The following is a 112040-nucleotide window of genomic DNA, read 5'->3' on the forward strand; positions in this document are numbered from 1 at the left end:
CGAAACGGCGGCGCTCGCGCTCGTCATAGCCGTAGATGGCATCGGCAATGTTGTCAAATGCTCCGCCACTGCCGCCCAGGCCTTTCAGCTCGATCCGGAACAGCAGTCGGGTATCCAGTTCTTCATCGTCGGTCAGGTAGTTCTGGTGCACTACCTGCACACTCCAGCAGCAGTTGTTGTATTCCAGGCCGGCCAGGGTACCCACGGTACGGTCCAGTTTCGAATCCCACACCCAGCGGCCGATAGCACTGACCCGGTTGGTGACCGGCAGCACGGCACCTACATCGGTCTGTTCAATGTCATCGGGCCGGCTGTAGGTATGGCCCAGCGTTGCCAGGTACCGATAATCCTCGGAATGGAAAATCAGCTGGCTGCGGCCTTCCTCGGTTCTCTGGGTGTCATGGTCCCACAGGCCGGAGCTGCGGATTTCCAGGTTATCAACCGGGTTCAGCACCAGCTCACCGGCCAGCGGCGAGTTACTTCGGTCGGAGGCACCCTGTCCGAACAGGCTCACTTCCCGGTCATCAAAATAGCGCACCTGGCCAATACTGACCCGGGCCCGCTCGGCGCCGGTCAGCAGGTCGTTGAAGCGACTGGTCAGGGCCACGGTCAGCTGGTTGGCATCCCCCACCCGGTCACCGCCGGTGAAGCGATCACGCTGGAACAACTCGTCGAATCGGAAGCTTTTCAGGCCGGTGTCAAAATCCGGGATGTCGTTCTGGTCGGCCTCGGCATCGGCCCAGGCGTAATAAAGCCGGGGCTCCAGGGTCTGGTTATAGGGAATATCGAACAGGCTGGAGCGGCGGTCAAAGTACAGGCCGTTGTCCCACTCGAACACCGGCACCGTGCGATCAAAACTGCTGTTGCCGAGTGTGTAGTCTTCCAGGTCGTAGCGGGTGTAATCCAGGCTCACCGACGGCCGGCTGAAACCCCAGAGCGCGCGCATGGGCAGCGCCAGTTCAGGAATCGCACGCACCCGCTGGCCATTGGCCCGGTTCAGACCGGTCAGGTTTTCGTTATCCCGATAGAACCAGGAGTACTGGCTTTCGATGCCCGCCTCGAAGGCCCCCACCTCGGTGGTTCCGGCATACAGCACTTCCGGCAACAGATTATAGGGTTTGTTGACGTCGGCAATACGTTCGGCAATGGTCTGGTAGCCATTCAGGTAGGCATCAAAATACTGGTTCTGGTCGGAATAACGTACACCGCCGCGACGCTGCAGGTGAGTCGCCTGGTCAATTTCCAGGGAGCGGTTCAGGTCGCTCAGGTAGTCTTCGTCAGACACCACCGAGAAATCACCGTAACCACTCCAGCCACCACCGAAGGCTGCCCGGGTCGACAGATCCAGGGCCCAGCGCTGGCCGTCTGCGCCCGGATTCTCGTCTTTGTAGTAGGAATCGTCATCGATGTAACCCAGCTGCAGCACCGACTCCCCGAACCGGCTCAGATACCGGCCTTCCAGTTCGGTAAACAGGCCCCGGCCATGAATGTACTGAGGCGTGAGCGTGGCGTCGTAGTGGGGCGCCAGGTTCAGGTAATAGGGCAAGGCCAGGAAGGCGCCGCTACCGGCATTGGACGAGCCGAACTGCGGGTACAGAAAACCGGTCTTGCGGCGGTCATCAATGGGGAAACTGATGTAGGGCCAGTAGAACACAGGGGCATCCAGCACCTCAAGGCGCACATGCCTGGCGGTGCCAAAGCCTTCAGCCTGGTCCAGCTCGATATCCGAGGCAACGATGGCCCAATCGTTCTGGCCCGGGCCGCAGGTGGTCAGCAGGCCATCGGTAATCAGCACCTGGTTTTCACCAATGCGCGACAGGGACGATGCCTCGCCGCGCATCTCGGATTCGTGCAGCAGGAAGGTGGCGGTGTTGATATCCAGCTGACCGCTTTCGGTGGAGTAGCGGGCGTCTTTACCGGTCAGCAGGAAGCCTTCGCCCCGGCTCACCAGAGGCCCCTGCAGGTTCAGGCTTCCGGAGCGGGTGTCGTATCGTGCCTCCGAGCCGGAGGCCTGGAAGCTGCCCTGGCGCAGCCTTACATCCCCCTGCAGGTACAGCTCCGCATCCAGCTCGTAGCGGGCACTGAGCGCACTGGCCTCCAGAGGTGCCTCGGTCTCTCCGGCCGGCAGTACCGGCATGGCGCCGCCGGCGGTGCCGGAAGGCAGGTAGCCGCCATCGCAGAAGACCGGCAAGCCAGCCTGTACTTCAGCCGGTAATTGGCTGCGGGGCCGCCAGTCGATCTCGGCCGCACTCGGTGCCTGCTTGCCGGCATCCTGGGCCAGGCCAGCTGCCGGTGCCAGGGCCATCGCCAGCAAAAGCCCGCCGCAACGGGGCTTGAACCATAACAGGTGACGGTAACGGCTGGGCACGACGGCAATATTCCTGTTCCGGATAAATGGCGACTGACACTAAAAACAGCTGCCTAGTTTACACGCGCCCCCCGGGGTTGTTAACGGAAACCCCGCTGCAAATCCGTTTTACCCTCTTTATACTCCTCTGCTAACGTTCCCGGACACCAAAGACAACTCAGGACGCACCCGACAACCATGGATACCCGCCTGCAACTGCTGACCGACTGGGTCAGGCAAATTCCCGGTTTCAACAGCGCCAGTCCGGAACCGGTTTCCGGTGACGCCAGTTTCCGCCGTTACTTCCGGGTGTGGCGGGAAATGCCGGGCCAGCCCCGAACACCGTTTATTGTCATGGATGCCCCGCCGGCACACGAAGACTGCCGGCCCTTCGTCGCCATCGCCGAGCACTGGCATCGCCACGGCGTGCATGTGCCGGCCATCGAGGCCCAGGACCTGCAACAGGGGCTGTTGCTGCTGGAAGATTTCGGTGATCGGCTGATGCTCGCAGAACTGGATGGCGACAGCGCCGACACCCTGTACCGCCAGGCGCTGGACGAGCTGGTGCGAATCGGGCAAATGCCACCGCCCGCGAATTATCCGTTGCCGGCCTATGATGACGCCCTGCTGGACCGGGAGATGGCCCTGTTTCCGGACTGGCTGCTGGAACAGCACCTGGAGCTGACGCTGGACAACCAGGACCGGGCTTTGCTGGAAACCGCCTTCGGCCTGCTGAAAGAAAGCGCCCTGGCCCAGCCGGAAGTGACCGTGCACCGCGACTACCACTCCCGCAACCTGCTGATTCGCCCGGGCCAGGCCGCCCCCGGGGTGATCGACTTCCAGGATGCCGTGACCGGCCCGGTAACCTACGATGCGGTCTCCTTGCTGAAAGACTGCTACGTGCGTTGGCCGGAAGCCGATATCGCTAACTGGCTGGAACATTATCGCCAGGTTAGCCTGGACGCCGGGCTGCACCGGGCCGACGCCGACACCTTCCGGCAGTGGTTTGAGCTGATGGGCATGCAACGGCACCTGAAAGCCGCCGGCATCTTTGCCCGGCTGGCCATCCGGGACGGAAAGGCCGGCTACCTGGCCGACATTCCCAGAACCGTCAGCTACATCTGCGACGCCAGCGCCCGCCAGCCAGCCTTCCGGCACTTCCACGAATGGCTGTGCGAGGTGGTGATTCCCGCCATCGAAGAACGCATTGGCCCGTTGCCGGCTGCGGAGGCCCGCCAGCCGTGAAAGCGATGATCCTGGCAGCAGGCAAAGGCGAACGCATGCGCCCGCTGACCCTCACCACTCCGAAACCCCTGCTCGAAGCCGGCGGCAAACCGCTGATTGCCTACCACCTGGAAAACCTGCACCGGGCCGGCTTTCGCGACGTGGTCATCAACCACGCCTGGCTCGGGCAACAGATCGAACAGGCCCTGGACACCGGCGAGGCATTCGGCCTCACGATCCGTTATTCACCGGAAGGCGAACCACTGGAAACCGCCGGCGGCATTGTCCGCGCCCTGCCCCTGCTGACCGGCGGCGGGGAAGACTGGTTCCTGGTGATCAACGGCGACATCTGGACAGACTTCCCACTGGCCGAACTGCAACCGCCCGCCACTCCGGATTGCGATGCGCTGCTGGTCGTCACCGACAACCCGGCTCACCATCCTGACGGCGACTTCGCCCTGCAACAGGACGGCACCCTGGCCAGCGAAGGCGAGGACAAACTTACCTTCACCGGCATCAGCCTGCTGCACCGCCGTTTATTCGCAGGGCTGGACGACAGCGCCGGCAAACTGGGGCCGGTGCTGCGCCGCGCCATAGCCCACGGACGGGTGCGTGGCCTGCACCATCGCGGCCAGTGGATGGACATAGGTACTCCGGAGCGATTAGCAGAACTGGATCGCAAATTGCGCTGATATCCGTAGCACCCGCGCTGCGAAAAGCCGCGCCAAGCTGGTAGACTTGCCCCATTCCATTCAGCCGACGAATCACCTGATCGAGAGAGCCCCGATGAACCCCTATCTGATTGCGCCGTCCATCCTCTCCGCCGACTTTGCCCGGCTGGGCGAAGAAGTTGATAACGTACTTGCCGCCGGCGCCGATGTGGTGCACTTCGATGTCATGGACAACCACTACGTGCCCAACCTGACCATCGGCCCCATGGTGTGCGAAGCCCTGCGCAAGCACGGCGTAACCGCCCCAATCGACGTGCACCTGATGGTATCGCCGGTAGATGACCTGATCCGCATGTTCATCGACGCCGGCGCCAGCTACATCACCTTTCACCCGGAGGCGAGCAAGCACATCGACCGCTCCCTGCAACTGATCCGCGACGGCGGCTGCAAGGCCGGCCTGGTGTTCAACCCGGCCACGCCCCTGAGCTACATGGATTACGTGATGGACAAGCTCGACATGGTGCTGCTGATGTCGGTGAACCCGGGCTTTGGTGGCCAGAAGTTCATCCCCGGCACCCTGGACAAACTCCGGGAAGCCCGCAAGAAGATTGATGCCAGCAACTACAACATCCGGCTGGAAATCGACGGCGGCGTAAAGACCGACAACATTCGGGAAATCGCCGAAGCCGGTGCCGACACCTTCGTGGCCGGTTCCGCCATCTTCAACACGCCGGATTACAAAGCCACCATCGATGCCATGCGCGCCGAGCTGGAACAGGCCCGCAAGGTGATTGGCGGATGAGCCTGAAAGGTCTGTTCAACCCCCGCTGGCCCGGCGTTGCCCTGTTCGACCTGGACGGCACCCTGGTAGACAGCGCGCCAGACCTGGCCGCGGCGGTCGACCAGATGCTGGAACACCTGGGCCGCAAGCCCGCCGGTCTGGAGAAAGTGCGCAACTGGGTCGGCAACGGGGCCGGCATCCTGGTGCGCCGGGCCCTGGCTGACAAAACCGATTGGGAACCCGCGGCACTGAAAGACGAAATCCTTTACAACGACGCGCTGGAAATCTTCTACCACGCCTACGGCCAGATTAACGGCCGCAATGCTGTCGTGTTCGACGGCGTAACCGAGTGCCTGAACCACCTGCGCAGCCTGCGCTGCAAGATGGCCGTGGTGACCAACAAGCCGGACCGCTTCGTGGCCCCGCTGCTGAACAAGGCCGGGCTGGACCAGTACTTCCGGATCTGGGTGGGCGGCGATACCCTGGACGTAAAGAAACCGGACCCGGCACCGCTGCTCTACGCCATGGAACAACTGGGCGGCACCCGGGGTACCACCGTGATGGTGGGTGACTCCGCCGCAGACGTTAACGCCGCCCAGGCCGCCGGCATTCCCTGCGTGGCCGTGCGCTACGGTTACAACTTCGGGGGCTCGGTAAACAGCCTCGGCGCCGACGCGGTTGTTGATTCGCTGGCCCAGCTTTTGTAATCTCGCAAGGACGTTTTACTTTGAACACATCATTTCGGGAGATTCCTGCCGTGCAGGGACTGAATCTGACTGCAGCGCGAGGCATCCTGACAACCCGCGCAACACGATGGTGGCGATGGCGCACCGGCTGAGCAAGCCACGGGGCTGATGGCACACGCCTGCATGCCCGCACCACCTGTCACAACGGTGTAACACCGTTCTGACAAAACGCAGATCAGATTTCAGGAAACCGAACCATGACACCCGAGCAATTCCGCGAGCTCGCTGAAGCCGGCTATAACCGCATCCCTGTGTACCGCGAAGTACTGGCGGACCTGGACACTCCCCTCAGCACCTATCTGAAACTGGCCAGCGGGCCCTATTCCTACCTGTTCGAATCGGTACAGGGCGGCGAGAAATGGGGCCGCTATTCGATCATCGGCTTGCCCAGCCAGGAAGTGCTGAAAGTCTTTGACCACCGCATTGAGGTCAGCCGCAACGGCGAAGTGGCCGAGCAGGCAGAGGTGGATGATCCCCTGGCTTTCGTGGACGACTACCAGAAGCGATTCAACGCCCCGGATCTGCCCGAGCTGCCCCGGTTCAACGGTGGCCTGGTGGGCTATTTCGGCTACGACACCGTGCGCTACATCGAGAAGCGCCTGCGCCACAGCTGCCCGCCCGACAAAATCGGCACCCCGGACATCCTGCTGATGGTGTCCAATGAAATCGTGGTGTTCGACAACCTGCGCGGCAAGCTGCACCTGATTGTGCATGTGGACCCAACAGCCAATGGTGCCTATGAACAGGCCCAGCGACGCATCGACGAACTGGAAAGCCAGCTGCACCGCCAGACCGCCAACGCCCCCCGCACACCGGAACATCTGCGCGGCAAGGTGGTGGACGAGAGCGACTTTATTTCCGGCTTCAGCCAGGACAAATTCGAAGCCGCGGTGGACAAAATCAAGGGCTACGTGCTGGACGGCGACGTGATGCAAACCGTGATATCCCAGCGCATGTCGATCCCGTTCGAGGCACCGCCCCTGAACCTGTATCGTTCGCTGCGGGTGTTGAACCCGTCGCCGTACATGTACTTCCTGGACCTGGGCGATTTCCACATCGTCGGTTCGTCTCCGGAAATCCTGGCCCGGGTGGAAGATCAGGAAGTCACCGTTAGGCCCATCGCCGGTACCCGCAAACGCGGCGCCACCGATGCCGAGGACAAGGCCCTGGAAAAAGAGCTGCTGGCCGACCCGAAAGAGATCGCCGAGCACCTGATGCTGATCGACCTGGGCCGCAACGACGCCGGCCGGGTGTCGGAAACCGGCACCGTGAAGCTGACCGACAAGATGATTGTGGAGCGTTATTCCCACGTCATGCACATTGTCTCTAACGTGACCGGTCGACTGAAAGAAAACACCAGCTGCCTGGACGTGCTGCGTGCCACCCTGCCCGCCGGCACCCTGAGTGGCGCGCCGAAGATCCGCGCCATGGAAATCATCGACGAACTGGAACCGGTGAAGCGTGGCGTATACGGCGGCGCCGTAGGCTACCTGTCGTTCAACGGCAACATGGACACCGCCATCGCTATCCGCACTGCGGTGATCAAGGACAACACCCTGCACATCCAGGCCGGCGCCGGCGTGGTGGCAGACTCCATTCCCCGCCTCGAATGGAAAGAAACCATGAACAAGGGCCGCGCGATCTTCCGTGCAGTGGCCATGACCTACAACGACTACGACCATTGAGGCGGAGGAACAGATTATGTTGCTGATGATCGATAACTACGATTCCTTCACCTACAACGTCGTGCAGTACCTGGCCGAGCTGGGTGCCGACGTGCAGGTATACCGCAACGACGAAATCACCATTGAGCAGATTGAAGCCCTGAAGCCCGAGCGGCTGGTGATTTCCCCGGGCCCTTGCACCCCTAATGAGGCGGGCATCTCCATGGACGCCATTCGCCACTTCGCCGGCAAACTGCCGATCCTGGGCATCTGCCTGGGCCACCAGTCCATCGGCCAGGTATACGGCGGCGACATCATCCGGGCCGGCAGGGTAATGCATGGCAAGGTGTCGGCGGTGTACCACAACGACGTGGGCGTGTTCCGGGGCCTGAACAATCCGTTGCAGGCTACCCGCTACCACAGCCTGGTGATCGACAAGGACACCCTGCCCGATTGCCTGGAAGTGACCGCCTGGACCCGCAACGACGACGGCTCCGTTGAAGAAATCATGGGCGTGCGCCACAAGACCCTGCCCATCGAGGGCGTGCAGTTCCACCCCGAGTCGATCATGACCGAACAGGGCCATGAACTGCTGCGCAACTTCCTGAGAACATAACAAGAGGCCGACGACCCATGGACATGAAACAAGCACTGAACCGCATTGCCTCCAACCTGGACCTGTCCCGGGACGAGATGAAGGATGTGATGCGTATTGTGATGAACGGCGAGGCCACCGACGCCCAGATCGGCGCCTTCCTGATGGGCCTGCGCCTTAAGAGCGAAACCATCGACGAAATCACCGGCGCCACCGAAGTGATGCGCGAACTGGCCACCAAGGTGGAAATCAACGCCAGCCCGCTGGTGGACATCGTGGGTACCGGTGGCGATGGTGCCAACCTGTTCAACGTCTCCTCGGCATCCGCCTTTGTAGTGGCCGCCGCCGGCGGTTATGTGGCCAAGCACGGTAACCGCGGCGTATCGTCCAAGAGCGGCAGCGCCGACCTGATCGAAAAGGCTGGCATCAACCTGGATATGAAGCCGGAAGAAGTGGCCCGCTGCGTGGAACAGATCGGCGTCGGCTTCATGTTCGCCCCGGCCCACCACGGCGCCATGAAACACGCCATCGGCCCCCGCCGGGAGCTGGGCTGCCGGACCATCTTCAACATCCTCGGCCCCATGACCAACCCGGCCGGCGTCACCCGCCAGCTGATCGGTGTGTTCACCAGGGAACTGTGCCGCCCGATGGCGGAAGTGATGCAACGTCTGGGCGCGGAACACATCATGGTCGTCTGCTCCAAAGATGGCCTGGATGAAATCAGCCTGGCGACCGTGACTCACGTGGCAGAACTGAAAGACGGCGAAATCACCGAATACGACCTGACCCCGGAAGACCTGGGCATCAAGAGCCAGTCGCTGGTGGGTCTGACGGTAGACGGTGCTGACGAATCGCTGGCATTGATCAAAGCCGCCTTCGGCCGCAGCCACGACGAAACCACAGAGAAAGCCCGAGACATGATCGCCCTGAACGCCGGCGCGGCTATCTATGTTGCCGGCCTGGCCAAGACCACCAAAGAAGGCGTGGATATGGCGCTGGACGCGATGGGTTCTGGCCTGGCGGCCGGCAAGATGTCTGAGCTGGCTGACTTTTCTCAGTGCTTTTAATCCCGGCCTGTTGAATTCGGTGCCGGACGACCGGCTGGGGAGGGGCGTTCCAAAACACGCCCACAAGTACGTCCCTGTAGGGCTTGACTGCAGCCATCCCTGGCTGCAGACAGTTTTGGAACGCCCCTCCCCAGCCGCTCTCGCAAACTATTTACGGGCCTGCTATGACTGACAGACATTTGGATAAGACTCCCACTATTCTTCGGAAAATCGTTGACCGGAAATGGGAGGAAATTGACGAACGGAAGCCGAAGGTTTCCATTGCTGACCTGAAGGCTATCGCGGGTGACCAAGCCCCGGCACGTGGGTTCGCGAACGCACTGCGGACTCGCATTGAAGCGCAGAAGCCTGCCGTGATCGCCGAGATCAAAAAAGCCTCTCCGAGCAAAGGCATCCTTCGCGATCCGTTTGAACCGGAACGCATTGCCGAGAGCTACGAGAAAGGCGGCGCAGCCTGCTTGTCAGTACTTACCGACCACGATTTCTTCCAGGGCCACGAAGACTACCTGAAAGCCGCCCGAGCGGCCTGCAGCCTGCCGGTGATCCGCAAGGACTTCATGGTGGCGCCCTACCAGGTGTATGAAAGCCGCGCTATTGGTGCCGACTGCATCCTGCTGATTGCCGCGTGCCTGACCAAGGACCAGATGCAGGAACTGGAAGGCATTGCCCATGAGATCGGGCTGGATGTGCTGGTGGAAGTGCATGATGGCGAGGAGCTGGACGATGCGCTGACCCTGAGCACGCCGTTGGTGGGTATCAACAACCGGAACCTGCACAACTTTGAGGTCTCTCTGGAAACCACCTTTGAACTGCACCACCGTATTGCCAATGACCGACTGACGATTACCGAAAGCGGCATCATGACCCGCGCCGATGTGGAAGCCATGACCAGCCGGGGCATTTACGGGTTCCTGGTGGGGGAATCCTTTATGCGGGCGCCGGAACCCGGGGAGAAATTGCAGGAGCTTTTCTTCCCGGAGGGCTAACTCACAGTCAGAACAGGCTGGCGGGTGCCTTCTGCCAAAATCGTGCGTAGCCAGGGATGGCGGAGCCGAGCGTACAGGGAGGTATTTACAGCGTATTTTGGCAGAAGGTACCCGCCAGCCTGTGCACCCGGATCAACTCTCCGGCTCAGCCAGGGCCTCCTGTAGCAATTCCAGCAGATGCGCGGGCATGCCTTCCGCCAGTTTAAGCGCGGCTTCGTGGGCCCGGGGGCTCATTTTGTCCCAGGTGCGGCGCACGATGCGCAGCCACTTTTCCTTGTCGAAATCCGGATTGTCTTCGAAGAACCCGGCAAAGTACCGCTCCAGAAACACCATGCAGGCCACGTCTTCCAGCAACTGGGTATCTTCGTCTTCCCGAAGCTTGCGCTTGGTGATGATCGTCTCTACCCGCTCGCATTCTTCCTGCGGGTAGCCGCTTTCCGCCATAATCTCCGCCGCCCGGCGGCCATGCATCCGGCCACAGGCCAGGCGCCATTGATAGTAATTCTTGCGGCCCTCACCATAGTCACTCCGGGGCATGGTCCAGCGCTCCAGGTGCTGGGCCCGGCAGGCAATCTGCATGCGCTCTGAAGGTTCCGGTTCCAGCGCGAACAGCCAGCGGGTCATGTGCAGGCTGTAGGCGTATTCCCTGGGCAGTTGCTGGCCGTCTACCTGCTCAGTATTCGGGTCTGCCTGATTGGCCCGGTCGATGGCTTCCAGTGTGTTCATCAAGGTTTGTTGCGTCATACCATGTCCTGTTGCTGATCCTGACCGGGTTGTGGCTTTGTTGGGCAATCCTGGCTGCTGGCATCAAGCCTGGGCCGAAGGCCGGGCCTTGATGCGGTCGAACCAGGCCTGCAGGTTGGTCTGTTCCGGCTTGATACGGATATTCACCACCCGGGCGAAGGCTACGGTGGTGAAGGCATTGATGTCGGCCGCGGTAAAGCGGTCGCAGCAGATGTAATCCTTGCCTTCCAGGTGCTTATTCAGGAAGTGCATGAACTTTTCCACGCCCTGCCCGCATTCTTCGCCCCATTCCTTGATGGGGTTCATCCGGTCCTTGAAGTAGCCGGTGGTGTGCTGGAAACACATGCCGGTGGGCATGAAGAAATAGAACTCCAGCCAGCGCAGCCACTGCTCTACCTGAGCTTTCTCGGCGGCAGTCTCGCCCATCAGTTTCGGGGTATCCGGGTAGGCTTCCTCAAAATAGCGGCAGATGGCCATGGTTTCGGCAATGCAGGTGCCGTCGTCCAGTTCCATCACCGGGACTTTCTTCATGGGGTTTCGGGCCACGAATTCCGGCGTCAGGTTTTCGCCTTTCTGGATATCTATCTCAATAAATTCCGCCTTGTCCAGCAGGCCTTTCTCGGCCATGAACATGCGCACGCGGCGGGGGTTGGGGGCAGTCCGGGTTTCGAAAATTTTCATCTTGTTATTGGCTCCCTGGCAGAAAAACGGGCTTTGAATACAGCAGGTTGACCGGAAAAAACGGTTGCGTCAAGAAACTATCGGGTGCCGGGTATCCAGTCACCCATTTGCCGGATTACCCACTCCGGCTCATCCAGCGGCAGGTCGTGGCCGGCATCCGGGTGCAGCTTCAGGGTCCAGCACCAGCGCCGTTCCAGTTCGGCACTGCAGTACCAACTGGCAATCCGGTCGCCCTTGCTGGCCAGTATCAGGGCATCGGCCATCGGGCGCTTTTCCAGGGGTTTGAAACGGGCAGCCGCCAGCAACTGGTTGCGGGCGTTGGTGAACGAGACCGGGCGCTGGCGCTGGATGCTGTACCAGGCCTTGCACAGGCTCAGGGGAATATCCCGGTTGGAGGTCAGGCGCAGGATGTCCCGTTCCCGATGGAACAGTTCACGGCGAACCAGTAAACGCAGGATCTTCGGCCAGGCCGCCGGCTGCATTCGCTGCCAGGGCCGGCTGAAACCGGAACTGGTGTTGATCAGCACCAGGTGCTGCAATTCCCCGGGCTCGGCATGCTGGGCCCAGTCCAGGGCCACCATGCCGCCCATAGACAACGCCAGGATGCTGAACGGCCGGGGAATATGGCTCACCTGCCGGCACACCTGCTCGCGAATAGCGCGCACTGTGGCCGGGCTGGCTTCCCGGTAATGGATGCCCGTGCCGGGCAGGTCCACCAGGTGGAAATGCTGGTCCGGAAAGGCTGCACGCAAACGCTCGGGGAAGTCGCCCCAGTGTGCCCGTTCCCGGGTCAGACCCCGCAGGAGGATCCAGTGCATGTTATCGGTTATCCCTGTACCAGTGCATGATGGCGGCTTCCCTGAGCATGGACTCTTCATCGCCCTCCGGCAACCAGTTCCGGTAACTGCTGGCCGCATTCACCAGGAAGTCCATCCAGCTCAGGTGGCTGCGCAACACTCGCTGATGGCGGTGGGGCACCAGCGGGTTGAATAACCCGTCCAGCCGCAGCAACTGGCGCGGTCGCTTGCGCACCCACTTCCAGGAGCCCATTTCCAGGGTCAGGGGCAGGAATACGCCGTCAGTGCAGCGGTTGACCTGTTTGTAGAAGTAATCCCACAGGTCACCGTGGGTCAGGTAATGGGCCGACTGGGGTTCGAAACGATAGTGGTGATTGGGGTAAGCCTGTTCCCAGATCAGCTTGAGGGCCATCACCGACCCGATGCGGCGCATGGGCCGGCGGCGATAGGCATAGGGAAACCAGATCTGGTCCTGCCAGCCGAAACCGGAGTGGCAGTCCAGCGCCACGCTGAAGGGCCGGCCCGGCAGCAGGTCCTGAATCACCGCTTCCAGTGCAAGGTTCTCCGGCTCCATGCCCTGCTCCGGATCGCCGGTGTACCAGGGCATTCGCGGCGACAGGCGCTGGCCACCCAGCAGGAAGGCGCTCTGGTCCTGGGCGGTAATCGGCGCGTTGCGCATCAGGTCAACGCCGTTGGGGTTGCCGCGCTGGTTCAGGTACATACCGCCGGGGTTCAGGATCGGCAGCAGGGTGATGCGGACTTTCTCCAGCAAGGCGTTCAGGTGGTCATCCCAACCGAGCCGGGCCAGGAAGGAATCGAGCCAGGCCATCACCACCTGGCTGCCAATACGCTCTAAGCCGTGAACTCCGCCGACAATCAGCACCGCCGGCACATCGTCCCGGGTGGAACCCAGGTCCACCCGGTAGATGGGCAAGTGCAGATCCCGCACGGCAACCTCGCCGGCGACGGTGGTGGTGACCTGTTCGGGGGCTTCGGCCAGCTGTCGCTCCAGCTGCACCAGTTCCGGCAGGAAGCTGCGCAACAGGCGCTTCTGGTTGCGGTCGCGGCCGGCCTGTTGTTCGGGAATGGCACTGTGGGGGGTGAGGGCCCGCAATTCGGTCATGGCTGGTCTCTCTGCAGCATCGACCTGTCAGGGTAGACGGCAAATGCTGCAGAAATTTGACCGGGCGGGCCCTTGAAGAGAGTTACAGGTTGTCGGTCGTCGCCGGGAGCGCCTTGATCACCTCACCGTTGCCGGTTTCCAGCAGCAATTCACCCTGGCGACCAATGCGGCCATCCACCACCTGCCCCAGCAATTCCAGGTACTTGCGCTCCTGGTTCATCAGCGACGGCGCGCAGGCCATCATGGTGCTGCCCAGGGTACTGAACAACAATCCATCATCACTCAAACGGTAGTTGCCCATAAACCGGTTGCAGGATGCACGCCCGGCTACCCGGCCATTGCCCAGGAACTGCAGGGTAACCATGGAGCGGTCGATCAGCCCGGCACCGGCCAGGTCTTCTACCACCCACTGCACACCCCGGAACAGCCGCTCCCGGTCGCCGCCACAGCCTTCAAAGCTGTTGCCGTCCAGGGTCAGCCGGATCTGGGACGGATACTGGCGTTTGTCCAGGCCCACTTCACACAGCTGGTGTGCCACCCGCACTTCCAGCGACTGGGCTTCGGTTTTCGCTTCAAACGTCCGGCCGTGTCGATTGGCCCGGGTTTCGGTCAGCCAGATCTCGTTCAGTGCTTGCTGCTGGTACGGCGGGGTCAGGGTCATCCGGTTGTTCTCGATCAGCGCCGACCAGTCCGGGTCGGCACCGATGGCCTCAAACCGGGATTCTATCGCGCCCGGTTCCAGGCATTCCGGCAGCAGATCACCCTTGAGTGTCAGCGTTGCCCGCTTGCCTTCGGCCAGGAAGCGGGTGGAGGTATCGCCCGGAGCCACGTAGAGGGCACCGGTGTCGGTGGGGGACGGTTTCAGCAATACGCGGCGGTCCAGATACTCAAGGCCCAGAAGCTGGCCGTCTTCAGCCGGGGCAACCCGGATATCCAGCTGGCCGCAGCGATAACTGCCATAGTCCGACAGGGCCAGGGTTTTGGGTTGGGAAGCGCAGGCTGCCAGTACAAGGCTGCAGCCGCCAAGAATGGTCAGCGAAAAAATTCGTCCCTTAAACATCACAACGTCCTATTTTGGTCCAGACTCCGGGGCGCTAGTTTAGAGATTCCTGGCCAGTTTCACCATGCTCCGTCACACGGAACCGGCCCGTTGTGGTACCGGGGCCACACAGGGTAACCTTGCGCCATCTATTTCAGGGGAATCATCACCATGGCCGTGAAACTCTACCAGTTCTGCATCTCCCACTATTCCGAAAAGGTTCGCTGGGCCCTGGATTACAAGGGCATCAGTTACCAGCCCGTAAACCTGCTTCCCGGCCAGCACGCCAGAACCATCAAGAAGCTGACCCGGGCCGGGTCCTCGGTGCCGGTGCTGGACCACGATGGCCAGATTATCCAGGGCTCTTCAGAGATCCTGGACTACCTGGATAAAACTTTCCCGGAACCCGCCCTGATGCCCGAAGACCCGGCCCTGCAGGAACAGGTTCGCAGCTGGGAGACAAAGCTGGACGAACTGGCTGGCGCGGCCATCCGCACCTGGGTCTACCACTACTTCCTGCAACGGCCGAAGGTAGTGGTGCCGCTGCTGGCTGCCGGCACACCGTTCTACAACCGCATCCTGCTCAGCCTGGCCTTCAGCCGGGTGGACGAGATCATGCGCAACTGGATGAAGATTAACCAGAAGACCGCCGATGCCGCGCAGGAAACCCTGGAGCAACTGATTACCGAACTGGCAGAGGTGTACGAGCAGCAGCCGTACCTGGTGGGTGACCGGTTCACCCGGGCTGACCTGACCGCCGCAGCGCTGCTGGCCCCGCTGTTCCAGCCCGAACAATATCCCGTGCCCTGGCCCAGGCCGGCAAAGATCCCGAAACCGGTGCAGGCCTGGCTGGCAGACTGGCGCCCGAAACTGGAACCGGTGGTGCAGGTGTACCACAAGCACCGCTAACCCCGGGGCGATTGGCCGAAAAGGCCACCTCCGCTGTCGCAACAGGACAGTGCATTTATTGTTGGTTATGCCAAGATAAAACCTGAATAAAAACAAAACAGGTTTCCCATGGCATTACTCGACATGATGCGGGCCGTACTGGAAGACAGCGGCCTGCTGGCACTCTGGCACACACTGGCCCCGTGGCTGGCCCTGGATGAGCGGCAGCTGATTTTCATGGTGGCCACCCCGATCTTTATCGGTATTACCTTCTGGGAGTACCGGAAAATCCGTCACGATCCGAAACTGATGGATACCATGGCCGCAATCCGGAATACATTGACCGCAACTACGGCGGCACCCTGATCATCTGGGACCGGCTGTTCGGCACCTTTGCCCCGGAAAACGATGCCAATCCGCCGGAGTACGGCATCACCCGGCAAATCCATTCCACCAACCTGATTGTGCTCTGGACCCACGAATATGTGGACATGTTCCGCGACATGAGCCGCCCGGGCGGTCTACTCTCCCGTCTCGGACATTTGTGGCGACCACCGGAGTGGCAGCGCCCGACCACCAGCAACAGCGAACAACCGGGCACCCTGCATGAGCGAAACCACCCTGAACCTGACCGCCACTGACGGACGCCGGATAACCGGCACCCTGTTTTGCCCGGACACCCCCGGCGCGGCTTTAGTGATCAGCCACGGCATGGCCGAGCACGGCAACCGCTATGCCGGCCTGGCCCGGTGGCTGGGCAATCAGGGCGTGGCGGTTGTCACCTATCACCACCGGGGCCATGGCCCCGACTGCCGTCCGGAAGACCTGGGCCACTACGCAGACCATCAGGGCTGGCAGAAAGTGGTGGACGATCTCGGCCTGGTGGTGGATCACATCCGCCGGCAGTTCCCGCAGCGGCCGGTCACCCTGCTGGGCCACAGCATGGGGTCGTTCATCGCCCAGAGCTATGCTGCGCAGCACGGCGACAAGCTCGACACTCTGGTGCTCAGTGCCACCAACCGCATTCACAAACCCCAGCTGCGGGCGTCCGCCGCACTGGTCTGGCTGATCCGTCTGCTGCGGGGCCGCCGGCACCACAGCAAGCTCATAAGCGCCATGACCTTCGGCCAGTTCAACCGGCACTTCCGTCCTAACCGTACCGACTGCGACTGGCTCAGCCGGGACCCGCAACAAGTGGATCGCTACCGGACAGACCCGCTGTGCGGGTTCGAGTGCAGCGCCGGCCTGTGGCATGATTTCATCACTGGTATGCTTGGCATCAATCCCGGACAATGGCCGCAGGATCTTCCGGTACACCTGTTTGCCGGCACCGATGACCCGGTGGGCGAGATGGGCAAGGGTATCCGCCAGCACTTCCGGGCGATCCGGGAGGCAGGCATCCAGAAGGTGACCTTCCGGCTGTTTGACGGAGGCCGCCACGAGATGCTGAATGAACTCAATGCCGAGGACGTATGGCAACACCTTCTGCAATGTATTCCGGTTCTGGAAAACGCCTGCACCGAGCCCTTGCCGGCCTGATCGGCACTGCCCTGCTTATTTTCCAGTCTGCAGCCCTCGCGGAAACGGCCACCCTGGCGGTAGCCGCCAACTTCACCGGCACCATGAACCGGCTGGCGCCGTTGTTCGAACAACAGACCGGTCACCAGTTGCGCATCAGCTACGGCTCTACCGGCAAACTCTATGCCCAGATCCGCCATCGCGCGCCGTTTGATGCCTTTATAGCAGCTGACCAGGAACGACCGCAGTTACTGGAACAACAGGGGCTGGCGGTCGCCGGCACAGGATTTGACTATGCCGAGGGCAGGCTGGCGCTTTGGAGCAGAACCCCCGATCTGTTTACCGATGGCACGGCCTGGCTGGCCCGACAACCCGAGCGGCTGGCCATCGGCAACCCGAAAACCGCCCCTTACGGCATCGCTGCCATGGAAGTGCTGGAGAATCTCGGGCTCGCACAAGCCCTCCGGCCCGCGCTGGTCAGCGGCGACTCCATTGCCCAGACCTTCCAGTTTGTCGCCACCGGCAATGCAGTCTCAGGGTTTGTAGCACTGGCCCAAACGCGGGCATGGAAGGAGGAAGGCTCCCTGTGGCTGGTACCGAATGATCTGCACACGCCCATCAGGCAACAGGCTGTTTTGCTGGGCCACGGCGAGGATAATCCGGCGGCCCGGGCGTGGATGTTGTTTCTCGCCAGCAAACCGGCACAGGCGATCATCCGTGAAGACGGCTACGATATTCCTGAACAGCCCAACCACTGAACTGGCGGAGACTTCATGAGCCCGGAATGGCAGGCCGTCTGGCTGACCCTGAAACTGGCAGGCATCACCACCGCACTGCTGCTGGTGATTGGTACGCCTATCGCCTGGTGGCTGGCCCGCACCGGGCACTGGCTGCGCCAGCCGGTTTCGGCCGTGGTTGCACTGCCACTGGTACTGCCACCCACGGTGCTGGGTTTTTACCTGCTGATCGTTATGGGCCCGGACGGTGCCCTGGGCCGCCTGATGGAGAACCTCGGGCTTGGCCTCCTGCCCTTTACCTTCGAAGGGCTGGTGCTGGCGTCGGTTATCTATTCCCTGCCCTTTACCGTCCAGCCCCTGCAAACCGCTTTCCTGACCATCAACCAGAGCCTGCTGGAGACCGCCGCCACCTTGCGGGCTTCACCCCGGGATCGTTTTTTCTCGGTTGTGATTCCGCTGGCACGACCGGGCTTTCTGACCGCCGCGGTACTGACCTTCGCCCACACCGTGGGTGAATTCGGGGTGGTGCTGATGATTGGCGGCAACATTCCGGGAGAAACCAAGGTCTTGTCGGTGGCCATCTTCGACCATGTGGAAGCCCTTGAGTACACCCAGGCCCACTGGCTGTCTGCCGGCATGGTGGCGTTTTCCTTTGTGGTGCTGGTCAGCCTGTACGCCCTGAATGGCCGCTACCAGCCGGGAGTGGTGAAATGACCGGTACCGTCAACGCCTGCCTCCGGTGCCAGCTGGGGGACTTCACCCTGGATGTAGACCTGACCCTGCCCGGCTCCGGGATAACCGCGATCTTCGGCCACTCCGGGTGTGGCAAGACCACCCTGCTACGCTGCATCGCCGGCCTGCAGCCTGCCGAGGGTCACCTGAGCGTGCTGGGCGAACCCTGGCAGGCCGGAAAGCTCAGCCGGCCCGTGCACCACCGGCCCCTGGCCTATGTGTTCCAGGAAACCAACCTGTTTCCCCACCTGTCGGTGCGTAAAAACCTGCTGTACGGATACCGGCGGGTGCCCAAAGCCCACCGGAAAATAGAACCTGAACAGGTGCACCAGTGGCTCGGCCTGTCGCCCCTGCTGGAGCGGATGCCGGCCGGGTTATCCGGCGGGGAGCGCCAGCGGGTGGCCATCGGCCGGGCCCTGCTCACCAGCCCCCGACTGCTGCTGATGGACGAGCCCCTGACGGCCCTGGACCAGCAGAGCAAACAGGACATCCTGCCGTACCTGGAACGGCTGCGGGACAGCCTGGAGCTGCCGGTGCTCTACGTATCCCACTCCACCTCCGAGGTGGCCCGGCTGGCAGATCATATCGTGATGATGGATCAGGGCCGGGTAATTGCCCAGGGCCCGCTGCAGGAAACCCTGGCCCGCACCGATCACCCGTTCCGGCTGGAAGAAAATGCAGGGGTTATTCTGAAAGGCAAGATTATCGAGGTGGATACCCGCTGGCACCTGTGCCGGCTGGCATTCGATGGCGGCGAACTCTGGCTGCGCCACCATGATCACCTGAGTGAGGGAATGACTGTGCGGGTACAGGTGCTGGCCCGGGATATCAGCCTTGCCCTGGAGGAAAATCCGGACCAGAGCATCCAGAACCTGTTACCGGCCTGTATCGACCAGATTGATCCCGAGGTAACCCCCGGCACCAGCCTGGTACGCCTGGAAGCCGGGCCAACCGCTTTCCTGGCCCGCCTGACCACCCGCTCCCTGCACCAGCTGCAACTGGAGCAGGGCCAGCAGGTTTGGATGCAGATTAAATCCGTCGCCCTGATGGACTGACCTTACCGGGTGCCGAACACCACCATGGTCTTGCCTTTCACCCGCACCAGGCCCTGATCTTCCAGGGTTTTCAGTACCCGGCCCACCATTTCCCGGGAACAGCCGACAATGCGGCCGATTTCCTGGCGGGTGATCTTGATCTGCATGCCGTCCGGGTGGGTCATGGCATCCGGCTCCTTGCACAGGTCCAGCAGGGTACGGGCCACCCGACCGGTTACGTCCAGGAAGGCCAGGTCACCCACTTTGCGAGTGGTCTGGCGCAGGCGCGTTGCCATCTGCTCACCGATGAAATACAGCACCCGCGGATCCTGCTGGGCGATTTCCCGGAACTTGGTGTAGCTGATTTCCGCCACTTCACACTCGGTCTTGGCCTTGACCCAGGCACTGCGGGAATCCATGTTATCGAACAGACCCATTTCGCCGAAAAAGTCCCCGGCGTTCAGGTAGGCCATGATCATCTCCCGGCCATCGTCGTCTTCAATGATAACGGTCACCGAACCTTTGACGATGTAGAACAGGGAGTCACTTTTGTCGCCTGCATAGATGATGGTGCTTTTGGCGGGATAGCGCCGGCGATGGCATTGGGAAAGAAAATAATCGAGATGTTTGGTCTTCTGCTCAACCGGCTTGACGATAGTAGCCATAATGCGAGACGTGCCTCCTCAGAGTCTGGCAGTGCTTATCTTTTTATATCCCCGCTTTTCCCTGCAGGTTAGGGTTTTTACTGATGTGCCCGGCAACTTATAACAAGAAGGCCGGTTGCGGGCAACTGTGCTAGCATTCCCCGCCATACCCGAATAGCCGATGGAGACACCGATGAAAGCTACCGTTGACTGGACCGGCAATGCCAGCTTCAAAGCCACCAGTGGCACTGGCCACACCGTACAACTGGACGGACCACCCGACCACGGAGGCCAGGACCTGGGCCCCCGCCCCATGGAAATGCTGCTGATGGGCGTGGGTGGCTGCTCGTCGTTTGATGTCATGAGTATCCTGAAAAAGAGCCGCCAGGACGTCACCGCCTGCCACGCCGAGCTCGAGGCCGAGCGGGCCGATGCCGTGCCTTCCGTGTTCACCAGGATTCACCTGCACTTTGTGGTAACCGGCCACAACCTGAAAGAAAAGCAGGTAGAACGGGCAGTTAGCCTGTCGGCAGAAAAGTACTGTTCGGCATCAATCATGCTGGGTAAGGCAGGCGTGGAAATCAGCCACAGTTACGAGATCCACGAGGCGGAATAACCGGCTGGAAAAAGTCATTGCAACGACTATCCAATGACACATACGGTATGCATAATACGCAACTTTCTTAAAGGTCTGCGCAAAAGGTGATCAACTATTATGGAAACCAAACTCCAGCTACACGGTTTCAACAACCTGACCAAGTCCCTGAGCTTCAATATCTACGATATCTGTTACGCGCAGACCGAAGAACAGCGTGAAGCCTATATTGATTACATCGACGAGATGTACAACGCCGAGCGCCTGACCCAGATCCTTTCAGACGTGGTCAAGATCATCGGCGCCAACATCCTCAACATTGCCCGCCAGGACTACGAGCCCCATGGCGCGTCTGTCACCATGCTGATTGCCGAGCATGAAGTGACCGACAGTGAAGCCAATAACGAGGAATCCCCGGGCCCGCTGCCAGACACCATTGTTGCGCACCTGGACAAGAGCCACGTAACCGTTCACACCTACCCGGAAAGCCATCCCCACGACGGCGTAAGCACCTTCCGGGCGGATATCGACGTATCCACCTGCGGCCTGATTTCACCGCTGAAGGTACTGAACTACCTGATCCACAGCTTCGATTCCGATGTCGTGACCGTGGACTACCGGGTGCGGGGTTTCACCCGAGATGTAGACGGCACCAAGCACTACATCGACCACGACATCAACTCGATCCAGAACTACCTGACCGAAGACACCCAGAACGCCTATCAGATGATCGACGTGAACGTGTACCAGGAAAACCTGTTCCACACCAAGATGATGCTGAAGGACTTCAACCTGGATAACTATGTATTCGGCGTGAATGCCAGCGAACTGGACCCGGCCGAAGCCCAGTCCATCGAAGACCGCCTGCGCCGCGAAATGCTGGAGATTTTCTACTCCCGAAACGTGGAGTAATCCGGCCCTGCCGGTGGCCCGGGCGGGCCGCCGGCCGCTCCTTCAGTTTTTTTGATCCCTCCCGCCAGAATTCTGCGTTTTCATCCTGCCCGACGCCCCGGTTTAATGGAACCATTGCTAACCGAGAGGACGACACCATGACGCATCGCGCCCTGAAACAGATTATCCCCGCACTGGAGACCTCCGATGGTGCCGGGGTAAAAATCAAACGCTCCCTGGGCCAGCGCCAGAGCATCCGCATGGATCCCTTCCTGATGCTCGACGAGTTCGGCTCTGACCAGCCCCAGGATTACATTGCCGGCTTTCCCGCCCACCCGCACAGGGGTTTCGAGACGGTCACCTACATGATCGAAGGCCACATGTTGCACGAAGACCACCTGGGTAACCGGGGCAACCTGCGCAACGGCGGCGTACAGTGGATGACCGCCGGCCGGGGCATTGTGCACTCGGAAATGCCGCAGCAGGAATCCGGCCTGATGCGCGGTTTCCAGCTGTGGCTGAACCTGCCGGCGGCGGAAAAAATGAAACCGGCCGGCTACCGGGATATCCAGCCCGAAGACATTCCGGCCTTCAGTCAGGGCGGCGCCACCGTCAAGCTGATTGCCGGCGAGATAACCCTCAGTGGTGGCCAGGTATCCGGTGCGGTCACCGGCGGCAGTACCGATGCCATCTACGCCGACATTCACCTGGAGCCCGGCAGCCAGCTGTCATTGCCGGTACCGGCCAGCCACAACGCCATGCTGTACCTGTACGAAGGCGATGCCGAACTGATCACGGGGGGCAAGCGCACCCGGCTGCAGCCATCGGCAGCCAGTGTACTGGATGACGGTGACGAGCTGATGCTGGAGGGCGGCACACAGCCGGCCCGTTTGCTACTGATAGCCGGCAAACCGATCGGCGAGCCGATCGTGCAATACGGCCCGTTTGTGATGAACACCCGGGAAGAAATCGAACAGACCCTGAAGGATTACCAGAGCGGCCATCTGACCGCTTGAGCTTCAGGCGAAGGCCTTGCCGGCCATCAGCTTCTGCACCATGGGCCGGACGATCAGGTCCATGGCCAGGGGCATCTTGGTACCGGGAATCACCAGGGTATCGTGGCGGGACAGAGTGCTGTGGGGAATCACCTGCAACAGCCAGGCAAAGTCGACATCGGCGGCTTCCCGGAAGTGGATCACCACCATGCTTTCATCTTCGGTGGGCACATCCCTGGCAATAAACGGGTTGGAAGTATCCACCAGCGGGATGCGCTGGAAGTTGATGTGGGTATGGGAGAATTGCGGCACGATGTCGTGCACATAGTCGTCCATACGGTTGATGATGGTTTTGACCACCGCATCCGGGCTGTAACCCCGCTGGTTGGTATCCCGGTGAATCTTCTGGATCCATTCCAGGTTAACGATGGGCACCACGCCAATCAACAGGTCCACATACTGGGCAATGTTGTAGTTTTCGCTGACCACCCCGCCATGCAAACCTTCGTAGAACAGTAAATCGGTATCCGCCGGCAATGACTGCCAGGGGGTGAAGGTTCCGGGCTTGAAACCGGCAGCAATCAGCTCCCGGTCTTCATCATGGACATAGTGGCGATAACGGCCGTTGCCGGTATGGCTGTAGTCGTACAGCAAGGCTTCCAGGCGGTCGATGTGGTTGGCCGCCAGGGCAAAGTGGTTGCGCTCGCCGAACTGCCCCTTGGCTGCAAGCCGGGCCATCTGCTCGCGGGTATATCGGTGAAAGCTGTCGCCGCTGACCATCGCCGCGCTGATGTCTTCACTGGCAAACAACCGGCTGAAGATCTGGCCGGTTGTACTGGTGCCCGCTCCGGAGGACCCGGTAACGGCTATGACAGGATGGCGTTTGGACATAAACGGCAAGGCTCCCGGATCAGGTCAGGCTGTCGAGCAGCCGCGGCTTCTCGATCACAAAGCCCTGAGCATAGTCCACACCCAGCTGTCGCAACAGGTCCAGCACGTCCCGGGACTCCACCTGCGAGGCAATCACCTCCCGCTCCATGTAGTGGGCCATGTCGACCATGGACTTCACCATGGTCTGGTCAGTCTCGCTGGCCACCAGCTGGCTGGTGAAGGCGCTGTCGATCTTGATCAGGTCCACCGGCAGCGAACGCATGAACTGGAACGAGCTGGGGCCACTACCGAAGTCACCCAGGCAGAACCGGCAACCCAGCTCCTTCATTTCCGCCATGAAGTCGGCCACCGCCTGCAGGTCATTGATGGCCGAAGCTTCTGTCAGTTCGAACCAGAGCCGTTCAATGGGCGCATCCTGCTTGCTGAGCTTTTCGTAGATAAATTCCAGCAGCGACTGGTCATTCAGGGAGTGACCGGACAGGTTGATACAGATTCCACCTACCGCGCCGGGGTCCGGGGCTTCTTCCCGCAACCAGTCCAGCATGTGGCCCACCACCCAGCGGTCCACCACCTGCATCCGGTCATAGCGTTCGGCCATGCGGATGAAGTCCCGCCCGGTAATCAGCTGCCCGCTGTCGTCGTACATGCTGATCAGCACTTCGTACTGGGACGGCATCCTGGCTTTGCCATGCAGCGGGATAATCTTCTGGCAGCGCAGCAACATGCGCTCGTCGCCCGGGTCCCGCAGGTTCGCCAGCCGGGCGGCAATCTGTTCCTGGCGGTCCTGGTCGGCCTTGTCCGGCGCATACTCGGCAATGGTGCCCTCGCCTTTCTTGCGGGCGGCGGCCAGCGCCTGCTCGGAGGCCCGCAACCAGCGCTCGCCATTGACCAGCACCGGCAGGTCCGGCACCAGCCCCACGTTCGCCGACAACGCATACTGGTTGCCGCCGAATTCGAACACATCGGTTTCGATGGCGCTGATCAGCGCCTTGGCAATGCTGTTGCCCTTGTCCGCCGGCACCAGCATGGCAAATTCGTTACCCGCCAGGCGCGCTACCGGCCGGCCACCCTCGGCCTGACGGCACAGGATGTCCGCCAGGCGCTTCAGCACTTCATCACCGGCCTGGTAGCCGGCCGTGTCGTTCAATAGCCGGAAACCCCGAAGATCCAGGTACAGCAAGGCCAGGTTTTCTTCCCGCCCCGCCAGTTGCTGGTCGAGCATACGTTCGAATTCCCGGCGGTTCAGCAGGCCGGTCAACTGGTCATGGCTGGATGCCCAGGACAGCTGGTCGTAAACATCCTTGACCATGCGGTCGATACTTTCATCCACCAGCGGCCGATCATACTCGGCATCCGGCACAATCACGCCACGGCGCATCTGGCGAGCCAGGTCTTCCAGGCCCAGCTCCACCACTCTCATGCCCTGATGGTTCACAAAGACAAAGCGGCCGAAGCCCCGGGCCACCCACACCAGCCTGATATGCTGGGGCTGTTCCGGCTGGCTCAGGTCCTTCAGCCATTGCCCGCCCTGCAACTGCTGGGCGCGGGTAATCCAGCGCTGGAGGTTGCGCCGCTCCAGTTCGCTCAGGCCATCCTGGTCCTGTGCTGACGCATCCTGCTCCGGCTCGGCCTCGGGCACATCCACCATTTCAGGCGGCTGCTCCGGCGACCGCACCAGGAACCGTTTGAGTTCTTCCCGAATCCGGGACGAGGGCATATGGTTACCGGAAATAGACGCCAGGCCATCCTGGATCAGCCGCAGCAATTCCGGCAGGTTGATCTCCATCTGCGGGTCTTCACCGAAGGCCTGCAGCGAGTCGATCACCGCCAGGTAATCGGCCCACGCCTGGCTGTCCGGGCCCTGGCGGATCCAGGTCAGCGACAGCAGGTCACGCCAGCCGCCTTCCAGCAGGGTCATCAGTGCCCTGGGCACCCGGCAGCCGGCAATCTTGCGGTTGACCGCTTCAGTGACCGCCGCCCGGGACTCGGATACTTTCTGGGCACCCTCTGCCGCCGCCGTCACCCGCTCAACATTGCGGCGATAAATCTGGTTCTGGCGTTCGATCAGCCCGTCCAGCTCAGCGAGCGTTTGTTCGAACATCGCCGGGTCCTGCTCGAACTCGGTGGCGATACGGTGCACCAGCTCATCAACCCGGCGCTGCACAACCGGGTTAACCCGGCCGCCCCGGATACCCAGCTCGGCCAACCGGTTCATCACTTCCCGAACCGGGCTGCCGTGGTCCTCGAAAAACGCAGGATCACGCATCACCACCTTCAGTACCGGCACTTCCAGCCGGCGCATGATGGCCTGGGCGTGTTCACTGAGTTTCGGGCTGGATAACACACTCTGGAAAAAGCGGTCGACTACATCGAGGGTTTCCTGCTGTTCCTCGTTCAGGCCGGCGTCTTCGCCATTTTCACGGACCTTGCCCAGCACCCGCTCTTTCAGGGATGCGGTATCGTTTTCGTCGCCGACAACCTGCAGCTGCAGTTCCTGCAGGTCACGGTACAGCTCACCCGGCGACAGCGGCCGGGCATCGGCGGGGGACATCCCGGTTGCCGGCTCCCCGGCGGCCGCCCGACTGGCCTGGAGGGTACTCAACAGGTTGCGAACCGTGGCGAACGCCGTCCGGGCCGACTGGGAATAACCACGGAAGTCACCGGTTGGCCGGTTAGCGGGGTCGCTGTTCTGGTCCGCAGTACTTTGCTGATCATCCACAGCCGGTTTCGGCTCTTCGGCCGGCTTTGGCTCCGGCGGCGTCCTGGTTGGCCGGGGATCGGGCTGTTCACTGAGGTAGCGGGACAGGTCGAGATCCGGCAACACACCATGGCGAATCAGTATGTTGTTCAGTTCCCGGTACATGGGCCCGAGTTCCTTCAGCACCGTCAGCTCGAAAACCTTCAGGCAAATTTTTTCCACATCCCGGGACAGGTTGAGCTGCCCCAGGGCGTTATGGAACGCCTCGCTGACCAGGGCCGGCCCCAGCGGATTATGGTGGCCGGTACGGTTGGCCACCTGCAGGTGATCCAGGCGCAGCTTCAGCTGCAGCAAGTCACCGCGATAGCGGGTGTCGGCCCGGGTCACCATCACCCGTACCGCCAGCCATTCCTCAAATTCGTTCTTGTCGACCACCGACAGCGCCGCGCCGGGGGCGCCCTTGGGTTCGGGCTTCAGGGGGGACTGCAGGCTGGCCGCCATCTGGTGCCAGATAACCCGCTGGCGGCTGTGGATCTGCCCGGCCGCTTCCAGGTATTCGTTGGCCTGCTGGTCATGGGAGGCCTTCTTGGCAGCAGCCTGCAGTTCCTCGGCCATCTGAACGATGCAGGCATCCATCAGGGGTTCGATATAGTGGGTAATTGCCCGGGCGGCCTGGTGCAGGACAAACTGGACCCGGTCAGAAGGCGCCTTGAGGGAAGAACGATCCTGTTCCCGGCTGGCGCCGCACAGTTTGAGCATGGCGTTGACCGCCTCGGGGGCCGACCGGGTAAAATTGACGCCCATGGCCCCTTCGGTACGGCGGGTGGGTGTCACATGCAGCTCGTAACGGCGGTTACCTTCCAGCCCGCGAAAACGCACCACCAGCTCTTGCGGCGCATCACCCGAGAACGCCCGTTCGATCTTGCCGGAGGTTTCGGCAGAATAACGAATGTACATGCCCTCGGCACAGAAATCGGCAATCTGGCACGGCAACGGATTACCGGTCCCGATATCAAGCTGGGCTGCGAGTTTGATGGGCTGTCGGGTACTGCTGCGACGTTCTTTGGGTTCCATGGACATCCTGGTCGGTTACCGGTTCGACGGCGATGGCTGGCAATGCATCTGCTCAGTGACCTTGCGCGTGTTTCATCATAACATTCCATGTCATGAAACAGCTTATTCAGATCAATCTTCTTTTACTACTTCTGGCTGGTGTATCCGGGTGTTCGACTTTCGGCTACTACAGCCAGGCCATCGGCGGCCACCTGTCGCTGATGATGCGGGGCGAGCCGGTAGAGCGACTGCAAAAGCAGCCGGATACACCGCCGGAATTGCGGCAGAAACTGGAGCTTGCCGAAGCTGCCCGCCGCTTCGCCCGCAACCGGCTCGACCTGCCCGCAGGCGATGCGTTTACCGAGTTCGTGGAACTGGACAGGCCCTGGGTGGTGGTCAACCTGGTGGCGGTGCCCGAGTTCTCCCTGGAGCCCCACCGCTGGTGCTATCCGGTGCTCGGCTGCCAGGCTTACCGAGGCTACTTCAAACTCGAACAGGCACGCAAGGAAGAGGCCCGGTTCCGCCAGCAGGGCTACGACACCTTTATTGGCGGGGTGACGGCCTACTCAACACTGGGCTGGTTTGATGACCCGCTGCACACCGGCTTTACCCGCCTGTCGGATGACCGAATGGTAGCGCTGATGTTCCACGAACTGGCCCACCAGGTGGTCTACATGGCCGAAGATACCGCCTTCAACGAGAGCTTCGCGACCGCCGTGGAACTGGAAGGGCTGCGCCTGTGGCTGGAGCAGCAGAACAGTGCGGAAGATTTTGACCTGGCCTTGCTGCGGCAGGAACACCGAAACCAAACCCTGGCCCTGGTTGAGGCAACTACGGCAGAGCTGGAGCAGCTGTACAACCGGCAGGACAGGCTGACACCCGAACAACTGCGTGAACACAAGGCAGGACACCTGGAGCAACTGGCGCAAGCCTACGCCCGGCTGGCCGATGACTACCCGGAGCCCGGCCCTTTCGGGGCCCCGCCGGTGCAGCTGAACAACGCCAACCTGGCGCTGTTCCGGCAGTACAATCAGCATGTGCCGGCGTTCCGGCAACTGTTGCGGGAGCTGGACTACAACTTCGGGGAATTCTACCGGCAGGTGGAACAGCTGTCCGGCCAGCCGGAACCGAAACGCAGGGCCCGGCTGGCGGAGTTGTCACATCGGTTTGACGAACACCTTTGAGTTGCGCTGGGTGTTGTAGGCCGCCAGCTTGGGCCCCGGCAGGTTCTGCACGGCCGTCGGCTCGAAGCCCCGCTCCCGGAACCAGTGTTCGGTCTGGGTGGTGAGCACAAACAGTTTGCGGATGCCCTGGCTGCGGGCCAATTTTTCCACCATGGCCAGGATGTCGTCACCCCGGCCTGCCCGTCGATAGGACGGGTCAACGGCGAAGCATGAAAGCTCGCCTGCGCCTTCATCCGGGTAGTTATACAAAGCGGCGCAACCCACAATGGTGCCGTCCCGTTCTGCCACCACAAACCGGTCGATTTCGGTTTCCAGCATTTCCCGGGAGCGGCGCACCAGTACGCCCTGCTCTTCCAGTGGCTGGATCAGCTCTAGTATCCCGCCGATGTCTTCCACCCGGGCCTGGCGAATCTGCTCGTAGTTGTCACCGCTCACCAGGGTGCCGGAGCCGTCCCGGGTGAACAGTTCTTCCAGCAAGGCGCCGTCTTCGGCGTAGCTGATAATGTGGGCCCGGCGCACCCCTTTAACACAGGCATCACAAGCAGCTTTCAGCAGCGCGGCATCGTGGCCGGTCACGGTATTGTCGTTCAGCCGCTCGGAAGCCTGGCGCGCAGACAACTCACGGATCAGCGAGCCGTCCTCATCCAGCAGGCCTTCATCATCAATAAAGACAATCAGCTTTTCCGCCTGCAGCGCAGCGGCCACCTGGCTGCCAACATCCTCGTAGGACAGGTTGAAGGCATCGCCGGTGGGCGAATAGCCCATGGGCGGCAGCAGTACAATGTGGCCGAGCTCCAGCAACTGCTCGATACCCCGGCTATCAACCCGGCGCACCCGGCCGGTGTAGCCGAAATCGATGCCATCCAATACCCCGACCGGCTTGGCGGTCAGATAGTTGCCACTGCTGACACGGATCCGCGCGTTGTGCATGGGCGAGTTCACCAGCCCCATGGACAATTGGCTTTCAACGTAGGCGCGTAAGCCGCCAATGGCTTCCATCACCAGCGGCAGATGGTCATCGGGCGTAACCCGGAGCCCGCGGGAGAAGGTGGATTCCAGGCCGGCATCATCCAGCCGCGACTGGATCTGCGGGCGACCACCAAAGGCCACCACCAGTCGCACACCCAGGCTGCTGAGCAGGGCGATGTCGTGGATGATATTAATAAAATTGCGGTGTTCTATGGCATCGCCGGGCATGGTCAGCACCACCGTGCGCCCGCGATGGGCGTTGATGTACGGTGATGAATGCCGGAACCCGTGCAGCCATTCGTTTGATTTCAAACCGGTCTCCCTGTTCATCCGATACAGAACTGCCTGATCAGTCCCCGCAGAATATCCACCGTGGGCTGTAATTGCGACAGTTCCAGGTACTCGTCTGGTTGGTGCGCCTGGTCAATGGAGCCGGGGCCCATCACCAGGGTTTCCAGGCCCAGCTTCTGCAGCCAGGGCGCTTCGGTGGCGAAGGCGACAGCATGGGCGGTGTGCCCGGTGAGCTTTTCGCAGGCCTGCACCAGTGCCGCATCGGCCGGCGTCTCGAACGGTGGCACACCATCGAACAACGGCTCGAAACTGAGGGTCAGCTGGCGCCGCTCCGCCAGCGGCTGGATGCGGTTCAGGATAGCCTGGCGCAGGTTATCCATGTCCATGCCCGGTAATGGCCGCAGGTCAAAGTGCAGCTCGCAGCGGGCACAGATACGGTTCGGGTTGTCGCCACCGTGGATACAACCAAGGTTAAGGGTAGGGACCTGCACCTTGAACGCCGGGTTCCGGTACTTCTCCTGCCACTGGCCGCGCAGGGCCAGCAGTTCGGTCATGGCCTCGTGCATACCCTCCAGGGCATTGCGGCCTAAATCCGGGTTCGAGGAATGGCCGGACTGCCCCTCGAAGGTCAACCGCTCCATCATGATGCCTTTGTGCATACGCACCGGGCGCAGGCTGGTGGGCTCGCCAATCACGGCATAGCGGGCCCTGGGCTTGCCCGCCTCGGCCAACGCCCGGGCCCCGTTCATGGAGCTTTCTTCGTCAGCGGTGGCAAGGATAATCAGGGGCTGCTTCAGGGGCTGGTCGATAAAGGCTTTCGCCGCCTCGATGGCGAGCGGGAAAAACCCTTTCATATCGCAGGTACCCAGGCCATACCAGCGATCGTCTTTTTCGGTCAGGGTGAAGGGATCGCTGTGCCAGCGTTTGTCGTCAAAGGGCACGGTATCTGTGTGGCCGGACAGCACCAGGCCGCCGGGGCCGCTGCCCAGGGTAGCCACCAGGTTATATTTTCCGGGCATGCCCGGCACATCCAGGATCTCGATGGCAAAGCCCAGCGCTTCCAGCCATTCCGCCAGGGTGCGAACCACCGCCTCGTTGCTGTGGTCCCAGTCCGGCGACGCACTGCTGATCGATGGCTGGGAAATCAATCGGGCCAGCATCTCCCGGATGCCCGGCACGCTGGCTTTACTGTCTGTGTGCACCATCCTCGCCTCCCGGCTTGTTGGCGTCAGTCTGCCCGGCCGCGCCGCCAGACTTCGAATTGGCTGATGGCGCGAATCAGTATCGGATAGGATACTTCGCCGCCGCCCACCGAACGGGTGATGTCCATTTCCCTTTCCCGGACAATGTCGAGCCGGCCTTCCACCTGCTTACCGTTCGACAGAGTTATACGAACCTGCCGGCCGATCCAGCCCGCAGCGTTTTCGGAATCTTCTTCATACCACCCCTGCTTGCCCGGCTCTTCCTGGACAGCCACCGGCTCCATGGCTTCAGCCGGCAGAGGCGGCTCAACCACTTCAATGGTGGTCAGGTAGACATCCGGAACCGTGGCGCCATTGTAGGTCACCGGCCAGGTGGCCTCCGGGTTGTCTTCGGTGCGAACCGGGATATCCGGTGTACCGGTGGTGGCCGCAACCGGGACTACCAGCTCGCCGCCTTCAGTCAGCCACTGACGATACAGTGCAACGAGTTGGGCACTGGCCTGGTATCCCCGGGCCCGAAGCCCGGCATCCAGTGCAGTTGCCGCCTTGCCTGCCCATTCGTTCACCGTGAGCCCGGTTTCCCGGCCACAGTAGGCTGACAAACGGCGCATCAGGCCACCATCCCGCAAGGTAACGCTGGCATTATCCTGTGCACCGGCCAGGGTCAGCTCCGAATCCAGCAGTTGTAAGCGAGCACCGGGCCAGTGCACTTCCAGGCTGCCGGTATCCACCGTATTCAGTTCCGCGTGCAGGCCTTCGCTGTCCTGAATCAGCAACAGGTCACCGCGGATGGCGTCGATACCCATGCGGGTCAGGTCGCCGCTGCCCAACTGCTGGCGCGGATCCGGCGCACAGGACAGCACAACCAGCGGTGCCGGTGCATCCTCGGCTTCAGCGCCGGCGGTTACCCAGTTGCGGAACATCACCGGTTCCAGAACCATGCTGGCCTGCTCTACCTTCAGCTGCCAGTCAGATGGCAGCGGCTCCGGGTACATCAGTGCCGTCAGCAGGCTCACCGGTGAGCCGGTGTCCAGCTCCACCAGGCCCAGCTCCAGTGGCTGGGTCAGCCGGAAGTCCTGCCAGCCCGCTTGTTTCAGCAGTAACCGGCCATCCAGTGCCGAGCTGATGTTGCCTCGCTGCAATACACCGATCTCCGAGAGTGCCGTGCGCGCCTCCGCCAGCCGCTGATCCGCCAGCCACCAGGCACCGGCCTTGAAGCCGACAAACACCACCAGGGCCAGAATGATCAGAAAGGACAGCAGGCGCTTCATGCCACGGTTACTCCCGGTTATCGGCTTCAGTTACGGGAAATCAGGGTACCGACACCTTCGTCGGTAAAGATTTCCAGCAGACAGGCATGGGCCACCCGGCCATCAATGATGTGGGAGGTACGCACGCCGTTTTCCACCGCACTCAGGGCGCAACGGATTTTCGGCAGCATGCCGCCGTGGATGGTGCCGTCTTCGATCAGGTCGTTGACCTGCTGCGCAGTCAGGCCGGTCAGCACCTTGTCGTCCTTGCTCTTCAGGCCGGAGACGTTGGTCAGCAGGATCAGCTTCTCCGCCTTCATGGCCTCGGCCACCTTGCCGGCCACCAGGTCTGCGTTGATGTTGTAGGAAGCACCGTCCGGGCCGACACCGATGGGCGCAATCACCGGAATCACGTTGCTGCGGGTGAGCATGTCGATCACATCCACATTCACGCTGGCCACTTCGCCGACATGGCCGATATCAATGATTTCCGGGCGTTCCAGCTCCGGAGAACGATCCACCACTTCCAGCTTGCGGGCGCGGATCAGGTTGGCGTCTTTACCGGTCAGCCCCACGGCGGTGCCGCCCTGGGCGTTGATCAGGGAAACGATTTCCTTGTTGACCTGGCCGCCGAGCACCATCTCTACCACGTCCATGGTCTCGGAGTCGGTCACCCGCATGCCGTTCACAAAGCGGGACTGGATGTTCAGCCGCTCCAGCAGTTCACCGATCTGGGGGCCACCACCGTGCACCACGATGGGATTGATACCAACCAGCTTCATCAACACCACGTCGCGGGCGAAGCTGCTCTTCAGGTCTTCGTTTTCCATGGCGTTGCCGCCGTATTTGATCACAACCGTTTTGCCGGTAAACCGTTGGATATAGGGCAGGCCCCGGCTCAGTACCGAGGCCACCTGCATTGCTGTTTGACGATCCAGCGCCATGGTGATGTGTTAATCCTTACTGTCAGAGAATGGTTTGAATCAGAAATCGGCCACCAAGTCCGGTGCCGCTTTCTGTAACTGTTCCCGGAACACGGACTTGATCCGCTCCAGGGCGTCTTCGTTTTCGGCCTCGAACCTCAGCACCAGCACCGGCGTGGTGTTGGATGCCCGGCACAGGCCCCAGCCATCGGTGTAGTCTACCCGCAGGCCGTCAATGGTACTGACGTTGCCGTCGCCGAAATCAGCCTGCTGCTCCAGGCGTTCGATAATGGCAAACTTGTCGCTCTCGGTAACCTGTACATTCAGCTCAGGGGTGCTGATGTCTTCCGGGAAGTCCTCGAACACCTCATCGCTGTGGCGATCTTCAATCCCCAGGATTTCCAGCAACCGGGCGGCGGTATACAGGCCGTCATCAAAGCCGTACCAGCGCTCGGCAAAGAAGATGTGCCCGCTCAGTTCGCCCGCCAGCAAGGCACCGGTTTCCTGCATCTTGGCTTTCATCAGGGAGTGGCCGCTCTTCCACATAATGGGCCGGCCACCGGCTTCGGAAATCACCCCAGCCAGGCGACGGCTGCATTTGACGTCATACAGCACATCGGCACCCGGATTGCGGGACACCACATCCCGGGCGAACAGCATCAGCAGGCGATCGGGCCAGATAATCTTGCCACTGTTGGTCACCACGCCAAGCCGGTCGCCATCGCCGTCAAAGGCCAGGCCGATATCCGCGCCGGTCTCCTGCACCTTCGCGATCAGGTCCTGCAGGTTCTCGGGCTTGCCCGGATCCGGATGGTGGTTGGGGAAGTCACCGTCAACGTCACAATGCAGCGGTGTCACTTCGCAACCCAGTTCTTCCAGCAACATGGGGCCAAGCTCGCCGGCAATTCCATTGCCGGCATCCACAACCACCTTGAGGGGTGCGGCCACGGCAATATCACCGATGATCCGGTCCAGGTAGGCCCGGCGCACGTCTTCCCGGGACAACTCACCCTGGCCGGCACTGAAGTCGGCATTCTGGATGCGGTCATACAGCTTCTGGATAGCATCGCCGGACAGGGTTTCGCCCCCCAGCATAATCTTCAGGCCGTTGTAGTTGGCCGGATTGTGGCTGCCGGTCACCATCACACCAGAGCCGGTTTCCAGGTGGTGGGCGGCAAAGTACAGCACCGGCGTGGGCACTGCGCCCACCTCGATCACGTTACAACCGGTGGAGAGCACACCCCGTGCCAGCGCATCGGCCAGGCCCGGGCTGGAATGCCGGCCGTCGTAACCGATACACAAAGACGTAACGCCCCGGTCGGTCGCCTCAGAGCCGATGGCCCGGCCAATAACCTCGACAACGTCCTCGGTCAGGTTATCGCCAACAATGCCGCGGATATCATAGGCCCGGAAAATTTCCGGCCGCACATCCACCTGCGAGGTCTCAGCCAGAACCGGTTCGTCCTCGTCAAACAGTTCGTCGTCGAACATCGGGGCATCGCCGAAGCCCAGGACGTCTTCATCGCCATCCATCATATCCACATCGGGAATGTCGTCCTGGAACATGGGAGCGGCGCTATCGGAGGCAAGTGCACTGGCCCGGGCGGGCTTGCCGTTGCCATTCTCGCCGGCCTTGTTTACCCGGCTGTCTACCGCCAGCGACAACCGGTGCAGCACTTCGCCGGCTGAGGCCACCGTATCCCAATGCAACGCCGGCAGGCGCAGCCGTTCACCGACAAAGGCCTTATGGGCCCACTGGATCAGCGCAGACATATCTTCACGGATACTGCGCTGGGCTGCCGCCAGCAGCATCCACACCAGCAGCGCTGCCAGCAGGGCCGGAATACCGATCAGCAGTGCCAGTGCCATGGGGCTGACCACCGGTTCCGGCGCCGAGGCTGCCTGGTACACCACGGACCACTCCGGGTTGGTCAATGTACGGGTTTCTGAGGGCCCGTTTCCGTTACCGGCGCTGGCGACGGTGCCGGAACTGCCGGAAATGGTCTGGACCAAGGCCAGCTGACCGCCCAGCCGGCCATTGGAGACCGTCAGCATCGGTTGCAGAATGTCAGCATCAAAGACAGCCAGTACGGTTCCGACGACCGCATTGCTCACCGGATTCCGGACCGGCGCAGCAAACTGGATATACCAGACACCATCCCGGGGGAAGGCGTCTGGCTGAAGCGGCAAACCTTTTTCGGCCCGCCGGGCCAGCTCAGCACCGGCAAACCCCAGCAAGGAGCCGTTATCGCCAGCCCGCGGGATATCACCATGGAGGAAAACAAACACCGCGCTGGCACCGGGCAAGGCATTTTGGAGCTGACCGGCCAACACCTCGGCACTAATGTCTCCAGCCAGACCCCGGAGTACATGGGGCTGGTTGGCGATGGCCTGAACCTGTTCCTGCTGGGCGGTAAAATACCGGTTCAGGCGCTGCTGGGCGCTGTCGGCTTCCACCTGACGCGATGCTTCATGGCGCTTTTCCGCAGCCGGCATCACCGACAGGAAATACACGGCGAGCACAGCGACTACACCGGCCAGTAACACCGCCAGTGCTTGCTGCAACGCAACCGACCCCAGGCGACGCCCCCTTTTGGCCACCGGCTCCTGTGACTTGCTACTTTGCTCTACTGGGCTCTGTTCCGGCGTCTGGTCCTGGGCGGACTCTTTGCTCTTCTTTTTACCGAATTTCATAGTGCATCCCGCAGTTATTTTTGAGTCCCGGTGCTGCCTTGCTCTGCGAAGTATAGCTGGCAGCCGTGCTGACGGCTCTCAGCCTTTAGGGTGTGGTCAGTGGCTCCCGGTAGAGCCAAATCCGCCGGCACCCCGTTCGCTGGCATGGAACTCCGACACCACTTCAAACTCCGCCTGAACCACCGGAACCAGCACCAGCTGGGCAATGCGCTCGCCCACTTCAATGGTGAACGGGGTCTGACCCCGGTTCCAGCAGGACACCATCAGCTCGCCCTGATAGTCCGAATCGATCAGCCCCACCAGGTTACCCAGCACAATACCGTGTTTGTGGCCCAGGCCACTGCGAGGCAGGATCATGGCCGCCAGCGCCGGGTCTTCGATATAAATCGACAGGCCGGTGGGGATCAGGTGGGTTTCCCCGGGCGCCACCGTCAGCGGCTGCTGGACACAGGCCCTGAGGTCGAGGCCGGCAGAACCGTCGGTTGCGTATGAGGGAAACGGGATCCCGGTTCCGATACGGTCGTCCAGAATCCGGACCTGTAAATTCTTCTTGGTCATGCGTTTTCAATCCTGTCACTGTGGCTGGCAATGAGCGTAACCAGTCGCTCTGCGATGGCCTGTTTGCTGTCCGGGCCGATGGACTCCTGCCCTTCCGGCCAGAAAACCGTAACGGCGTTCTGGTCGCTGTTAAAGCCCAGCCCCGGCGCAGAGACATCATTGGCCACAATCATGTTCAGTTTCTTGCGCTGCATTTTGTCGGTAGCGTAGCGGGCGACGTCTGTGGTTTCCGCCGCAAAGCCCACGGTAAAGGGCGCATCAGGCCTGGCCGCGATAGTGGCCAGGGTATCCGGATTGCGCACCAGCGCCAGGCTCATGGCTTCGCTGGTTTTCTTGATCTTGTCGCCGGCGCAGTTTTCCGGCCGGTAGTCCGCCACGGCGGCGGTGGCGATAAAAACATCGCAACCTTCGGTGACCGCTTGCTCGGACGCCCGCAGCATATCCCCTGCCGTCACTACCGGGCGCACTTCCACGCCCTCCGGGGCCGGCAGGTTTACCGGGCCACTAACCAGCACCACCCGGGCACCGGCCGCCGCTGCGGCACGGGCAATGGCGTAGCCCATCTTGCCGGAGCTGTGATTGGAGATGTAGCGCACCGGGTCAATGGGCTCCCGGGTTGGCCCCGCAGTGATCACCAGCCGGCGACCGGCAAGCACTCCCGTAGCCGGGGGTTCGGGCGGCGCCATAACCAGCCGGGCCAGGGCTTCCGGCTCCAGCATCCGGCCCGGGCCGGTATCGCCACAGGCCTGCTCGCCCTGATCTGGCCCCCACAGGGTAATCTGTGGATCTTCTGAGAGCAGCTGCACGTTGCGTTGGGTGCGGAAATTTTTCCACATGGCCTGGTTCATGGCCGGCGCAACCGCGATCGGCGCCTCGGTAGCACAGCACACCGTGGTCAGCAAGTCGTCTGCCATACCCTGGGCCAGCCGGGCCAGGAAATCGGCAGACGCCGGCGCGACCACCACCTGGTCGGCCCACTTGGCCAGCTCGATATGCCCCATGCCGGCTTCCGCCTCCGGGTCCAGCAGGGACGTACGAACCGGCTCGCCGCTGAGCGCCTGGAAAGTCAGTGGTGTTATGAACGCTTCGGCACCACGGGTCATCACAACCCGCACTTCCAGCCCGGCTTTTTTCAACAACCGGACCAGTTCGGCACTCTTGTAGGCGGCAATGCCACCGGTGATTCCCAGCAGAATTCGCTTGGCAGCCATGGGGGCTCCGTAATCCCGTAAAATGAAAGGGTTATAAGATAGCACGCCACGGGCCGGCAGGCAGCCTGCGCGGCCACCCCGTTCGTTTACCAAATGTTACCTTTTCAGGTAACCTTTGTAATTCTGAGAACCCGATGCAGGACGCATCGCCCGTATCAAACCAAAGCAAGGAAGCCCGGATGACCGATTCCAGCTGGCCCACCGACGAGCGGCCCAGAGAACGCCTGCTCGCCCATGGCGCCCAATCCCTGTCTGACGCTGAATTACTGGCCATTTTTCTGCGCACCGGCACGACCGGCATGCCAGTGATGGCGCTGGCACGACACCTGATTGACGAATTCTCCGGCCTGCGGGGGCTGATGACCGCCTCCCGCCGGCAGTTTCTGCAAGTGAAAGGCCTGGGTACCGCCAAGTACGCCCAGGTGCAGGCCGCCATGGAAATGGCCCGGCGGGTCATGGACGAACCCCTGCGCCAGGGGGATCCGCTGCGCTCACCGGCAGACACCCGGCGCTTTCTCACCAGCCGGCTGGGCACCTATCCCCACGAAGTATTCGCCGGACTGTTCTTGGACAACCGCCACCGGGTCATCCAGTACCGGGAGCTGTTCCGGGGCACCATCGACGGCGCAGCCGTGTATCCGAGGGAAGTGGTGCGCCAGGCCCTGGAAGACAACGCCGCAGCCGTCATTTTCGCCCACAACCACCCCAGTGGCGTGGCCGAGCCCAGCCAGGCCGACATTTCCCTGACCCGCAGATTGAAGGAAGCGCTGGGATTGGTGGATATCAGGGTTCTTGACCATATGGTTATTGGCCACGGTGAGGTAATATCGCTGGCTGAACGAGGGTTGATGTAACCGCTGCGGGGTCGCCACCGGAAAACTGGACAATTTCCCAACAATTTTTTGCGTTGGCTGGCCAGTTCTGGTATAAAAGCGTCCCTTTCTGGCGGCGTCTGGCGAGCAGCGTTCAGTTTAGAGGCGCGAACCGGTAGCAGTTATGGCTCCGGAGCAACCAGAGACGCATTAAATAACGAATTCGTATAGATAGACCATTGCTCAGGTCGGAGGCAAGTATGTCCAGAGTTTGTCAGGTTACCGGTAAGCGTCCGGTTACCGGTAACAATGTATCCCACGCGATGAACCACACTCGTCGTCGTTTTCTGCCGAATCTGCAGAACCACCGTTTCTGGGTTGAGTCCGAGAAGCGTTTCGTGAAGCTGCGCGTATCCACCAAGGGCATGCGCATCATCGACAAAAAAGGCATTGACGCTGTGCTGGCCGATCTTCGTGCCCGCGGCGAGAAAGTTTAAGGAGCCGCATCATGCGCGAGAAAATCAAGCTGGTTTCATCAGCAGGTACTGGTCACTTCTACACGACCAAAAAGAACAAGCGTAACACCCCGGAAAAAATCGAGATCAAAAAGTACGATCCGGTTGTCCGCAAGCACGTTGCGTATAAGGAAGCCAAGATCAAGTAATTGATCCTGCCTCCACGAAAAACCCGGCCATGGCCGGGTTTTTTTGTGCCTGAAGCTGGACCAGGATCAGAAGGTTTGCAGGTATCCCTTGGGCAGGGCGACGTCCATGGCGATGGGCAGGTGGTCCGACACCGGATAGCTCACCACTTCGGAACGGCGAATCTCCAGCGACGGGCTCACCAGGATATGATCCAGCGCCTTTTCCGGCCGCCAGCTGGGAAAGCTGTGGGCGGTATCCGGCAACGGAATCAGGTCGGTTTCTTTCAGGGGGGTCCTGGTCAGCAGCTGTTCTGCATGGGCATTCATATCCCCCATCAGCACCACATGCCGGTAGTCGGCAATCAGCTCCCGGATATACCCCAGCTGGCGCTGCTGAGCCGACTTACTCAGGGACAGGTGCATCAGCACCAGCACCAGGGGATCATCCTCTGCCCCGTAACGGGCAATAATGGCTCCCCGGCCCGGAATCACTCCCGGCAACTTGTGCTCGGTCACGTCCAGCGGCCGGAACCGGCTCAACAGGCCGTTACTGTGCTGGGCAATCTGCCCCAGATTACGGTTCAGCTGCTGATACCAGTACGGAATGCCTGCCGCCTCGGCCAGGTATTGCACCTGGTTTATATAACCGCTGCGAAGACTGCCACCATCGCACTCCTGCAAGGCCACCACATCGTACTGGCTGAGCAGGGTTGCGATTCGATCAAGGTTCTCGATGCGCCGGCGGTTAGGCAGGAAGTGTTGCCAACTGCGGGTGAGGTAGTGGTGATATGACGAGGTATTGATGCCCACCTGGATATTAAAGGTGAGCAAACGGATATGGCGGTGGGCCTCAAACTCGGGCACATGCTCGCTGCCCGAGCAGGCACCCCGGGGGTTTTCTTGCGATTTCAGAATCCCGTTCAGCTGATTGCGGATCCGTTTATACATGCGCGCAAATCCCCGGACTGCTCCAGAAAACGGCCAGCTTCAGCACTGGCACGCGGCCACCGTATTACTCGGCTCCTGCCCGCTCCTGCTCGGCCAGGTATTCGACTACCTGAAGAACATTCTCGTGGCTGCCAGCCATGGAGGCACTGACCACATACTTGCCATTTACCAGCATAGTCGGTGTTCCGGTGATGCGTGCACCCCGGATCTTGGACTGCGCCTGTTGCACCCGGGCACGTACGCCGAAGCTGTTGTAGGTGTCGACAAATTCCTGGGCGTCCACCCCGTAGTCAGCCACGAAATCCGCCAGCGCCTCTGCAGAATTCAGCGGGCGACGCTCTCCGGCCAGCGCATTGAACAGGGCGTCGTGCACCTTATCGAGTTCACCCATGGCTTCAAGGGCGTAGAAAGCGTAGGCATGGGGCTCCCAGCTTTGCCCCAGGGCCGCCGGCAGGCGAACGTAGTTTACATACTCCGGCGCCTTCTCTTCCCAGGCTTCCGCCAGGGGCTTGAAGTTGTAACAGTGGGGACAGCCATACCAGAACACCTCGGCCACCTCGACACCGCTGTCTGAGGCGGTACGAACCGGGTTATCCAGCGTGCGGTAATGTTTGCCCTCCTGCCAGGACTGGGCATTTGCCACGCCTGAAACAAGCAGGGCAGCTGCAAGAAATACAACAGAGCCAAAGCTTCTGATCATCGAAAATCTCCGAGCCATGATTTTGAGTTATCGGGAATTATGACCCAGCATACGGAAAAAGTTCCACCGCAGGCCATGGGCAAATCGTTACAGAAAGGTAAACAGCAAAAACCCCGCCGAAGCGGGGTTTCTGACGCAGCGTTACCGGGAACGATCAGTTCAGGCCGGAAACGTAGTTGGCAACTGCCTCGATTTCCGCGTCGGTCAGCTTGGAGGCCACATCCATCATGATGGCTGCGTTGGCACCGCCAGCGCGCTCACCGGAACGGTAGGCATTCAGCTGCTTGGCAACGTACTCGGCAGTCTGGCCACTCAGTGCCGGATAGCCCGCAGGCTCGTTACCGGTACCACGAGGGTTGTGACAACCGGAACAGGCCGGAACACCGGAAGCCATGTTGCCGCCACGGTACAGGGCCTGGCCCTGTTCCACCAGCTCTGGATCAGCCTGGCCAACCACCATGTCCTGCTCGTTGAAATAGGCTGCCAGGTCCTGGAGGTCCTGGTCAGACATGGCGTCCAGCAGGCCTGTCATTTCAGGAATCGGACGGTCGCCGTTCTTGATATCTACCAGCTGCAGGTATGTGTAACGCTCGCCGATACCGGACAGCTTCGGATACACAGCCATTACTGGCTTGGCTCCGCCCTGTCCGTGGCAGCCGGCACATACCGCTGCATTCTGTTCACCCGCTGCCGGATCTCCTGCCCCGTGAGCCATTGCTGTCAGGCCAACTCCGAGAACAACTCCTGCGATCAGTCTTTTCATGCTCGCTCCGCTTCTCTCATCTTTGCATCTTGAAAGTATTCTTCGTTGTGCAACCGGCAAGCACTGACAAAACAGGCTCATAACCGGGGCTAAAGCGGTAACGCGAGGCGTCCCGCCCTGAATTGGTGTAGCATTATACATTAATCGCCGATAACTGAAATCCAAAGGAACGCCAACCGTCGTGGACTCTGATCTGACTCAAAAAAGCCTCTCATTCAACAGCGCCCGATTTCTGATCAGTGCGTCACGGCTGGATGAATGCCCACCGGATTTCGGCGCTGAAGTGGCCTTTGCCGGCCGCTCAAATGCCGGCAAATCCAGCGCCCTGAACGCCATCACCGCCAACGGCAAGCTGGCCCGCACCAGTAAAACGCCGGGGCGCACCCGGCTGATCAACTTTTTCACCCTGAATCGCGAAAACATGCGCCTGGTAGATCTGCCCGGCTACGGCTACGCCAAGGTTTCCCGCGACATGAAAGACGACTGGCAGAAACACCTGGGCCACTACCTGAACGAGCGTCGCTGCCTGCGCGGCCTGGTTTTGGTGATGGATATCCGCCACCCGCTGACCGACTTCGACCAGATGATGGTGGACTGGTGCGAACACAATAACCTGCCCCTGATGATCCTGGCCACCAAGGCCGACAAGCTGAAATTCGGGCAAGCCAAGACTGCCATGCTGGGCATCGCCGGCAAACTCAAGCCTTTTAGCTGCGTACAGCACCTGATCATGTTCTCGGCCACCTCGAAGCGGGGCGTCGACGAATGCCGCGAGGCCCTGACCGACTGGCTGGAAGCGCCTGAAGCGGAAGAGACAGAAGAATAAGCAGAAGAAAAAGAAAAAACCGGCCTGCAAAGGCGCAGGCCGGCGAAACGTCAGGGTTTGCGACGTGCTAAACCTGAGAACTCACTCAGGAGACGCAGAAAAGTCCGATTTCCCACGTCACTACCTGTGACACCGCACTCTTCCAAAAGTTCAAAATCTGTTCAAAAAATAACCGCCAGCTACAATCAAGCGGGCACTGCCTCCGGTAAAACCGGGCGATACTTCTCTCGCAGCACCATCACCCGCTCACGGTATTCAGGCGTCAGGTACGGTATTTCCAGCGTCAGCACCTGGTAAATGCCCTGCTTCAGCTCGGTCAGAGTCAGGCTGGCCGGCTCCTCGCTGGCGTGGGCCGTTTTCAGGAATGCCATCCAGTTAGTGATCACCAGCCAGACATTCAGCGACATGGCCGAACGCAGCTCTTCGGGCTGAGGCTCGATAATGCCCGCTTCCGCCAGCTTGCCGAAAATCCGGTTAATGGCAGTCAGGCAGCGGTTGGTAAATTCCCGGTAGTCCCGGCGCAGGCGCAGGTCGCTGTCGAGCAGGTATTCCAGGTCCCGGTGGAAGAACCGGTAACTCCAGAGCCCGTCAAAGACCGACTCCAGGTAAAAGGTCAGGTCTTCCAGGGTAATGGCCCGGTCTTCGGGAATATCCAGGTAGTAATCCACCAGTTTTTCATATTCCTGGAAGATCTCGTAGATGATGTCGGACTTGTTCCGGAAGTGGTAATACAGGTTGCCCGGAGAAATGGCCAGGTGCGCGGCAATATGGTTGGTGGTGATATTGCGCTCGCCCCGTTCGTTGAACAGCTCCAGACTGGAAAGCAGAATTTTGTCTCTGGTTTTCATTCGCCCGCCGGTGTTTGTTGTTATCTGTCTCGCAGATGGCCCGATGGGCCATCCACCGCTTCTTGACTGCCTAGAGTATATACTCTAATAATAGCCGCAAGTGCAAATCCACCGGATTGCAGCCACCGATAACAACAAGCTGTACAGGCAGGCCTGACGGCAAGGGGAGAGAAAATGGGAGCCACCGTTGTTCAGCTCACCGAGAGCAAGAAACAGATCCAGCACACCCACCGGGTTTTCGAAGAGCAGAAAAAAGCCTTCCGCGCCAACCCGATGCCATCCCTAACCGAGCGCAAGGAAAACCTGAAACGCCTGAAGCGCGCCCTGCTGAGCAACCAGGACCGGCTCACCGATGCCATCGACCGGGACTTCAGCTGCCGCTCGAAGGATGAATCCCTGATTGCCGAAGTCATGCCGTCCATTCAGGGCATCAACTACACCCTGAAGAACCTGGGCGACTGGATGAAGCCCTCCAAACGCCATGTCTCGGTACTGTTCCAGCCGGCCAGCAACAAGGTGCACTACCAGCCCAAGGGCGTAGTGGGCGTGATCGTGCCCTGGAACTACCCCCTGTACCTGGCGGTAGGCCCGCTGGTGGCCTCGCTGGCTGCGGGCAACCGCACCATGATCAAAATGTCCGAGTACACGCCGCACACCTCGGCCCTGTTCAAGGAAATCATCGAATCCATGTTCCCGGAGGAAATGGTCTCGGTGATCACCGGCGAGGCCGACGTCGCCGCAGACTTTTCCCAGCGCCCGTTTGATCACCTCTTATTTACCGGCTCTACCTCGGTGGGCAAGCTGGTGATGCGCGCCGCGGCCGAAAACCTGACTCCGGTGACCCTGGAACTGGGCGGCAAATCACCCGCCATTGTGTCACCGGATGTGCCCATGGAAGACGCCGCCCAGCGCATCGCCTTCGGCAAGGCCTTCAACGCCGGCCAGACCTGCGTGGCACCGGACTACGTGCTGTGCCCGGCCGACCGGGTGCAGGCCTTCGTGGATGAATTCCGCGCCCGATTCGCGGAAATGTACCCCAGCCTGCGGGACAATGACGACTACACCGCCATCATCAACGAACGCCAGTACGACCGCTTGCAGGGTTACCTTGAAGATGCCCGGGCCAAGGGCGCCGAACTGGTGGAAATCAACCCCGCCAACGAAGACATGAAGGAAGGCACCCGCAAGATCCCGCTGACCCTGGTACTGAAAACCACGCCGGACATGAAAGTGATGCAGGACGAGATCTTCGGCCCGATCCTGCCGGTGATCAGCTACAGCGGCCTGGACGAAGCCATCCACTACATCAACGAACGGCCGCGTCCGCTGGCCCTCTACTTCTTCGGCTACGACAAAACCCAGCAGCAGCACGTGGTGGACAACACCCACTCCGGTGGCATGTGCATCAACGATGCCCTGATGCACGTAGCGCAGGACGACCTGCCCTTCGGCGGTATCGGCGACTCCGGCATGGGCCACTACCATGGCCGCGAAGGCTTCCTGACCTTCTCGCACCACCGGGCCATCTTCACCAAGCAGAAGTTCAACAGCGGCAAATACGTGTATGCACCCCACGGCACCGCTGCCCATCGCATGGTCTACAAATTCTTTATCCGGTGAGCCCCATGAACCGACGCAGTTTCCTGAAAACCGGGGTAGGCGGCGCCGTCTTCCTCGGCACCGTCAGCCTCACCGCCGGCCTGTCCGGCTGCGCCACCGCGCCGGCCGGGCGAGTCAGTGCGGTCGACAGCCGCATGGACGCCAGCTACCGCTTCCAGTTTCTGAGCAAGGACGACATCGCGCTGTTCGAAGCCCTGTTACCGGCCATGTTCGCCGGCGCCCTGCCGGAAGAACCGAACCAGCGCCAGTTTGCCGTTGCGGCCACCATCGAGCGTATCGACCAGGGCATCGTCAAGTTCGGCGCCCCCAACCAGAAAGAACTGCGCAAGCTGTTCGACCTGCTGAACTTTGCCCCCACCCGGGTCACCCTGGCCCGGGTCTGGTCCGACTGGCCATCCGTGACCACCGGCGAAGCCGACGCATTCCTGAACCGCTGGCGCAACAGCCGGATCGGCCTGCTCAACAACGGCTACATCGCCCTCAGCAAGATCGCCAACGTCGCCTTCTACGGCCACCAGAACCAGTGGCACCTGACCGGCTATCCCGGGCCACAGGAATGGATCGTAAACGTCTTACCCCAGTTCAAAAACACCTGAAAGACCCCGGATTACGGAGCGCAGTATGTCCATGAATGATCCCATTGCCCGGGGCCTGGCCGCCGGCTGGAAGGTTACCGACGCCAGCACCCTCACCAGCAACCAGACAGCAGAAGCCGATGTGGTCGTCATCGGCACCGGTGCCGGTGGCGGCACCACCGCGGAAATCCTGGCCCGGCAAGGCTTGGCCGTTATCCTGGTGGAAGAAGGCCGGCTGTATTACCAGAAAGACTTCAAGATGGACGAGCTGACGTCCTACGCCAACCTCTACCAGGAAGGCATGAGCCGGACCACCGCCGACGGTGCCATCGCCATACTGCAGGGCCGCTGTGTAGGCGGCTCCACCACCGTCAACTGGACCAGCAGCTTCCGCACCCCGGACGAAACCCTCATCTACTGGAGCCGGCATTTCGGCCTCGACGGCCTGGCACCAGACGCCATGGCTCCCTGGTTCCAGGGCCGGGAAGAGCGCCACACCATGGCGCCCTGGCAAACCGACCCCAACCTGAACAACGACATCCTGCGCCAGGGTTGCGAAAAACTCGGCTACTCCTGGCAGGTGATTCCCAGAAACGTCAAAGGCTGCTGGAACTCCGGCTACTGCGGCGTAGGCTGCCCCACCAACGCCAAGCAAGGCGCCCTGCTGACCACCATCCCCGGCGCCCTCGACAACAACGCCCGCATGTACCACGGCCTGCGCGCCGAAAAACTGGTCATGAACCAGGACCGCATCGACCACCTGCAGGCCAGCGCCATGGGGCCAGACGGCGTAACCCCCTCCGGCGTCACCGTCACCCTCAAGGCCCGGCACTTTGTCGTCGCCGCCAGCGCCATCGGCTCACCGGGCCTGCTACTGCGCTCGCAACTGCCCGACCCGCACCAACGCGTGGGAAAACGCTCCTTCATCCACCCGGTTAACGCCACCGTGGCCCGCATGCCGGCCAACGTAGACCCCTTCTACGGCGCACCCCAGTCCATCTACTCGGACCAGTTCAACTTCAGCCAGGGCGTAGACGGCCCCGTGGGCTACAAACTCGAAGTACCCCCCCTGCACCCGGCCATGGCCGCCGGCGTCGTCCCCGGCCACGGCCCGGAACAACTCGCCGACCTCAGCCAGCTGGCCAGAATGCAATCCGTCATCGCCCTGCTGCGCGACGGCTTCCACGAACAAAGCCCCGGTGGCACCGTCACCCTACGCGACGACGGCAGCCCGGTACTCGACTACCCGGTAACCGACTACCTGTGGCAAGGCATCCGCCAGGCCTACCTGCACATGGCCGAAATCCAGTTCGCCGCCGGCGCCGACGCCGTCCGCGCCATGCACCTGGATTCCACCTGGTACAAAACCTGGGCCGAAGCCCGCGCAGCGATCACCGAACTCCCCATGAAACCCCACCGCGCCCGCCTGTTCACCGCCCACCAGATGGGCGGCTGCAGCATGGGCAGCAACCCGGAAGACTCCGTGGTCAACGGCTTCGGCGAACACCACCAGGTTCCCAACCTCAGCATCCACGACGCATCGATCTTTCCAACGAGTATCGGCGCGAACCCGCAGTTGTCGGTTTATGCGCTGGCGGCGAGGAACAGCACTAGGCTGGCGCAGAAGCTGGCCTCAAACAGTTAATTGAACAAGGGACTTTCCAGAAGCCCCGGGGCGGCCAGCACACTGCCTGGTTGCGTGGGCGGGGTGGCTCTTCCCGGGAATGTCGAAGGCCATGGATGGCCGGAGTCAAGCGCACAGGGATGTGCTTGTAGCGTTTCCCGGGAAGAGCCACCCTGCCCACGCACTGCACAGTCATAATACAGCGCTACCCAAAGCCCCGGACTACAGCACACCCCTGGTTCCTGCTATGCTACCGGCCATAAAGACAAAGGAGCTGCGCATGCCAAAAGTCATCTACCCGGGCACCTTCGACCCCATCACCAACGGCCACACCGACCTCATCGAACGGGCCGGCCGCATGTTTGACGAAATCGTCGTCGCCGTCGCCTACAACCCGAAAAAGCAGCCACTACTGAACCTCGAAGAACGCTGCGAACTGGTACGCAAAGCCACCGCCCACGTACCCAACGTAACCGTCACCGGCTTCAGCAACCTGCTGGCCGAATTTGTGCGGGAACAGAACGCCACCGTCATCCTGCGTGGCCTGCGCGCAGTCTCCGACTTCGAATATGAATTCCAGCTCGCCGACATGAACCGCCGGCTGGCCCCGGAAATCGAAAGCGTGTTCCTGACCCCGGCCAACCACCTGTCCTACATTTCCTCCACCCTGATCCGGGAAATCGCATCCCTGGGCGGAGACATCTCGGAATTTGTCGATCCGGCGGTGGCCGAGGCGCTGAAACAAAAATTCAGCCAGGCCTGAGCCCGGCTGGCGAGAAGAAAAGCAAAAGCGGAAAATTAGCGGAACCGCTGCCAGCACAGGCAGCGGTCTGAGCTCAGAGTAGCGGTGGCAGCGGAATCTGCAGCCCGTTGATGTCCAGCACCAGATCTTCCATGCGGCCATCCATCACCAGCCGGTCACCCTCCTGAACCAGCAAACCCTGCTTGATCAGCGGCGCTACCTGCATGCGCACCGCAGCATAGTCTTCGGCCAGCGCCATCGGCATGGAAAAATCCAGCTCGCCGGTCAGGCCCTGCATCACCATCAGCATGGCGTCCTTTTCAGCCCCGGCCAATTCCGGATGAGAGATATCCAGGCTGCCCTGCACCGGCCCTTCCGGCGTTTCCAGGCTCAACTCGCGGATCCCGGCCGAAAAACCCGCAGCGGCCAGGTCACGGATCGACTCATTAAACCGCCGCATCACCGCCATCTGCTGCTCGAAGCTGACACCACCGCCAGCCCCGGCCTTGACCGTCATCGCCTGCAGGTCTGTCATGGCCGAACTGAAGGCATTCCAGCCAGCCACATCCAGGTTATCCACCGAAACCGCCATCCGCTGGGGGCCGAATGCGTCACTGCCGACGCTCACCGACGCCACATCCAGCTCCAGGGTTGAATCCAGCCGACGATCCTGGTCCTTCGCCTCGCTGGCACTGGTCATGGCCAGGCCATTCAGGACCACGGGCTCCACACCCGGGCTTTGTACCGACAGGGACTCCACCGACAAGGTGCCGGTTCCGGTCCAGATATCACCACTTAACCAGGACAGGCTTTGCTCCAGGTGGGCATCTTCCACCGTCAGATCCAGCTCCGGCCCGGACAGCGACAGTGCCGGCCACACCAGCATCAGATCAGCCTGCTCACCCAGACTGCCCACACTGATGCTGGCCAGGCCACCGCTGCTGCGCAGGGACTCGCCCGATGCCGGGTTGTCGATCGCCATTGCCGGCGCTTCCAGCACCAGGGTGGCCGAGCCCCAAATCCGGGTTTCCAGGGTCAGGCGGGGCTTTTCACCACGAAACCAGTTGGCGCCCTCCGGCTGCCAGCCGGCGTCCGGGCGGAAATCCATCAGGCTGCCGGTCACCCCGTGGGACACCTTCACCCGGAAGCCTATCCGGTAACTGTCGCCCCGGGCCGGGTCGGTAATGGTCAGGGTGCCAGCGGCTTCGGAGGCCAGCACACCACGCTGATATTGCTGGGTTTCCAGGTGCACAAAAGGCTGGGCAGCGTTTACTTCCAGGGCAGCCCGGAACCACTGCTGCTCGGTCACATAGCCCACGCCCCAGGGCGCGAGGCCGGCTCCGGCCAGAATCACTCCGCCGGCAACCAACCACTTGTTGAATTTCAAAATCAGAGTCCTGTTATCTGGGTAGTTATTGTTGTATCCGGGCTCAGACCGGCTTGCTGGTCAGGCGCTCCAACAGCACCAGCTGGGACGCAAAGGGCTCTTCGCCCTCGGCCGGCTGGTTCTGGATATAGCTGCCATCGGGCTGCAACACCCAGGCCTGGCAGTTATCCGCCAGGTAGGTATCCAGGTCTTCCCGCAACCGGGCCACCAGTGCCGGCTCTTCCACCGGGAATGCGGTTTCTACCCGGTGCAGCAGGTTGCGTTCCATGCCGTCAGCACTGGAACAGTAAACTTCCGGACGGCCATTATTACCGAAGTAATACACCCGGGTATGCTCCAGGAACCGGCCAATCACCGAACGCACCCGGATGTTATCCGACAGCCCCGGCACTTCCGGCCGCAGGCAGCAGATGCCCCGGATAATCAGGTCAACCTTCGCGCCGGCCTGAGAGGCCCGGTACAGGGCCTTGATCATCTGCGGCTCGGTCAGGGCGTTGAACTTGAAGATAATCCGGCCCTTGTCGCCATAGCTGGCCTCGCGCTCGATCAGGCTGATCAGCCGGTTGTGCAGGGTAAACGGTGCATGGAACAGCTTCTTGATCTTGAGGGCCTTACCCATACCGGTCAGCTGCTGGAACAGCTTGTTGACATCATCGCCAATAGACTCGTCGCAGGTCATGAAGCTGTAATCGGTGTACAGCCTGGCGTTGCCGGCATGGTAGTTACCGGTACCCAGGTGCACATAGCGGCGCAGGCGCCCTTCTTCCCGGCGCACAATCAGGATCATCTTGGCGTGGGTTTTGTAGCCCACCACGCCATACACCACGATCACCCCGGCTTCCTGCAACCGGCTGGCCAGCTCCAGGTTTTCCGCCTCGCTGAAACGGGCCCGCAACTCGATCACCACGGTCACTTCCTTGCCGCGCCGGGCGGCATCGGCCAGCGCTTCGACAATTTCCGAATCGGCACCGGTCCGGTAAAGCGTCTGCCTGATGGCCAGCACATTCGGATCTTTTGCAGCCTGGCGCAGCAGGTCTACCACCGGGCTGAAATTCTCGTAGGGATGCAGCAACAGGATCGGCCGTTTGCGGATGGCATCGAACATGGATTCCTTGCTGCGGATCTGGCGCGGAATGGACGGCGAGAAGCTGGAGTAGGTCAGGTCGGGCCGGTCTACCAGGCCACCCACGGCCATCAGGCGGGTCAGGTTCACCGGGCCATGCACCTGGTACAGGTCACGCTCGGTCAGCCCGAACTCCCGCAACAGAAACTGCACCAGTTCTTCCGGGCAGTTATCGGCTACCTCCAGGCGCACACCGTCACCAAAGCGACGGCTGAGCAGCTCGCCGCGCAGGGCCGACGCCAGGTCTTCCAGGTCATCTTCCAGCTCAAGGTCGGCGTTCCGGGTCAAACGGAACTGGTAGCAGCCCTTGACTTCCATGCCAGGGAACAGCTCATCCGCGTGGGCGTGGATCATCGACGACAGGAACACCAGGTTCTCACCACCTTCGCAGACTTCATCCGGCAGGCGCACCAGACGGGGCAGCGACCGGGGCGCCGGCAGGATGGCCATGCCGGTTTCCCGGCCAAAGGCGTCTTTGCCATCCAGTTCCACGATAAAGTTCAGACTCTTGTTCACCAGGCGCGGGAACGGGTGTGACGGGTCCAGCCCGATGGGGCTGACCACCGGCAGAATCTCTTCTTCAAAGTAAGTACGCACCCACTCTGCCTGGGCCGGGGTCCATTCCCGGCGCCGCACAAAGTGGATGTTTTCCTGCTCCAGCTCGGGAATCAGGACATTGTTCAGGATGTCGTACTGCTCATGGATGTACTCGTGGGCTACCCGGCTGATCTCCGCCAGCACCTGGTCCGGCTGCATGCCGTCCACACCCACGGTTTCCCGGCCGTACTTCATTTGCTGACGCAGGCCCGCCACCCGGATCTCGAAGAACTCGTCCATGTTGCTGCTGAAAATGCAGCAGAAAATCAGCCGGTTGATCAGCGGGTGCGTGGTGTCCAGCGCCTGCTTCAGTACCCGGTAGTTGAACTGGAGCTGGCTCAGTTCCCGGTTGAAGTAGTTCTCGCTGGCGTCCAGGTTCGCTTCCTCGCCTACCGGCGGAAGCTCAACCGGCGCAGGCACGCTCAGTTCGGCATCGATTGTCTGCTTGGCTGTTTCAGTGGTCATCGCTATCCATATCCGTTGTCTGGGCAGGCGGTCGCCTGCGTCACGCCCGCGCGCGGTCTATCATCAGTCTCGCAGCGCGCACGGCAAAATAAGTCAGAATGCCATCGGCACCGGCCCGGCGCATGGCCATCAGGCTTTCCATCATCACCGCATCGCCATCCAGCCAGCCGTTCTGGGCCGCCGCCATGTGCATGGCGTACTCACCGCTGACCTGATAAACAAAGGTCGGCACCTGCAGTTCGGTTTTCACCCGGTGCACGATGTCCAGGTACGGCATGCCCGGCTTGATCATCACCATATCGGCACCTTCCGCCAGGTCCATGGCCACCTCGTGAATGGCTTCGTCGCTGTTGGCCGGGTCCATCTGGTAAGTGGACTTGTTGCTCTTGCCCAGGTTGGCGGCGGAACCGACCGCATCCCGGAACGGGCCGTAATAGCTGGAGGCATACTTGGCAGAGTAGGCCAGAATGCGGGTATTCACATAACCGGCACCTTCCAGGGCTTCACGAATGGCGGCTACCCGGCCGTCCATCATGTCGGAGGGCGCCACCACATCGGCGCCGGCGTCGGCGTGGGACAGGGCCTGGTTCACCAGGGCTTCTACGGTCACGTCGTTGAGCACGTAACCGTCGTTATCAATAATGCCGTCCTGGCCATGGGTGGTGAACGGGTCCAGCGCCACATCGGTAATCACACCCAGTTCCGGCTGGGCTTTCTTGAGCGCCCGCACCGCACGCTGGGCCAGGCCATCGGAATCCCAGGCGCCAGAGCCGGACAGATTCTTTTTCTCCGCCGGCACCACCGGGAACAGCGCCACCGCAGGAATGCCCAGCTCAACCAGCTCCGCCGCCTGCTCGACCAGCAGGTCAATACTCAGTCGCTCCACACCCGGCATGGACGGCACCGCCTCACGCTGGTTCTCGCCTTCGAGCACAAACACCGGGAAGATCAGATTGTCAGCCGACAACTGGTTTTCCCGCACCAGGCGCCGGGAAAAATCACTGGCGCGGTTGCGGCGCAGACGGGTAGCCGGATAGGCTCGGTTGGAAAGCGGCTGGCGTGGCTTGGGCATGAAATACCTCCTGAACATGGATGGCCTTGGAAAGTCATGACATCATACACCCGGTGAGCCGCCTGTTGCAGGGCCGGAGGCAAGTCTGCAGTACTCAGATGACAATTCAATGACAAAAACCAGGGCGGCGCCAAACCGGCCGCCCTGGTAAAGAAGGGAAATCGGGGAAGGAACTCAGATGGAACGGTTGTTAAAGCCCACTTCCACCTTGCGAGGGGTATCAGCCCGGAAGCTGGTATCCACTGCCTGGATCTTGCCGCCACCCTGCAAAAAGGCTTCGATATCTGACTGCAGCTGGGCCCTTACCCGGGCACGGCCGGCAACAGAATGGTTATCCTCACTGTCGCTGCCCCAGTTACCGGACTGCTCCAGATTGCTTTCGTCGAATTCACTCATGCTCTTTTCTCCATCAACGAAAACAGATTTTCAGGTGCCCTGTACGCCCTCCCGGGCAGCACCCCGTCTCGACTGCCGGCCGCCTGCGGCCCCGTCTTGGCGTCTTTATAATCCGGTTTCGTTAACGGCGCTATTTCCTGACAACCACTTTTTTGTAACGTTTTGCAAACAACTGCATGCCATTGATTTTGAAGGGCCAATACCATCACCTGCCAGGCCCCTCAAATTGACACAAGAAATGAATAATGATTCACTGCTTGCAAGGAGCCGGCATGGCTTATCGTGAAACCGAAAAAATGCGCCAGCGCAAAGCCCAGGCGCGCCAGAAGATCATTGAAAGCACCTGGGAATGCGTGGCAGACGGCGGTTTCCAGAGCGCCCGAGTTACCCGAATTGCCGGCCTCGCCGGCGTGGCAACCGGCACGATTTACCGGCATTTCGAATCCCGGGAAGACCTGTTTGCGGAGATTTTCCGGCTGGCGACCCAGCGCGAAGTCGACAAGGTAGCCGAAGCCCTGGCCATAACAGGCAATGCGGTACAGCGTCTGGACCACGCCCTGCGCCAGTTCGCCCAACGGGCCCTGAAAGGCCCGATGAAAGCCTGGGCGCTGATTGCCGAGCCGGTGGACCCGAAAGTAGAAGAAGAACGACTGGCGTACCGCAGGGCCTACGCCAACCTGTTTGAACAAGCCATCCGGGAAGGCATCGCCGAAGGCACCATCCCGGAGCAGAACACCCGCCTGGCCGCTACATGTCTGGTGGGCGCGATATCCGAAGCCCTGGTAGGCCCGTTGTCTCCAACCCAGACAAGCGAGCTACCGGACAACGACAACAATGACAATGAACTGGTCGACACCATCGTCTGCTTCTGCCTACGGGGGTTGACCGGCACCAGGAGCTGAACATGAACAACCCGCAGCGCAAAGCCGAGTCCGCCACCGACAACCGTTACCTGTCGGCCACCCATGAGGTCATCAACCAGCCCCGGCCGCTGGAGAACTACAACCTCTACGAACAGGACACCGCGCTGCGGGAAGCCGTTCTGCGGGAAGGCGCAGGCTTCGCCAACGACGACCTCACCCGCTTCGGGGCCTGGGCCGGCCTGGCCGACACCATCGAACTCGGCAACCAGGCCAACGCCAACAAACCCGGCTTCCGCACCCATGACCGCTACGGCCACCGGACTGACGAAGTCAGCTTCCACCCGGCCTACCACGAACTCATGCGAGTGGCCCTGGAAAACGGCCTGCACAGTTCACCCTGGACCAACCCCGGCAAAGGCGCCCACGTTGCCCGCGCCGCCAAGTACTACCTGCACTCCCAGGTAGAGGCGGCCCACTGCTGCCCGGTGACCATGACCTTCGCAGCCATCCCGTCCATCCAGAACCAGCCGGACCTGGCCAAACTCTGGGCCCCGAAAATCCTGGCCAACGAATACGACAGCCGAAATGTACCGGACAGCGAAAAAACCTCCGTCACCATCGGCATGGCCATGACCGAAAAACAGGGCGGCAGCGACGTGCGCGCCAACACCACCATGGCCTACCCGACAGGCCAGGAAGGCCCGGGCCAGCCCTACGAACTGGTTGGTCACAAATGGTTCGTCTCCGCCCCCATGTGCGACGCCTTCCTGGTCCTGGCCCAGACCACCAGCGGCCTGTCCTGCTTCCTGATGCCCAGATGGCGCCCGGACGGCACCAAGAACCCCTGGCAGGTACAGCAGCTGAAAAACAAAATGGGCAACGTTGCCAACGCCTCCAGCGAAGTGGAAATCCGCGGCGCTCTGGCGTGGATGGTCGGTGAAGAAGGGCGCGGCGTCAGAACCATCATTGAAATGGTCGCCATGACCCGCTTCGACTGCATGATCGGCAGCGCCGCCGGCATGCGCCAGGCCGTCGCCCAGGCCAGCCACCACTGCCACAACCGCAGCGCCTTCGGAGCCCGCCTGAGCGACCAGCCGCTGATGCAGAACGTACTGGCCGACCTGATCATCGAAAACGAAGCCGCCCTCGCCTACACCATGCGCGTAGCCCGGGCGATGGACAACCAGAACAACGAACACGAACGCCTGCTGGCCCGCCTGGCCACCCCCGTCGGCAAATACTGGATCTGCAAACGCACCCCCAACCACGCCTACGAAGCCATGGAATGCATCGGCGGCAGCGGCGTCATGGAAGACTGCATCATGCCCCGCCTGTTCCGGGAATCCCCCGTCAACGCCATCTGGGAAGGCAGCGGCAACGTCCAGTGCCTCGACACCCTCCGCGCCCTGCAGAAAGAACCCGAAACCCTCGACGCCTTCTTCAAAGAAGCCGCCGAAGCCAAAGGCACCGACCGCCGCTTCGACCAGCACCTGGCCCAACTGCAACATGACTTCGCCGACATCAGCGACTTCCAGTACCGCGCCAGAAACCTGGTCGACCGCATGGCCCTGACCATGCAAGGCTCCCTGCTGCTGCGCTTTGGCGATAAAAACGTCGCAGACGCCTTCTGCGCCTCAAGACTGCAATCCAGCGGCGGCATGAACTACGGCAACCTGCCCTCCGGCACCAACCCGGCGGCGATTATCAAACGGGGGACGCCTGTAGTAGTCTAGGGGAAACCCAGACAGCCCGTCCCGAAAGCCAGGGCAACCGGCTGAAGCGACTCCCCGTATACCGTTCGGGAAGCGGTGAGGGTGGGCTGTTCAAAACCTTGCGGAGCCATGGATGGCGGAGCAGAGCGTACAAGGACGTATCCACAGCGTGTTTTGAACAGCCCACCCTCACCGCTTCCTGCACCAAACGAGCCAAACCAGACATGTCAGAAGCCCTGAGAAAACTGCTGAAAGAAGGCAAAACCCCACAACAGCACCAGGACATCACCCCCCACGTAGGCGTCCTGACCCTGCACTTCCAGCTCTACGGCTGCGAAGACATAAAAGCCAAACGCAAAGCCTTCACCGCCATGAAAGCCATCTGGGGCAAAGAACCCGACCTGGCCGTGGCTGAAACCGCCGACCACGAAGCCCTCGACTGCGCCACCTGGACCATCGCCGCCCTGGGCGCCAGCGCCCAGCAAATCACCCAGCGCCTCGACCAGGTCGAAAAAGACATACAGGAGCGCATAGACGCCCCCATCCTCGACATCCACCGGGAAATCCTCTGAGCCACGCCCCGAAAGCCCCGGGCATAGCGTCAAACCCGCACAGGCCTTATACTACGGCCCCTCAAGGAGTAGATGACCTGCCTGCCGGCGGGCCACCAAATTCAATGTCGGGCCCAGCCCGGCCCCGTCCGCCGGGTTTCCGGAACCGACCCACGGACAACCACTGAGTGTGTGTGGTGCTATGACCGGAAAGAAAAAATCCGCCCAGGCCTCGGTCGAGGCAATGTATCGCGTGTTCACGGTGCCCGAAGCCCCGGAATCCACGCTCAGCCGTATCGACCAGAACATCTCCAGCAACCTGGCCGGGTTCCTGCAGGAGCACATCGTTGCCGTTGAACGGGATCTCTCGGAAGTCGAAAAAGACTTCTCCGACTACGTGATCCCGGAAAAACCCGTCTTCGTTTCCGAACAGGCCCAGTTCCTGCTCGACAAACTGGTCGCCAATTCCGTACACACCGCCTCACCGGCCTTTATCGGCCACATGACCTCGGCACTGCCTTACTTCATGCTGCCGTTGTCAAAAATCATGATTGCCCTGAACCAGAACCTGGTCAAAACCGAAACCTCCAAGGCCTTCACCCCCATGGAGCGCCAGGTACTGGGCATGATCCACCGGCTGGTGTACCAGCAGGACGGCTCCTTCTACCGGAAATGGATGCACGACCCCCGGCACGCACTGGGCGCCATGTGCTCCGGCGGCACCATCGCCAACCTGACCGCCCTGTGGGTTGCCCGCAACCGCGCCTTCCCCGCCGAAGGCAGCTTCCGCGGCCTGCACGAAGAAGGCCTGTTCCGGGCCCTGAAATACTACGGCTACGAAGGCGCCGCCATCGTCGTCTCCAAACGCGGCCACTACTCCCTACGCAAAGCCGCTGACGTGCTGGGCCTGGGCCGCGATGCCCTGGTGCCGGTAGAGACCGACGAATACAACCGCATCCTGCCCGATGCCCTGCGAGACAAGTGCCTGGAACTGCAGAAACAGAAAATCAAGGTCATGGCCATCTGCGGCGTGGCCGGCACCACCGAAACCGGCACCGTCGACCCGCTGGACAGCATGGCCGACATAGCCCGTGAATTCGGCGCCCACTTCCACGTAGACGCCGCCTGGGGTGGCCCCACCCTGTTCTCCCGCACCTACAAACACCTGCTGCGCGGCATAGAACAGGCCGACTCCGTCACCTTCGACGCCCACAAACAGCTGTACGTACCCATGGGTGCCGGCCTGGTCGTCTTCAAAGACCCCAGCCTGGCCAGCGCGGTAGAACACCACGCCCAGTACATCATCCGTAAAGGCTCAAGAGACCTCGGCAGCACCACCCTCGAAGGCTCCCGCCCGGGCATGGCCATGCTGATCCACTCCGGCCTGAAAATCCTGGCACGGGAAGGCTACGAAATCCTGATCAACCAGGGCATCGAAAAAGCCAGGACCTTCGCCGGCATGATCGACGAACAACCGGACTTCGAACTCATCACCCGTCCGGAACTCAACATCCTGACCTACCGCTACTGCCCGGAACCGGTTCAACAGGCCCTGGCCATCGCAGACGAACTGCAGGCAGAGAAAATGAACACCTGCCTGAACCGTATTACCAAGTTCATCCAGAAAACCCAGCGGGAACGCGGCAAAGCATTCGTGTCCCGAACCCGACTGGAACCGGCCCGCTATTACCACTTCCCGTGCATCGTATTCCGGGTGGTGCTGGCTAACCCGCTAACAACGCCGGAGATCCTGGCAGACATCCTGAAAGAACAGCGGGAGTTGTCGAAGGAAGACGGCATTGCCGATGAGATCGCCATCCTGCATCAAATGGCCGAAGCCGTATTGAGCCCCCGGCCATCAAAGGCAAAACCCAGGCTTAAGTCAGCCCAGGGATAACACCGGCCAGAAAGAACGAGGCCAATTCCTTAAGGTGACATTGAAAACTGGCGGCATGACGTATGCCCGGGGCGGGGTGTGCGAGGAGCTGTTCAAAAATTTGCGGAGCCAGGGATGGCGGAGCAGAAGCGCCACAGGGATGTGCCGAAGGAGCGGTTTTTGAACAGCTCCTCGCACACCCTGCCCTGCACCTGGCTAAGCTTTAATACAGGGCCTCTTCGTCATCCAGCACCTCGTGCAGGATCTCCAGAAACATCTTGTCAGCCTCACTCCAGGTCTCCGGAATACGGATCGTAGTGTTGGCGCTGATCTCGCGGGCAATCAACTCGTCAGCATTGGGCTCACCCTTGTACTTACGGGCAATCTCCATGGACTTTACGGCGATGGTCGGCTCGCTCATCACCTTCTTGATAAACACCCGTAACTCTTCAATCATTCTGGCCTGACGGCTCTCGGAAGATGAACTCATTCCTGACTCCCTGAAAAATAGCGTTGAAGCAAAACGGCCCGCACAGGGCCTGATGCTCATAGTATGGCCAAACCGCGGGGCGCTAACCAGCCCCGCCCGGCATTAAACCATCAAACCCCGCAGGGCGAAGAACAGGAACGCAGCCATCAGGGCGGACGCCGGCACGGTGATAATCCAGGCTGCGGCAATCTTCACCAGGTGGGAGCGCTTGACCATCTCTTCCTTGTAAATCTTCTTCAGGCGCTTGCGCTCGGACTTGGACAGCGGCACCTGCTCCTTTCTCTTCTTTGCCTGCTTGAGCAGCTTTTCCATTTCCTCCACAGAGGCGTTGCGGAAATCGTCCAGGAACGGCTTCAGGCGCTCCTGGTCCGCCAGGTCATGGTGCTCGATCATCTTGTGCAGCTGGCTGGCGTAGTTGGACTTCAGGTACTCCCGCAGGAAGCCCACACCGAACACGCCACCGATAGCAATATGGGTTGAACTGACCGGCAGCCCCAGCTGGGACGCCAGGATTACCGTCAGTGCCGCAGACAGGGCGATACAGAAGGCCCGGGTCTTGTCCAGCTCGGTAATCTCGCTGCCCACGGTCTTGATCAGGCGCGGGCCGAACAACATCAGGCCAACGGCCAGGCCAAGCGCACCCACCATCATGACCCACAGCGGAATGCTGGCAGAGGTCACCACGCCACCACCGGCGCGAATGGCATCGTTGATGGCCGCCAGCGGGCCGATGGCGTTGGCGACGTCGTTCGCACCGTGGGCAAAGCTGAGCAACGCGGCGGCAAAGATCAGCGGCCAGGTGAACAGCGTGTTCACGCCCTTGGCACTGTTCTCCATGGTCGCGGCACGACGGCTCACCAGGTTACGCATGATGAACCACACCACGGCAGCTACCACCAGGCCCATGATCGACGCCGACAGGAAGTCCACCTTGACGATTTTCTTCACGCCCTTGAGCATCAGGTAGGTTGTGAACGCCCAGGCCATGATCGATACCAGGACAGGCACAAAGGTGCGGGCCGACGACACCAGGTTTTGCCGGTACAGCACGGTTTTCTTGATGGCAAACAGGAACAGCGCTGCCAGGGCACCACCCAATACCGGAGAGATCACCCAGCTGGCAGCAATCTTGCCCATCACACCCCAGTCGGCGATGGCCCAGCCACCGGCCGCGATACCGGCACCCAGCACACCGCCCACAATAGAGTGGGTCGTGGAAACCGGCGCGCCCATCCAGGTGGCCAGGTTCAGCCAAAGTGCGCCGGCCAGCAAAGCTGCCGTCATCAGCCAGACAAAGGCGCGGGGATCTTCCAGGGTGGTGGGATCAATAATGCCGCCCTTGATGGTAGAGACCACGTCGCCACCGGCAATCAGCGCGCCGGCTGCCTCGAACACCGCCGCCAGCAACACGGCGGCGCCCAGCGATAAGGCACCGGAACCCACCGCGGGGCCCACGTTGTTGGCAACATCATTGGCACCGATATTGATGGCCATATAACCGCCGATGACCGCTGCGGCCATCAGCAACATGCTATTGGGTAATCCCTGACTGAATGAGCCGACAATCAACCAGACACAGAGCAGGAACAGAACACTGAAACCAACCCTGTACCGTTCCGTGGAGGGGCTGCTGAGAAGGTTATCCAGAAAGCTGCTGGAACGGGCCATAAACAATTGGGTCTCTTGAGAACGGAATGAGTTCAGGCAATTTTGCCGCGCGCAAACTATAAAATTTTTATCATAAAATTGAAACCGAACTGTCATGGGGGCTAAAGATCACAAACCGGACGGACATCACTCCAAAGCCGCGGTTTTTTGGCGCATACTTGGCAAAAACCTGTCAAAAAGAACAACACAAGATGACGGCCAGCTACCGACCCAACCAGATCATATCGTCCGAGCACGAAGAACAGCAGATTTCCCTCCTGCTGAACGGGTTATCGGCCATGGCGCTGCTGTTCCTCACCGGCATCGGCCTCAAGGCCTGGTTTGCCGACCATCACAGCCATGCCATCGTGCTCTGGCTGTTCAATATACCGGTGCTGGCCAATATGCTCTGGTATTTGCGGACCGGCAACCGGCTGGTGCAGAAGGCGGGGCTGCTGATTACCGTTGCCCTGCTGTTTGCCTACCTGATCGCCTCGGGCGGCGAAGGCAACACCGGCCCCCTGTGGTTCTACGTGTTCCCTCCGCTACTGTTTTTCCTCACCAGCCTGAAGGGCGGCACCGCAATCCTGCTGTTCTGCTATCTGCTGGCGATCATCGTATTCCAGTTTCCCAACCTGCCCGGAGTAGCCGCCGAATACTCCACTGACTTCAAGATACGCTTTTTCGCCACCCTCACCTTCGAATCCATCTTCTGCTTTGTGCTGGAGGCCGGCCGTCTGCAGGCCCGCAACAAACTGCTGAAACTGGCCGAAAGCCATGAAAAAGCCGCGCGTACCGATGAGCTTACCGGCCTGGCCAACCGGCGGGATATGCACAACCGCCTTGCCGCCGAGTTTTCCCGCTACCAGCGCTCCGGGCACCACTTTTCCGTGGTGCTGATCGACCTGGACCTGTTCAAACGGGTCAACGACGATTTCGGCCACGATGCCGGCGATGCCGCCCTCCGGCACTTTGCCAGCCTGGTGCGCAAGGTGATCCGGCAAACGGATATCGCGGCGCGCTGGGGAGGTGAGGAATTCCTGATCCTGCTGCCCGACACCACCCTGCTGCAGGCCCTGACACTGGCCGAGCGATTGCGTGCGGAAGTGGCGGCCACCGAGTTCCGCCACCAGGAGCAGATCCTGCCGGTGACCATCAGTGCCGGCGTCTGCTCGATCTCCAAGGCCGGGTCCGTCAACGAACTTCTGAAACTGGCCGACACCAACCTTTACAGCGCCAAGGAAGATGGCCGCAACCGCATCGCCCCCAGGGTGCGCAGCCAGGACAGCCAGCCCGCTGCGGAAAGCCCGGCTTGAGCGCGGCCCATTGCCGCATTACCATCTCTGCCGGCAATGCAGAGACCTGAACAGACATAAGGCAGTAACATGGCAGCAATTCGAATACTCACCGGCAGTGTTTACGGCGGCGCCCTGCTGACCGCCCGCAAGATCAAGGAAGAGCTTGAAGCCGAAGGGCACCAGGTGACCGTGCTGGAGACCCCGGCCCTGGAAGACATCACCGGCAACGACGACGCCCTGCTGGTCTGCACCTCTACGACCGGCCAGGGGGAAATCCCTGACAACCTGCTGCCGTTTTACCTGGCGCTGCGGGAACAACTGCCACAGCAGCCTGGTCGCCCTTTCGGCATTATCGTGCTGGGCGACAGCTCCTACGGTGACACCTTCTGCGGCGCCGGCGACCTGATGGAAGAAGCCCTTTACGAAACCTCGGCCCGCAAGGTGGGGGAAACCCTGCGCGTAGACGCGCTGGAAACCATGGAGCCGGAAGCCGAAGCCCTGCCCTGGGTAAAAGAGTGGGTTAACGGAATCTGACCTTTATTTACACAAGTTGCCAAAACTCTGTCCGGCTGCCCTTGAGCCACCTGCAGCGACAAGCCATACTCGACTCAGAACGATAATAACGGTAACAACAGATCCTGATGAAACTGGCCCGGCTTCTGGCAGCGTTGACAGCTTTGCTGACTTTGTCGCTTCACCTCCATGCGGCACCTGCGTCCTATATTCCGGAAATGGAGTATCTGCGCCTGCCCCCGGATGCCAGCGTCACCGCCAGCGAAGTCATGGCCTCGGATCAATGGCAGAGGCTACCGGACCAGACCCCCAACTTTGGCTATATCCGGGACCAGGTCTGGCTCCGGTTCCCGGTTACCGACGCAAGCAACAGCAACCTGCTGGAAATCAGCTACCCGCAGCTCGACGCTATCGGCTTCTATCTGTTTAAAGACAACCGGTTACTGCGGGAAGTAATAACCGGCGACCGTATGCCCTTTTCCGAGCGGCCGGTACAACACCCCCACTTCCTGTTCCCCCTGCAACTGGCGCCTGGCGGCAATTACCAGGTGTTGCTGCGGATACAGACAGAAGGTGCCATGCAGGCACCACTGCAACTCTGGAACAATCGTAGCTATTTCGAAAAGGCCTCCGTTGAAAGCCAGCTCCACGCCGTTTATTACGGCATTCTGATTGCCGTTATCTGCTTCAACCTGTTTGTCTTTATCGCCCTGAAAGAAGCCGTTTACCTGTTCTATGTGCTCTCCACCCTCGGCTACCTGTTGCTGGTGGGCGGACTGAACGGTATTACCTACCAGCTACTGTGGCCGGAAAGTCCGACCATACAGAACCGGGCGATGGCGATGATTGTGCCCCTGGCCATGAGTTGCACCCTGATGTTCTCCAGGGCGTTTTTACGGCTTAAACAGGTCAGCCCGAAAATGGATCGCCTGGTACTGGCAGTGCTGGCCCTGAACCTGGCCATGGCGGCGGCCAACCTGTTCATCGATTACAACACCGGTATGCGCCTGAGCGTGGCCCTGGTGATTCCAAGCTCGCTGCTGCTGACCTTTATCGGCCCCCTGCAGTGGCTCAGGGGCAACCCCCAGGCCATGTACTACACCCTGGCCTGGGCGGCACTGACCCTCGGCAGCGCGATCACGGCCGCCAACAAATACGGCTGGATTCCCAACAGCTTTATTACCTCCTACGGCATGGAACTGGGCTCGGCCCTGGAAGCCATGCTGCTCAGCCTGGCCCTGGCAATCCGGATCTACCGGGAACGGCAGGACCGCCTGCACTCGCGGGAAGCGGAACTGCACGCACTGGAAGCCCGCCGTAACGCGGAACTGCAGTTGATGGACCAGGCCCTGCACAACCCGCTGACCGGGCTACCCAACCGCAGCAGTTTCGAGCTGCGGGTGAGCGAACTGATCCGCCGCAACCCGAAGCAACGGCTGGGCATTGCAGTCATTCACCTGAACAACCTGTATGCCGTAACCAAGACGCTCGGGCACCGCAACACCGACCGGATACTGGAACTGGCATCACGGCAGTTCAACGATGTCACCCGTAAGGTGCCCGGCATTGTCGCCATAGAACAGAGCGAGGGCCGGGACTTCTACCTGGCCAGCCTGGACCCGCAAACCTTCGCGCTGATCAGCTACGCTGACCGCACAGAATCCGTACCCCGCCACGTACTCAGGGATATCGAAGTTATCCGCCAGCCCATTGACTTCCTGGGCATGCAGATACCGCTCACCCCCCAGCTGGGGGTGGCCATCTACCCCGATCATGGCACGGACGTGAACACCCTGATCCGGCGAGCCGTCATTGCCGAAGGTTCGGAACGGGCCAGGGAACGGGGTGTGGCCTATTACAAGCCGTCGAAGGATTCCTACAGCGCCGAACGGCTGACCCTGGTGTCCGAGCTTCGGCAGGCACTGGAGCTGAACCAGCTGACCCTGTACCTGCAACCCAAGCAGTGCCTGAAAAGCGGAGACATTACCGGCTTCGAGGCCCTGATCCGCTGGCCGGACCGGGAGCGGCAAGTCCCGCCCCATGAAGTGATCGAACTGGCCGAGCAAACCGGCCTGATCAAACCGCTCACCCGCTGGGTGCTGCGGGAAGCCCTGGAAATACGGGAAAAGCTGGCGGCAAAGGGCGCTCCGACTCGTATCGCCGTCAACATTTCCCCCAACAACCTGCGGGAACCGGACTTCCCGGTGTTTGTGCAACGAATGATGCAGAGCTATCAGTGCCCCGCCGGAGAGCTGGCCTTCGAGGTAACGGAAACCTCCATGATGCAGGACCCGGCCAACTCCCTGAAAGCCCTGAAAGCCATCAATGCCGCAGGCATCCCCTTGTCCATTGATGACTTCGGCTCCGGCTATTCCTCGCTGTCTTACATCAAGCAGCTGCCCGCCAGCGAGATCAAGATCGACCGCTCACTGATCACCGAGCTGGCAGAGCGGGAGGAGGACCGGGTCATCGTGCGCACCACCATCGAGATGTGCCACAGCCTGGGCTACACCGTGGTGGCGGAGGGTGTGGAGAGTGAAAAAACCCTGAAGCTGCTGGAGAGCATGGGCTGCGACCTGGTTCAGGGTTATATCCTGGCCCGGCCGCAACCTTTTGACCGCATTATCGACTGGCTGGCAGATCAGCCCTGCCGTTCCCGGATCAACGCTTCCTGAGTGGTCGAAGCCACCAGCACGCCATCCCGGGTGAAGAAATTACCCCGATTGAAACCACGACCACCGGAGGCACTGGGGCTGTCCTTGTCGTACAGCAGCCATTCGTCCATTCGGAAGTCCCGGTGAAACCAGATGGCATGGTCCAGGCTGGCTACCTGCATGTTCCGGTTCATGAACGTGCGGCCGTGGGGTGCCATGGAGGTGCCGAGGAACGAGAAATCCGACGCGTAGGTTAGCAGGCAGCGGTGCAAGACCGGATCATCCGGCAGTGGCCCCAGAGCCCGGAACCAGTTCTGGCGGTAAGGCGGCTGTTTCTCCGGTTTGAGCGGGTTGCCGGGGTTCACCGGGCGGATCTCGATGGGCCGGTCCCGGGTGAGCACGTCCCGAAGCTTCTCCGGCACCTGGTCCACCAGTAACTGGCCCAGTTCCTGTTCGGATTTCAGGGTTTCCGGCGCTGGCGCTTCCGGCATCGGGAACTGGTGGCTAAGCCCTTCCTCGGCCACCTGGAATGACATGGAACCGGTCAGGATTTCCTTGCCGTCCTGGCGGGCAATGACCCGGCGCACCGAAAATGTGCCGCCATCGCGAACCCGCTGAACCTCATAATCAATCGGCATGCTGTGGTTGCCGGGGCGCAGGAAGTAGGCGTGCAATGAATGGCACAACCGGCCTTCAACGGTGCGGCTGGCCGCCATCAACGCCTGGCCAAGTACCTGGCCGCCAAACACATGGGGAAAGCCGAGATCCTCACTGTCACCCTGAAAATGGTCATCTCCGATGGGCGACAAATCCAGCAAATCAATCAGCTTCCGGGTTATTTCCAGCATGCATGCTCCTGTTGTTTTGGTCAGGAGCCAGCGACCAGCTCCTTAGCTTACGAAAGAGTTTCTACCTCAGGTGAAACAATTTCGCAACGCTCAGTCACTGTGGATGGGCGGCACTTCCCGCGACAACGCCTGTTTTTCCACGGCAAACCGGCCGGTCACCGCAAAGCCGAGCACCTCGCCCGATGGCGACAGGAAACGGGCTTTCACGTCTGAACCCTCCTGCTCGATGTCCCATTCGCCTTCCGCGCCGGCCGGTGGCGGGCACACCGCTGTGGGACAACAAGGAGTTTTGATCATCACCGGCATGGCACCGTAGCTCACCTCAGTGCGTTCACCCGTGAGGGTTTTCGCCAGGGCGCGGGCACAGGCCATCAACGGCAATACATACAGCAACACCTGGCCGTCTACCTCGGCGCAGTCACCCAGGGCATAGACATCCGGTGCAGACGTCTCCAGGGCCCGGTTAACCACAATGCCGCGGCCGACTTCAATACCCGCAGCCCGGGCCAGCTCGGTGCGTGGCCGCAGACCGACCGCAGAAACCACCAGGTCTGCCGCCAGGGTGTCGCCGTTGGCCAGCGCCAGCTTTACGCCCTGCCCGTCGCGATCCACCCGCTGTACCACCGTGCCCAGGTGGAAGTTCACACCCAGGGCCTGCAACTCCTGCTGCACGGCGTTGGCGGCCGCCTCCGGCAGCAAACTGGGCATAACGGCGGCATCCGGGGCAATCACATCCACCTCATAACCGCCGTTGCGCAGGTCGTTGGCAAATTCACAGCCGATCAGCCCCGCACCCATGATGGCCACCCGCTTGCCACCTTCCAGGGCCTTGCGGAACGCCCGGTAATCCAGCAGGTCGTTGATGGAATAGACTCGGTCCAGGCCATCACCGTCCAGGCCCAGGCGGATCACATCCGCGCCCCAGGCCAGCACCAGTTTGCTGTAGGCCAGCCGCTCGTCGCCCAGCACCAGCTCGCGTGCACCGGTATCAATACCGGTAACGGTGCTGTAGGTGCGAATGTCCACCGACAGCTGTTCGGCCATTGCCCTGGTGTCGCCCTGGGCCAGCCCTTCGGCATCTTTACCCTTGGTAAAGCCGGTGGACAGCATCGGCTTGGAGTAATTCACGCCGTCGTCTGCGGTTACCATCACCACCGGAGTGGTTTTATCCAGCTTGCGCAGTTCCCGCACCAGCGAGTATCCGGACAATCCGGTGCCTACTATTACAATCGGTGCCTGGTCGGTCATAGTCCTGCTCCGTTAATCAGCCGATTTCGATCATCTCGAAGTCTTCCTTGCCCACGCCACAGTCCGGGCATACCCAGTCATCCGGCACATCTTCCCACTTCGTGCCCGGCTCGATGCCGTCTTCCGGCCAGCCTTCGGCTTCGTCGTAAATCAGGCCACACACTACACACTGCCACTTCTTCATACTTGCTCTCCGTTAAAATTCCGTGCGCCATAATACCCTCCACCCGGTCTGTGACCAATGCCACGCGAGACGCCGGTTGCCCGGGTTTTGTGCCAATAGGCATGATTACAGATAGTCCGTTCACCATCTGCCCCTCCCTTCAGGGCAACCGGTTCGGTATAATCGCCGGTTTTACGACAGGACCGACCGTTATGACCGATACCGTCGCCGAAATGAACCAGGTCATGGCTGAAGCCGACTGCCTGGTAGACGAACAACAGGTAAGTGCCGCCATCGACACCATGGCCTCGGCCATCACCGATCGCCTGAAAGACAGTAATCCGCTGTTGTTCTGCGTTATGAACGGTGGCCTGATCACAACCGGACAGCTGTTGCCCCGCCTCAAATTCCCGGTGCAGGCGGAATACCTGCACGCCACCCGCTACCGCCAGGAAACCACCGGCGGTATCCTCGAGTGGAAACTCCAGCCGGAATCCGACATGAAAGACCGCACGGTGCTGATTGTCGACGACATCCTGGATGAAGGCACCACCCTGTGCGCCATCGCTGACTACTGCCTGGCCCACGGCGCCCGGGAAGTGCTGACCGCGGTACTGGTCGACAAGATCCACGACCGCAAGGCCCGTCCGGGCCTGAAAGCCGACTTCACCGGCCTCTGCGTTGAAGACCGCTTCCTGTTTGGCTACGGCATGGACTACAAAGGTTACTGGCGTAACGCCCCCGGCATCTATGCTGTCAAAGGACTCTGACCGGGAAAACAGCCTGAAGATCCCGCCTACCCGCTGGTACCGGTCGCTGGCTGCGGCCGGGCTGCGCAACCCGGAGGTTCACGGCCCGGCCCGCTACTGGCTGCAGGTGGAAGGGTCTTTCACCCAGGCCCTGAAGCAGCGGTGCCTCGAGAGCTTCCATGTGGAAGTCGCGCGCGAAGGCTACGCCACGCCGTTCCCGGAAGAGGTTCGCCGGCTCGGGCTGCAGCCCCGGCAACAGGCCTGGATCCGCGAAGTCCGCCTGTGCGGCGATGGCCAGCCCTGGGTCCTGGCCCGCACGGTCATCCCCCACCAGTGTTTTGAAGGCAAGGGCAGGCAACTGCGCCACCTGGGCAACAAGCCCCTGGGTGCCTTTCTGTTCAGCAGCCCGGACTGGTCACGGGGGCCGCTGGAAACCGGCCTGTGCCTGCCCGATCATCCGCTTCAGCCCCGGCTGGCCCGGCGTTCTCTGTTCCACCACGGCAACAACGCCCTGATGGTGGGCGAATACCTGTTGCCGGTGCTGTACCGGTAAGCTTCGGTTTAACCCCCAAGCCCTGGCTGGCTATAATCCGGTGTTTGCCACGCACCTGACCCACGGAAGAGCGCACCATGTTGCAGAATGCCCTGCCAGACCCTGTCCAGGCACGCCTGGCCGACTACGCCCGCCTGCTTCGCATTGACCGGCCTATCGGCAGCCTGCTGCTGCTCTGGCCCACCTACTGGGCACTCTGGCTGGCCGGCGACGGCAGCCCGTCTATTGCCAACGTCATTATCTTCACCCTGGGCGTGTTCTTTATGCGGGCCGCCGGCTGCGCCATCAACGACTTTGCCGACCGGGACTGGGATCGCCACGTAAAACGCACCCAGGACCGCCCCCTGACCACCGGCCGCATCCAGTCCTGGGAAGCCGTTGCACTGTTTCTGGGCCTGTGCCTGGTTTCCTTCCTGATGGTAGTACTGTTCACCAACCGGCTGACCCTGTACCTGTCCTTCGGCGGCGCCCTGCTGGCGTTTATCTATCCGTTCATGAAGCGCTACACCCACCTGCCCCAGCTGTTTCTGGGGGCCGCGTTCTCCTGGGCCATCCCCATGGCCTGGGCCGCTCAGGCCAACGAGCTGAGCCAGCTTACCTGGCTGCTGTTCACCGCCAACGTGTTGTGGACCGTGGCCTACGATACGCTCTATGCCATGGTGGACCGGGATGACGACCTGAAAATCGGCATTAAATCCACCGCCATCCTGTTCGGCGAAGCCGACCGGGCGATCATCGGCATACTGCAGGCGCTGGTGGTGCTGATCCTGGTAATTGTAGGAGGCCAGGCAGAACTGGGCGCGTTCTGGTATCTGGGCGTGGCGGTAATGGCAGGCCTGTTTGCCTATCACCAGTACCTGGCCCGCGACCGTGCCCGGGAAGGTTGCTTCAAGGCCTTCCTGAACAACAACTGGGCCGGGTTTGCGGTATTTGCCGGGCTGGTGATCGACCAGCTTCTCTGAGTTGCCAGCAGGCACGGAACCGCCGCCAACTCAACCGTGTCATATACTTGTAACAAAGACGCGTTGTAATGAGCCAGCAACATTACTGGGGAGCGCAAACCCTGCTCCCGGGGTTCTGACACAGGTTGAAGCACATGAATGGAAAAACTGTCCTGATCGTCGATGACGAGCCAGCCATCCGCGAAATGATCGCCGTGGCCCTCGAAATGGCTGATTACGACTACCTCGAGGCAGAGGATGCCCGCCAGGCCCACGCCCTGGTAGTTGACCGGCAGCCAGACCTGATCCTGCTGGACTGGATGCTCCCGGGCACCAGTGGTGTCGAGCTGGCACGGCGGCTGAAAAAGGAAGAGGCAACCGCCGACATCCCGATTATCATGCTGACCGCCAAGGTTGAGGAAGACAACAAGATCCAGGGCCTGGAAGTCGGCGCCGATGATTACATCACCAAGCCCTTCAGCCCGCGGGAACTGGTTGCCCGGCTGAAAGCGGTACTGCGCCGGGCAACGCCGGCCGGCGTCGACAGCCCGATCGAAGTGGACGGGCTGACCCTGGACCCGGTCGGCCACCGGGTAACCACGCCGGAAGGCGCCCTGACCATGGGCCCCACCGAGTACCGGTTGCTGCAGTTTTTCATGACCCACCAGGAACGGGTCTATACCCGGTCGCAGTTGCTGGACCAGGTCTGGGGTGGCAACGTCTACGTTGAAGAACGCACGGTCGATGTGCACATCCGGCGCCTGCGCAAAGCACTGGGTGAGCAGTATGATCACCTGATCCAGACAGTCCGGGGCACCGGCTACAGGTTTTCCACCAAGGTCGCGTAACCACGCCGGACACCCGCACACAGAACAAGGCTGCACCTGATGCAACACAACTGGTCACGATATCTGCGCCTGATCCTGGCCAGCCTGGCCGGCACCACGCTGGTTGGCCTGTATTTTGGTGAACCGGTTTACGGCCTGCTGGTTGGCCTGGTGGGTTACCTCTGGTGGACCCTGATCCAGGCCCGCCGCCTGTACCAGTGGCTGGGCAACCCGAGCGCCAGTGAAGAAGCGCCCCAGAGTATCGGCATGTGGGGCAGCATCTTTGACGGCCTGAACAAGCTGCACCAGGGCCACCTGCGTACCCAGGACCGCCTCCGGGCCCGTATCAACCGGGTTCAGGAATCCACCAACGCCATGCGCGATGGCGTGATCATGACCGACGCCCGGGGCACCATGGAATGGTGGAACGGCTCTGCCGAACACCTGCTGGGGTTCCGGCGCAGTACCGACCGGGGCCAGTACATCCACAACCTGATCCGAAACCCGGCCTTCAAGGCCTACTTCGACTCCCGGGACTACCGGGAACCGCTCGAACTGAACTCCCCGGCCAAGCCCCATCTCCACCTGCAAATCCAGATCAGCCTGTTCGGCGACGACGACCGCCTGATCGTGGCCAAGGACGTTACCCGGCTGTACCAGCTGGAACAGATGCGCCGGGACTTCGTGGGCAACGTTTCCCATGAAATGCGGACCCCGCTCACAGTAATCAGCGGCTACCTCGAAACCCTCGTTGACCATGCCGACGAACTGCCACCCAAGTGGCGCCGGGCCATAAACACCATGGCCGCCCAGTCATCCCGGATGGAAGCCCTGATTACCGACCTGATCCTGCTGTCGCGTATTGAAACCGGTGAACACACGGTAGATGACACCCTTGCCGACATGGATGCCCTGTTGAACCAGATCTGTCACGACGCCCAGGCCCTGAGCGGCAGCAAACAGCACCGCATTACCGTGAATATTTCCGACCACCGGCTGCTGCGGGGCGATGAAAGCCAGCTGCGCAGCGCCTTCTCCAACCTGGTGTTCAACGCCGTGAAGTACACGCCGGCGGAAGGCGAAGTGACCGTATCCTGGACGGCCAACCGCGACGGCGCCCATCTGTCGGTCAAAGACAGCGGTATCGGCATCGACCCGGTTCACATTCCCCGCCTGACCGAGCGCTTCTACCGCGCCGACCCGAGCCGGCATAAAGACACCGGTGGCACAGGCCTGGGACTGGCCATCGTCAAACACGTGCTGATCAACCACGATGGCAACCTTGAAATCCGCAGCAAACCCGGCGAAGGCAGCGAATTCATCTGCCACTTCCCCCGCGAGCGACTGGTAGAACGGGTACCGGAACTCCGGGATTAAAGAATTGTCACTCCCGGGCCGGTTCAGCGGTATTTCCGAACCGTAAAAACGCGCTAACATGGCATTCATACCCGCCCATTCATCTTGCGAGGTTTTACTGTGGCCAATCAGCCGATGCCGGGGCCAGTACGTCACGCCCTGACTGCCCTTTTCCTGCCAGCCCTGCTCTTTACCAGCCAGGCTTCGATGGCAGAACTACCCACCATGACCGACGCCGCCTTTGCAGAGTGCAAGGCAGGCCTGCAAGACAAAGCGGTCCAGGCCGGTGTCAGTGCCGACACTGCCAGCCGGGTGATGGCCGATGTCAGCTACCTGGAACGAGTCATCGAACTGGACCGCCGGCAACCGGAGTTCACCACCACCTTTGCCGACTACCTGAACCGCCGGGTTAACGAAAGCCGGATCAGCAAGGGCCGGGAAATGCTGGCCGAGCACAAGGACCTGCTGGCCCGGGTGACCCGGGAAACCGGTGTGCCTGCGCCCTACCTGGTGGCGTTCTGGGGCCTGGAAACCAACTACGGCAGCTACTTCGGCAAGATGCAGGTGCCCAGTGCCCTGACCACCCTGGCCTGTGACCCGCGCCGCACGACCTTCTTCACCGAACAGCTGATTGCCGCCCTGCGCATTATCGACGAGGGCGCCATTCCGGCAGAACAGATGGAAGGCTCCTGGGCCGGCGCCATGGGCCACGTCCAGTTCATGCCCACGGTGTTCCTGAAACACGCCGTAGACGCCGATGGCGATGGCCGCCGGGACCTGTGGAACAGCCTGCCCGATGCCATGATGTCGGCCGGCAAGTTCCTGGAATCCATGGGCTGGGACGGCGACTACCGCTGGGGCCGGGAAGTGTTACTGCCCGAAAACTTTGACTTCAGCCAGGCCGATGGTCGCCGGCTGCCCCTGGCCGAGTGGCGGAAACTGGGCATTACCGATGCCTTCGGTAACGCCCTGGCCCGGGAGCCCATTAAAGCCGCACTGGTGGTGCCCAGCGGCCACCAGGGCCCGGCCTTCCTGGCTTACAGCAACTTCCGGGTGATCATGGGCTGGAACCGCTCGGAGTTCTACGCCATCGCCGTTGGCCACCTGGCCGACCGGGTGGCCGGTGCCGGCGGTCTGCAGAACCCACCACCGGAAGACCAGCCGGCCTTGTCCCGGGACCAGATCATGCAACTGCAGGAAAGCCTGAACGCGAAGGGCTACAGCAGCGGCGAGCCTGACGGCATTCTGGGTTCCAACACCCGCAAGGCCATCCGCCAGTACCAGAAAGCCGAAGGCCTTATTGCCGACGGCTTTCCGTCCGGGCAACTGCTGCAGGCGCTGGATATCCAGGCCGGTAGCTGAACCATGGACTCCATTACCCAGGCCGCCCTTGGCGCCACCCTGGCCGGAGCCGTGGCCGGCAAAACCCTGGGGCGGTCGGCACTGCTGACCGGCGCCTTGCTGGGCACCCTGCCGGACCTCGACGTAGTCATCGACTATGGCACCGCGGTCGCCAACTTTACCCAGCACCGGGGCTTCAGCCATTCCCTGCTGATTCTCGCGCCCCTGTCGCTGCTGATCGCCTGGGGCCTGTGGCGCTGGAAGCCTGTCATAAGCTACCGGCGATGGCTGGCGCTGGTAGCACTTATCCTGATCACCCACCCCCTGCTGGACGCGTTCACCACCTACGGCACCCAGCTGTTCTGGCCGTTCGGCACTCCGGTGGCTATCAACAGTATTTTCATTATTGACCCGCTCTACACCCTGCCGCTGCTGGCCGGCTGCCTGGCGTTTCTGGTGCGCCCGCCTGCCCGCACGGCGCTGAGCCTGGCACTGGGGCTATCCACCCTGTATCTGGGCTGGACGCTGGTTGCACAGCAGATCATCACCGACAGGGTACAACCGGCACTGGTCCGGGCCGGGCTGGAACAGCCGGCCCTGATGGTACAACCCATGCCGTTCAATACCCTGTTATGGCGAGCCACGGCCATCACCGACGACACCCGGGTGGAGATTGTTACCGGTTTTCTGGATCGCACGCCGGAACTGTCACTGGAGTACTTCCCCCGCAATCCGGTGCTCCGGGCCCGGGTAGCTGACCTGCCGGAAGCCCGGCGCCTTGAGTGGTTCACCCGGGGCTTCCTGCATTATGAGCAGGCCGGCCAACAGATTATCGCCACCGACATCCGCCTGGGCATTCCCGGCGCGCATCCGTTTACCTTTACCCTGGCGAACCTCTCGGATCAGGGTTTAGCCCCGATCCCCAGCGGCCGGCTGGACCGGCCGGCCATCAATCCGGACGCCCTGCCGCTGCTCTGGGCCCGGCTGACCGGAGAACTGCCGGTGCTGTGCCTGGCCACACTGGCCCCACCGGCTCAGGGGCATACTTGCTGATGCGCCTGGACCAATACCTTGCCAACGGCACCGGGTTGTCCCGCAAAGACGCCAAGCGGGCCATCACCGGCAAGCGGGTTCAGGTGAACGGCCAGTTGTGCCGCAGCACCAGCGCCAACATCAACACCGGCGACAGCGTGCTGCTCGACGGCGAACCGGTGACCCTGCCCGGCGAGCTGTACCTGATGTTGCACAAACCCGCCGGAGTGATCAGCGCCACCACCGACAGCAGCCAGCCCACCGCGCTGGACCTGCTGCCACCGGAACTGGCGCGGCAGGTGCACATTGCCGGACGGCTCGACAAAGACACCACCGGACTCCTCCTGCTCACCAGCGATGGCCAGTGGTCGCACCGGGTTACCTCGCCCCGGCGGGACTGCCCGAAAACCTATCGGGTACAACTGGCCGAGCCCTTAACGGCGGAAGCCCGACAGGCCCTGGAACAAGGCATTCAGCTCAACGGAGAAGACACGGCCACGCGACCGGCGCAGGTGGTGGCCTGTTCTGAACAGGAGATAGAGCTGACCATCAGCGAAGGCCGTTACCACCAGGTCAAACGCATGCTGGCGGCGGTGGGAAACCATGTCACGGCACTGCACAGACAACGCATCGGCGCGATTGAACTGGATGCAGGGCTGGCACCGGGCCAGTTTCGGGAACTGACGCGGTCAGAAATCGATTCGGTTTAGCGAGCGCTACCGGGCTGCGTCATCGATACGTTCGAACTTCTGGGCCTCCAGGTTCTTGCGCACCGCTCCCGCCTCGAACACCTCGCCATTCATCGCAATGTAGACGCCCGGCGGCAGTAGCCGGGCCGCCGCCCAGGCAAAGCCGATATTGAAGATGGCATCGGTACGACGCATCCGGGCCGGTTGCATGGCCCCGGTCAGCACAATGGTGCGATCGGGCAGGGTTTTCAGGACCTGGGCCGTCTGGGCCATGGTGTCGGTGCCATGGGTGATAATAATGCGGGAATGTTCGGTCTGCTTTACCGCCTCGAGAATGCCGTCGCGGTCGTCATCGGTCAGTTCCAGGCTGTCTTTGCGCATCAGCTCCCGGATGGCATAGCCCTCATGGATATTCGACTCTGCCAGCAATTCCGGCAACAGGCTGTCACCGATCTCGAACTTGCTGTTGGCATCAAAGTACACCTTGTCGATGGTGCCGCCGGTGGTCAGTATCTGGATGGTCACGGGGTATCCTCTGTTGGAGTGGAGCTATCGGGAACAGGTCTCATTTTAACCATCCCCATGAAACTCCAAATGTAAAATATCTTTAAGTGCATTAAAATTTGTTCAAATTCATAATGTTGCAAGATGTTATATTAAGTAACATTGTGTATCGAAGCCTTTGTACCAATCAGGATTGCTACGGAATGGGCGCAGCCTCCACAAACCAACACAGCCCGGCGCGCGCCCGGGGCCGGCGCGCCAGTGGCAGCGGGCTGCAACGCTGGTTTCCGTTTGTGGTGCTGTTGGTGGTGGCAGTCTATGGTTTGCTGGCGGCATTTCTGGGCCAACAGGCTACATCGCTGATTGGCGACACGGCCATCGCCGAGCCTGACCTCCCGGTCATGGTCTGGAAATCCTTCGTCACCGGCATGCTGGTGTTTGCCCTGCTGCTTAACCTGAGCATTGTCATCAGGCTTCGCCGGCCCGGGCTGGCCTGGCTCAGTGTGCTGATGGTGGGCGTTATCTACAGCCAGCTGGTGATGGATGGCCTGGGGCTCTGGCTGATCTGGCCCGGCATACCGGAGCTCAACGCCCTGCTGTCCGTCAGCCTGCCACTATGCCTGATTGCCCTGTGTGAATTCACCCCCCACTTTATTGCCGTGGGCCGGCAAGGCGCCCGGCTACTCCGGGGCTTCAGCCTGGCCGCCGGCCTGCACCTGCTGGCGGCCCCCTTCCCCATCGGCCCGCTGGGGCAGGATGTGTTCCTGGTAGTTGCCGCCACCGGTGGCATGTTCATCTTCGGACTGGTGCTGGGGCAGATCCGCAAGCACGTCTACGCCCGTTATTTCGCCCTGTCGGTACTGGCCATTCTGGTCGGCGCACTCACCACGTCCCTGACAACCATCGGCTGGCTGCCGGTCAATCCGCTGACCGACTCCGCATTTTTTCTGGGGGCAGCCGCCGGCTCGCTGATCCTCACCAGCGGTGTCGGCCGGCTGTTGCTGGAAGAGCGCAAACGCCGGCTGAGCGCCGACATCCGCGCCCGGGAAGAACAGGCACTGCGCGCGCGCATCGAACAGGATTACGACCGGGTCCTGAAAACCCACCGGGTAACCGGCAAACCCAACCGCCCCATGCTGGAAGAGGCGCTGACCGCCATAGACAGCCGGCAAACCCCTTACACGCTGTGCATGGTGCGGCTGACCCGCTTCAATGAACTGGAGCAGGCGCTGGGTTACCGCTCTGCCGAAGAGCTGTTGAGGCAGTACCTGCGGAAGATGAACCGGTTCCTGAAACAGGCATTAGGCGAGCAGCTGATTCCCATCAACGGCTATGCCATTGCCACACTGGATACCGTCAACCATGCCTTTGCCCTGCGCCGCAGCCCGAACCAGCCAGAGCTCGAAACCCGCGCCCTGAGTGCCATTACCGACTGGTTATCGGGCAACTTCAGGGACGGCCGGTTCTCGTTCTCCTGGGCTGCGTCACTGGGCCTTGCCCACGCCCCGGAGCATGGCACCGACGCCGGCAGCCTGCTGTCGGCGGCGGGCTTTGCCTCCCTGAACAGCGACAATGCCCTGAGTGTTTATGACCCGTCTATTGCCGAGTGGCAGTACCGCCAGCAGATCCTGATGCTGGACGTTGAAGATGCCCTGAACTCCGGCGACATGTGGCTGGAATACCAGCCGAAAGTGAGTATCCGCGACGGCCGGATCAGCTCGGTGGAAGCCCTGCTGCGCTGGGAACACAGCGAATTCGGACGAATCCCCCCGGACCAGTGGATTCCGCTGGCCGAGGAAGTGGGCATTATCCACCAGGTTACCCGCTGGGTGCTGGACCGGGCCTGCCGTGATGCCAGCGGCCTGCGGGCAAGGTACGGCGACCACATCGCCATCAGCGTCAATATTTCCGCCAAGGACCTGGCTCACCCGCTGTTCGCCGAACAGGCCCGGGCGATCCTGCGCCGGCACCATCTGCTGCCCCGGAATATCATCCTGGAGATCACCGAAACCGCCATGATGACCGACCCGGAGCTGGCCCGGCATACCATCGAAATCCTCAGCGACATGGGTTTCCGGATTGCCCTGGACGACTTCGGTTCCGGCCATTCCTCCCTGGGCACCCTGGCCCTGTTCCGGCTGGATGAACTGAAGATAGACCGCAGCTTCCTGCACAATGTGCTGGACTATCCGGCCCGCCAGAAAATCCTGAAAGCGGCACTGGAACTGGGCACCGCCCTGGACCTGGACGTTGTCGTGGAAGGTGTGGAAGAAGAAGCCATCGCCGTCTGGCTGCAACAGTTCCCCGGCCTGCAGGGGCAGGGTTATTACTGGGGCCAGCCCGCCCGGGCCAGCCTCGAATCAACAGGCGCACCCCTACCCTCTCACGTAAGCGATCATTAGCCCGTCAATAGATGCAGACTCCAATGACCTGCATCAAGGGCCCCTCCCGGCACTGCCATTAAACTGCTCTGACAATTATCAATGTCATGGAGGCCGACTATGTCTTCGCCCATTAAACAGGTTCCAACGCCGGATGCGACCGCGGCGAGCCCGGTATTCCAGTGCTGGCAACAGGGCTATGGCATAATCCGGCACTCTGAGACCACCGCTCGCCAGGTACAGGCGCTGGCACAGAAACTGGTGGCAGCAGGCCAACAGCCGGACGCCGACAGCGTATACCGCAAACTAATCGCCCTGGACCGGCTGACCAGCGCCGGCCTGTGGCTGGTGGTGCACATGACCTACTGCAACCGGGTGGATATTACCGGTGCCCCGTTGCAACCGAAGGATTTCAAAACCGCTCCGGAAGGCCACACCGGTGGCGCGCTCAACATGGTGCCGGCCTATGCCGCCTACCTGGCACTAAACAACCTGACCGGACAAACCCGAAGCTGGCTGATGGGCCAGGGCCACTGCGTTGCTGCCATAGATGCCATCAACGTTCTGACCGGCAACCTGCACCCGGAACAGAAAGCCCGGTACCAGGCCGCAGACGGCCTGTCCCGCCTGGCCTCGGATTTTTACAGCTACCGGCAAAAGCCCGACGGCTCCATGGCATCGCCTCTGGGCAGCCACGTTAATCCGCACACCGCCGGCGGCATTATTGAAGGCGGCTATCTGGGGTTCGCTGAGCTGCAGTACGCCCACATGCCGCTGCCCGGTGAGTCCCTGGTCGCCTTCCTGTCTGACGGCGCAGCTGAAGAACAGCGCGGCAGTGACTGGATACCCCGCTGGTGGCGGGCGGAAGACTGCGGGCAGGTGCTGCCGGTGATGATCGCCAATGGTCGCCGCATTGAACAGCGCACCGAACTGGGTACCCGGGAAGGCCTGGAGCGCTTCGAACAGCACCTGGAAGCCCGTGGCTTTGCGCCTTTCCGCTTTGACGGCAAAGACCCGGCTGCCTTTGTCTGCGCCCTGTACGAGATGGAAACCGCGCTGGCCGCCAACGGCGAGGCAGCCAAAAAAGGCGAAACCGCGTATCCGGTGCAGATTCCCTACGGCATTGCTGAAACCGTCAAAGGCTTCGGCTTTTACGGCGCCGGCCAGAACAGCGCCCATAACCTGCCACTGCCGGGCAACCCCCGGCTGGATACCCGGGCCAGGGATCTGTTCCAGGAGCACATTGCGCCCCTGTGGGTTGAACCGACCCATCTCCAGCAAGCCGTTGCCGAACTGAACGAACACGCCCTGCAACAGCGCCCGCTGGAGCGGGACCACGCCCTGGCCACCCGTAACCCGCCGGAACCTTCCATACCGGCCCTGCCCTGGGGCCAGAACCAGAGTTCGCCCATGTCGGCCGTCGACGAATTCTTCCGGGCACTGGTGGAGGACAACCCCGGGTTACGCCCCCGGGTGGGCAATCCTGACGAACTGGCCAGCAACCGCCTGACCGGTATCCTGGCTGACCTGAAACACCGGGTTAATGACCCGGAAAACCGCCAGGAATCAATCCACGGCAAGATCATCACCGCCCTGAATGAAGAGGCCGTGGTGTCTGCCTGCCTGGCCAACAAGGCCGGCCTGAACCTGGTCGCCAGCTACGAAGCCTTCTGCGTAAAAATGCTCGGCGCCATTCGCCAGGAGCTGATCTTTGCCCGGCACCAGAAAGAAGTGGGCCGGCCGGCCCGCTGGCTGGGCTTTCCGGTGATAGCCACCTCCCACACCTGGGAGAACGGCAAGAACGAACAGTCACACCAGGACACCACCTTCTGCGAAGCCATGCTGGGCGAGATGAGCGATGTTTCCCGGGTTCTGTTCCCGGCGGATTACAACAGCACCCTCGCAGTTCTGCCTTCGGTCTTCACTGAACGGGGCCGGATCAGCTGCATGGTGATCCCGAAGCGGGAGCGGCCCTGCGTGTTCAATGCCGGTGAGGCAGAAACCCTGGCCCGCCACGGCGCGCTGGTGGTCGACGAAGACACCTCCACCGGAGAAGAGCCGATTCTGCTGATTGCCAGCGGCGCCTACCAGCTGTCTGAAGCCATCCGGGCCTGCGAGCGCCTGCGGGAAACCGGCACCGCGTTCCGGCTGGTGTACCTGCAGGAGCCCGGGCGCTTCCGCCAGCCCAGGGACCCGCACGAAGCCGCCTTCTGCCTGAACGAATTCGAGCGGGAGCGGTTGTTCCCCCATCGCCTGCAGCGGCGGGTTGCGCTTACCCATATGCGCCCGGAAGTATTCCGGGGCCACCTGCACAACCTGCTCCCCCAGCCGTCCCACAGCCGGGTGCTGGGTTACATCAACCGCGGCGGCACCCTGAACGAAAGCGGCATGCTGTTTGCCAATCACTGCTCCTGGGGCCACACCCTGGTAGCCTGCGCCGAGGTGCTGGACAAGCCCCCCGGAGCCTGGCTCTCCAGTGCCGAGCTGGCCGCCGTGGAAGGCCGCGGTGACCCGTCCGTGATTACCCGCGGGCTGCCCTGAAGCGCCGGCGGATTGCCGTTTCCAGCTCCAGCAGCACCAACACCGCGACACCGGCCAGTACCGCAAAGCCCAATGCTTCAGGGGAGAGCGCGGTACTGGCAAAGGTGTCCTGGAACCAGGGCACCCAGGTGAACAGGGACTGCAGGACAATCACCGCGAGCACTGCCAGCAGCACCACCGGAGTACCCAGCACACCCCGCAAGGTAATCGACGGCGTATCCAGGTAACGGACCGCAAACAGGTAGAACACCTCCATGGCCACCAGGGTATTCACCGCCAGGGTACTGGCCACCACCGCATCGTCATAGTTGTACATGGCCCAGAACCAGGCGCCGAAGATACCCGCCAGGAACAGCAGGGAGACATACACGACCCGCCAGACTACAAAGCCCCGGAGCAGGGATTCGTCCCGTGGCCTGGGCGGCTGGGCCATCACGCCCGGCTCCGGCGGCTCGAAAGCCAGGGTCATGGCCAACACCACCGAACTCACCATATTCACCCAGAGAATCTGCAGGGCGGATATGGGCAGCGCCAGCCCCAGCAGCAAGGCCGTGATCAGACTGATCGACTCGCCGCCGTTAATGGGGAGCATGAAGGCAATGCCCTTGCGCAAATTGGTGTAGACCGTACGGCCTTCCCGCACCGCTGCCACAATGCTGGCAAAGTTGTCGTCCAGCAAGACCACCGACGAAGCCTCGCGGGCCGCTTCCGAGCCTTTCACGCCCATGGCGATACCCACATCCGCCCGCTTCAGGGCCGGGGCATCGTTCACCCCGTCACCGGTCATGGCCACCACGCCATGCAGGGCCTGCAGGGCTGCCACCAGCCTCAGCTTGTGTTCCGGGCTGGTGCGGGCGAAAACATCCACTTCACCGGCCGCCTGCTGCAACTGTTGCTCGTCCATGGCGTCCAAGTCCTTGCCGGTGAGCACCTTGTCGGTATTCCGCAACCCAAGCTTTCGGGCGATGGCTCCGGCGGTCAGGGCGTGGTCGCCGGTGATCATTTTTACCCGGATACCGGCACTGTGGCATTCTTCGATAGCCCGGATGGCTTCCTGCCGGGGCGGGTCCAGCAGGCCCACCACACCCAGCAGTTCAGTCCCCTGCTCCAGCTCTTCCACAACCAGCTCACGGCTGCCGGCTGTCACGGGCCGGCGGGCAATCGCCAGTACCCGCAGGCCTTCGGATGCCATGCCGGCAATGATGCCGTCCCAAGCCGGGTGGTCAAGTTCAACCGGCTCACCGGTGTCCGATACCTGGTGCGAACACATCCGCAGAATCCGCTCTGGCGCGCCCTTCCTGCAGAAAGCCGACCAGGGTCTGGATGACTACCACTGCCAGGATGACGCCGGCATCGACCCAATGGCCGAGGGCACCGGTAATCACCACCGCGGTCATCAGCACATAGATCAGGAAATTCTTCAGTTGCCGCCCAAGGCGGGCAAGCGGGCCGGATGCGGCCGCTTCCGGCAAACGGTTGTAGCCCAGGGTGGCCAGGCGTTCAGCGGCTTCGGCGTTGGATAATGGATGTTCTGCCTTCAGGCGTTCACGAGCCTCGGCGGCCGGCACAGCCTGCCAGTGCTCAGAAAGCAGGGGCCCAGGCTCCAGCGCGGCAGAGTCGGAAGATGGGGGAGATCCGGTCATTACTGATTCCTTGTAGTGGACTCAACCATACTACAAGGCCGGCACAGGCCTTTGCCATTGGCACAGGTCAAACAAAAACGGGAGCCGAAGCTCCCGTAAACGATCCGAACACAGGTGAGCGCTGGTTATCCGCTGATGAAGACCGGGCCAGCCCCCAGGTTCCACAGGATCACCGAACCCACGCGGGTGGACACCAGGATCACCAGTGCGACCGTCAGCAAAGCGCCACCGTACATCACAGCACGCTCTTTCTCGATGCCCATCACAATGGGCAGACCGTCATACATTAACCAGGCGCCGTAGCACGCGGCTGCCAGGAACACCGCAGCGTTGAACCAGGGCACTGGATACAGCAGGGCAAAGCCCGCCAGGAACAGGGGCGTACAGGAATAAGCCGCCAGGGCGATACCATTGGAAGGCACGTGTTCTTCCTTGGCACCGTAGGTCTTGGCCATCCAGTTGATGGCATAGCCGAGGGCAAACACCCCCACCAGCATTGCCACGTAGGTCAGGACACTCAGTTGAACCGCACTGATTTCCGTAAGTTTGATCAGCCGCTCGCTACCCACAGACCAGCCGAAGTGTGCTGTTGAAATATAGGCGCAGATGGGAGCAATGGCCGCCAGAATGGCAATGTAAGCGATATAAAGCCTGGTTGGATTCTCGTGTTCCTTTCTGATGGATACCCACTCCTGGTCAGGGTGAGTAAAGAGACCGAACGCATGTGACAGGAGCATAGACCACCCCGCATTGTTGCTGTTGTTGGTTTGGGGATATACGGCGCCTGAACCAGTTCAGACTTACAACCGTTCCTGTACTTAACTATAGTCAAGAATGCCGGTGGTAAAAGACGGCTTTGATGCTATTTTGTTCAAAGCCCGCCGTTATCATACCCTTTAGTTCTTGATGAACAGGAGCAGGAACCGCCATGAAACCACGTTTGAACAAACACTCGCTCGCCGCCCTTACCCTGGCCATTGCCAGCCTCAACGCACATGCCGAGCTTCGCACCGAGACCGTGGAATACACGCTCGATGGCCAGGTCTTCAGCGGCTACCTGGCCTGGGATGATGAAGCCGAAGGTAAAAGACCCGGAATCCTGCTGGTACACGAATGGTGGGGCCACAACGACTTTGTCCGGGAACAGGCAGAACAGCTGGCAGCCGCCGGTTATACCGCCTTTGCCCTGGACATGTATGGCGAAGGCAAGCTGGCCGAGCACCCGGATACCGCCCAGGAGTTCATGAAACAAGCCACCCGGGATATGGAGCAGGTAAAAGCCCGCTTTATCAAAGCAAAGGAGCTGTTGGAGAACCACGAATCGGTGGATGCTGGCAAGATTGCCGCCCAGGGCTACTGCTTTGGCGGTGCCGTGGTGCTCAATATGGCACGGATGGGCGTCGACCTTGATGGCGTGGTGAGCTATCACGGCGCCCTGGCCAGCCCTCTGCAGGCCGAAGCCGGCAAAGTGACCGCACGGGTACAGGTGTATACCGGCGGCGCCGACCCGATGGTGCCCTCAGAACAGGTGGCAGGCCTGGTTCAGGAAATGCAGGATGCCAAGGTGGACCTGACGCTGGTGAGCTTCCCGGGGGTCAAGCACTCCTTCACCAATCCGGGTGCGGATGCCTTTGCCGAAAAGTTCGGTATGCCGGTCGGCTACGACGAGGATGCCGCCCGCCGTTCCTGGGATGGCACCCTGCTGTTCTACCAGGAGCTGTTCGGCAGCTGATCCGACAAACCGGGCAGGCACAAAAAAAGGCAGCCTTGGCTGCCTTTTTTTGATGTTGCTGAATCCTCAAGGATTACAGGGCAACAACGTTCTCCGCCTGAGGACCTTTCTGGCCCTGAGTTACGGTGAACTCAACCTGCTGACCTTCGGCCAGGGTCTTGAAACCAGAGCCTTGGATGGCGCTGTAGTGAACAAATACGTCCGGGCCGCCTTCACGAGTGATAAAGCCAAAGCCTTTTGCTTCGTTGAAGAACTTAACAGTACCGGTAACAGTAGACATACGTAAACTTCCTGAAATCAATCATTTTATCTGCTGCCACACACCATTCTGGTGCTGGTCAGCGTGTTACGGAAAAACTGAACTCGCGGGATCAAAAACAGGACGGCACTACTAACTGCGGAGGTACGTCTTATTCATGAACTGCTTTGCTAATCTTTCCTTCAGGATTCACTCTACTCCTGAATTTCCGGCTTGCCAAGGGTAAATTCAATAATTTATGTAGGTAGTGATACCAAGGCCGGAGCGGTCATCCGCAACCGTCTTTATCCCCTGAACAGGGTGAAGGTCCAGAAGCCCAGGGCGGTCATCAGGATGGAACCAATCACGTGGGCCAGGATGCCGGTGAGGGCCACCGCCCACTTGCCTTCCTGCATGGCGGCAAACATTTCCAGGGAAAAGGCCGAGAAGGTCGTCAGCGCACCGCACAGGCCCGTTACGGCGAACAGCCGCCACTCCGGAGCCAGCGAACTGCTGTGGGTAAAGAAGCCCATCAGCAGTCCGATCAGCCAGCCACCACTGAGGTTGGCCACCAGGGTGCCCCAGGGAATGGCATGGTAACTGGCATTCAGCCACAGGCTAAGGGCCCAACGCAGGTTGGCGCCGATCACGGCGCCAACACTGACAGCAACTACCGACAGCCACATATCAGCGGCCTGCTTCAGGCCGGATTGTGGTCAATGAGGGTGTCCTTGTTGCGGGCGAACTCGTCGAACGGGAAATCGTCGACGGTCAGCATTTCCAGCACCAGCGCCTCATACTCGCGCATGAAATCGGCCTCTTCCTGGCTGAAAATACCCGCTTCCAGGGCCGCCTCGAACCGTTCTTCCGGATGCAGGGCTGTCATGGGCAACTCGCCCTTGGCGTAGGCCTTGGTAGCTTTGCGGTACAACTGCTCTGCCTTGCCATAGTCCTTGAGCAGGCTGTTGTACTGAGCCAGCGGATTGGCCACATCACCCTCACCTGCCGTTGTCCACGCACTTTCTGTCAGCTTGCTGCGCACCGGCGTATCCGTGCTGATGCTGTTGGCCAGTTTGCGGGTAAGCTCGTCGCCCGGCTCAGCCCAGCGACGGCCCAGCGGCAGGGTTACCGCCCGCAACGCCATGGCGGCCGGCCGGTTGGGCAGGTTCTTCAGGAATTCGTCCAGGGCTTTCTCAGTACGATGCAGCAGCAGGGTCATGCTGTATTGCATCAGTTCCTTCTCGCCATCCACCGGCTGGGTTTCATACCAGTTCTTGAGCACCATGGAGGCCAGGTACAGGTTGGCCAGCATGTCGCCGAGGCGCGCGGAAATCAGCTCACGCATTTTCAGCTCTCCGCCAAGGGTGGTCATGGCCGCGTCGGCACACAAGCCGAAGGCAGAACTGAAGCGGGCAAGGGCCTGGGCATAGGGCCGCGACGCGCTGTCAAACGGCACGTCCGCCTTGCCGATACCCAGGGCCTGGGTGAAAGCGCGGGCAGCGTTGCCGAAGATCAGGCCGGCGTGGCCGAAGAAGGCTTCATCGAAGGCCTTGATGTCATCGTTATCCTTGGCCGCCAGCTCCTTGAGTACATAGGGATGGCAGCGAATGGCGCCCTGACCGAAGATCATCAGGCTGCGGGTCATGATGTTCGCGCCTTCCACGGTGATCGACACCGCGGCACCACTGTAACCGATACCCAGATAGTTGCGGGGCCCCAGGGTAACCGTCTTGCCGCCGTGCACATCCATGGCATCGGTGAGGATGTCACGCTGGAACTCGGTCAGGTGGTACTTGAGAATGGCCGACGGCACCGCCGGTTTTTCGCCCTGGTCGATCATGTTGGCGGTATGGTTGACCGCAGACTGGGCAATGTAGGTCTTGGCAGCAATCCGCGCCAGCGGGGCCTGGACACCTTCCATCTCTGCCACCGGGGTATTGAACTGGCGACGGATACGGGTGAAGCCACCGGCCGTGCCCACGGCATAGGCAGCCGCACCGGCAGCACCGGACGGCAGAGTGATACAGCGGCCAACCGACAGGCACTCAACCAGCATACGCCAGCCCTGGCCGGCCATTTCCTGGCCACCGATGATGTAATCCAGCGGGATGAACACATCCTTGCCCTTGATCGGGCCGTTCATGAACGGCGAGCCGATGGGGCAATGGCGACGGCCGATGTCCATGCCGTCGGTGTCCCGGGGAATCAGCGCACAGGTAATGCCGTGATCCCTGGTATCGCCCAGCAGGCCGTCCGGGTCGAACATCCGGAACGCCAGGCCCACCACCGTGGCCACCGGCGCCAGGGTAATCCAGCGCTTCTCGAAGTTCAGGCGGATGCCCAACACTTCCTTGCCGTCCACTTCCTGTTTGCACACGATACCGGTGTCCGGCAGGGAGGTGGCGTCGGAGCCCGCGCGCGGGCCGGTCAGGCCGAAACAGGGCACTTCCCGGCCATCCGCCAGCCGCGGCAGATAATAGTCTTTCTGCCCCTGGGTGCCGTATTTGACCAGCAGTTCGCCCGGGCCGAGGGAGTTGGGCACGCCCACGGTCACCATCAGCATTTCATTGGCGGCCAGTTTCTGCAGTACCGCCGTCTGGGCCTTGGCCGAGAAACCCAGGCCACCATATTCCTTCGGAATGATCATGCCGAAGAATTTTTCCTGCTTCAGGAAATCCCACAGTTCTTCGGGCAGGTCAGCCCGCTCTACCGCCAGGTCCCAGGCATTGCACATGGAAATCGCCTGGGTGCACTGGTTATCCACAAAGGCCTGTTCCTCATCGCTCAGGCCGGTATGACGGTTGATCAGCAGGTTGTGCCAGTCCGGGCGGCCGGTGAACAGTTCGCCGTCCCAGCCTACAGTGCCGGCCTCCAGGGCCACCTTTTCAGTGTCGGAAACCTTCGGCGCCACCTTCTTGAACATGGCGAACACCCGAGGGGTCAACCAGTTCATGCGGAACTGGGGCAGACCGGCTGCGGCCGTGGCTGCCGCACCCAGGAACAGAAGCAGGGTCAGCCAGCCGGAAGCCATAAACAGGGACAGCACACCCACCACCAGCATCACGCCGATGGCCGGCTTGGCACCGGACTCCCGGCGCATCACAAACAGCAGGCCGGCCAGTGCTACCAGAAACAGAATCAAAGTCATCGCAAGTTCTCTCTGTCTTCCATGGATTAGAGCCTCCGGCACGCAGCCGGAGCCACTTCGCTAACACTTCGTTACGTTCAACTTACCCTAACAGATGCCTGTATTCCAGATAACACACCGGATTCAGACAGTTAGGAGCCTCAGGATGTGACAATCACCCGGATTCCCTCCAGCGCCAGGCTGGCATGGCCCACCGCCTCGCGGGCGGCTTCCAGCTGTTTGCGCAGGAAGTCGATTTCCTCATCGCGAATAGCCGGGTTTACTTTCTGCAGGGCTTCAAGGCGGCGGATTTCCGGTACAAAGCCGGCTTCTACCTGCGCCAGCGCCTTTTCCTGCAGTGGTTCGAGGTTCGGTTCGGCCAGCCGCTCGGCATGGTCCACCATGGTTTCCACTTCTGCCCGGATCTTGGGCACGATGGCCTGGGCCGTCCGGCGGCGGATGTTGGAACACAGCTCGTTCAGCCGGTCATGGGGCAGGGCCTTGGACAGGTCCCGGCCGTTGACGTCTACCACCAGGCGCAGCGGCGAAACCGGCAGGTAGCGGGTCAGCTGCAGGGCTTCCGGCGCCGGACAATGCACGGCGAAAACAGCTTCCAGCAACAGGGTACCCGGCGGCAAGGCCTTGACCGACAGATTGGCCAGTGCCGCCTTGCCCAGGCCGGAACTGGTTACCGAATCCATCACCCCGGTCACGATCGGGTGCTCCCAGCTCATGAACGCCATGTCTTCCCGCTGCAGGGCCTGCTCCCGCTCCCAGGTGACGGTCAGCCCGTCTTCCGGCAACTCCGCCACATGGCCGGCCTGGTATTGCTCTCCGGGCTTGAGGACATCGGCGTGTTCGCTGTGGTCTTCCACATCAACACCCAGGATGTCGAACGCCTGCACCAGGTAATCCCGGACCCGGGCAGAGCCCTCTTCTTTCTCGATCTCGGCGATCAGCGCATTGGCTTCTTCGCGGCGACAGGAGTTCAGCTCGATCAAGGCATCCCGGCCGTTATGCAGCAGGGTTTTCAGGCGCCGGGTCTCTGCGGCGCTGTCCGCCAGCAGCGGCTCGATGACACTGTCATCGCCGTCCAGGGCTTTCTGCCAGTTATCGGCCACGTGTTCGTGCACCGCGACACCCACGGCGCAGCTCTCGGCAAAGGCGTTCAGGCCTTCATGGAACCAGCGGTACTGCAGCTCCTGGCTGGTGCCCTGCAGGTACGGGATATGAATCCGGATGGCTTCGGTCTGGCCGATACGATCCAGCCGGCCAATGCGCTGCTCCAGCAGGTCCGGGTTTTCCGGCAGGTCAAACAGCACCAGGTGATGGGCAAACTGGAAGTTGCGGCCCTCGCTGCCAATCTCCGAACAGATCAGCGCCTGGGCGCCCTGCTCGGTGTCGGCGAAGTAGGCGGCAGCCCGGTCCCGCTCCAGCAGGCTCAGGTGCTCATGGAAGGCAGCACTGCGAATACCGGCGCGCAGCTGCAAGTAATGCTCCAGCGCCATGGCGGTATCGGCCCGGGCGCAGATGACCACCACCTTGGCCGGGCGCAGGCTGGCCAGTTTCTTTTCCAGCCAGGCCACGCGGGGGTCCTCGGCCAGCCATTGCTCTTCCAGGGCCGACTGCTCCGGCGCCAGGCCGGTTTTGCCGTGACGTACCTCTTCATAGAGTTCCGGGCACGGCAACGGCTCCGGCAGCGGCTGGCGTTCGGGGAAGCCCTGAATGGCCGCGCGGGTATTGCGGAACAGTACCCGGCCGGTGCCGTGGCGATCCAGCAGGGCATCAATCACGGCATGATGGGCGTTGTCCCGGGCCAGCAGCTCGTCCAGTTCACTACCAAGCCAGTCAGACAAGGCGGCCTTGTCGTCCTCGGCGATGGTGTCCGGGTTTTCCTGAAGCCGGCGCACCACCTGGTTGATACGCTCATACTGCTGCTCTTCCTGCCGGAAAGTGTCCAGGTTATGGAACCGGGCCGGGTCCAGCAGGCGCAGCCGGGCAAAGTGACTGGCAATCCCGACCTGTTCCGGGGTGGCCGTCAGCAACAGCAAGCCCTTGCTGGCCCCAGACAGGCTTTCCACTACTTCATACTCGGGGCTGGCCTGCTCCGGCGACCAGGCCAGGTGGTGCGCTTCATCCACTACCATCAGGTCCCAGCCGGCGGCGAGGGCATGGTTCCTGGCCTTTTCGCTGCGCACCAGGAAGTCCAGGCTGCACAGCACCAGCTGGTCCGCCTCGAACGGGTTAACACCGTCATCGTCGTCACCGAAGATGTGGTTTACCAGGGCATCGACATCATCTTCCTGTGCCTTGAGGTCGTCGTAGCGGCCCTGGTCGACGATGGAAAAACGCAGGTTGAAGCGGCGCAGCATTTCCACCAGCCACTGGTGAATCAGCGAATCCGGCACCACAATCAGGGCCCGGCGGGCGCGGCCGGTGTGCAGCTGGTAATGCAGGATCAGGCCGGCTTCGATGGTTTTGCCCAGGCCCACCTCATCGGCCAGCAGTACCCGGGGCGCGTGGCGGCGGGCCACTTCGTGGGCAATATAGAGCTGGTGCGGCAAATGCTGGGTACGGGCGCCAATCAGCCCCTGGGCCGGCGAGGCCCGCAGGCGATCCATGTGTTCCAGGGTCGACACCCGCAACCGGAAGGCTCCGTTACGGTCGAACTGGCCGGCAAACAGGCGTTGGTGCGGGGCAGAAAAATTCACCGAACCGGCCAGCTTCACTTCCGAAACCTGGTGGATATTTTCGCCATCGTCGGCGTGGTACAGCAGAACGCCGTTCAGGTCCTCCACGGCGCGCACAATGTATTTCTCGCCTTCGAAAGTCTCTATTTCCTCACCCATCTGGTACACAATCCTCGACAGGGGAGCATTATCGATGGCGTAGGTGCGCTCCTCATCGGCCGCGGGAAAGCCCAATGTGACCCTGCGCCCGGAAATGTCGGTAACAATTCCCAGACCCAAAGCGGTATCGCTGTGGCTTACCCAACGCTGACCAATGACAAATTCCGATGTTTCCAAGAAACCTCCGCTGACTGAATTACTGTTGGTTTGAATCGTTTTCACGCACCCAGAACGCGGTCGCACCGCACACGGCCGCCGGCACCACCACCAGGTTGAGTACCGGCACCATGGCCGCAAGGGCCACCGGCAGGCCGAAGCCCAGGGCCGAAAGCCGGCTGGCTGCCAGGTCTTTTCTTAATTTCGGGAAGCTGACCCGGTGGTTATCGGCCGGGAAATCCACATATTGCAGGGCCATCATCCAGCTGTTGAACAGGAACCAGAGCACCGCTGCCACCAGGTTAACGACCGGAATCAGGCCGATAATAAACAGGCCCAGCGCCCGGGGCAGGTAATAGGCAATTTTCTGGACTTCCCGCCACAGCGCCCGGGGAATGTCCTTGATGATGGCGGCCCAGCTGCCATCCGTGCTGACTTCCTGGCCGGTGAGGTGTTTTTCGGTCAACTCGGCCAGGTAACCATAAAAAGGAGAGCCGATCAGGTTGGCAACGATCACGAAGCCGTAGGCCAGCATCAGCAGGATCACCACGCCGTAGAGCAGCCAGAACAACCAATCGAGCGCTTGCAGCCAGGCCCAGTCGGGCAGCCAGGCCATGGCACCGGCGATCATCAGGGAGAACATCTCGGCCAGGAAATAGAACATCAGCCCGAACAGGATGACGTTGATCACAACAGGAATGATCACGAACAGCCGCAGGCCGGGCTGGCGAATCAGCCTGAAGCCCTCCCCCAGGTAGCCCAGTCCGCGAAAAAAGTTTCCTTTGAGCATTGCTGGTGGTCCTCCGCTGCCATGACAATAACGGGGCGCAAAGCATATCATGTCAGCCTCGTTCCCACAGCACGCAACCACCTTCGGATTACCCTATGACGCGACTCTGGCCAACCATCCGGCATATTCTTCACATGCGCCGCCTGTGGCAGGCCGTGTTGCTGGTGTCGGTTGTCGCCATTCTGTACCTGGCCACCACCAGCAGCAGCTACCCGATTCCGTCGTCCGATAATGACAAGGTCAATCACCTGATTGCCTTTATCGAGCTGACCATCGTTACCCGGCTGGCCTGGCCGCGCCTGAGCGCCTTCTGGTATGCCCCGGCACTACTGGGTTTCGGGCTGCTGCTGGAGGTGGTCCAGGCCAATCTGCCCTACCGGGATTTTTCCCTGGCCGATGTGCTGGCAGACAGCCTGGGGATTGCCATCGGCATGCTGCCCTGGCCCGGCACACGCAGGCCGCGCGAAATGGATTTGAGAGATTCGCCTGAATCCTTGTAAGAGATATCTCACAAGCCTGTAGGAACTTTCAGTGTCTTCACGTACGAAGGCGCAGCCTGGCCCATAGCCACTTCCCGCAGAGCCATGAATTCAAAGAAAAAACTATTAATGTGATAGTTGAAGCCCGCAAATGGTGTGCGCCGGTCACACGTTTGTCAGATTGGCCTTGGTATAGTGGGAACCGTCAAGGATGACAGGGAAAAGGACGACGCACTGGATGCACCCCTGCAGGGACTGTGGGGAGAGGCAAGGACACAGGGATGCCTCGCTTAAGGGATAACGATTTGGATTGCCGGCTCGGACGCTGGCCATCAGGGAAAGACGCAAGGATTACGGTAACATGGCGGTTGCCCCGAGTGCACGGACGCACCACTTGTTCCGACTGTGAACTGCCCGGGATGGCGGTTCAAACCTGTTAAAGGGCAGCCCTTGAGCTGCCCTTTGTTTTTTCTGCCGTAGAAAATTCTCAGCCTGCACCTTCCGCCAGGTAGATACGCACCCTGTTGAACTCCTCGAATTCGTTCAGGTCTGGCCAGGTCCTGGCTTCAATCACCGTTTGCAGCTGATAAGCCGGGTTACCGAGATCCCGAACCCGCGAATCTGCCAGCAAAACCCGGCTTGCTGCCGCCCGGAACGCCTCCAGCAACGGCCGGTTGTCAGGGTCATAAAGCACATCGGCCGCGGTGACCAGGTCCAGGGATTCCGGCCGCGCCGCCCAGTCGTCACAAAGCTCCACCTGCACACCGTTAAGCCGGGCATTGGCTGCTGCAGCATCCAGCGCTGCCGGGTCGATATCGCAGGCAATGGCCCGGGCAGCACCCGCCCGCGCCGCCGCCACGGCAACAACCCCGGAACCGGAGCCGAAATCCAGTACCGCTTTGCCGGCCACCAGCTCCGGATGCTGCAAAATCCAGCTGGCCAGCACCTGGCCGCTGGCCCAGCAGAATGACCAGTACGCTGGCTCTGCCACCACGGCCTGGGCTTCATCATGGCTCAGGGGACCTTCCAGTACCGAGGGATCAAACAGGTACAAGGGGAGGTCCGGGCAACCTGCCGGTGCCGATGCGGCCACACGGCCACGGCTCAGGGTCTTGCGCAGGTGCTGGTTCAGGTGTTCCGGGGTCATTGCTGGCTCTCTCGGCAGTCCAAACCGCCATTGTACCCTAGTGTCCCGTCTGACTAATTCCTTAACCTACTGAGCATCTGCAAAGCCGAAGAGTTAGGCGTGCTGGTGAAAATTTGGTGGTTCCAAATCGAGACAGCAGAACGACACTATTCGGCTTTTCAGATGCTCCCGAAGGGCTTGCCTCTGAGGACTCTGAGCCTGTGTTGCCAGTCCTTGATGTGGAACCACCACACCTGCAGACTGTCGCCTTGGTCAGAGTCCTCAGAGGCAAGCAGTAGATTAAGGAATTAGTCAGACGGGACACTAGCCGGGATGCCCGGAAATCGGCACTCCGGTATACTGCCGCCCTATCCAGAACAACAGCGATCCGTTGACATGGCAAGCAGACCCGATACCAGCGATTACCTCAACCTGTTCCTGAACGACGTGCCCCTGATGGACGTTCGCGCCCCGGTGGAGTTCAGCAAAGGCAGTTTTCCCAACGCTGAGAACGCGCCCCTGATGAACGACGGGGAACGCCACCGGGTGGGCATCTGCTACAAGGAAAAGGGCCAGGACAAGGCCATCGAGCTTGGCCACCAACTGGTCGCCGGTGATGTAAAAGCCCAGCGTATCGAAGCCTGGAAGCGCTTCGTAGCCCGTCACCCGGACGGCTACCTGTTCTGTTTTCGGGGTGGGTTACGCTCCCGTCTGACCCAGCAATGGATCAAGGACGCCGGCATTGATTACCCGCTGGTGAAAGGTGGCTACAAGGCCTTGCGACGCTTTCTGATCGACAGCCTGGACCAGCTGATCGACAGCGAAGACTTCCGCATTCTCAGCGGCCGCACCGGCACCGGCAAAACCCGGGTGCTGATGGACCTGCCCAACCCGGTCGACCTGGAGGGCCTGGCCAACCACCGGGGCTCCAGCTTCGGCCGGCAAGTCACCCCGCAGCCGTCCCAGATCGATTTCGAAAACCACCTGGCGGTTGCCATGCTCAAGGCACACCACCAGGTAGGCGGGCCGGTGTACCTGGAAGACGAAAGCCGGCTGATCGGCCGCTGCGCGCTACCGGAACACTTCCGGGCCCGCATGAGCGAATCGCCGCTGCTGATCCTGGAACAGCCCATGGCAGAGCGTGTCGATATTATCCGCACCGACTATGTGGAACACATGCTGGCCGACTACATCGCCCGGGATGGCGAAGAAGCCGGCTGGCTGAACTTCCGGGACTACCTGCTGAGCGCCATCGACCGTATCCGGAAACGCCTGGGCGGGGCGCGCCACCAGGAACTTCGCGCCTTGATGGAGCAGGCCCTGGAGCAACAGGAACGCACCGGCGACACCAGCGGCCACCATCTCTGGATCGAAGCCCTGCTCACCGATTACTACGACCCCATGTACGATTACCAGCTGAGCCAGAAACAGGGCCGGATCCTGGTGCGGGGCGGCCCCGATGAAATCACGGCATATGCCAGAGAGCATCACAATCCGTATAACTAACCGCTGCGTACCAACACTTTCTGACGCTGACATTTAATATGTCTGCTATATACTCTTTGTCAGATAAATATTGTGCTGGCAATCATTTGTCGGGTTTTCGCCACCTCAGAAAATACTAACGATCAAGGAGCTTCTCTATGGAAGACATCATAAGTAACGGACAAGCGTCCGAATGGATTGACCAGGGCATCGCACTGGTTATGGCCTACGCCCCGAAAGTAGTACTGGCCATCATCACCCTCATTGTCGGCCTGTGGCTGATCAATCGTTTTGTCGGCGTGCTGGACAACAAACTGGGCAAGAAAGACCCCACCCTCAACAAGTTCCTGTGCGGCCTGATCGGCGCCATTCTGAAGATCCTGCTGCTGGTTTCCGTAGCTTCCATGGTCGGTATTGCCACCACCTCCTTCGTCGCCATTATCGGTGCCGCCGGCCTGGCCGTGGGCCTGGCCCTGCAAGGCAGCCTGGGCAACTTTGCCGGTGGCGTACTAATCCTGATCTTCAAGCCGTTCAAGGTGGGCGATGCCATCGAAGCACAGGGTTTCCTGGGTTCGGTGCGTGAAATCAGCATCCTGTACACCATCGTCGACACCTTCGATAACCGTCGCGTGGTGATCCCGAACGGCCAGCTATCCAACGCCAGCCTGACCAACATGAGCGTGTATGAAACCCGTCGTTGCGACATGACCTTCGGCATCGGCTACAGCGACGACATCGACAAGGCCAAGGCGATCTGCAAGCGCCTGATCGAAGAAGACGAACGCGCCCTGAAAGACCCGGCTCCGCTGATTGTGGTGGGTGGCCTGGGCGAAAGCTCTGTCGACCTGACCGTACGGGCCTGGACCAAGGCCGGCGACCTGTGGCCGTTCTACTGGGACATGCAGGAACGTGTGAAGAAAGCGTTCGACGCCGAGGGTATCTCCATCCCTTTCCCGCAGCGCGACGTGCATATGTACAAGGCTGACTGACCGGAAGCCTGTCACACAGACACAACCGGTTATTCGCAAACTGCAGATCCTGCGCTAAGCTGTCGGTAAGGCGGGAATTTACCCCGTCTTACCGGAGCCTGGCCCGGGATTGGCAGACGGCTCTGCAACACTGTCCATGTTGTCAGGAGGTTGTGAACATGCCGGTACAGCAGTTAAAAGATTACCTGGACAAGGCCAATGTGGAATACATGTGCCTGTCCCACCCTCCCGCCTTTACTGCCCAACAACTCGCCCACCACGTGAAGATTGCCGGCGACCGTGTGGTTAAAACCGTGATCATCGAACTCGATGGCAAGATGGCCATGCTGGTGATGCCCGCCACCTGGCGCGTGCGCTGGGACAGGTTGTCCCGCATTCTCGACACCGACTTTGTGGAACTGGCAGACGAACAGGAATTCCAGGACAGTTTCCCGGATTGCGAAGTGGGCGCCATGCCACCGTTCGGCAACCTGTTCGGAATGACGGTTTATTGCGCCGAAGTACTCACCGAACAGCCCGAACTGGCATTTGCCGCCGGCAGCCACACCGAATCCATCCACATGAAAACCCGGGATTTCCTCAACCTGGTGCAACCCATGGTGATCAATCAAGGCTTCACCCGCCCGGGCACCCAGAAACCGGCCTGGCTACTGAAGAACCGCAAACGACCGGAACCCCGGGAGGAAACCCTGCTGGCCGGATACTGAAACCCGCCGGATTGACCCCGGTCGCTTGTCTGGCGCCCGGCATCGCGTAAACTGATGCCATCAGACAGGAACCGGATATGAACCAAGCATTTGACATCATTATTGTGGGCGCCGGCATGGTCGGCGCCGCACTTGCCACCGGCCTTGGTCAGCAGGGCATCCGTGTGGCCCTGATCGACAAAGCCGAACCCAGCGCCTTCGATGCCTCCAGTGCCCCGGATATCCGGGTGTCGGCCCTGAGTGCCGGCAGCGAACGCTACCTGGACAGCCTGGGAGCCTGGCATTCCATCCTGGCCATGCGCGCCACACCCTATCGCCGCCTTGCGGTGTGGGACGAAACCCCCAACCCCCTGAGCCGACTGCTGCCACCCTCCCTGACCGAAGTTGAATTCAGTGCCGAACAGCTCGGTGCCCGCCACCTGGGTCACATTGTGGAAAACAGCATCACCCAGCAGGCGCTCTGGCAGAGCGCCGAAGCCGAGCCGGACGTGACCCTGATAACCGGCCGCAGCGTGCAGGACCTGAAGCAGGGTCAACAACTGGCCCGGGTCACCCTGGATGATGGCAGCCAACTGGAAGCACAGCTGGTCATTGGTGCAGACGGTGCCATGTCACGGGTTCGGGACCTGGCGGGCATCGGCGTTACCCGCGATCAATACAACCAGCAGGCCATGGTAATTTCTGTGCGTTACCGGGGCAGCGTAGAAGACATCACCTGGCAGGGTTTCTACCCCAGCGGTCCGCGGGCCTTTTTACCCCTGCACAGCGCCGGTGAACAGTTCCCCGGTGAATGCTGGGGCTCGCTGGTATGGTATGACCACCCGGCCCGGCTGGCGGAACTCAAGGCCATGGATGAACCGGCATTGATGGCCGAGATCCAGAAACGGTTCCCCGCCCGCCTGCCGGAGCTGACCCATATCGATGCCCGGGCCAGCTTCCCCATTGCCCGCCAGCACGCCAGGCACTATTACCTGAACCGGGTGGTACTGGCCGGCGATGCCGCCCATACCATCAACCCGCTGGCCGGCCAGGGCGTAAACCTGGGTTTCCAGGATGCCCAGTGCCTGCAGGGTTTGCTGAAAGAAGCCCGGCGCGGTGGTGACGACCTCGCCTGCGAGCGCTGGCTGGCCCTGTACGAACAGCAACGCCGGCCCGCCAACCAGAGCATGATGCTGGCCATGGACCTGTTCTACCACCTTTTCAGCAACGCCATACCGCCGGTACACCTTGTCCGTAACCTGGGCCTGGGCGCCGCCCGCGCCCTGCCCTTTGCCCGCAACCGCGTCGCCCGCTACGCCATGGGGCTGGACGACAAACTGCCCGCACCGCTTCAACAAATGGTCAATCGTCTGCCGGGTCTCGGCGGTCTATAGTGGTCAACTTGCACGCTTAACAACGAACAGGGAGTTTTCATGTCGGAAACCATCTTCACCAAAATCATCAACCGGGAAATCCCGGCGGACATCGTCTATGAAGACGACCTCAGCCTCGCCTTCAGGGACATCAATCCCCAGGCACCGGTACACCTGCTGATCATCCCGAAAAAGGCGATCGCGACCATCAACGACATTGAGGAAGGCGACCGGGAAGTGGTGGGACACCTGTACTGGGTAGCCGGAAAACTGGCCAGGGACATGGGCTTTGCCGAAGACGGCTACCGGGTGGTGATGAACTGCGGAGAGAATGCCGGGCAGACCGTGTTCCACATCCATTTGCACCTGCTGGCCGGCAAGCCACTGGGCTGGCCGCCTTACACTGACAAGATGAAGCAGGCCTGACTTTTCCTGCTTCTGGTTTTGGAGTAAGCAAGCGGGCTGGTATGGCTGTTTGGGACACGCTCAAGGCATCCATGCTCGCTTAGCTTTGGCCATCCATGGCCAAAGATAGTCCCAAACAGCCATACCAGCCCGCGTGCCCGAAGCTTGGGAGGTAGGCTGACAGACTAAAACACGATTTTGGTGAAAACAGCTCTGAAGTCAGGTCGGCCGATGTGCGGTGCGGCCCGCCCCTACCGCCCCACTACCCGCTCTGCTTCTTCCATCGGCGAATGGCGAATATCCTCACCCTTGGCCATGAAAATCACGTGCTCGGCGATGTTGCAGGCGTGGTCACCAATGCGCTCGAGTGCGCGCAGTACCCACATCACCATCATGCAACGGGTGATGTTGCGGGTATCTTCCATCATGAAGGTCAGCAAGGCCCGGGCCGCAGCCTGGTACTCTTCATCGACCTGCTTGTCTTCTTTCATGATGCGCAGGGCCTGCTCGGAATCCAGCCTGGCAAAGGCATCCAGGGCATCGTGCAGCATGCTGAGCACGTGGGTGCCGATGTGGCGGATTTCCACGTAACCCCGGGGAGCCTGGCCTTCTTCGGTCAGCTTGATGGCCATCTTGGCAATTTTCTTGGCTTCGTCACCCACACGTTCCAGGTCCGCCACCATCTTGATCACGGAAATCACCAGGCGCAGGTCCCGCGCCGTGGGTTGCCGGCGGGCGATGACCAGGATGGCTTCTTCATCCAGGTCCATTTCCATCTTGTCGACCTGCTTGTCGCCAAGGCGGACTTTTTCCGCCAGCTGGCCATCCCCGTCAATCAGCGACTGGATGGCCTTCTCTACCTGGCTTTCCACCATGCCCCCCATGTTCAGGAACTGGGTTTTCAGCTCGTTCAGTTCATCGTTGAACTTACCGGAGATATGATCTCCGTATACATCATCCTTTCTGTTCGGCATTTTCTTTGTCTCCAAGGTTCCCGGGCCTGATTAACCAAAACGACCGGTGATGTAGGATTCGGTCAGTTCGTGGTCCGGCGAAGTAAATACTTTATCGGTTTCGTTCACTTCCACCAGGTGGCCCAGGTGGAAGTACGCCGTGCGGTTGGATACCCGGGCGGCCTGCTGCATCGAGTGGGTTACGATCACAATAGTGTAGCTCTCGGACATTTCCGCGATCAGCTCTTCCACCTTGGCGGTAGCGATCGGGTCCAGGGCTGAACAGGGCTCGTCCATCAGGATCACTTCGGGGCTGACGGCAATGGCCCGGGCAATACACAGGCGCTGCTGCTGACCGCCGGACATGCCGGTGGCAGTGGCATCCAGGCGGTCTTTTACCTCGTTCCACAGGCCAGCCTTGCGCAGACTGTCTTCCACGATATCATCCAGGTCGGACTTACGATTGGCCAGGCCGTGAATACGCGGGCCATAGGCCACGTTGTCATAGATCGACTTGGGGAACGGGTTCGGCTTCTGGAATACCATGCCAACCCGGGCCCGCAGCTCAACCACGTCACGCTTGGGGTCGTAGATGTTCTGGTCATCCAGCATCAACTCGCCTTTCACGCTACAGATATCGATGCTGTCGTTCATCCGGTTCAGGCAGCGCAGGAAGGTGGACTTGCCGCACCCGGACGGGCCGATAAAGGCAATCACTTCGTTACGGGCAATATCCAGGCTGATCTTCTTGATGGCCCGACTTTCGCCGTAAAACACCTCAACATCCCGCAGCTTGAACTTCGGGTCGTCGGCGTAGGGGCTGCCAACGGTAACCCCTTCCTGGATGATCGTCTCTGCCGGGCGCTCGTCCTGAACGGGAACAGCGTGCGCCTCGGTGGTTTCGGTGTTGCTGGTTACTGTCGAATTCATAGTGTTCATGGTTTAACTCCTTACCACCGGCGCTCAAGACGTTTACGGAGCCAGATGGCCAATGCATTCATGGTGATCATAAAGGTCAGCAGGATCATGATTCCGGCAGAGGCAAGTTCAACAAAGCCCTGCTCGGCACTGCTGGCCCAAAGGTAAATCTGTACCGGGAGCACAGTGGCGGAACTGAAGAAACCGTCAGGAATCTCCACGATGAATGCCACCATACCGATCAGCAGCAGCGGTGCTGTCTCACCCAGCGCCTGGGCCATGCCGATGATCGAACCGGTCATCATGCCGGGCATGGCCAGGGGCACCACATGGTGCAGTACCACCTGCATTTTCGAGGCGCCGATGCCTTCCGCCGCTTCACGGATAGAGGGCGGCACACTCTTGATGGCCGCACGGCTGGAAATGATGATGGTGGGCAGGGTCATCAGCGCCAGCACCAGGCCACCCAATACCGGTACGGAGCGCGGCAAGCCGAACACCCCGATAAACACCGCCAGGCCCAACAGACCGAAGATGATCGACGGTACCGCCGCCAGGTTGTTGATGTTGACCTCGATAAAATCGGTGAACTTGTTCTGGGGCGCAAATTCCTCCAGGTACACCGCTGCCGCAACCCCCACCGGGAAGGCAATCACCAGGGTAACCACCATGGTCAGCAGTGAGCCGACAATGGCACCCAGAATACCGGCATTGGACGGCTCCCGGGAATCGCCCCGGCTGAAGAACACATCGTTGAAACCGGTATCTACCACGCCTTTCTCAACCAGCTCATCCACCCAGCGCTGCTGCTGTTCCGACAAACGGATGCTGTAGGCAGGATTGTCGGCATGTTTCACATAGACCGACACCGTGTCGTGCACCAGGAACTCCATGGTCTGGGTAGTACCCAACAATTCCGGCTGCCGGGCCAGCAGGTCCTTGATCTGGTTGCTGGCATAGCTACCCGCCAACCGGCTCAGCTCCCGAAGGTCCTTACGCTCCTCCACCTCGGGAAAATGCTTCTGCAGAGCCGTTATGATGGGCGCCTGGAAGTCCGCCATGGACATCTGGTCTTTGTCAGACGCGTCATCCAGGTACATCTGCTCGCCATCAAGCACCACATCAAGGGTCATGGTGGTCTTGATAAAGCCGGTGTAGCCCTTGCCGATGATGTCGGTAAACAGCACCACCAGGGACAACAAGGCGATGGCGATGGCGGTCATGCCGTAGAGCCGAAACCGGCGCTCCTTGCGGTACCGCCGCTTGAGTGACTGGCGGACAATCTCCGCCTGTGAACGTTGATCAGTCATACTGTTCCCTATACTTGCGGACAATCTTCAGGGCAACCACGTTGAGGGCCAGGGTTACGATGAACAGCATCATGCCCAGGGCAAACGCGGCCAGGGTCTTGGCGCTGTCGAATTCCTGGTCACCGGTCAGCAGGGTGACAATCTGCACCGTAACCGTGGTGACGGAATCCAGCGGATTGGCCGTCAGGTTGGCTGCCAGGCCCGCTGCCATCACCACAATCATGGTTTCACCGATGGCCCGGGAAGCCGCCAGCAGGATGCCGCCCATAATGCCCGGCAGGGCCGCGGGGAAAATCACGTTCTTCATGGTTTCTGACTGGGTGGCACCCAGTGCCAGGGAACCGTCCCGCAGGGTCTGGGGTACGGCGTTGATCACGTCGTCAGACAACGATGAAACAAACGGAATAATCATGACACCCATCACCAGGCCCGCCGCCAGCGCGCTCTGGGATGAGGCTTCAAGGCCGATACTTTCAGCCAGGTCCCGAATGAACGGGGCAACCGTAAGGGCCGCAAAAAAGCCGTACACCACGGTAGGTACGCCTGCCAGCATTTCCAGCAGCGGCTTGATCACCGCCCGGGCCGGCCTGGTTGCGTACTCAGACAGGTACACCGCAGACAGCAAGCCCACAGGCACCGCCACCAGCAGCGCAATGGCCGAAATCAGCAAGGTGCCGGTGAACAGCGGGATGATACCGAAAGCACCGTCAGAACCTACCTGGTCTGCACGAAGGGCCGTCTGGGGGCTCCAGGACGTGCCGAACAGAAACTCGGTAAACGGAACCTTGCCGAAGAACCGGAAGGTTTCAAAAATCACGGAAAAGACAATGCCGACGGTGGTCAGAACGGCAACCGCCGCACAGACAAAGAAAATCCACCGCAAGGTGCGCTCCACGTTCTCGCGGGCATTGATGTGGGGTTGTACCCGGGTCCAGGCATAGGCTGCGCCCAGTACCGCAAGAAGAATTACCAGCGTGGCCTTGAAGCTGGCACTGCGCTGTTTGAGGGCATCCAGAAGGTCCGCTGCACCCACCACTTCCGGGGGCACAAACTGCGGATCCAGCTTGCCGGCTGCCACGTTGTTGATCTGCGAAAGGATAAGGCTCGCCTGGCCGTCAGACTCAGGTGCAAGTTCTGCCGGCAACGAAGCCACCACATAGTTCTGGATAACCTTGCCTTCAAAACCTGCCCACAGCGCCAGCACAACCAGCGCAGGGATCGCACACCACAAAGCGGCACGGGCCGCGTAGTAAAAGGGCAGCGCCTTCAGATTGCGAATACCACCGATGGGCTCGGCTACCGCGCGCGAGCGCATGTAGGACAAACCATAGGCGATGACGGCAATCACCAGGATCAGAGGCAACAGATTGGCCGTTTGCATAACGTTCTCTGTATCGTGTAAATGTTGAGTTAAAGCCAGCTCAACGTTTTTATTATTGTGCCAGTTTAGCGGCTGTTTTATTCATCTGGTTGTAACAAAAGAACGCGAACCTCCCCGGCCCGCGTTCTTTGTCGTCGTCCCTGACTACCCGGAGCTGCTTACAGCTCGTTGCCGGTCATCGGCTTCAGGTTGCGCACATTCTTGGCCACTTCCATGCGAGTGTTGCGCGGGTTCGGAATCAGGCCTACGTCGACCAGGTAACCGTTATCGCCCCAGGCGCCTTCAGTAGTAAATTCCTCGGCATATTCCTTGATGCCCGGAACCACGCCTACGTGAGCGTTCTTGATGTAGAAGAACAGGGAGCGGGCAACCGGGTAATCTTCATCAGCGATGGTTTCCGGAGTCGGCTCAACGCCACCGATAGTCGCGGCCTGGATCTGGCTGCTGTTTTCCATCAGGAAGCTGTAACCGAAGATACCCAGGGTGTCCTTGTCCTGCGCCAGGCGCTGAACGATAAGGTTGTCGTTTTCGCCGGCTTCAACAAACGGGCCGTCTTCACGCATACTGTGGCAAACGCTCTTCATTTCTTTCTTCGGCATGGCCTTGATGAAATCGAAGGTCTTGCAGCCACCTTCCATTGCGATTTCAACGAAAGCATCACGGGTACCGGAAGTCGGAGGCGGGCCCATCACGCTGATTTCCAGGTTCGGCAGGCTGGAGTCGATATCGCTCCACTTCTGGTAAGGGTTAGCGACCAGCTTGTCGCCACCTTTGGGATCAGGAACTTCCTTGGCCAGGGCCAGGAACACCTGCTTCAGGCTCAGGTCCAGCTTGCCGGCATCTTTGGAGTTGGCGATAACGATACCGTCAGCACCAATCTTCACTTCGGTGATTTCCTTCACGCCATTGCTCTGGCACAGCTCGAACTCGCTCTTCTTCATGCGACGGGAAGCGTTGGTGATGTCCGGGTGCTGGGTACCGATACCGGCACAGAACAGCTTCAGACCACCGCCGGAACCGGTAGATTCCAGTTTCGGAGTCGGGAAGTCGGTGTTACGGCCAAAACGCTCGGCAACCACGGTGGCGAACGGGTAAACAGTGGAAGAACCGACGACATTGACGGTATCACGGGCCATGGCCGGGGTGGACACGGCGGCAATGCTGCCCGCCAGGGCAACAGAAGCGATTGCAGTTTTCAATTTCATCACGTTATGTCTCCAGTATCGGTGGACGTTATGTTGGTATCTGCTTTACCGATGAGTGCATCCTAGGGAGACTCTGTGACAACTTTGTTACAGCTTTTGAAATATAGCCGTCATTAGCGAAATTTTCTTGCAGCGCGCGGCCAGCCCGTTACCATGCACGGAAAACAATTCATAAGCTTCCGTAAGGCAAACCATTCATGAACGCATACGATGACGACAAACCCGCCCCCCGCGGGGAGATGATGCTGCAGGTGATTCCCCTGCCGTCAGACACCAACGCCAATGGCGACGTATTCGCCGGCTGGCTGGTCAAACAGATGGATATTGCTGCCGCCACCATGGCCGGGCGTATTTCCCGGGGCCGCAATGCCACCGTGGCCATGGATCGCATGGAGTTCCTGTCGCCGTTGCGGGTGGGTTCCCAGGTAGGTTGTTACTGTGACCTGGTGGACATTGGGCGCAGCTCCATGAAAATCCAGGTGGAAGTCTGGACCCTGGACCGCAGCTCAAAGACACCGCGCAAGGTAACGGAAGGCCTGTTTGTATACGTAGCCATAGACGAGCACGGCCGCATTCGGGAAGTGCCGGAACAGAATCACTGACCTTTCGACATCAGCTGCTCGATGAGAGCCTGATACCGGGGCGCCAGCCTTGAAGCCCGCCATGGATTCGGCGGCTCTGCAACAGGCGATTGTTCAAGCAACCTGGCCAGCCGGTCAGCTGCCGCCCTGGCTTCCGCCGCTTTGTCAGACTCAATGCTGGTGTACCGGCACTGCGGCGGCACATACTCCCGGTAGGCCAGCCGGTCCGGTGCCAGTGGCAAACACCCGGCAGCCATGGCTTCCAGCATCGCCAGCCCCTGGAAATCGTGAAGCGCTGTCGTCAGCACAATATCGGCACGGCCCAGCAAGCGATCATAATCTGCGCGGCGCTCCAGAAAGCCCCAGTGTTCGATGTGCCCTGAAAATTGCCGGTGAATCCGGTCGAATGCTTCCGGGCGGCTGCGAAAGCCCTCGCCCACCACGCTGATACGGAAAGGCATTTCACGCTCTGTCAGCTGCTCCAGCAATGCCAACAATCGGTCCGGCCCCTTGTCGTATTCCCAGCGGTGATTCCACAGCAGGTGCGGACACGCCTGGTTCACAGGCCGGGGCTGGTCGATAAACAACCGGTCTTCAATCGGCACAGGCAGCACCGAAGATCTTTCCCTGAGTTTTTCCATCACCCCGTCGGGCACCGCATCCGGCATCTTGTTCAGAAAGCCTTCAACGCCTTGCAGAAAGCTGTCCCGGTTCCAGGCGCTGTTAAACGCCACCGCATCGGCCGCCAGGGCACTGTAGAGATTGACCATTTGCGGCTCTACCCGGCCCCGCTGCTGATCGCTGACCGGAAAGGCGAACTGGTTTTCATGCATATAAAGCAGGCACGGCGTGTTTGCCAGCGAGGGGTGCAACCCGCGCAATGTGGCCAGGTCGACCATGGAGGTGGCAATGACCAGGTCCCAGGATTCCTGCAGGCAGGGCTCGTCCAGCCAGCTCACCGGATTGCCTCGTATCCGCCACTGGAAGAATCTGGGCGGAAGCGCCAGCGTCTGCCAGTGATAACCGGGCAGCAGGGTGACCAATTGCTCTCGCCAGCGCCGATGGCTGGCGGCATCGTAGCCTGACAATAGAAGAATGCGTTGGGTCATGGCGATCCATAGCTGGAGGACGAAGGAGTCGGCAAGTGTATCAGGCCTGGGGCTTTCCTCGGCTCAGGGACCACAGGCTGAACACCGGCCCCGGCAACAGCAAAAGCGCCACCCAGACATCCCAGACGCTCCAGAACCCGCTGGTGAGCCATATTGCCGGCAGCGTCAGGCCAAAGCCGACCGCGTTCATGACCGCCAGCGACGAACCCACGGTTTCCTTCGGTGCGGTCGAGGCCGCCAGTGCAGAGAATTGCGGTGAATCGGCCACTACCGCCACGCCCCAAACCAACAGCAAAACCATTAACAACAAAGGCGGCAGCCCGTTCATCCAGGGATAGAGCAGACACAGAGCCCCGGACACCATCAGCGCCCGCCGGGCCACCCACTCACTGCCCAGGGTCCGACTGAGCCGACCGCCACCGATACAGCCGGCAGCGCCGATGCCGATTACCGCAAATGACAGCCAGGGTATCAAAGCCTCACCCTGCCCCAGCCTTTGAAGTTCTCGCCCGATCAACAGCGGCACCAAGGTCCAGAAGGCATATAGCTCCCACATGTGGCCAAAATAACCGCCGGCCACGGCCCTGAAGCGGGGACTACTCAAAGCCGCCAGCCCCTGACTGAGCGGGAGACGACCACTGGCTTTGGGCAGGTGCGGCCCATCGCCCAACAGAAATACCAACAACCCGCCCAGAAGTGCCAGGCAGGAAGATGCGAGCAGTGGCCACTCCCAGGGCATGCCCAGCGTTGCCCCACGCATAAGATGCGGCAGAGCTGTACCCAAGGTCAGCATGCCCACCAGCCAGGCCAGGGCCGCTCCGGCATATTTGGGCGTCCAGGCAATGACCAGTTTCATACCCAGAGGATAGATGCCGGCCAGGCACAGGCCGGTGGCGAACCGCAGCAGGCTGTCCAGCGGAAATACTCCGGCCACCGTCACGAAAGCCGCATTCGCAAGGGCACCCAGCAGGCTCGATACAAGGAAAATCCGACTGGCGCCGAAGCGGTCTGCCAGCCCGGTCACCGCCAGGGCAAGCGTACCCGCAATAAAGCCGGCCTGAACCGAGAGCGTCAACCGGCCCAGATCCGATTCCGCCAGCCCCAGCTCGGCGGACAGGGATAACCAGACTCCGTTGATACTGAACCAGAGAGATGTGCCAAAGAGTTGCGCCAGCACAATGACTGGCAGGGGGAAGCGCCGAAGTAACCCGATCATTTTATTGTCTTTGTTGCAGCCAGCTGGCTGAAGCCTGGCTTGTCCGCGCGCTCCGGCAACCATACTGACAACACGGCCGCTGTGGCTACCAGGGCTGCGGAAATCCACAGGCAGGCCTCCAGCCCGTAGGCCTGATACACCCAACCAGACAGGATGGTACCCAGTAATCTGCCCGCCGCATTGGACATGTAGTAAAAACCCACATCCAGCGACACACCATCACCCCGGGCATAGCTGACAATCAAGTAGCTGTGCAGGGAGGAGTTGATGGCAAACAGCACCCCGAACAGCAGCAAACCGCCGATCACCACCGCCTGTGCCGACCAGCCGGCCATCAAGGCCCCGGCAATGGCCGCCGGAACCACCGCCAGCAAGGCCGCCCAAAGCACGGCACCGGATTTACCGTTGGAGTGTCCGGTGATTTTGGGTGCAATGGTCTGGATAAAGCCATAGCCGATAATCCAGCTGGCCATAAAACCGCCCACCTTCCAGTGGTCCCAGCCGAACACCGTGGCCATGTAGACCGGCAGGGCCACCACGAACCACACATCCCGGGCACCGAACAGGAACATCCGGGCGGCCGACAGCACGTTAATGGCCCGGCTCTTGGACAGGATCTCGCTGAACTTCGGCTTGGCCTTACTCTTGCCCAGATCCTGCCCCAGCAGGAACAGGCTGGCCAGCCACACCAGCCCCAGCGCCACTGCCATGAGGATCACCGCGCCGGTAAAGCCGGCTGCCATCAGCAGTACGCCGCCCAGAAAGAAGCCCACCCCTTTCAGGGTGTTTTTGGAGCCGGTGAGGATCGCCACCCACTTGTACAGGGTGGCCTGCTGCTCGTCCGGAACCAGCAACTTGATGCCGCTCTTGGCGGACATCTTGTTCAGGTCCTTGGCAATGCCGGACAACGCCTGCGCCGCCATCACCCAGGGCACCGTGAGCATGGCCGCCGGCACCGCCAGCATGGCCAGGGCCACAATCTGCAGAAACAGCCCGATATTCATGGTGCGGTTCAGGCCCATACGGGCCCCCAGATAGCCGCCCACCAGGTTGGTCACCACCCCGAAAAACTCGTAGAAGATGAACAACAGGGCGATTTCCAGCGGCGAGTAGCCCAGCTGGTGGAAGTGCAGCACCACCAGCATCCGCAGGGCGCCATCCGTGAGGGTGAAGGCCCAGTAGTTACCGGTGATCACCAGGTACTGGCGGATGGCCGCGCTCATATCAGGCCAGCCCTGCCTTGCGGGCCAGTTCCACGGTGCGGTTGGCGTAGCCCCATTCGTTGTCGTACCAGGCGTAGATTTTCACATGGGTGCCATTGACCACCAGGGTGGACAGGGCATCGACGATGGATGAGCGGGGGTCGGTCTTGTAGTCGATGGACACCAGCGGGCGCTCTTCATAGCCCAGAATGTCTTTCAGCTCGCCCTCGGCGGCTTCTTTCAACAACCGATTCACAGTGTCCCGGTCGGTCGGCGTCTCCACTTCAAACACGCAGTCGGTCAGCGACGCGTTGATCAGCGGAATCCGCACCGCGTGGCCATCCAGCTTGCCTTTCAGCTCCGGAAATATTTCGATAATCGCGGTGGCGGAACCGGTGCTGGTGGGAATCAGCGAACTGCCACAGGCACGGGCCCGGCGCAGATCCTTGTGGGGTGCGTCGATGATGGTTTGGGTGTTGGTCAGGCTGTGGATGGTGGTCAGGGAACCGTGTTTGATGCCCAGTTTCTCGTGGATGACCTTCACTACCGGCGCCAGGCAGTTGGTGGTGCAGGAGGCTGCCGTGATGATTCGGTCATTGGCCGGGTCGAAGATGTGTTCGTTCACGCCCAGCACGATGTTCTTCGCGCCCGGCTCTTTCACCGGGGCGGTCACCACCACCCGCTTCACACCCTGATCCAGGTAGCCCTGCAGCACGGCAACTTTCTTGTTCACGCCACTGGCCTCGATGACCAGGTCGCAACCAGACCAGTCAGTATCGGCAATGGCTTTGTTGTGAGTCACGCGGATGCGCTGGCCGTCAATCACCATCTCATCGCCATCGGCGGTGGCTTCGTAGTTCCAGCGGCCATGCACGCTGTCAAAGTTCAGCAGGTGCGCCAGCGTGTTGGTGTCAGCCCCCGGGTCGTTGATGGCCACAAATTCCAGCTCCGGCCAACCCCAGGCGGCCCGCAGAGCCAAACGGCCAATGCGACCAAATCCGTTAATACCTACCTTGATCTTGCTCATGGTGTTCTCCTTGCGAGGTTCGCAATCCTTGTAAATTCGTGATCAGGGGCACTGCACTGCCGGGCGGTCTGCCATGGCCTGCAACCTCGCCAGGGGCTGCCCGATCAGTGCCGCATTGTTCCGGGCGGTTTCCTCCAGCACCCGCACCATCCAATCTGGTAGATGCGGACTAAGATAATAATAGACCCATTGGCCCCGGCGCTCTGTTTCCAGCAGGCCGGCCTCCCGCAGGGAGGCCAGGTGCCGGCTGACTTTTGGCTGGGGCGCTTCAAAGGCCGCCATCAGTTCACACACACACAGCTCGCCATGGCGGTAGATCAGCAGCGTGGCTGCCAGCCGGAGTTCATCTCCCAATGCCTTGAACACAGTCACCGGATTGTAATGGGCTTGACCTTTCATATTTACCGACCAATATATACGCTTATTCGAATATGCAGTTTTTCGCATATTAGTGTGACACAGTGATGACGTAAAGGATCGACGATCAACATGCCAACCGCGGATCTTCCCAATATTAAAGCTGAGCTGTTCAATGCTCCCACGGCATCGAAGGTATTCGAGGCCCCGGCCTCAGAACATCCCGCCCGGATTCTGCTGCTGTACGGCTCCCTGCGCGAGCGCTCTTTCAGCCGCCTGGCGGTGGAAGAAGCCGCCCGCCTGCTGGAAGCGATGGGTGCGGAAACCCGCGTCTTTAATCCGAGGGGACTGCCCCTGGCCGATGCCGAAGATGCCTCCCACCCGAAGGTTCAGGAGCTGCGGGAGTTGGTGCAGTGGAGCGAAGGCATGGTGTGGTGCTCACCGGAACGCCACGGCGCCATGACCGGCATCATGAAAACCCAGATCGACTGGATTCCCCTGTCCATGGGCGCCGTTCGGCCGACTCAGGGCAAAACCCTGGCGGTGATGCAGGTGTGCGGCGGCTCCCAGTCATTCAACGCAGTCAACCAGTTGCGGGTGCTGGGCCGCTGGATGCGCATGGTGACCATCCCGAACCAGTCGTCCGTACCCAAGGCGTTCATGGAATTTGACGACAACGACCGGATGAAGCCTTCGGCCTACTACGACCGTATCGTGGATGTCATGGAGGAGCTGGTAAAGTTCACCCTGCTGGTGCGGGACCGCAGCGATTACCTGACCGACCGCTATTCCGAACGCAAGGAAAGCGCCGAAGAACTGTCGAAGCGTGTGAACCAACGCTCCATTTAAGGATGTGCAATGAGCAGTAACAGCGATGTGAACCCGGCTGAAGCGACCGAAGGCGGCATGGACCTGTTCGGGCGTTACCTTTCGGTGTGGGTGGCACTGGCTATTGTGGCCGGTGTAGCCCTCGGGCAGCTCGCCCCCTCAATCCCCGAGACCCTGTCCCGCTTCGAATACGCCCAGGTGTCCATTCCCATCGCCATCCTGATCTGGGCAATGATTTTCCCCATGATGGCGCAGATTGATTTCAGCGCCATTGTCGGCGTTCGCAAGGAGCCAAAAGGGCTCGCCATCACCACCATCGTGAACTGGCTGATCAAACCCTTCACCATGTTTGCCATTGCCTGGTTCTTCCTGATGGTGGTGTTCGAGCCCTGGATCGCCCCGCAACTGGCCAGCGAATACCTGGCCGGCGCCATTCTGCTGGGCGCCGCCCCCTGCACCGCCATGGTGTTTGTCTGGAGTTACCTGACCCGCGGCGATGCCGCCTACACCCTGGTGCAGGTGTCCCTGAACGACATCATCATGCTGTTCGCCTTCGCCCCGATTGTGGTGTTCCTGCTGGGTATTTCCGACATCCAGGTACCCTGGGATACGGTGATTCTGTCGGTGGTGCTGTACATCGTGATTCCGCTCACCGCCGGCTACCTGACCCGCCGCATCCTGATCGCCCGCAACGGCCAGCAGTGGTACGACGAGGTCTTTATGAAACGCCTCGGCCCGGTGACCCCGGCGGCGCTGATTGTCACCCTGGTTCTGCTGTTTGCCTTTCAGGGCGAAGTCATTCTGGAAAACCCGCTGCACATTGCCCTGATTGCCGTGCCGCTGATTATCCAGACCGTACTGATCTTCTTTATCGCCTACGGCTGGGCAAAATTATGGAAGGTACGCCACTGCATCGCCGCCCCCGGTGCCATGATCGGTGCCAGTAACTTCTTTGAACTGGCGGTGGCCGCCGCCATCGCCCTGTTCGGCCTGCAATCCGGGGCGGCGCTGGCCACGGTGGTGGGCGTACTGGTGGAAGTGCCGTTGATGCTGATGCTGGTGCGCATAGCCAATAACACCCGGGACAAGTTCCCGGCCTGATCAGAGATTGTCTTTGGGAGTGAATATGGCCCCTGGCCCGGTGTCAGTTGCACGAATTCGGGAAATTTTCCTGGCCTTCCTGGCCCTGGGCCTGACCTCCTTTGGCGGCCCGGCGGCCCATCTGGGTTATTTCCGTAATGAGTTTGTGGCCCGGCGCCGCTGGCTGTCAGAGCAGGACTATGCAGACCTGGTCGCCCTGTGCCAGTTCCTGCCCGGGCCCGCCAGCAGCCAGGTGGGGTTTGCCCTTGGCCTGCAGCGCGGTGGCGGCTGGGGCGCTGCCGCCGCCTGGACCGCCTTTACCCTGCCCTCGGCCATCATCCTGGTGGCCTTTGCACTGAGCGCCAGCCTGCTCGACGGCGCGGTCAGTCAGGGCATTATCCACGGCTTGAAAGTCGCAGCGGTAGCCGTGGTGGCCCACGCCGTGCTGGGTATGGCGCGCACCCTGTGCCCGGATCAGCAACGGGCCGGCATCGCGCTGGCAGCGGTTCTGCTGGTGGTGTTTGTGGGCGGCACAGCCGGGCAGGTTTCTGCGATTCTGGTCGGAGCCCTTGCGGGCCTGGTGCTGTGCCGTTCTGCCAACGACGGCGCCGCCGGACATTCCGGCATCTCAGTGTCGGCGGGAACCGGCCGGCTGACGGCTGTTTTGTATGTCTTCCTGCTGGCCGGCCTGCCCCTGCTGGCGTGGCTCGCGCCCTCGGCCCCGCTGGATATGCTTGATGGCTTCTACCGCGCCGGGGCCCTGGTCTTCGGCGGCGGCCACGTGATGCTGCCGCTGCTGGAAGCGGAAGTGGTACAGACCGGCCGGGTAACCTCCGATGAATTCCTCGCCGGCTACGGCGCCGCCCAGGCCATCCCCGGCCCGCTGTTCACCTTTGCCGCCTATCTGGGTGCCGTGATGGGGCCCTCTGCACCAATTATCTGGGCCGCGCTGGCCCTGCTGGCCATTTTCCTGCCCGGCATGCTGATCCTGATGGCGGTACTGCCGCACTGGAACAACTTCCGCCGCTGGCACCGCGCCCAGGCGCTGATGCGCGGCGCCAACGCGGCTGTGGTGGGCATTCTCGGTGCCGCGCTGTACCAGCCGGTATTCACCAGCGCCATCGTCGGACCCGGCGAGTTTGCCCTTGGCCTGACGGGGTTTATGCTGCTAAGCGTATGGAAACTCCCGGCCTGGGGCGTGGTGATCGTGATGGCCGCCGGCGGCGTGCTGCTGGGAGCGTAACCTGCTGCGCCTGTTCAGCCGGCAGCCACCCTGCTAATATCGCGCTCGTTTTCTGAGCGCGCCAAACCCGTTAACCAGCACCACCGACCGGAATTAAAAGAATGGATGTTTACCAGGCCCTTTTCCTTGGCCTCCTCCAGGGACTGACCGAATTCCTGCCCATCTCCAGCTCCGCCCACCTGATTCTGACACCGGCTTTCTTTGGCTGGGAAGACCAGGGCGTGGGCTTTGACCTGTCGGTGCATGTGGGCACGCTTCTGGCCGTGGTGCTTTACTTCCGCCGGGATGTCTTTGGCGTTGCCCGGGACGGCCTGATCTCCATCCACCAGCGCAAAATCGTCGGCCAGGGCGCCCTGGCCTGGTACCTGGTCATCGGCACCATTCCCGCAGGCCTCGCAGGCCTGGCCCTGCTCGACATGATCGACAACGAACTGCGCGGCGCCTCGGTGATCTTCTTCACCACCCTGGTGTTCGGCATTCTGCTTGGCATTGCCGACTGGCTGCCGAAACGCCAGCGCACCATGGATACCCTGAACTGGAAAGACGCCGTCGTCGTCGGCATCGCCCAGGCCATGGCCCTGGTCCCCGGCACCTCACGCTCCGGCGTCACCATCACCGCCGGCCTGTTCCTGGGCATGACGCGGGAAACCGCCTCGCGGTTTTCGTTCCTGCTGGCGATTCCGATTATTGTGCTGGCGTCTGCCGTTAAATTGCTGGATGTGGCTTCATCCGATGTGATCGTAGACTGGAGTGGCTTCCTGATTGGCGGCGTAACCTCGTTCCTGATGGCCATCACCGCCATCCACTTCTTCCTGAAGTGGCTGAACAAGGTGGGCATGTGGCCGTATGTTCTCTACCGGATTGTTCTGGCTGGGGTGATTTACGCGGTTCTGATGTAATCGCGGTTTGGGAGTTTTGTTCTTCGGGTGCCGGCCTCGACCTTGGGAGGTGGCAGGCATCAGGAAGGGCTTTCCAAAAAGCGCTCGAGTTTCCTGGCATTGGAGGTAGGCAGGTATCGGGGTGCGTATTCCGGCGAACGTGAACGCCCATTCTGGCTGAACGTGAACACTCTTTTTCTTAACGCATCACCCACCGAGGTTTGTACCCCGGGTGTTCACGTTCAGTCAATTTCCTGAAGTCGTTTTCTCATCGACTCTCCCTTCAGAGCCCAGCGATGGGCGTTGTGCATGAGCCGATCCAGGATGGCGTCA

At 61.0% G+C, this 112040-nt stretch carries 105 protein-coding genes (1 of these 105 only partly in view); 55 read left to right on the forward strand and 50 right to left on the reverse strand.

Annotation, left to right across the window (positions count from 1 at the left end; translation table 11 throughout):
• Window positions 1-2305, reverse strand: partial view of an LPS-assembly protein LptD gene (locus H3Z84_RS16240; RefSeq protein ID WP_199458280.1) — the 5' portion only. 17 nt of this gene lie to the left of the window's left edge; the window shows 2305 of its 2322 coding nt (coding positions 1-2305); its start codon is at window positions 2303-2305; its stop codon lies off the left edge, out of view.
• Between the two features lie 240 nt (window positions 2306-2545).
• On the opposite strand from H3Z84_RS16240, the gene H3Z84_RS16245 reads away from it, so the two are divergent.
• The 8 genes from H3Z84_RS16245 (at window position 2546) to trpC (ending at window position 10081) form a co-directional block, all read left to right on the forward strand.
• Entirely contained in the window at window positions 2546-3592 is a 1047-nt protein-coding gene (locus H3Z84_RS16245; RefSeq protein ID WP_199458212.1) for an aminoglycoside phosphotransferase family protein, read from the forward strand.
• Window positions 3589-4263, forward strand: a complete 675-nt coding sequence (gene murU, locus H3Z84_RS16250) for an N-acetylmuramate alpha-1-phosphate uridylyltransferase MurU (RefSeq protein ID WP_199458213.1) — start codon at window positions 3589-3591, stop codon at window positions 4261-4263. Before H3Z84_RS16245 ends, murU begins: the two co-directional genes overlap by 4 nt.
• A gap of 94 nt (window positions 4264-4357) precedes the next feature.
• Complete coding sequence (gene rpe / locus H3Z84_RS16255; protein WP_199458214.1) at window positions 4358-5044, forward strand: ribulose-phosphate 3-epimerase; 687 nt, start codon at window positions 4358-4360, stop codon at window positions 5042-5044.
• Complete coding sequence (locus tag H3Z84_RS16260) at window positions 5041-5730, forward strand: phosphoglycolate phosphatase (protein ID WP_199458215.1); 690 nt, start codon at window positions 5041-5043, stop codon at window positions 5728-5730. Before rpe ends, H3Z84_RS16260 begins: the two co-directional genes overlap by 4 nt.
• 236 nt (window positions 5731-5966) lie before the next feature.
• Complete coding sequence (trpE, locus tag H3Z84_RS16265) at window positions 5967-7454, forward strand: anthranilate synthase component I (protein WP_199458216.1); 1488 nt, start codon at window positions 5967-5969, stop codon at window positions 7452-7454.
• A gap of 16 nt (window positions 7455-7470) precedes the next feature.
• Window positions 7471-8049: an aminodeoxychorismate/anthranilate synthase component II gene (locus H3Z84_RS16270; RefSeq protein WP_199458217.1), complete on the forward strand. Its 579-nt coding sequence runs from the start codon at window positions 7471-7473 to the stop codon at window positions 8047-8049.
• A gap of 17 nt (window positions 8050-8066) precedes the next feature.
• Complete coding sequence (trpD, locus tag H3Z84_RS16275) at window positions 8067-9095, forward strand: anthranilate phosphoribosyltransferase (RefSeq protein WP_199458218.1); 1029 nt, start codon at window positions 8067-8069, stop codon at window positions 9093-9095.
• Between the two features lie 164 nt (window positions 9096-9259).
• Window positions 9260-10081, forward strand: a complete 822-nt coding sequence (gene trpC, locus H3Z84_RS16280) for an indole-3-glycerol phosphate synthase TrpC (protein ID WP_199458219.1) — start codon at window positions 9260-9262, stop codon at window positions 10079-10081.
• 132 nt (window positions 10082-10213) lie between these two features.
• On the opposite strand, the gene H3Z84_RS16285 is transcribed toward trpC, so the two are convergent.
• The 5 genes from H3Z84_RS16285 to H3Z84_RS16305 form a co-directional block, all read right to left on the reverse strand.
• Window positions 10214-10825 carry a DUF4202 domain-containing protein gene (locus H3Z84_RS16285; RefSeq protein WP_022988439.1) on the reverse strand — a complete coding sequence of 204 codons (612 nt, stop codon included), beginning with the start codon at window positions 10823-10825 and terminating at the stop codon, window positions 10214-10216.
• A gap of 63 nt (window positions 10826-10888) precedes the next feature.
• The gene (locus tag H3Z84_RS16290; RefSeq protein ID WP_022988440.1) at window positions 10889-11506 is read right to left on the reverse strand and encodes a glutathione S-transferase family protein; all 618 of its coding nucleotides are present in this window, start codon (window positions 11504-11506) and stop codon (window positions 10889-10891) included.
• Window positions 11507-11583: 77 nt separating this feature from the next.
• Window positions 11584-12324 (reverse strand): alpha/beta fold hydrolase, encoded by a 741-nt coding sequence (locus tag H3Z84_RS16295; protein ID WP_199458220.1) that lies wholly within the window; start codon window positions 12322-12324, stop codon window positions 11584-11586.
• A gap of 1 nt (window position 12325) precedes the next feature.
• Window positions 12326-13426: a M14 family zinc carboxypeptidase gene (locus tag H3Z84_RS16300; protein ID WP_199458221.1), complete on the reverse strand. Its 1101-nt coding sequence runs from the start codon at window positions 13424-13426 to the stop codon at window positions 12326-12328.
• 82 nt (window positions 13427-13508) lie between these two features.
• Window positions 13509-14486: an META domain-containing protein gene (locus H3Z84_RS16305; protein ID WP_199458222.1), complete on the reverse strand. Its 978-nt coding sequence runs from the start codon at window positions 14484-14486 to the stop codon at window positions 13509-13511.
• A 150-nt stretch (window positions 14487-14636) separates the two neighbouring features.
• On the opposite strand from H3Z84_RS16305, the gene H3Z84_RS16310 reads away from it, so the two are divergent.
• The 6 genes from H3Z84_RS16310 (at window position 14637) to modC (ending at window position 19395) form a co-directional block, all read left to right on the forward strand.
• A complete protein-coding gene (locus H3Z84_RS16310; protein WP_199458223.1) occupies window positions 14637-15374 on the forward strand; it encodes a glutathione S-transferase family protein in 738 nt (245 codons plus the stop codon).
• Between the two features lie 108 nt (window positions 15375-15482).
• Window positions 15483-15719 carry a hypothetical protein gene (locus tag H3Z84_RS17145; RefSeq protein WP_227498281.1) on the forward strand — a complete coding sequence of 79 codons (237 nt, stop codon included), beginning with the start codon at window positions 15483-15485 and terminating at the stop codon, window positions 15717-15719.
• A 240-nt stretch (window positions 15720-15959) separates the two neighbouring features.
• A complete protein-coding gene (locus tag H3Z84_RS16320) occupies window positions 15960-16892 on the forward strand; it encodes an alpha/beta hydrolase (RefSeq protein ID WP_199458224.1) in 933 nt (310 codons plus the stop codon).
• The gene (modA, locus tag H3Z84_RS16325) at window positions 16826-17629 is read left to right on the forward strand and encodes a molybdate ABC transporter substrate-binding protein (RefSeq protein WP_228285795.1); all 804 of its coding nucleotides are present in this window, start codon (window positions 16826-16828) and stop codon (window positions 17627-17629) included. Before H3Z84_RS16320 ends, modA begins: the two co-directional genes overlap by 67 nt.
• Window positions 17630-17644: 15 nt before the next feature.
• Window positions 17645-18322 carry a molybdate ABC transporter permease subunit gene (gene modB / locus H3Z84_RS16330; protein WP_022988448.1) on the forward strand — a complete coding sequence of 226 codons (678 nt, stop codon included), beginning with the start codon at window positions 17645-17647 and terminating at the stop codon, window positions 18320-18322.
• Window positions 18319-19395 carry a molybdenum ABC transporter ATP-binding protein gene (modC, locus tag H3Z84_RS16335; protein ID WP_199458225.1) on the forward strand — a complete coding sequence of 359 codons (1077 nt, stop codon included), beginning with the start codon at window positions 18319-18321 and terminating at the stop codon, window positions 19393-19395. The genes modB and modC overlap by 4 nt, the downstream gene beginning before the upstream one ends.
• A 2-nt stretch (window positions 19396-19397) precedes the next feature.
• On the opposite strand, the gene crp is transcribed toward modC, so the two are convergent.
• A complete protein-coding gene (crp, locus tag H3Z84_RS16340; RefSeq protein WP_022988450.1) occupies window positions 19398-20039 on the reverse strand; it encodes a cAMP-activated global transcriptional regulator CRP in 642 nt (213 codons plus the stop codon).
• 172 nt (window positions 20040-20211) lie between these two features.
• Here crp and H3Z84_RS16345 point away from each other — a divergent pair, with 172 nt between their 5' ends.
• From H3Z84_RS16345 to H3Z84_RS16355, 3 genes are all read left to right on the forward strand, one after another.
• Complete coding sequence (locus H3Z84_RS16345) at window positions 20212-20634, forward strand: OsmC family protein (RefSeq protein ID WP_022988451.1); 423 nt, start codon at window positions 20212-20214, stop codon at window positions 20632-20634.
• 99 nt (window positions 20635-20733) lie between these two features.
• Window positions 20734-21525, forward strand: a complete 792-nt coding sequence (speD, locus tag H3Z84_RS16350) for an adenosylmethionine decarboxylase (RefSeq protein ID WP_022988452.1) — start codon at window positions 20734-20736, stop codon at window positions 21523-21525.
• A gap of 137 nt (window positions 21526-21662) precedes the next feature.
• Window positions 21663-22520 carry a pirin family protein gene (locus H3Z84_RS16355; RefSeq protein WP_199458226.1) on the forward strand — a complete coding sequence of 286 codons (858 nt, stop codon included), beginning with the start codon at window positions 21663-21665 and terminating at the stop codon, window positions 22518-22520.
• Between the two features lie 3 nt (window positions 22521-22523).
• Here H3Z84_RS16355 and H3Z84_RS16360 read toward each other — a convergent pair whose 3' ends face one another.
• Both H3Z84_RS16360 and H3Z84_RS16365 read right to left on the reverse strand, forming a co-directional pair.
• On the reverse strand, window positions 22524-23390 hold the full coding sequence (locus H3Z84_RS16360) for a phosphoribulokinase (RefSeq protein WP_199458227.1): 867 nt from the start codon (window positions 23388-23390) through the stop codon (window positions 22524-22526).
• Window positions 23391-23409: 19 nt separating this feature from the next.
• Window positions 23410-27162, reverse strand: coding sequence for a DUF1631 family protein (locus H3Z84_RS16365; protein WP_199458228.1), 3753 nt, complete (start codon window positions 27160-27162; stop codon window positions 23410-23412).
• A gap of 92 nt (window positions 27163-27254) precedes the next feature.
• Here H3Z84_RS16365 and H3Z84_RS16370 point away from each other — a divergent pair, with 92 nt between their 5' ends.
• Window positions 27255-28325, forward strand: coding sequence for an aminopeptidase (locus H3Z84_RS16370; protein WP_199458229.1), 1071 nt, complete (start codon window positions 27255-27257; stop codon window positions 28323-28325).
• On the opposite strand, the gene argA is transcribed toward H3Z84_RS16370, so the two are convergent.
• From argA to coaBC, 7 genes are all read right to left on the reverse strand, one after another.
• Window positions 28299-29606, reverse strand: a complete 1308-nt coding sequence (gene argA / locus H3Z84_RS16375) for an amino-acid N-acetyltransferase (protein ID WP_058342444.1) — start codon at window positions 29604-29606, stop codon at window positions 28299-28301. The two genes, H3Z84_RS16370 and argA, sit on opposite strands and share 27 nt — an antisense overlap.
• Window positions 29607-29620: 14 nt before the next feature.
• A complete protein-coding gene (gene argE / locus H3Z84_RS16380) occupies window positions 29621-30790 on the reverse strand; it encodes an acetylornithine deacetylase (protein ID WP_199458230.1) in 1170 nt (389 codons plus the stop codon).
• A gap of 23 nt (window positions 30791-30813) precedes the next feature.
• Window positions 30814-32058 carry an acetylornithine deacetylase gene (locus H3Z84_RS16385; protein WP_199458231.1) on the reverse strand — a complete coding sequence of 415 codons (1245 nt, stop codon included), beginning with the start codon at window positions 32056-32058 and terminating at the stop codon, window positions 30814-30816.
• A 26-nt stretch (window positions 32059-32084) separates the two neighbouring features.
• Window positions 32085-32981, reverse strand: coding sequence for an acetylglutamate kinase (gene argB, locus H3Z84_RS16390; RefSeq protein WP_199458232.1), 897 nt, complete (start codon window positions 32979-32981; stop codon window positions 32085-32087).
• Between the two features lie 39 nt (window positions 32982-33020).
• Window positions 33021-35654, reverse strand: a complete 2634-nt coding sequence (locus tag H3Z84_RS17305) for a phosphomannomutase/phosphoglucomutase (protein WP_199458233.1) — start codon at window positions 35652-35654, stop codon at window positions 33021-33023.
• A gap of 96 nt (window positions 35655-35750) precedes the next feature.
• The gene (gene dut, locus H3Z84_RS16400; protein WP_022988462.1) at window positions 35751-36212 is read right to left on the reverse strand and encodes a dUTP diphosphatase; all 462 of its coding nucleotides are present in this window, start codon (window positions 36210-36212) and stop codon (window positions 35751-35753) included.
• Window positions 36209-37423: a bifunctional phosphopantothenoylcysteine decarboxylase/phosphopantothenate--cysteine ligase CoaBC gene (coaBC, locus tag H3Z84_RS16405; RefSeq protein WP_199458234.1), complete on the reverse strand. Its 1215-nt coding sequence runs from the start codon at window positions 37421-37423 to the stop codon at window positions 36209-36211. Before coaBC ends, dut begins: the two co-directional genes overlap by 4 nt.
• Window positions 37424-37602: 179 nt before the next feature.
• Here coaBC and radC point away from each other — a divergent pair, with 179 nt between their 5' ends.
• The 3 genes from radC (at window position 37603) to rpmG (ending at window position 38899) form a co-directional block, all read left to right on the forward strand.
• On the forward strand, window positions 37603-38277 hold the full coding sequence (gene radC / locus H3Z84_RS16410) for a RadC family protein (RefSeq protein ID WP_011786974.1): 675 nt from the start codon (window positions 37603-37605) through the stop codon (window positions 38275-38277).
• Window positions 38278-38495: 218 nt separating this feature from the next.
• The gene (gene rpmB, locus H3Z84_RS16415; RefSeq protein ID WP_011786975.1) at window positions 38496-38732 is read left to right on the forward strand and encodes a 50S ribosomal protein L28; all 237 of its coding nucleotides are present in this window, start codon (window positions 38496-38498) and stop codon (window positions 38730-38732) included.
• 11 nt (window positions 38733-38743) lie between these two features.
• Window positions 38744-38899, forward strand: a complete 156-nt coding sequence (rpmG, locus tag H3Z84_RS16420) for a 50S ribosomal protein L33 (protein ID WP_008173465.1) — start codon at window positions 38744-38746, stop codon at window positions 38897-38899.
• A gap of 66 nt (window positions 38900-38965) precedes the next feature.
• Here the strand turns inward: rpmG and H3Z84_RS16425 are convergent, their stop codons facing one another.
• From H3Z84_RS16425 to H3Z84_RS16435, 3 genes are all read right to left on the reverse strand, one after another.
• Window positions 38966-39826 carry an endonuclease/exonuclease/phosphatase family protein gene (locus H3Z84_RS16425; RefSeq protein ID WP_199458235.1) on the reverse strand — a complete coding sequence of 287 codons (861 nt, stop codon included), beginning with the start codon at window positions 39824-39826 and terminating at the stop codon, window positions 38966-38968.
• A gap of 64 nt (window positions 39827-39890) precedes the next feature.
• Entirely contained in the window at window positions 39891-40526 is a 636-nt protein-coding gene (locus H3Z84_RS16430; protein WP_094624959.1) for a thiol:disulfide interchange protein DsbA/DsbL, read from the reverse strand.
• Between the two features lie 154 nt (window positions 40527-40680).
• The gene (locus H3Z84_RS16435; RefSeq protein ID WP_036219153.1) at window positions 40681-41289 is read right to left on the reverse strand and encodes a c-type cytochrome; all 609 of its coding nucleotides are present in this window, start codon (window positions 41287-41289) and stop codon (window positions 40681-40683) included.
• A gap of 181 nt (window positions 41290-41470) precedes the next feature.
• On the opposite strand from H3Z84_RS16435, the gene yihA reads away from it, so the two are divergent.
• Window positions 41471-42115, forward strand: coding sequence for a ribosome biogenesis GTP-binding protein YihA/YsxC (gene yihA / locus H3Z84_RS16440; protein ID WP_022988467.1), 645 nt, complete (start codon window positions 41471-41473; stop codon window positions 42113-42115).
• Between the two features lie 185 nt (window positions 42116-42300).
• On the opposite strand, the gene H3Z84_RS16445 is transcribed toward yihA, so the two are convergent.
• Window positions 42301-42963 (reverse strand): TetR/AcrR family transcriptional regulator, encoded by a 663-nt coding sequence (locus H3Z84_RS16445; RefSeq protein ID WP_199458236.1) that lies wholly within the window; start codon window positions 42961-42963, stop codon window positions 42301-42303.
• A gap of 174 nt (window positions 42964-43137) precedes the next feature.
• Here H3Z84_RS16445 and H3Z84_RS16450 point away from each other — a divergent pair, with 174 nt between their 5' ends.
• From H3Z84_RS16450 to coaD, 4 genes are all read left to right on the forward strand, one after another.
• Complete coding sequence (locus H3Z84_RS16450; RefSeq protein WP_058341969.1) at window positions 43138-44583, forward strand: coniferyl aldehyde dehydrogenase; 1446 nt, start codon at window positions 43138-43140, stop codon at window positions 44581-44583.
• A 5-nt stretch (window positions 44584-44588) separates the two neighbouring features.
• On the forward strand, window positions 44589-45179 hold the full coding sequence (locus tag H3Z84_RS16455) for a hypothetical protein (protein WP_199458237.1): 591 nt from the start codon (window positions 44589-44591) through the stop codon (window positions 45177-45179).
• 25 nt (window positions 45180-45204) lie between these two features.
• Window positions 45205-46803, forward strand: coding sequence for a GMC family oxidoreductase N-terminal domain-containing protein (locus H3Z84_RS16460; protein ID WP_199458238.1), 1599 nt, complete (start codon window positions 45205-45207; stop codon window positions 46801-46803).
• A gap of 259 nt (window positions 46804-47062) precedes the next feature.
• Window positions 47063-47545, forward strand: coding sequence for a pantetheine-phosphate adenylyltransferase (gene coaD, locus H3Z84_RS16465; protein ID WP_022988472.1), 483 nt, complete (start codon window positions 47063-47065; stop codon window positions 47543-47545).
• Between the two features lie 73 nt (window positions 47546-47618).
• On the opposite strand, the gene H3Z84_RS16470 is transcribed toward coaD, so the two are convergent.
• The 4 genes from H3Z84_RS16470 to H3Z84_RS16485 form a co-directional block, all read right to left on the reverse strand.
• Window positions 47619-48911: a DUF945 family protein gene (locus H3Z84_RS16470; protein ID WP_199458239.1), complete on the reverse strand. Its 1293-nt coding sequence runs from the start codon at window positions 48909-48911 to the stop codon at window positions 47619-47621.
• A 43-nt stretch (window positions 48912-48954) separates the two neighbouring features.
• Complete coding sequence (ppk1, locus tag H3Z84_RS16475) at window positions 48955-51096, reverse strand: polyphosphate kinase 1 (RefSeq protein WP_199458240.1); 2142 nt, start codon at window positions 51094-51096, stop codon at window positions 48955-48957.
• 40 nt (window positions 51097-51136) lie between these two features.
• Window positions 51137-52168 carry a porphobilinogen synthase gene (gene hemB / locus H3Z84_RS16480; RefSeq protein ID WP_199458241.1) on the reverse strand — a complete coding sequence of 344 codons (1032 nt, stop codon included), beginning with the start codon at window positions 52166-52168 and terminating at the stop codon, window positions 51137-51139.
• 174 nt (window positions 52169-52342) lie between these two features.
• Window positions 52343-52564: a hypothetical protein gene (locus H3Z84_RS16485; RefSeq protein WP_094624950.1), complete on the reverse strand. Its 222-nt coding sequence runs from the start codon at window positions 52562-52564 to the stop codon at window positions 52343-52345.
• 272 nt (window positions 52565-52836) lie between these two features.
• On the opposite strand from H3Z84_RS16485, the gene H3Z84_RS16490 reads away from it, so the two are divergent.
• The 4 genes from H3Z84_RS16490 (at window position 52837) to panP (ending at window position 57587) form a co-directional block, all read left to right on the forward strand.
• Entirely contained in the window at window positions 52837-53466 is a 630-nt protein-coding gene (locus H3Z84_RS16490; RefSeq protein WP_199458242.1) for a TetR/AcrR family transcriptional regulator, read from the forward strand.
• Between the two features lie 2 nt (window positions 53467-53468).
• Window positions 53469-55160, forward strand: coding sequence for an isovaleryl-CoA dehydrogenase (locus H3Z84_RS16495; RefSeq protein ID WP_199458243.1), 1692 nt, complete (start codon window positions 53469-53471; stop codon window positions 55158-55160).
• Window positions 55161-55363: 203 nt separating this feature from the next.
• Window positions 55364-55711 (forward strand): DUF503 domain-containing protein, encoded by a 348-nt coding sequence (locus H3Z84_RS16500; RefSeq protein WP_058341978.1) that lies wholly within the window; start codon window positions 55364-55366, stop codon window positions 55709-55711.
• Window positions 55712-55892: 181 nt separating this feature from the next.
• Entirely contained in the window at window positions 55893-57587 is a 1695-nt protein-coding gene (gene panP, locus H3Z84_RS16505) for a pyridoxal-dependent aspartate 1-decarboxylase PanP (protein ID WP_036219155.1), read from the forward strand.
• Between the two features lie 202 nt (window positions 57588-57789).
• On the opposite strand, the gene H3Z84_RS16510 is transcribed toward panP, so the two are convergent.
• Both H3Z84_RS16510 and H3Z84_RS16515 read right to left on the reverse strand, forming a co-directional pair.
• The gene (locus H3Z84_RS16510; protein ID WP_036219157.1) at window positions 57790-58056 is read right to left on the reverse strand and encodes a hypothetical protein; all 267 of its coding nucleotides are present in this window, start codon (window positions 58054-58056) and stop codon (window positions 57790-57792) included.
• Between the two features lie 102 nt (window positions 58057-58158).
• Window positions 58159-59724, reverse strand: a complete 1566-nt coding sequence (locus H3Z84_RS16515; protein ID WP_199458244.1) for an inorganic phosphate transporter — start codon at window positions 59722-59724, stop codon at window positions 58159-58161.
• Between the two features lie 191 nt (window positions 59725-59915).
• On the opposite strand from H3Z84_RS16515, the gene H3Z84_RS16520 reads away from it, so the two are divergent.
• The 3 genes from H3Z84_RS16520 to H3Z84_RS16530 all read left to right on the forward strand — a co-directional run bounded on the left by H3Z84_RS16520 (window position 59916) and on the right by H3Z84_RS16530 (window position 64189).
• Entirely contained in the window at window positions 59916-61019 is a 1104-nt protein-coding gene (locus H3Z84_RS16520; protein WP_022988483.1) for a GGDEF domain-containing protein, read from the forward strand.
• 69 nt (window positions 61020-61088) lie between these two features.
• On the forward strand, window positions 61089-61535 hold the full coding sequence (locus H3Z84_RS16525) for a flavodoxin (RefSeq protein WP_199458245.1): 447 nt from the start codon (window positions 61089-61091) through the stop codon (window positions 61533-61535).
• 107 nt (window positions 61536-61642) lie between these two features.
• Window positions 61643-64189 (forward strand): EAL domain-containing protein, encoded by a 2547-nt coding sequence (locus tag H3Z84_RS16530; RefSeq protein ID WP_199458246.1) that lies wholly within the window; start codon window positions 61643-61645, stop codon window positions 64187-64189.
• Here the strand turns inward: H3Z84_RS16530 and tesB are convergent.
• From tesB to rubA, 3 genes are all read right to left on the reverse strand, one after another.
• Window positions 64156-65016 (reverse strand): acyl-CoA thioesterase II, encoded by an 861-nt coding sequence (tesB, locus tag H3Z84_RS16535; RefSeq protein ID WP_022988486.1) that lies wholly within the window; start codon window positions 65014-65016, stop codon window positions 64156-64158. The two genes, H3Z84_RS16530 and tesB, sit on opposite strands and share 34 nt — an antisense overlap.
• A gap of 90 nt (window positions 65017-65106) precedes the next feature.
• Window positions 65107-66264, reverse strand: a complete 1158-nt coding sequence (locus H3Z84_RS16540) for an NAD(P)/FAD-dependent oxidoreductase (RefSeq protein ID WP_199458247.1) — start codon at window positions 66262-66264, stop codon at window positions 65107-65109.
• A gap of 16 nt (window positions 66265-66280) precedes the next feature.
• Window positions 66281-66448, reverse strand: coding sequence for a rubredoxin RubA (rubA, locus tag H3Z84_RS16545; RefSeq protein WP_022988488.1), 168 nt, complete (start codon window positions 66446-66448; stop codon window positions 66281-66283).
• A gap of 191 nt (window positions 66449-66639) precedes the next feature.
• Between rubA and H3Z84_RS16550 the strand changes: the two genes are divergently transcribed.
• The 8 genes from H3Z84_RS16550 to H3Z84_RS16585 all read left to right on the forward strand — a co-directional run bounded on the left by H3Z84_RS16550 (window position 66640) and on the right by H3Z84_RS16585 (window position 73936).
• A complete protein-coding gene (locus H3Z84_RS16550; protein WP_022988489.1) occupies window positions 66640-67197 on the forward strand; it encodes a hypoxanthine-guanine phosphoribosyltransferase in 558 nt (185 codons plus the stop codon).
• Window positions 67178-67729 (forward strand): chorismate--pyruvate lyase family protein, encoded by a 552-nt coding sequence (locus H3Z84_RS16555; RefSeq protein ID WP_199458248.1) that lies wholly within the window; start codon window positions 67178-67180, stop codon window positions 67727-67729. Before H3Z84_RS16550 ends, H3Z84_RS16555 begins: the two co-directional genes overlap by 20 nt.
• A 77-nt stretch (window positions 67730-67806) precedes the next feature.
• The gene (gene ubiA / locus H3Z84_RS16560) at window positions 67807-68691 is read left to right on the forward strand and encodes a 4-hydroxybenzoate octaprenyltransferase (RefSeq protein ID WP_199458249.1); all 885 of its coding nucleotides are present in this window, start codon (window positions 67807-67809) and stop codon (window positions 68689-68691) included.
• Between the two features lie 134 nt (window positions 68692-68825).
• On the forward strand, window positions 68826-69518 hold the full coding sequence (gene phoB, locus H3Z84_RS16565; protein ID WP_199458250.1) for a phosphate regulon transcriptional regulator PhoB: 693 nt from the start codon (window positions 68826-68828) through the stop codon (window positions 69516-69518).
• 39 nt (window positions 69519-69557) lie between these two features.
• Window positions 69558-70874: a phosphate regulon sensor histidine kinase PhoR gene (gene phoR, locus H3Z84_RS16570; RefSeq protein WP_199458251.1), complete on the forward strand. Its 1317-nt coding sequence runs from the start codon at window positions 69558-69560 to the stop codon at window positions 70872-70874.
• Between the two features lie 114 nt (window positions 70875-70988).
• The gene (locus tag H3Z84_RS16575; RefSeq protein ID WP_058342445.1) at window positions 70989-72215 is read left to right on the forward strand and encodes a lytic murein transglycosylase; all 1227 of its coding nucleotides are present in this window, start codon (window positions 70989-70991) and stop codon (window positions 72213-72215) included.
• 3 nt (window positions 72216-72218) lie between these two features.
• A complete protein-coding gene (locus H3Z84_RS16580) occupies window positions 72219-73247 on the forward strand; it encodes a metal-dependent hydrolase (RefSeq protein ID WP_199458252.1) in 1029 nt (342 codons plus the stop codon).
• On the forward strand, window positions 73247-73936 hold the full coding sequence (locus H3Z84_RS16585; protein WP_199458253.1) for a pseudouridine synthase: 690 nt from the start codon (window positions 73247-73249) through the stop codon (window positions 73934-73936). The genes H3Z84_RS16580 and H3Z84_RS16585 overlap by 1 nt, the downstream gene beginning before the upstream one ends.
• Window positions 73937-73942: 6 nt before the next feature.
• Here the strand turns inward: H3Z84_RS16585 and H3Z84_RS16590 are convergent, their stop codons facing one another.
• A complete protein-coding gene (locus H3Z84_RS16590) occupies window positions 73943-74440 on the reverse strand; it encodes an asparaginase domain-containing protein (protein WP_022988497.1) in 498 nt (165 codons plus the stop codon).
• A 182-nt stretch (window positions 74441-74622) separates the two neighbouring features.
• On the opposite strand from H3Z84_RS16590, the gene H3Z84_RS16595 reads away from it, so the two are divergent.
• Window positions 74623-76821 (forward strand): EAL domain-containing protein, encoded by a 2199-nt coding sequence (locus H3Z84_RS16595; RefSeq protein ID WP_228285796.1) that lies wholly within the window; start codon window positions 74623-74625, stop codon window positions 76819-76821.
• Window positions 76822-76920: 99 nt separating this feature from the next.
• On the forward strand, window positions 76921-79341 hold the full coding sequence (locus H3Z84_RS16600) for a xylulose 5-phosphate 3-epimerase (RefSeq protein ID WP_199458255.1): 2421 nt from the start codon (window positions 76921-76923) through the stop codon (window positions 79339-79341).
• Here the strand turns inward: H3Z84_RS16600 and H3Z84_RS16605 are convergent.
• From H3Z84_RS16605 to H3Z84_RS16615, 3 genes are all read right to left on the reverse strand, one after another.
• Window positions 79322-80611, reverse strand: coding sequence for an HAD-IC family P-type ATPase (locus H3Z84_RS16605; RefSeq protein WP_228285797.1), 1290 nt, complete (start codon window positions 80609-80611; stop codon window positions 79322-79324). The two genes, H3Z84_RS16600 and H3Z84_RS16605, sit on opposite strands and share 20 nt — an antisense overlap.
• Window positions 80580-80984 (reverse strand): cation-transporting P-type ATPase, encoded by a 405-nt coding sequence (locus H3Z84_RS16610; protein WP_199458256.1) that lies wholly within the window; start codon window positions 80982-80984, stop codon window positions 80580-80582. The genes H3Z84_RS16605 and H3Z84_RS16610 overlap by 32 nt, the downstream gene beginning before the upstream one ends.
• 125 nt (window positions 80985-81109) lie before the next feature.
• Complete coding sequence (locus H3Z84_RS16615; protein ID WP_058341994.1) at window positions 81110-81721, reverse strand: Yip1 family protein; 612 nt, start codon at window positions 81719-81721, stop codon at window positions 81110-81112.
• A 191-nt stretch (window positions 81722-81912) separates the two neighbouring features.
• Between H3Z84_RS16615 and H3Z84_RS16620 the strand changes: the two genes are divergently transcribed.
• Window positions 81913-82716: a dienelactone hydrolase family protein gene (locus tag H3Z84_RS16620; protein ID WP_199458257.1), complete on the forward strand. Its 804-nt coding sequence runs from the start codon at window positions 81913-81915 to the stop codon at window positions 82714-82716.
• Window positions 82717-82789: 73 nt separating this feature from the next.
• Here the strand turns inward: H3Z84_RS16620 and H3Z84_RS16625 are convergent, their stop codons facing one another.
• From H3Z84_RS16625 to cysZ, 5 genes are all read right to left on the reverse strand, one after another.
• Window positions 82790-82996 carry a cold-shock protein gene (locus tag H3Z84_RS16625; protein ID WP_008939715.1) on the reverse strand — a complete coding sequence of 69 codons (207 nt, stop codon included), beginning with the start codon at window positions 82994-82996 and terminating at the stop codon, window positions 82790-82792.
• 263 nt (window positions 82997-83259) lie between these two features.
• Complete coding sequence (gene crcB / locus H3Z84_RS16630; RefSeq protein ID WP_094624925.1) at window positions 83260-83640, reverse strand: fluoride efflux transporter CrcB; 381 nt, start codon at window positions 83638-83640, stop codon at window positions 83260-83262.
• Window positions 83641-83654: 14 nt separating this feature from the next.
• Window positions 83655-86102 carry an acyl-CoA dehydrogenase gene (locus tag H3Z84_RS16635; protein WP_199458258.1) on the reverse strand — a complete coding sequence of 816 codons (2448 nt, stop codon included), beginning with the start codon at window positions 86100-86102 and terminating at the stop codon, window positions 83655-83657.
• A 140-nt stretch (window positions 86103-86242) separates the two neighbouring features.
• Complete coding sequence (gene rapA / locus H3Z84_RS16640; RefSeq protein WP_199458259.1) at window positions 86243-89107, reverse strand: RNA polymerase-associated protein RapA; 2865 nt, start codon at window positions 89105-89107, stop codon at window positions 86243-86245.
• A gap of 19 nt (window positions 89108-89126) precedes the next feature.
• Window positions 89127-89876 carry a sulfate transporter CysZ gene (gene cysZ / locus H3Z84_RS16645; RefSeq protein ID WP_022988506.1) on the reverse strand — a complete coding sequence of 250 codons (750 nt, stop codon included), beginning with the start codon at window positions 89874-89876 and terminating at the stop codon, window positions 89127-89129.
• A 95-nt stretch (window positions 89877-89971) separates the two neighbouring features.
• On the opposite strand from cysZ, the gene H3Z84_RS16650 reads away from it, so the two are divergent.
• Entirely contained in the window at window positions 89972-90376 is a 405-nt protein-coding gene (locus H3Z84_RS16650; protein WP_036219163.1) for a VanZ family protein, read from the forward strand.
• Between the two features lie 466 nt (window positions 90377-90842).
• Here the strand turns inward: H3Z84_RS16650 and H3Z84_RS16655 are convergent, their stop codons facing one another.
• Window positions 90843-91502, reverse strand: a complete 660-nt coding sequence (locus H3Z84_RS16655) for a 50S ribosomal protein L11 methyltransferase (RefSeq protein WP_094624920.1) — start codon at window positions 91500-91502, stop codon at window positions 90843-90845.
• A gap of 375 nt (window positions 91503-91877) precedes the next feature.
• Between H3Z84_RS16655 and mnmH the strand changes: the two genes are divergently transcribed.
• The 5 genes from mnmH (at window position 91878) to H3Z84_RS16680 (ending at window position 96440) form a co-directional block, all read left to right on the forward strand.
• Window positions 91878-92987 (forward strand): tRNA 2-selenouridine(34) synthase MnmH, encoded by a 1110-nt coding sequence (mnmH, locus tag H3Z84_RS16660; RefSeq protein ID WP_199458260.1) that lies wholly within the window; start codon window positions 91878-91880, stop codon window positions 92985-92987.
• 137 nt (window positions 92988-93124) lie between these two features.
• A complete protein-coding gene (locus H3Z84_RS16665; protein ID WP_199458261.1) occupies window positions 93125-93955 on the forward strand; it encodes a mechanosensitive ion channel family protein in 831 nt (276 codons plus the stop codon).
• 158 nt (window positions 93956-94113) lie between these two features.
• A complete protein-coding gene (locus tag H3Z84_RS16670) occupies window positions 94114-94662 on the forward strand; it encodes an aminoacyl-tRNA deacylase (RefSeq protein ID WP_058342002.1) in 549 nt (182 codons plus the stop codon).
• A gap of 77 nt (window positions 94663-94739) precedes the next feature.
• Window positions 94740-96035 (forward strand): FAD-dependent oxidoreductase, encoded by a 1296-nt coding sequence (locus H3Z84_RS16675; RefSeq protein ID WP_199458262.1) that lies wholly within the window; start codon window positions 94740-94742, stop codon window positions 96033-96035.
• 39 nt (window positions 96036-96074) lie between these two features.
• Window positions 96075-96440, forward strand: a complete 366-nt coding sequence (locus H3Z84_RS16680; RefSeq protein WP_022988513.1) for a histidine triad nucleotide-binding protein — start codon at window positions 96075-96077, stop codon at window positions 96438-96440.
• Between the two features lie 230 nt (window positions 96441-96670).
• Here the strand turns inward: H3Z84_RS16680 and phoU are convergent, their stop codons facing one another.
• The 5 genes from phoU to H3Z84_RS16705 all read right to left on the reverse strand — a co-directional run bounded on the left by phoU (window position 96671) and on the right by H3Z84_RS16705 (window position 102186).
• The gene (gene phoU, locus H3Z84_RS16685; RefSeq protein ID WP_199458263.1) at window positions 96671-97393 is read right to left on the reverse strand and encodes a phosphate signaling complex protein PhoU; all 723 of its coding nucleotides are present in this window, start codon (window positions 97391-97393) and stop codon (window positions 96671-96673) included.
• Window positions 97394-97423: 30 nt separating this feature from the next.
• On the reverse strand, window positions 97424-98311 hold the full coding sequence (gene pstB, locus H3Z84_RS16690) for a phosphate ABC transporter ATP-binding protein PstB (RefSeq protein WP_199458264.1): 888 nt from the start codon (window positions 98309-98311) through the stop codon (window positions 97424-97426).
• Window positions 98312-98322: 11 nt separating this feature from the next.
• Window positions 98323-99600, reverse strand: coding sequence for a phosphate ABC transporter permease PstA (gene pstA / locus H3Z84_RS16695; protein WP_199458265.1), 1278 nt, complete (start codon window positions 99598-99600; stop codon window positions 98323-98325).
• Window positions 99593-100981, reverse strand: coding sequence for a phosphate ABC transporter permease subunit PstC (gene pstC / locus H3Z84_RS16700; protein ID WP_199458266.1), 1389 nt, complete (start codon window positions 100979-100981; stop codon window positions 99593-99595). Before pstC ends, pstA begins: the two co-directional genes overlap by 8 nt.
• 158 nt (window positions 100982-101139) lie before the next feature.
• Window positions 101140-102186 (reverse strand): substrate-binding domain-containing protein, encoded by a 1047-nt coding sequence (locus H3Z84_RS16705; protein ID WP_206768903.1) that lies wholly within the window; start codon window positions 102184-102186, stop codon window positions 101140-101142.
• A gap of 197 nt (window positions 102187-102383) precedes the next feature.
• Between H3Z84_RS16705 and H3Z84_RS16710 the strand changes: the two genes are divergently transcribed.
• Entirely contained in the window at window positions 102384-102788 is a 405-nt protein-coding gene (locus tag H3Z84_RS16710) for an acyl-CoA thioesterase (protein ID WP_199458268.1), read from the forward strand.
• Here H3Z84_RS16710 and H3Z84_RS16715 read toward each other — a convergent pair.
• Genes H3Z84_RS16715 through H3Z84_RS16735 form a run of 5 tightly spaced genes read right to left on the reverse strand, consistent with a single transcriptional unit; the run spans window position 102782 to window position 107720 of the window.
• Window positions 102782-103876 carry a tRNA-queuosine alpha-mannosyltransferase domain-containing protein gene (locus H3Z84_RS16715; protein WP_199458269.1) on the reverse strand — a complete coding sequence of 365 codons (1095 nt, stop codon included), beginning with the start codon at window positions 103874-103876 and terminating at the stop codon, window positions 102782-102784. The genes H3Z84_RS16710 and H3Z84_RS16715 overlap by 7 nt on opposite strands.
• Before the next feature lie 40 nt (window positions 103877-103916).
• Entirely contained in the window at window positions 103917-105092 is a 1176-nt protein-coding gene (locus tag H3Z84_RS16720; RefSeq protein WP_199458270.1) for an MFS transporter, read from the reverse strand.
• Window positions 105089-106315: an organoarsenical effux MFS transporter ArsJ gene (gene arsJ / locus H3Z84_RS16725; RefSeq protein WP_199458271.1), complete on the reverse strand. Its 1227-nt coding sequence runs from the start codon at window positions 106313-106315 to the stop codon at window positions 105089-105091. The genes H3Z84_RS16720 and arsJ overlap by 4 nt, the downstream gene beginning before the upstream one ends.
• 1 nt (window position 106316) lies before the next feature.
• Complete coding sequence (locus H3Z84_RS16730) at window positions 106317-107321, reverse strand: ArsJ-associated glyceraldehyde-3-phosphate dehydrogenase (RefSeq protein WP_199458272.1); 1005 nt, start codon at window positions 107319-107321, stop codon at window positions 106317-106319.
• A 42-nt stretch (window positions 107322-107363) separates the two neighbouring features.
• Window positions 107364-107720, reverse strand: a complete 357-nt coding sequence (locus H3Z84_RS16735; protein WP_199458273.1) for a metalloregulator ArsR/SmtB family transcription factor — start codon at window positions 107718-107720, stop codon at window positions 107364-107366.
• 90 nt (window positions 107721-107810) lie between these two features.
• Between H3Z84_RS16735 and arsH the strand changes: the two genes are divergently transcribed.
• From arsH to H3Z84_RS16755, 4 genes are all read left to right on the forward strand, one after another.
• On the forward strand, window positions 107811-108527 hold the full coding sequence (gene arsH / locus H3Z84_RS16740) for an arsenical resistance protein ArsH (protein ID WP_199458274.1): 717 nt from the start codon (window positions 107811-107813) through the stop codon (window positions 108525-108527).
• A gap of 9 nt (window positions 108528-108536) precedes the next feature.
• The gene (gene arsB / locus H3Z84_RS16745) at window positions 108537-109607 is read left to right on the forward strand and encodes an ACR3 family arsenite efflux transporter (RefSeq protein WP_199458275.1); all 1071 of its coding nucleotides are present in this window, start codon (window positions 108537-108539) and stop codon (window positions 109605-109607) included.
• Window positions 109608-109632: 25 nt separating this feature from the next.
• Complete coding sequence (chrA, locus tag H3Z84_RS16750; RefSeq protein WP_199458276.1) at window positions 109633-110829, forward strand: chromate efflux transporter; 1197 nt, start codon at window positions 109633-109635, stop codon at window positions 110827-110829.
• A gap of 101 nt (window positions 110830-110930) precedes the next feature.
• On the forward strand, window positions 110931-111728 hold the full coding sequence (locus H3Z84_RS16755; RefSeq protein WP_199458277.1) for an undecaprenyl-diphosphate phosphatase: 798 nt from the start codon (window positions 110931-110933) through the stop codon (window positions 111726-111728).
• Window positions 111729-111949: 221 nt separating this feature from the next.
• Here the strand turns inward: H3Z84_RS16755 and H3Z84_RS16760 are convergent.
• Window positions 111950-112040, reverse strand: a 91-nt coding sequence (locus H3Z84_RS16760) for an ATP-binding protein (protein WP_228285802.1), incomplete at its 5' end; no start/stop codon positions are given.

Origin of the sequence: Marinobacter sp. bablab_jr003 (genome assembly GCF_016464245.1) — a bacterium.
Taxonomy (GTDB): domain Bacteria; phylum Pseudomonadota; class Gammaproteobacteria; order Pseudomonadales; family Oleiphilaceae; genus Marinobacter; species Marinobacter vinifirmus.

What these genes read in the sequence shown, in the direction of transcription:
- H3Z84_RS17145 (WP_227498281.1), top strand. Translation starts at nt 15,483, where the DNA reads ATGGCATTACTCGACATGATGCGGGCCGTACTGGAAGACAGCGGCCTG.
- radC (WP_011786974.1), top strand. Translation starts at nt 37,603, where the DNA reads ATGACCGATTCCAGCTGGCCCACCGACGAGCGGCCCAGAGAACGCCTG.
- H3Z84_RS16500 (WP_058341978.1), top strand. Translation starts at nt 55,364, where the DNA reads ATGTCAGAAGCCCTGAGAAAACTGCTGAAAGAAGGCAAAACCCCACAA.
- H3Z84_RS17305 (WP_199458233.1), bottom strand. Translation starts at nt 35,654, where the DNA reads ATGAAATTCGGTAAAAAGAAGAGCAAAGAGTCCGCCCAGGACCAGACG.
- dut (WP_022988462.1), bottom strand. Translation starts at nt 36,212, where the DNA reads ATGACCAAGAAGAATTTACAGGTCCGGATTCTGGACGACCGTATCGGA.
- mnmH (WP_199458260.1), top strand. Translation starts at nt 91,878, where the DNA reads ATGGCAAGCAGACCCGATACCAGCGATTACCTCAACCTGTTCCTGAAC.
- H3Z84_RS16285 (WP_022988439.1), bottom strand. Translation starts at nt 10,825, where the DNA reads ATGACGCAACAAACCTTGATGAACACACTGGAAGCCATCGACCGGGCC.
- rubA (WP_022988488.1), bottom strand. Translation starts at nt 66,448, where the DNA reads ATGAAGAAGTGGCAGTGTGTAGTGTGTGGCCTGATTTACGACGAAGCC.
- H3Z84_RS16300 (WP_199458221.1), bottom strand. Translation starts at nt 13,426, where the DNA reads ATGACCGAATTGCGGGCCCTCACCCCCCACAGTGCCATTCCCGAACAA.
- ubiA (WP_199458249.1), top strand. Translation starts at nt 67,807, where the DNA reads ATGTTGCAGAATGCCCTGCCAGACCCTGTCCAGGCACGCCTGGCCGAC.
- rpmG (WP_008173465.1), top strand. Translation starts at nt 38,744, where the DNA reads ATGCGCGAGAAAATCAAGCTGGTTTCATCAGCAGGTACTGGTCACTTC.
- rpe (WP_199458214.1), top strand. Translation starts at nt 4,358, where the DNA reads ATGAACCCCTATCTGATTGCGCCGTCCATCCTCTCCGCCGACTTTGCC.
- coaBC (WP_199458234.1), bottom strand. Translation starts at nt 37,423, where the DNA reads ATGGCTGCCAAGCGAATTCTGCTGGGAATCACCGGTGGCATTGCCGCC.
- hemB (WP_199458241.1), bottom strand. Translation starts at nt 52,168, where the DNA reads ATGCCCAAGCCACGCCAGCCGCTTTCCAACCGAGCCTATCCGGCTACC.
- H3Z84_RS16270 (WP_199458217.1), top strand. Translation starts at nt 7,471, where the DNA reads ATGTTGCTGATGATCGATAACTACGATTCCTTCACCTACAACGTCGTG.
- arsH (WP_199458274.1), top strand. Translation starts at nt 107,811, where the DNA reads ATGCCAACCGCGGATCTTCCCAATATTAAAGCTGAGCTGTTCAATGCT.
- H3Z84_RS16525 (WP_199458245.1), top strand. Translation starts at nt 61,089, where the DNA reads ATGGCAGCAATTCGAATACTCACCGGCAGTGTTTACGGCGGCGCCCTG.
- H3Z84_RS16455 (WP_199458237.1), top strand. Translation starts at nt 44,589, where the DNA reads ATGAACCGACGCAGTTTCCTGAAAACCGGGGTAGGCGGCGCCGTCTTC.
- H3Z84_RS16530 (WP_199458246.1), top strand. Translation starts at nt 61,643, where the DNA reads ATGAAACTGGCCCGGCTTCTGGCAGCGTTGACAGCTTTGCTGACTTTG.
- H3Z84_RS16655 (WP_094624920.1), bottom strand. Translation starts at nt 91,502, where the DNA reads ATGACCCCGGAACACCTGAACCAGCACCTGCGCAAGACCCTGAGCCGT.
- H3Z84_RS16595 (WP_228285796.1), top strand. Translation starts at nt 74,623, where the DNA reads ATGGGCGCAGCCTCCACAAACCAACACAGCCCGGCGCGCGCCCGGGGC.
- H3Z84_RS16435 (WP_036219153.1), bottom strand. Translation starts at nt 41,289, where the DNA reads ATGAAAAGACTGATCGCAGGAGTTGTTCTCGGAGTTGGCCTGACAGCA.
- H3Z84_RS16720 (WP_199458270.1), bottom strand. Translation starts at nt 105,092, where the DNA reads ATGATCGGGTTACTTCGGCGCTTCCCCCTGCCAGTCATTGTGCTGGCG.
- H3Z84_RS16615 (WP_058341994.1), bottom strand. Translation starts at nt 81,721, where the DNA reads ATGCTCCTGTCACATGCGTTCGGTCTCTTTACTCACCCTGACCAGGAG.
- H3Z84_RS16585 (WP_199458253.1), top strand. Translation starts at nt 73,247, where the DNA reads ATGCGCCTGGACCAATACCTTGCCAACGGCACCGGGTTGTCCCGCAAA.
- arsB (WP_199458275.1), top strand. Translation starts at nt 108,537, where the DNA reads ATGAGCAGTAACAGCGATGTGAACCCGGCTGAAGCGACCGAAGGCGGC.
- H3Z84_RS16735 (WP_199458273.1), bottom strand. Translation starts at nt 107,720, where the DNA reads ATGAAAGGTCAAGCCCATTACAATCCGGTGACTGTGTTCAAGGCATTG.
- panP (WP_036219155.1), top strand. Translation starts at nt 55,893, where the DNA reads ATGACCGGAAAGAAAAAATCCGCCCAGGCCTCGGTCGAGGCAATGTAT.
- trpC (WP_199458219.1), top strand. Translation starts at nt 9,260, where the DNA reads ATGACTGACAGACATTTGGATAAGACTCCCACTATTCTTCGGAAAATC.
- H3Z84_RS16365 (WP_199458228.1), bottom strand. Translation starts at nt 27,162, where the DNA reads ATGGAACCCAAAGAACGTCGCAGCAGTACCCGACAGCCCATCAAACTC.
- argB (WP_199458232.1), bottom strand. Translation starts at nt 32,981, where the DNA reads ATGGCGCTGGATCGTCAAACAGCAATGCAGGTGGCCTCGGTACTGAGC.
- H3Z84_RS16290 (WP_022988440.1), bottom strand. Translation starts at nt 11,506, where the DNA reads ATGAAAATTTTCGAAACCCGGACTGCCCCCAACCCCCGCCGCGTGCGC.
- H3Z84_RS16460 (WP_199458238.1), top strand. Translation starts at nt 45,205, where the DNA reads ATGTCCATGAATGATCCCATTGCCCGGGGCCTGGCCGCCGGCTGGAAG.
- modC (WP_199458225.1), top strand. Translation starts at nt 18,319, where the DNA reads ATGACCGGTACCGTCAACGCCTGCCTCCGGTGCCAGCTGGGGGACTTC.
- H3Z84_RS16305 (WP_199458222.1), bottom strand. Translation starts at nt 14,486, where the DNA reads ATGTTTAAGGGACGAATTTTTTCGCTGACCATTCTTGGCGGCTGCAGC.
- H3Z84_RS16490 (WP_199458242.1), top strand. Translation starts at nt 52,837, where the DNA reads ATGGCTTATCGTGAAACCGAAAAAATGCGCCAGCGCAAAGCCCAGGCG.
- modB (WP_022988448.1), top strand. Translation starts at nt 17,645, where the DNA reads ATGAGCCCGGAATGGCAGGCCGTCTGGCTGACCCTGAAACTGGCAGGC.
- arsJ (WP_199458271.1), bottom strand. Translation starts at nt 106,315, where the DNA reads ATGAGCGCGGCCATCCGCCAGTACCTGGTGATCACCGGTAACTACTGG.
- H3Z84_RS16320 (WP_199458224.1), top strand. Translation starts at nt 15,960, where the DNA reads ATGAGCGAAACCACCCTGAACCTGACCGCCACTGACGGACGCCGGATA.
- H3Z84_RS16485 (WP_094624950.1), bottom strand. Translation starts at nt 52,564, where the DNA reads ATGAGTGAATTCGACGAAAGCAATCTGGAGCAGTCCGGTAACTGGGGC.
- H3Z84_RS16295 (WP_199458220.1), bottom strand. Translation starts at nt 12,324, where the DNA reads ATGCACTGGATCCTCCTGCGGGGTCTGACCCGGGAACGGGCACACTGG.
- H3Z84_RS16710 (WP_199458268.1), top strand. Translation starts at nt 102,384, where the DNA reads ATGAACGCATACGATGACGACAAACCCGCCCCCCGCGGGGAGATGATG.
- pstA (WP_199458265.1), bottom strand. Translation starts at nt 99,600, where the DNA reads ATGACTGATCAACGTTCACAGGCGGAGATTGTCCGCCAGTCACTCAAG.
- H3Z84_RS16345 (WP_022988451.1), top strand. Translation starts at nt 20,212, where the DNA reads ATGAAAGCTACCGTTGACTGGACCGGCAATGCCAGCTTCAAAGCCACC.
- H3Z84_RS16385 (WP_199458231.1), bottom strand. Translation starts at nt 32,058, where the DNA reads ATGAAGCGCCTGCTGTCCTTTCTGATCATTCTGGCCCTGGTGGTGTTT.
- phoR (WP_199458251.1), top strand. Translation starts at nt 69,558, where the DNA reads ATGCAACACAACTGGTCACGATATCTGCGCCTGATCCTGGCCAGCCTG.
- cysZ (WP_022988506.1), bottom strand. Translation starts at nt 89,876, where the DNA reads ATGCTCAAAGGAAACTTTTTTCGCGGACTGGGCTACCTGGGGGAGGGC.
- speD (WP_022988452.1), top strand. Translation starts at nt 20,734, where the DNA reads ATGGAAACCAAACTCCAGCTACACGGTTTCAACAACCTGACCAAGTCC.
- H3Z84_RS16665 (WP_199458261.1), top strand. Translation starts at nt 93,125, where the DNA reads ATGGAAGACATCATAAGTAACGGACAAGCGTCCGAATGGATTGACCAG.
- H3Z84_RS16625 (WP_008939715.1), bottom strand. Translation starts at nt 82,996, where the DNA reads ATGTCTACTGTTACCGGTACTGTTAAGTTCTTCAACGAAGCAAAAGGC.
- H3Z84_RS16555 (WP_199458248.1), top strand. Translation starts at nt 67,178, where the DNA reads ATGCTGTCAAAGGACTCTGACCGGGAAAACAGCCTGAAGATCCCGCCT.
- H3Z84_RS16755 (WP_199458277.1), top strand. Translation starts at nt 110,931, where the DNA reads ATGGATGTTTACCAGGCCCTTTTCCTTGGCCTCCTCCAGGGACTGACC.
- pstB (WP_199458264.1), bottom strand. Translation starts at nt 98,311, where the DNA reads ATGAACACTATGAATTCGACAGTAACCAGCAACACCGAAACCACCGAG.
- H3Z84_RS16360 (WP_199458227.1), bottom strand. Translation starts at nt 23,390, where the DNA reads ATGTCCAAACGCCATCCTGTCATAGCCGTTACCGGGTCCTCCGGAGCG.
- H3Z84_RS16670 (WP_058342002.1), top strand. Translation starts at nt 94,114, where the DNA reads ATGCCGGTACAGCAGTTAAAAGATTACCTGGACAAGGCCAATGTGGAA.
- H3Z84_RS16580 (WP_199458252.1), top strand. Translation starts at nt 72,219, where the DNA reads ATGGACTCCATTACCCAGGCCGCCCTTGGCGCCACCCTGGCCGGAGCC.
- ppk1 (WP_199458240.1), bottom strand. Translation starts at nt 51,096, where the DNA reads ATGACCACTGAAACAGCCAAGCAGACAATCGATGCCGAACTGAGCGTG.
- H3Z84_RS16705 (WP_206768903.1), bottom strand. Translation starts at nt 102,186, where the DNA reads ATGAAATTGAAAACTGCAATCGCTTCTGTTGCCCTGGCGGGCAGCATT.
- crcB (WP_094624925.1), bottom strand. Translation starts at nt 83,640, where the DNA reads ATGTGGCTGTCGGTAGTTGCTGTCAGTGTTGGCGCCGTGATCGGCGCC.
- phoU (WP_199458263.1), bottom strand. Translation starts at nt 97,393, where the DNA reads ATGCCGAACAGAAAGGATGATGTATACGGAGATCATATCTCCGGTAAG.
- H3Z84_RS16675 (WP_199458262.1), top strand. Translation starts at nt 94,740, where the DNA reads ATGAACCAAGCATTTGACATCATTATTGTGGGCGCCGGCATGGTCGGC.
- H3Z84_RS16515 (WP_199458244.1), bottom strand. Translation starts at nt 59,724, where the DNA reads ATGGCCCGTTCCAGCAGCTTTCTGGATAACCTTCTCAGCAGCCCCTCC.
- H3Z84_RS16610 (WP_199458256.1), bottom strand. Translation starts at nt 80,984, where the DNA reads ATGACCGGATCTCCCCCATCTTCCGACTCTGCCGCGCTGGAGCCTGGG.
- H3Z84_RS16495 (WP_199458243.1), top strand. Translation starts at nt 53,469, where the DNA reads ATGAACAACCCGCAGCGCAAAGCCGAGTCCGCCACCGACAACCGTTAC.
- chrA (WP_199458276.1), top strand. Translation starts at nt 109,633, where the DNA reads ATGGCCCCTGGCCCGGTGTCAGTTGCACGAATTCGGGAAATTTTCCTG.
- pstC (WP_199458266.1), bottom strand. Translation starts at nt 100,981, where the DNA reads ATGCAAACGGCCAATCTGTTGCCTCTGATCCTGGTGATTGCCGTCATC.
- trpE (WP_199458216.1), top strand. Translation starts at nt 5,967, where the DNA reads ATGACACCCGAGCAATTCCGCGAGCTCGCTGAAGCCGGCTATAACCGC.
- H3Z84_RS16550 (WP_022988489.1), top strand. Translation starts at nt 66,640, where the DNA reads ATGACCGATACCGTCGCCGAAATGAACCAGGTCATGGCTGAAGCCGAC.
- trpD (WP_199458218.1), top strand. Translation starts at nt 8,067, where the DNA reads ATGGACATGAAACAAGCACTGAACCGCATTGCCTCCAACCTGGACCTG.
- H3Z84_RS16650 (WP_036219163.1), top strand. Translation starts at nt 89,972, where the DNA reads ATGACGCGACTCTGGCCAACCATCCGGCATATTCTTCACATGCGCCGC.
- H3Z84_RS16260 (WP_199458215.1), top strand. Translation starts at nt 5,041, where the DNA reads ATGAGCCTGAAAGGTCTGTTCAACCCCCGCTGGCCCGGCGTTGCCCTG.
- H3Z84_RS16245 (WP_199458212.1), top strand. Translation starts at nt 2,546, where the DNA reads ATGGATACCCGCCTGCAACTGCTGACCGACTGGGTCAGGCAAATTCCC.
- H3Z84_RS16540 (WP_199458247.1), bottom strand. Translation starts at nt 66,264, where the DNA reads ATGACCGACCAGGCACCGATTGTAATAGTAGGCACCGGATTGTCCGGA.
- crp (WP_022988450.1), bottom strand. Translation starts at nt 20,039, where the DNA reads ATGGCTACTATCGTCAAGCCGGTTGAGCAGAAGACCAAACATCTCGAT.
- H3Z84_RS16575 (WP_058342445.1), top strand. Translation starts at nt 70,989, where the DNA reads ATGCCGGGGCCAGTACGTCACGCCCTGACTGCCCTTTTCCTGCCAGCC.
- H3Z84_RS16450 (WP_058341969.1), top strand. Translation starts at nt 43,138, where the DNA reads ATGGGAGCCACCGTTGTTCAGCTCACCGAGAGCAAGAAACAGATCCAG.
- H3Z84_RS16510 (WP_036219157.1), bottom strand. Translation starts at nt 58,056, where the DNA reads ATGAGTTCATCTTCCGAGAGCCGTCAGGCCAGAATGATTGAAGAGTTA.
- H3Z84_RS16430 (WP_094624959.1), bottom strand. Translation starts at nt 40,526, where the DNA reads ATGATCAGAAGCTTTGGCTCTGTTGTATTTCTTGCAGCTGCCCTGCTT.
- modA (WP_228285795.1), top strand. Translation starts at nt 16,826, where the DNA reads ATGGCAACACCTTCTGCAATGTATTCCGGTTCTGGAAAACGCCTGCAC.
- H3Z84_RS16715 (WP_199458269.1), bottom strand. Translation starts at nt 103,876, where the DNA reads ATGACCCAACGCATTCTTCTATTGTCAGGCTACGATGCCGCCAGCCAT.
- H3Z84_RS16310 (WP_199458223.1), top strand. Translation starts at nt 14,637, where the DNA reads ATGGCCGTGAAACTCTACCAGTTCTGCATCTCCCACTATTCCGAAAAG.
- coaD (WP_022988472.1), top strand. Translation starts at nt 47,063, where the DNA reads ATGCCAAAAGTCATCTACCCGGGCACCTTCGACCCCATCACCAACGGC.
- H3Z84_RS16600 (WP_199458255.1), top strand. Translation starts at nt 76,921, where the DNA reads ATGTCTTCGCCCATTAAACAGGTTCCAACGCCGGATGCGACCGCGGCG.
- H3Z84_RS16620 (WP_199458257.1), top strand. Translation starts at nt 81,913, where the DNA reads ATGAAACCACGTTTGAACAAACACTCGCTCGCCGCCCTTACCCTGGCC.
- argE (WP_199458230.1), bottom strand. Translation starts at nt 30,790, where the DNA reads ATGGTGCACACAGACAGTAAAGCCAGCGTGCCGGGCATCCGGGAGATG.
- H3Z84_RS16355 (WP_199458226.1), top strand. Translation starts at nt 21,663, where the DNA reads ATGACGCATCGCGCCCTGAAACAGATTATCCCCGCACTGGAGACCTCC.
- H3Z84_RS16425 (WP_199458235.1), bottom strand. Translation starts at nt 39,826, where the DNA reads ATGTATAAACGGATCCGCAATCAGCTGAACGGGATTCTGAAATCGCAA.
- rpmB (WP_011786975.1), top strand. Translation starts at nt 38,496, where the DNA reads ATGTCCAGAGTTTGTCAGGTTACCGGTAAGCGTCCGGTTACCGGTAAC.
- H3Z84_RS16680 (WP_022988513.1), top strand. Translation starts at nt 96,075, where the DNA reads ATGTCGGAAACCATCTTCACCAAAATCATCAACCGGGAAATCCCGGCG.
- phoB (WP_199458250.1), top strand. Translation starts at nt 68,826, where the DNA reads ATGAATGGAAAAACTGTCCTGATCGTCGATGACGAGCCAGCCATCCGC.
- H3Z84_RS16635 (WP_199458258.1), bottom strand. Translation starts at nt 86,102, where the DNA reads ATGACTTTGATTCTGTTTCTGGTAGCACTGGCCGGCCTGCTGTTTGTG.
- H3Z84_RS16520 (WP_022988483.1), top strand. Translation starts at nt 59,916, where the DNA reads ATGACGGCCAGCTACCGACCCAACCAGATCATATCGTCCGAGCACGAA.
- H3Z84_RS16370 (WP_199458229.1), top strand. Translation starts at nt 27,255, where the DNA reads ATGAAACAGCTTATTCAGATCAATCTTCTTTTACTACTTCTGGCTGGT.
- H3Z84_RS16730 (WP_199458272.1), bottom strand. Translation starts at nt 107,321, where the DNA reads ATGAGCAAGATCAAGGTAGGTATTAACGGATTTGGTCGCATTGGCCGT.
- tesB (WP_022988486.1), bottom strand. Translation starts at nt 65,016, where the DNA reads ATGCTGGAAATAACCCGGAAGCTGATTGATTTGCTGGATTTGTCGCCC.
- H3Z84_RS16445 (WP_199458236.1), bottom strand. Translation starts at nt 42,963, where the DNA reads ATGAAAACCAGAGACAAAATTCTGCTTTCCAGTCTGGAGCTGTTCAAC.
- H3Z84_RS16605 (WP_228285797.1), bottom strand. Translation starts at nt 80,611, where the DNA reads ATGTGTTCGCACCAGGTATCGGACACCGGTGAGCCGGTTGAACTTGAC.